The following is a 112,315-nucleotide window of genomic DNA, read 5'->3' as shown; positions in this document are numbered from 1 at the left end:
GCTTTGAGCCAGTTTGATGACCTGCGCCTGCAGCGCCCCGTTGACGGCCACGCCTTCGCTGACGCGCTCGTCCATGCGCTGGGTCAGCGCTTCGTCGGTGGTCATATTGCTGGTGAGCACGCGTTCGCCCGTGGTCTCGGTCGCACCTTTCCATTGAAGGGCGAGATTGATGCGATTGTCATAGTCGGTCAGGGTCTGCATGCCGGCCTGCAGGGCCTGGGTGGATGAGTGCTGGTTCCATAGCGAGACGGCCAGCATCATGGTCAGAAGCCCGCCCAAAGTGCACCACAGCTTGGTGGATACACGCCATTGATTGAATTGCATTGGCAGAAAATTTGCAAAAGCACTGCCCGGCCCGAGCGAACTGGTGGTCTGCGGCAAGACTGGGCAGCGTGGTTAGCGTAGAGGAAAGAAGCGGCTGTGCCTGCAGGCAGCAGCACATGTCCAAGAGACTGGCGGCTGGCACCAGGGGATGGATTTATTATGTATCGACATAATGACTGCCGCCTTGAGCGCTTTCTGTGCGGCGGCCGCAAAAAAGGCCTGCTGACGCAGGCCCTTGGAGCGAGTGAGCGCGTTGGAATCAGCGCTTCTTGTTGCCCAGAATGCCGCCCAGCACGCCGCGCAGAATCTCCTTGCCCAGACTGTTGCCCACGGTGCGTACCGTGGACTTGGCCATGGTCTGCACCAGACCGTCGTGCTGGCCGCCGCGCGGGCCGGTACGGCCGAACAGCAGCTCCTTGAGTCCGTCCATCATGGAGTCCGTGGCGCTGCCTTGCGGGGACGTTCCGGCCGCTCCGGCAGCAGCCGGGGCATCGCCGGGCTTGGCGGGCGTGGCGCTCGCAGTGCGGTCGCGCAATATCTCGAAGGCCGATTCGCGGTCCACGGCTTTCTCATAGACGCCGGCGACCAGGGAACCATCGATCAGCGCCTTGCGCTGCTCGGCCGTGATGGGGCCGAGCTGGCTGCCGGGCGGAATCACGAACACGCGCTCGGTCACGCTGGGGCGGCCTTTTTCGTCGAGGAAGCTGATCAGGGCCTCACCCACGGCCAGCTCGGTGATGGCTGCGGCAATGTCCAGACCGGGATTGGGGCGCATGGTGGAGGCTGCCGAGGCCACGGCCTTTTGGTCGCGTGGGGTGAAGGCGCGCAGGGCGTGCTGCACGCGGTTGCCCAGCTGTCCGAGCACGCTGTCGGGAACGTCCAGCGGGTTCTGGGTGACGAAGTACACGCCCACGCCCTTGGAGCGCACCAGGCGCACGACCAGCTCGATGCGTTCGATCAGCACCTTGGGCGCATCGTTGAACAGCAGGTGGGCCTCGTCAAAGAAAAACACCAGCTTGGGCTTCTCGGGGTCGCCGATTTCCGGCAGCTGCTCGAACAGCTCGGACAGAAGCCAGAGCAAAAAGGTCGAGTACAGGCGCGGCGCATTCATCAGCTTGTCGGCCGCCAGCACGTTGATCACGCCCATGCCATTGGCATCGGTCTGCATCAGGTCGTTGATGTCGAGCATGGGCTCGCCAAAGAACTTGTCGCCGCCCTGGCTTTCAATGGTCAGCAGCCCGCGCTGTATGGCTCCCACGCTGGCCGAGCTGATGTTGCCGTACTGGGTGGTGAACTGCTTGGCGTTGTCGCCCACAAAGTTCAGCATGGCGCGCAGATCCTTGAGATCCAGCAGCAGCATGCCGTTGTCGTCCGCAATCTTGAACACCAGATTGAGCACGCCCATCTGGGTCTCGTTCAGATTCAGCATGCGGCCGATGAGCAGCGGGCCCATGTCCGAGATGGTGGCGCGCACCGGGTGGCCCTGCTCGCCGAACACATCCCACAGCGTGGCAGGGCAGGCCAGGGGCTGTGGCAGGTCCAGGCCGCGATCCTTGAGCGAGGCCGCCAGCTTGCCTTCGATCTTGCCGGCCTGGCTGATGCCGCTCAGGTCTCCTTTGACGTCGGCCATGAAAACCGGCACGCCGATCTGCGAGAAGCTTTCGGCCAGTTTCTGCAGTGTGACAGTCTTGCCGGTGCCTGTTGCGCCGGTGATCAGGCCATGCCGATTGGCCAGTCCGGGCAGCAGGGTACATTCTGTGGCAGAGTGCTGGGCAATCAAAAGGGGTGAAGCCATTTCGGGTTTCCTCTGGGGGGGCATGCAGTCAAAAGTAAAATCGCTCCCGCTAGGTTAAATCAAATATCAAAGGATTCCCTGTGGCAGGACACAGCAAATGGGCCAACATCCAGCACCGCAAGGGTCGCCAGGATGAAAAACGTGGCCGCATCTGGACGCGCATCATTCGTGAAATCATGGTCGCAGCCCGCCAAGGCGGCGGCGACCTGAGCGCCAACCCGCGTCTGCGTCTGGCGGTGGACAAGGCCAAGGCCGCCAATATGCCGGCCGACAATATCAAGCGCAATATCGACAAGGCCACGGGTAACCTCGACGGCGTGACCTACGAGGAAATCCGTTACGAAGGCTATGGCATCGGCGGCGCGGCCATCATTGTGGACACAATGACGGACAATCGCGTACGTACGGTGGCCGATGTTCGCCATGCATTCAGCAAGTACGGTGGCAATATGGGCACCGAAGGCTCGGTGGCCTTCCAGTTCAAGCATGTGGGTCAGATCATGTTCGCCCCCGGCACGGACGAAGAAAAAGTCATGGAGATCGCGCTGGAAGCCGGTGCCGACGATGTGATCACCGATGACGAAGGTGGCATCGAGGTGCTGACGGCCCCCGGCGACTTTGAAGCCGTGCGTGACGCACTGCAGGCCGCCGGCTTTACCGCCGACATGGCCGAGGTGACCATGCGCCCCGAAAATACAATCGCCCTCGAAGGCGATGATGCAGCTCGCATGCAGAAGCTGCTGGACATGATTGAAGACTTGGATGACGTTCAGGACGTCTACCACAACGCAGAACTATGAAAATTCTTGTGATTGGCGGCGGTGGCCGTGAGCACGCTCTGGCGTGGAAGTTGGCCGAATCGCCCAAGGCGACCAAGGTCTATGTGGCTCCCGGTAACGGTGGCACTGCCCTGGCTGGCGGCAAGCTGGAGAACCTCGACATCACCGATGTGAAGGCTCTGCGCGAATGGGCCCAGGCCGAAAAGATTGCCGTGACCGTCGTGGGGCCCGAGGCTCCGCTGGCGGCTGGCGTGGTCGATGAGTTCCGTGCCCACGGACTCAAGGTCTTCGGCCCGACCAAGACTGCAGCCCAGCTGGAGTCGTCCAAGGCTTTCTCCAAGGACTTCATGGCGCGCCACAGCATCCCCACGGCGCAATATGAAACCTTCACCGACCCGGTTGCGGCCCATGCCTATGTGGATCGCCTCGGTGCACCCATTGTCATCAAGGCCGACGGCCTGGCGGCCGGCAAGGGCGTGGTGGTTGCCATGTCGCTGCAGGAAGCCCACGACGCCGTGGACTTCATGCTGGTGGACAACAAGTACGGTGTGCAGCACAACGAAGGCGGTGCACGCGTCGTGATCGAGGAATTCCTCGATGGCGAGGAAGCCAGCTTCATCGTGCTGTGCGACGGCAAGAACGTGCTGGCACTGGCGACCAGCCAGGACCACAAGCGTCTCAAGGACGGCGACCAGGGCCCCAACACCGGCGGCATGGGCGCTTATTCGCCGGCACCTGTGGTGACCGCCGATGTGCATGCCCGCGCCATGCGCGAAATCATTCTGCCCACCATCCGCGGCATGGAAAAAGACGGTGTGCCCTATACCGGCTTCCTGTACGCAGGTCTGATGATCGACAAGGCAGGCCACCCCAAGACGCTGGAGTTCAACTGCCGCATGGGCGATCCGGAAACCCAGCCCATCATGATGCGTCTCAAGAGCGACCTGGTGGATGTGATGCTGGCAGCCTGCGAAGGCAAGCTCGACCAGCTGGAGCTGCAGTGGGACCGCCGTACCGCATTGGGCGTGGTCATGGCTGCTGCCGGCTACCCCGAAGACCCGCGCAAGGGCGATGTCATCACCGGTCTGCCCGCCGCAGCCGACGATGCCATGGTCTTCCATGCCGGCACCCAGCTGGGTGATGACGGCCAGCCTGTGACCAGCGGTGGTCGTGTGCTCTGCGTGACCGTGTTGGCCGACAGTGTCAAGCAGGCGCAGCAGAAGGTGTATGACGTGGCACGTGGCATCCACTTCGATGGTGCCCAGTATCGTCGTGACATCGGCTTCCGTGCCGTCAAGAAGGCCGACTGATGAACCAGACATCCTCATCTTCTGTGGCTGATCAGCTGCCTGTGGCCGAGGTGCGTGAGTACCTCATGGGTCTGCAGACCCGCATCACCGAGGCGCTGGAAGCCATCGAAGGCGAGGGTGGTGCGCGTTTCCTGGCCGACGCCTGGCACAAGGAGCCGGGCGAAAAGCTGCAAGGCAACGGTGTCACCAAGATCATGGAGGGCGGGCGCGTGTTCGAGCGCGCAGGCTGCGGTTTCTCGCATGTGCGCGGGCCGCAACTGCCGCCCTCGGCCACACAGCATCGGCCCGAACTGGCCGGTGCGCCGTTCGAGGCCATGGGCGTGTCGCTGGTATTTCATCCGCGCAGTCCCTTGGTGCCAACGGTGCACATGAATGTGCGCATGATTTCGGCCGGCCATGAGGGGCAGCCCAAGACCTGCTGGTTTGGCGGCGGCATGGATTTGACGCCGGTCTACGGCTTCGAGGAAGACGCCGTGCATTTCCATCAGATCTGCCGTGATGCGCTGGCGCCATTTGGCGATCAGCTCTATCCGCGTTTCAAGCAATGGTGCGACGAGTACTTCTTCCTCAAGCATCGCAACGAGCAGCGCGGCATTGGCGGCATCTTCTTCGATGATTTCAGCGAACTGGGCCAGCAGCAGAGCTTTGCCATGCTGCGCTCGGTTGGCGATGCCTTTCTGAAGGCCTATCTGCCCATCGTGGAACGCCGCCGGAATGCGGAGTACACACAGCAGCAGGTGGATTTCCAGCGCTACCGCCGTGGCCGCTATGTGGAATTCAACCTGGTCTGGGACCGCGGCACGCATTTCGGCCTGCAGTCCGGCGGCCGCACCGAATCCATTTTGCTGTCCATGCCGCCTCATGCGGACTGGAGCTATCAGCGTGAGGATGCGCCCGGTACTCCCGAGCGCGATTTGCTCGAGAAATTCCTGATTCGCCGTGACTGGCTTTGAGACGCAGGCCTTTATCCAATAGGTCTGCTTCCCCTGCTGATCGGGCATAAAGCCCTGTCAGCAGGGAAATTTTTAGAAAACTATAATTTCCATAGCTGGATGCGCGCTATCGACTGGCGCGTCAACCTTTTTCAATGCGTGAAGAGCACGGGTCTTAGGGGCCTGAACGCAGACGCTAACCCAGCCCTGATACGGGTGTGGCGCAGCACACGCTATATTGATCCCATCATTTACTGATTCCATCGCCTGATGACCACCTCCACCAAATCGGATTCCGCAGCCAAGCGCGACGTCACCAAACTCCAGCGAGCCATTGTTGACGGCCTCGAAGACGTCAAGGCCCACGACATCCAGGTGTTCAACACCGAAGCACTGTCGCCGCTGTTCGAGCGCGTGATCGTGGCCTCGGGTACTTCCAACCGCCAGACCAAGGCACTTGCCTCCAGCGTGCGCGAAGCCGTCAAGGAAGCTGGGTTTCCCGTGCCCCGCCAGGAAGGTGAGCAGAACGGCGAATGGATCATCGTGGACTGCGGCTCGGTGGTCTGCCACATCATGCAGCCGGCCATCCGCCAGTACTACCGCCTGGAAGAAATCTGGGGCGAGACACCGGTGCGCATGAAGATCGGTGCCGCCAAGCCCAAGCCCGCCGAAGTGGCCGCCAAGAAGCTGGCTGCCAAGCTGGCAGTGGAAAAGGCAGCTGCGGAAAACACCGTGGTCGAGAAAAAGCCTGCCGCCAAGAAGGCTGCGGCCAAGAAGCCCGCCACCAAGACGGCTGCCGGTGCCAAGCCTGCGGCAAAGAAGCCTGCTGCCAAGTCCGCCGCTGCCAAGACGGTCAAGACCGTGGTCGTCAAGCCCAGCACGCCCCGTACTGCCAAGCCGGTTGCGGCCAAACCCGCAGCCAAGCGTGCTCCCCGCGCCAAGGCCTAAATGAAGCTGACCATCGTGGCTGTAGGCCTGCATGTGCCCGACTGGGCGCAGACGGCCTACGACGATTACGCCAAGCGCTTTCCGCCCGAACTCAAGGTCGAACTCAAGGCCGTCAAGACCGAGCCGCGCGGCTCCAAGACGCTGGAGACCCTGTATGCGGCAGAGCGCAAGCGTATCGAAGCCGCCATCCCCAGGGGCACTCGCATCGTGGTGCTCGACGAGCGCGGCACCAATCTGACCACCAAGGCGTTGGCCCAGCGTCTCAAGGGCTGGCAGCTCGAGAGCGATGATGTGGCCCTGGTCATCGGCGGACCCGACGGGCTGGACCCCGAGTTCAAGGCCGCGGCACACGAGCGCATCCGTCTGTCCGACCTGACCCTGCCGCATGCCATGGTGCGCGTGCTGCTGATCGAGCAGCTCTACCGCGCCTGGTCGGTCAATGCCGGCCATCCCTACCACCGCGAATAAGCGCTTGTGAGCTGACTCTGCGTGCAATTTCGCGCAGTGCGTGATACTATGATTTTGATAGCCTTTTGCGCTTTATATATGGGCGCTAGAGGCCATTTTTAATCAAAATCATGGCGCCATTTCTCTATCTTGCATCCCAAAGTCCCCGCCGTCGTCAGCTGCTGGAGCAGCTGGGCGTGGCGCATGAATTGCTGCTGCCCAATGCAGCGGGTGATATCGCCGAGGATGCCGAGGCCATAGAGGCCGAGCTGGTCGGGGAGGACCCCCATGATTATGTGCAGCGCGTGACGGCCGGCAAGCTCGATGCAGCCGTGGCTCGCCATGCGCGGCGCGGTTTGCCGCAGGCGCCCATTCTGTGCTCCGACACCACCGTGGCCCTGGGAAAGCAGATTCTGGGCAAGCCCGCCGATGCCGAAGACGCGCGACGCATCCTGCATCTGCTCTCCGGGGCCGAACATGAGGTGCTGACCGCCGTGGCGCTGCAAAGCGGCGTGCGGCGTCTGCAGGCCCTGTCGGTGTCCACCGTGCGCTTTGCGTCCATGACCGAGGCGCAGATCGATGCCTATGTGCTCACGGGCGAGCCCATGGGCAAGGCCGGTGCCTATGGCATACAGGGCAGGGCGGCCGCACATATTGCAGAGATTCGTGGCAGCTATTCGGCCATCATGGGCCTGCCGGTTTATGAAACTGCCGAGCTTTTGCGCCAGCTGGGCTGGTCGCTCTGAACCTTTGGCGCAATCGGCACTCTGTTCTTGAGTCTTCCCTGCGGGAAGGTCTGCATGGCAGCTGTCTTGCGCCAGCCATGCGCGCGTCGCACACTGGGCGCAGCAAAAGCCAGGACATATAAAGAAAGAACGACAGTCAATGCAGCAAGATATTTTGATCAACTGGTCGCCGCAGGAAACGCGGGTGGCGATTGTCGAAAACGGCGCCGTGCAGGAGCTGCACATGGAGCGCCCGCTGGAGCGGGGACTCGTCGGCAACATCTATCTGGGCAAGGTCTCGCGTGTGCTTCCAGGCATGCAGTCCGCCTTCATCGATATCGGTCTGGAGCGTGCGGCCTTTTTGCATGTGGCCGATGTCTGGCAGCGTCAGGAAAATGGCGAAGCCCCGATGTTCGCGCGCAAGGACCAGCCGCTGACGCCCATCGAAAAGCAGGTGTTCGAAGGGCAGTCCATCATGGTGCAGGTCATCAAGGACCCCATAGGTACCAAGGGTGCGCGCCTGTCAACGCAGATCAGCATTGCGGGGCGTCTGCTGGTGTTTCTGCCACAGGACGACCACATCGGCATCTCCCAGAAAATTCCCCAGAACGAGCGCGATGCCTTGCGGGCTCGTCTGCAGGAGCTGGTCGGCACCAAGGAGGGGGGCGGTGGCGGCGGGTTCATTCTGCGCACCAATGGCGAGGAATCCAGCGATGCCGAGCTGGCCGATGACATCCGCTATCTGCGCAAGACCTGGGCGCGCATCAAGGATGCGGCGCAGAAGCTGCCCGTCATGTCGGTGCTGCATCAGGATCTAAACCTGCTGCAACGTGTGCTGCGGGATCTGGTCGGCGAGAACACCCAGAGCATTCGCATCGATTCGCGCGAGCAGTTTGCGCTGCTCAAGAGCTTTGGCCAGGAATACATGCCGGCGGCTGTGCCCAAGCTGGCGCTTTACAAGGGCGAGAGGCCGATTTTCGACCTCTACAACATCGACGAGGAAATCGCGCGTGCGCTGGGGCGGCGGGTGGATCTGAAGTCGGGCGGCTATCTGATCGTCGATCAGACTGAAGCCCTGACCACCATCGATGTGAATACCGGCGGCTATGTAGGTGCGCGCAATTTTGACGACACCATCTTCAAGACCAACCTGGAAGCGGCGCACGCCATTGCACGTCAGCTGCGGCTGCGCAATCTGGGCGGCATCGTCATCGTGGACTTCATCGACATGGTGCGCGAGGAGCACCAGGGCGAGGTGCTCTCCGAATTCCGCCGCCAGCTGGCACGCGACCGCGTCAAGACCATGGCTGGCGGCTTCTCTCAGCTGGGCCTGGTGGAGATGACGCGCAAGCGTACGCGCGAGTCGCTGGCCCATATGCTGTGCGAGCCCTGTGAAGCCTGCTCCGGCAAGGGCAATGTCAAGACCGCGCGCAGCATCTGCTACGAGGTGCTGCGCGAAATCCTGCGCGAAGCCCGCCAGTTCAATCCGCATGAGTTCCGCGTTGTGGCATCCCCCAAGGTGGTGGAGATGTTCCTCGACGAGGAAAGCCAGCATCTGGCCAGTCTTTCGGACTTCATTGGCAAGCCCATTTCGCTGCAGGCCGAGACTGCTATGGCGCAGGAGCAATACGATATCGTGCTGCTGTGAGTGAGAGTGCATTCAGCGTCATTTGCTCCAGTAGATCCGCTACGACAGCTGCATCGATTACCTCGTTGCTTGTTACGCAAATCGCACGTATCTGCATTGCGCAGCCGTAGCCCATGGCTTCACTTCCTGGGTTGCACAGATCGCTTATTCCACCCGAGGCGCGTGTTTGCTCGCGTGAGCGATGGCCCCAGAGTCTGCCTGGCAACTGGCCCAGGTGCGTTGTAGAGATTCAAAAAAATAGCGGTCAGCGCTTTATCCATAAGCACCAGCCGCTATTTCCATGCATTTCCTGATGGGGCAGGGCATTGCCGCCCCGCCGTCAGGTGCAGGATCAGAACAGATCCATGGGCAATGCCATTACGCTGGCCGCGCCGTTGATCACAGCATCGGCCTGACCGGACACTCGGGTCAGGATATGTTCGGCATAGAACTGTGCCGTGGCCAGCTTGGCCTGCATGAAGGCCGTGTCCTGGCCCTTGGCCAGCAGCTCCTGCGCAGCCAGCACCGAGCGGCCCAGCTGCCAGCCGGCGATCAGATTGCCGGTGAGCATCAGATAAGGAACGCTGCCGGCATAGGCCGCATTGGGGTCGGCCTTGGCCTTGGCCACGATGAAGTCCACCACCTGCACAAAGGCCTGACGGGCCTGGGCCAGATTCCTGGCGACCGCCTTGGCCGTATCGGTGCCGCTGGCGATGAGAGCCGCCTCGGTCTTCTCGATCTGGGCGGCAATGGCCTTGGCGGTCTGGCCGCCATCACGTGCGGTCTTGCGGCCGACCAGGTCGTTGGCCTGGATGGCGGTCGTGCCTTCATAGATGGTCAGGATCTTGGCGTCGCGGTAGTACTGGGCGGCGCCGGTTTCCTCGATGAAGCCCATGCCGCCATGCACCTGTACGCCCAGGCTGGTGACTTCCAGGCTCATTTCGGTGCTGTAGCCCTTGACCAGGGGCACCATGAATTCATAGAAGGTCTGGTTGGCCTGACGCACTTCGGCGTCCGGGTGGTGGTGGGCGGCATCGTAGGCGGCAGCGGCGGTGGTTGCCATGGCGCGGCAGCCCTCGTTGCTGGCACGCATGGTCATCAGCATGCGGCGCACATCGGGGTGGTGGATGATGGTGGCGCTGGCCTTGACCGAGCCGTCGACGGGGCGGCTTTGCACGCGTTCCTTGGCGTAGGCCACAGCGTGCTGGTAGGACCGCTCGGCGACGGCCAGGCCCTGCAGGCCCACGGCATAGCGCGCTGCGTTCATCATGATGAACATGTATTCGAGGCCGCGGTTTTCCTCGCCCACGAGGTAGCCGATGGCTCCCCCGTTGTCGCCAAATTGCAGCACGGCTGTGGGCGAGGCCTTGATGCCCATCTTGTGCTCGATGCTGACGCAGTGCACATCGTTGCGCTTGCCCAAGGAGCCGTCCTGGTTCACGAGGAACTTGGGCACGACAAACAGGCTGATGCCCTTGACGCCTTCGGGCGCCCCCGCCACGCGGGCCAGCACCAGGTGGACGATGTTGTCCGCCATATCGTGCTCACCATAGGTGATGAAGATCTTGGTGCCGAAGACCTTGTAGCTGCCGTCGCCCTGAGGCTCGGCCCTGGTGCGCACCAGGGCCAGGTCGGAGCCGGCCTGGGGCTCGGTCAGGTTCATGGTGCCGGTCCATTCGCCGGTCACGAGCTTTTCCAGGTAGGTGGACTTGAGCTCGTCACTGCCGGCAGTGAGCAACGCCTCGATGGCGCCGTCGGTCAGCAGCGGGCACAGCGCAAAGCTCAGGTTGGCGCTGTTGAGCATCTCGATACAGGCCGCGCCAATGGTCTTGGGCAGGCCCTGGCCGCCAAAGTCCGCAGGGTGCTGCAGGCCTTGCCAGCCGCCTTCGGCATATTGCTTGAAGGCATCGGCAAAGCCGGGAGTCGTCGTGACCACTCCATCCTTGAAGGACGAGGGATTGACATCGCCGGGAACATTCAGGGGAGCGACCACGCCTTCGCAAAGCTTGGCGCATTCTTCGAGAACGGCCTGCGCGGTTTCCAGTCCCGCATCTTCAAAGCCGGGAATCTGGGCGACCTGCTCGATCTGGGCCAGGTGCTCCATGTCGAACAGCATGTCTTTGATGGGCGCTTTGTAGGTCATCGTCTCTGTTTCCTTGAATACTGGCCCGGCTGGCTGCCTGGCCTAGGTTGTGCCTTGGATTGTTGGGGATGTTGCCTGCCACGGATGGCAGGGGCTTCCCTCGACTTCATGTCCGGTGCCTGGCAAGAATGCCAGGTCCTCGCATTGGTTTGACGTTTACGTAAACGGAATGATTCTAGGGGCTGTGACGGGCTTGCCGCAGTCGCAGACGCGCAATATGGTGGCCAACGCTTGCGGCAAGCTTTCAATCAAAGAGAAACTTTATAGTTAACTTTTTTGACCTGGTGTTTACCCGTGGTGTCGCGTAAAGACAAGAGGGCGGCGCTCTCGGGAAATGTCCTGGAGCCGAATTCCCATAAATTCAGTCCAGTCTGAATGGAGGAATACCGGGGATATGGCCTAAGTCATTGATTCGTATTGCTTCTGTTCGAGGTGAGGCGGTGTGCCGTATCACCTTTCGATTGGTATCTGACTGGGAGTTTGTATGGCTAAAGTAATCCGTTATCACGAAGTTGGCGGCCCCGAGGTGTTGCGACAGGAAGACATTGAAGTCGGCCAACCCGGTCCAGGTCAGGTCCGTCTCAAGCAGGGCGCTGTGGCCTTGAACTTTGCCGATACCTATTTCCGCTCCGGTCTGTATCCCGCTCCTTTGCCCGCAGGCGTGGGCAGCGAGGCTTGCGGCACGATCACGGCCGTGGGCGACGGCGTGACGGATTTCAAGGTCGGCGACCGCGTGACCTATACCGGCGCGCTGAACACCATCGGCGCTTACGCCACGGAGCGCCTGATTTCTGCTGCCCCCCTGATCCGTCTGCCTGACAACATCAGCTTTGAAACCGCAGCAGCCATCACCATGCGTGGACTGACGGCGGCTTACCTGATGCGCCGCATCTGGGACTTCAAGAAGGGCGACACCATCTTGCTGCATGCTGCAGCCGGTGGCGTGGGCCTGCTGGTGTCGCAGTGGGCAAAGCTGGAAGGCCTGAACGTGATCGGCACAGTCTCCAGCGATGCCAAGGCCGAAGTGGCCAAGGCCAACGGCTGCGTTCACACCATCAACTACAGCCACGAAGACGTGGCCAAGCGCGTGCGTGAGTTGACAGACGGCGTGGGCGTGAATGCCGTCTTCGACAGCGTGGGCAAGGACACTTTCGAGGGCTCGCTCAACAGCCTGAAGGTGCGCGGGCTGATGGTCTGTCTGGGTACGGCTTCGGGCTCCATTGCGCCATTCAACCCGCAGATTCTGGCCGGCAAAGGCTCGCTCTTCCTGACGCGTCCTGCATCGGCGCATTACATCGCCGACCCCGCGGAGCGTGCAGAGCTGGCCAACGAACTGTTCGCCCATGTGGCCGAAGGCCGTATCAAGGTGGACATCAGCAAGCGCTATGCGCTGGAAGACGCCGTTCAGGCTCACCGCGATCTGGAAGCCCGCAAGATTGTGGGATCGGCCATCTTCACGCTCTGAGATACCGAAGGCAGCACTTCTGTATGAAAAGGGCTGAGCCATTCAGCCCTTTTTTGCATCAACCCCGGTGATTGCCCAAAGAAATAAATGCCATGACTCAAAGCTCTGCTGCAACGACATTGCAGGTCGACTTTTCGCTGGACCTGATCTGCCCCTGGTGCTGGATCGGTCTGCGCAATCTGCTGGCCGCCCGTGAGATGCTGCTGGCCAGATATCCCGACCAGCAGCTTGCAATCCATTGGCATGCAGACACTCTGCTGCCCCATATCCCGGAGCATGGAGTGCCTTACCAGGCCTTCTACGAAGCCAGGCTGGGCGGTCCCAGGGCCGTGGAGGTTCGCCGTGCCCAGGTGCGCTCGGCGGCCCATGCGGCGGGCCTGCAGATCAATCATGCGCTGATTGAAACCTTCCCCAGCACGCGCCTGGTTTGTGCGTTGGTCAACTACGCGCAGACTCTGCTCGATGGTGAATCCATGATCCGTTTTGTGGAGTCCATCTTTGCCGCTTACTTTGTGCAGGGCCGCGATATAGGCTCGGTCATGGTGCTGCAGCAGCTGGCGCACTCGGCAGCACTGGACTGGAATCCTTCCCGCTTTGATGCGCTGCGCTACCAAAGCGAGGCCGGCCATACCGGCGGCGTGCCGCATATGGTGTTCAACCAGCGTCTGCAGGTGACGGGCGCGGTGGCGCCCGCGGAGCTGCTGCGCGCCATGGAGCATGCCCGTGTTGCCGACAGCATCTTCGCCTGATACCGCATTGCTGGCCGCCGGTGCCGTGCGGGATTTGCCGCCTGGCGGGCGAAAGTTGGTCTTCACGCCTGGTGGCCAGAGCATCTTGCTGCTGAATGTCGAAGGCGAGTTCTATGCCTTGGAGAACAGCTGCCCGCATGCGGGTGCCTCCATGGCCGGCGGCAATTGCGATGCCCATGTGCTGAGCTGCCCCGCGCATGGACTCAAGTTCGATATCCGCAGCGGCAAGTGCACGGCATCGCCGCAGATGACGATTCCTCTCTACGAAGTTCTTGTCAGAGAGGGACTGCTCTGGCTCAAACCGCCTGACAACTGCTGATAAACCATCGAGCGCTGATGTGCATAGAAGAAGGCCCGCAGATTTTCTCTGCGGGCCTTCTTCTATGGTTTCAGGATTGATGTCCTCTGGCCGGCAACCGGCAGGCGCCGGTTGCCATGGATTGGACTCAGAACGTGTGGCGAATGCCGATGTCAAAGCCCGAGGCATTGCCGCCAGCGACTGGAATCGGGCCTTGCAGCGCGCCCGTGGCCACCGGCAGGTTGATGCTGCCGCGGTTGTCTACATAGGCATAGGTGCCGTAGAGTGCGGTGCGCTTGGAGAGGTTGTGCACATAACCCACTGCGTACTTGTTGGAGCTGCTGCCGCTGTTGTCATTGCGGTTCAGGCGCATGAAGCTCATGGGGATATTGCCGTTACCGACCTTCCAGATGGCACCCAGCTGCCAGTAGCGTACATGGTCGGCATTGTCCAGACCTGCCAGGCGGTTGCCAGTGCGGTGATCGGCAGCCAGAACCATGAGGCGGTGGCCCTCCCAGAGGTAGGATGCGGCGGCATTGATCTGTCTGTAATCGTCGGCCGCACGGTTCTTGGTGGACGTGATGGCGACGGCTGCATCCCAGTTGTCGCCTCCATAGCCCAGGCGTGCACCATAGACGCGGCCGTCCTGGCGGTTGGGGCCGGCATCGTTTTCACCGAATGCAGTCATCAACTGATAGAACAGGCCTTTGCAACTGGAGCTGGAGCAGCCGGGCGAGAAGTAGCCAATGCTGTTCGATGCCCGAAAGCCCGTCACAGTGGTGCCGTGCAGCACATGCAGGCTCATGCCCACGCCCAGGCGAAAGGGGTCGTAGTTGAACATGTTCCAGAAGGCGGGCACATAGTCGCGGCCCAGGCGTACCTCGCCCCATTGCTTGCTCTGCAGATAGACCAGGGCCTTGCGGTTGAAGCTCAGACCATTGCTGCTGCCTGCCCCCGAAGGCTGGTTGTTGGTGTTGGAGGCCTGGCCGGTGCCGTTGTCGGTATTGAGACCCGCTTCCAGATCAAAGCCGGCGGCCAGACCGTTGCCGAGATCTTCACGGCCCTTGAAGCCCAGGCGGCTGGCCTGATTGCCGCTGGAGGTCAGCATCTGACGCGAGCCTGCGCCAGCGCCGCGGTAATTGGATACGGCCATATCCACCACGCCATAGACCTGCACAGAGGATTGTGCCGAGGCCGCCAGCGGCGCCAGCGTGCATGCGAGAGCGCTCAGCGCATTGAAAGCCATTTTTTTTGTAGTCATTCATGTCTCCTTGAACCGTTGAAAAAAGATGCCTGGTGGCAAACCGACGAAAAACACAGCAGGGCAAGGCCGGGCCTGGGGATGGGTTAGGGCGCAGGCAAGCCCCCAGCTCTAATCCCGCCAAAGGACTGGAGCCGGGTGCGGCCGCCCACGGTGCCAAGGGTTGGCACTGGGCAGAGGTCTTGAATCAGATAAGTAATGGAGCAGCTTGAGGGCAACTGCTCAAGGACCCGGGCCTCAGTTTTCGGGCTTGTAGCCTATGGACTTGAGCAGGGCTGCCTGTTTGCGGCTGGCCTCTTTGAGGTCGGCTGTCATTTCTGCCGTGGTAAGGGGCTGGCCGGGCTCCATGCCCACCGTGGCGAGCTGTTTGAGCACGGCCTCCTTGCGGAAATGTGCCAGCGCCACGTCCCGCAGCTTCTGCTGGATGGCTGCCGGGGTTTGCGGGTGGGACCACAGGGCAAACCAGCCTGGTTTGGAAAGCTGGGGGTAGCCCAGCTCCGTGAAGGTCGGCACCTCTGGCAAAGTCTGCAGGCGGCTCGGGTAGACGACTGCCAGCGCCTTGATCTTGCCGCTGCGAATCAGGGGTAGCGAAGTGGTGACGCCATCGAACATCACCGGGATATGACCTCCCATGAGGTCCACCAGCGCAGGGGGCGAGCCCTTGTAGCCCACATGGCGCATATTGATCTTGGCCAACTGGCCCAGCAGCATGCCCGAGGTGTGACCTTTCAGGCCCGTGGCGTAGGAGGCAAAGTCCACGCCGTCGCGTTGCTGTCTGGCGTAGCTGATGAATTCGGGCAGGGTCTGGAACGGCAAATCCTTGTTGGCGACCATGACCAGTCCGGTGCGTGTGAGCTGGGCCAGCGGCGTCAGGTCCTTGAACGGGTCGAAACTGACTTTCTGGGCCAGGGGCGCCTCGCTCAGTGCTCCGTCCTGAATTACCAGAAAGGTGTAGCCGTTTTTGCCATGGGACTTGAGGTCCTGGATGCCGATGGCCCCCGAGGCACCGGGCTTGGACTCCACGATCACGGGCTGCTTGAGCTCTTGCTGCATGCCCTCTGCCAGCAGGCGGGCCAGGGTGTCAGCCGTGCCGCCGGCAGGCCCGGTGACGATCAGGCGTATGGGCCTGGTCGGCCAGTCCACGGTCTGCTCGGCCTGTGCGGGCAAGGCCAGGCTGGCGGCCACGGCCATGACGGCCAGGCCTAATTTCCGGCGCAGTGCGCAGGCTGTCGCGGTGCGAGAACCTGCGGTGTCCACTGAATTGCGTGAGGCGGGTGTCGTTGCCTTCATTGCTTGTCTCCTTCAATGGGGAGATCTGGCTCCCCATCTGCGCGCACCTTTTATATATTGTGGGTGGCTGCGCATTCATCGTGATGGTCTTCGGGCGGTTCAGGCCGTTGGCTCGGGCTGTCGGGCTTCGATCCGAGCCTGCAAATCCTCGATCAGCTGTTTTGCCTGCGGCCAGGGGCCATGGCCCGAGGCCGGGTTCAGGTGGCCCTGGGGGCCCAGCTCCACCAGCTCGCTCCCCCAGTCGCGCGCAAAGCCGCGCGCGCGCTCCAACGCGGTCAGCGGGTCATTGCTGCTGGCTGCCAGTAGTGTGGGAAACGGCAGGCGCTGGCGCGGGATGGGCGTCCAGCCGTGGGCTGCCAGCACATCCTTGGGGGGGTAGCCGGCAGGCATCTGGGTTTCCACATCGGCGGGGGCGGCCAGCAAGGCTCCTAGAATGGGACGGGCTCGGCGCAGCGCCCAGTGCGCGACCATCATGCAGCCGGCGCTGTGCGCCACGATGATGACGGGGCCGTCGATGCTGTCCAGTGCACGGTCGATCGCGTCCAGGCGGGCATGGCAGCTGAGCTTGTCCTGCTCCAGCGGTGGAACGGTGACGCAGGGGACGGACTGCGCAGTCAGCTCCTTTGCCAGCAGCGTCTGCCAGTGCTCTTCCACATGGTCGCGCAGGCCGGGGATGATGAGAATCGTGTGCTTCAAGGTCATCTTCTGTCTCCTGGCTCAGTCCGTGGGGCCGCCGATGATGGCGGTGCGTTCCATCTTGCGGTGGCAGGGCTGGTAGTCCATCACTGCGTAGTGCTGGGTGGAGCGGTTGTCCCAGAAGGCTACGCTGTTTTTGCTCCATTTGAAGCGCACCTGGTACTCGGGAATCATGGCCTGGCTGGTCAGGTAATTGAGCAGTTGCGAGGAACCGGGCGATTTGTCCAGGCCGAAGCGCACATTGGCGGGTGTGTTGTAGTTGGTGAAATGGGTGGTGAAGCTGCTGTTGACGAACAGAATCTTCTCGCCGGTTTCGGGGTGGATGCGGACCACGGGGTGCTCGGCGTCGGGGTATTGGGCCTTGAGTGCCAGACGCTTTTCGATAGGCATGACGGCACCAAAGCTCGCTTCGATGCTATGGCGGGCACGCAGATGCTCGATCTTGACCTTGATGTCGTCTGGCAGGTTCTCATAGGCCATCACCATGTTCACCCACATGGTGTCGCCGCCCACTGGCGGGCATTCAACGCAGCGCAGCACGCAGCCCATGGGGGGCTGCTCGCGCCAGGTGGCATCGGTGTGCCATGAGTTTTCGTTGCGGTCCAGAGGGTTGTCGGGGGTCTTGTAGATCTGCACCAGGCCTGGGTGCTCGGGGTGGCTTCCCACCACCGGGTGGTCTTCCAGTTCGCCAAATTTGCGCGCAAATGCCACATGCTCGGCGCGTGTGATGTCCTGGTCGCGGAAAAAGATCACGCGGTGCTTGAGCAGTGCCTGGCGGATCTCGGTCATCAGGCCTTCGTCCTCGGCGGCCGCTCCCAGGTGAACGTTGGACAGCTCCGCACCGATGGAGCAGGTCAGAGGATTGACTTCCAGCGAGCGGGTCAAAGAGCTGGAGCGGATAAGGGCGGGTGCTGCGCCAACCTCGTTTTTCATTGGGAAGTCTCCTTATAGAATCAATGTCGCCAGTGTGAAAACTCCCCTCGATCGGCGCTTGTCATTACATGACTGGTGCTTTGCAATTAGTGCCAAGTTAGTGAAACCCCATGGCCTCTCTCGTTCGCGCCGCCTGCTTGACCAATTACGCCGAAGTCGCCCAGGCTTCGGGACTGAATGGCGCGCGCATGCTGCTCGATGCCGGCCTGAGCCCCGGTGTGCTCGACGAGCCGGATCTGATGATTCCGGTGGACAAGGTGGGGCGCCTGCTGCAGGCCTCGGCCACGCAGTCGGGCAATGAAAGCTTTGGTCTGTGCATGGCGCGCTCGCGCCTGCTGTCCAATATGGGGCCGGTGGGCCTGCTGATTCGCGATCAGGCTACGCTGCGCGATTCGCTGAACCTGCTGGTGCGTCATCTGGCCCTGCTCAACGGCGCCATGACGCTGGAGCTGGACGAGCAGGCCGACACGGTGCTGATCCGTGAGCTGTTGCTGGCCGGCCGTGCCCATGAGCCTACGCGCCAGCGCGTGGAGCTGGCGCTGGGCGTGATGGTGCGCGCCATTCGGCAGCTGATAGGTCGCGACTGGCAGCCTCGCATGGTGTGTTTCGAGCACGCCGCGCCCAAGGACCTGAGCATGCATCACCTGATGTTCGGCCCGCGCGTGGAGTTCAATCAAGAGTTCAACTGCATTGTTTGCGTCAAGGCCGATCTCGATACGCGCAACGAATTTGCCGACCCTGCCATGGTGCGCTATGCCCAGAAGCTGCTGGAGTCCGTGGCTCCCATGAGCGAGGAAGCAGTGCTGGACGATGTGCGCCGCACCATCTTGCTGCTGTTGCCCAGCGGGCGCTGCAGCATTGAGAAAGTCAGCGAGCACCTGGGTGTGGTGCCACGCACCATTCAGCGCCGGCTGACGGAAAAGGGGCAGAGCTTTTCCTCGCTGATGAACGATATCCGCAAGGAGCTGGCCGTGCGCTATGTGTTCGAGAGCAACCGCTCTTTGACCGAAGTGGCCGAGCTGCTGGGCTTTACGGCCCCCAGCAGTTTTTCACGCTGGTATCAGAGCCAGTTCGGCTGCAGTGCCAAGGACAGCCGTGCCAAGGCGCAGACCGAAGGCACGGGCGGCGCATAAAAAAGCGGGCCGAAAGGGCCCGCCAAACACACTACCAAAGTGCCACCCCAGGGAGAGGGCGGCTACGCCAGCGTCCTTCAGTTGCTGGCGATTCTGAGCTTGCTCAGAATTTTGCGGTTCTGCTCCACCGTGTTCAGCATTTTTTGTTGCAGCTCCGTCATCGTGCTGGGCTGGGGTGCGTCAAAGCCCTGGGTTTTGAGCTGCGCCTGAAACTTGGCGGATTGAGTCACCTTGTCCATTTCCTGGCGCACCTTCTGGATCAGGGCCGGGGGCGTGCTGCTCAGCACGAACAGTCCCACACTGGCATCGGGCAGCACAAAGTCGGGCATGTTCTGCTCGGCAAAGCTGGGCACATCGGGTAGCAGGCGCGAGCGGTTGGGCGAGACCACGCCCAGGGCCTTGATCTTGCCGGCCTTGACCAGCGGGGCTGCATTGGTCACCACTTCAAAGGTCAGTTGTACCTGATTGCCGATCAGGTCGACGATGGCAGGGGCCGAGCCCTTGTAGGGCACGGCGGTGATCTTGCCGCCGCTTTTCTCGCTCAGCAGCTCGCCCAGCATGTCCGAGCGGGTGCCAGGGCTCAGGTTGGCGATATTGATCGGGCCGGAGCTCTTTTTTGCATAGTCCAGCACTTCCTGAATCTTGTTGGGTGGAAAGCTGTTGTTGGCCACCAGCATATGCACCATGGAGGCCACATCCGAGACATAGGTGAAGGTCTTGTGCACATCGAACGGCGTCTTCACGGTAAGCGGAAAGTCGGTCCAGATGCTGGAGGGCGCAATCATCAGCGTATGCCAGTCGGCAGGTGCATTCATCACGGCGCGCTCGGCAATCACGGCCGATCCGCCGGGTTTGTTGTCGACGACCACGGGCTGGCCCAGATTGGTCTGCAGATGATCGGCCACCAGGCGCGCCACACCATCGGTGATGCCACCAGGAGGCGCAGGAACGACGAGGCGGATGGGTTTGACGGGCCAGGCGGATGCGGGGGTCTGAGCCTGTACGGCGGTGCTGGCCATTACGCCGACGCAAAGAATTGCGGCGCAGGAACGCAGGGTTCGAGGAATGTTTCGCATGTGTTGCTCCCTAAATGGAGTTGCTCAGATGGTGCTGGCGGGAGAGTCTGTGACCCGCCCATCTTCAAGAACGCAAGCATTCAGCGCTTGTCTTGCTGCGGCGCTATCGGCCCTGGCTCGCAAGACGCGAATCACGGGCATCACTTGCGGGCCGGGTGGTCCAGCAAAATTCACAGCGGTTGTCATTGATGTCTCCTGTCGTTTTTCATGGGGGGCAGACATTCGGCATGACGCCGATCTCTGTCTCGCAGGGGGCAGACCCAACGAATAGGTGATCCGCTGAATCTGCCGGCATGTCCCTGCGCTCTTGTGCTTGGGGTGTAGGAATGCACCAATTCATGATGGAGGTCCGCAAGTCCGGTGACTTGGCGTTTCATGCCTGCGACTTCGCATTTGATGACTGCAGTACTCCGCACTTACCCGATGTAGGGCTGCAGCCTGCATGGCTTCGATGCGTGCTTGAGGCGCGGTATGGGCGCCTTGCAATCGGAGCCGCGAGGAGGGGGAGGTCGCAGGTTGCCGATGGTGCGCGGCAGTCGCCTGGACTTTTGCAGTGCATGAACCGATGTCGTCTCTCTGTTGCCTGAGCCAATCACCTTCAGGCATGGTTTGCCGGTCTTGTCGCGTTTGAGAAAGCGCGTGTCTTGAAATGCAAAGTGGCATCTCGCACGGCATTTGATACTGGCTTCACGCATCGGCAATGGCCTGAAATCGGCTGATGCAGTTTGTCCAGACACTGATTTCTCGCACTCAAACCGGAGACAACAACCATGAACTTTCTTGACGGTCACCTGTATCCCGAAAACCAGCAACCGCTGATCATCACTGCAGCTCCCTACGCTCCGGGCTGGATTCCCTCGGACTTCCCCGAGGACATCCCCATCACCATGGAAGAGCAGATTCAGAAGGCCGTGGACTGCTATGAGGCCGGCGCCACCGTGCTGCATCTGCATGTGCGTGAAGACGACGGCAAGGGCAGCAAGCGTCTGTCCAAGTTCAACGAGCTTATTGCCGGTGTGCGTGAGCGTGTGCCCGAGATGATCATCCAGGTCGGCGGCTCCATCAGCTTTGCGCCCGAAGGCCCGGACGGCGAAGCCAAGTGGCTCTCCGACGATACCCGCCATATGCTGGCCGAGCTGACACCCGTGCCCGACCAGGTGACGGTGACCGTGAACACCACGCAGATGAACGTGACCGAGCATGCCGGCGAAGACGACTTCCGCGGTGTCTCGCGCGGCTTCCCGCATCTGCACAAGACCTACAAGGACATGATTGTTCCCTCGAACCCCAGCTTCGTCGAAGAACATATCCGTCGCCTGTCCGAAAAGGGCATCCAGAGTGCCTTCCAGGTCTACAACATCAACAGTTTCGAAACCATAGAGCGCATGATCCGCCGTGGCGTCTACAAGGGGCCGCTGGTCATGAACTGGGTCGCCATCAGCGGCGGCATGGACCAGGCCAATATCTACAACCTGGCCAATATGCTGCGCGCCGTGCCCGACAACGCCATCGTGACGGTGGAAAGCTCGGTGCTGAACGTGCTGCCCATCAATATGATCGGTATGGCCCTGGGTCTGCATGTGCGCTGCGGTATCGAAGACGTGCTGTGGAATCAGACCCGCACCGGCAAGATGAGCACCGTGGAGCAGATCAAGCAGCTGGTGCGCATTGCGGGCGAGTTCGGTCGCCCGATTGCCACGGCCCAGCAGGCCCGCGAGATCAAGCAGATCGGCGTGTTCTACGAAACCGCCGATGAAACCCTGGCCAAGAACGGCTTCGCACCCAACCGCAAAGGGGCCAACCAGGGCTTTCTGCGCAAGCCCATGGAAGCTGTGGCCTGAGTCTCAAAGCCCGGGTGACCGGGCCCGGCTGATCTAGCCGCTGTGCGTTTGTCACGCTTGCCTGGTGGATGCGTGGCCAAGCGCCTGCCACCGCCGACTTCCTTGAGAAGTCGGCTTTTTATTTCTCTGGATTCAAGCCCGCAGATAAAGGTCTTCGCCGCGCACGTTGCGCTCCTGCAGGATTTCTCCGACCGCCAGCAGCTCATCCAGATGCTGGGAAATGCTGCGCGTCTCGGCCCCCTGTACCCAGGGCGCATCAAAGCCTTGCGGGTAGAGCAGGCGCTGCTCCACCATCTGCGAGAGCGTCATGGGCCGCTGCGCCAGCCATTCGAGAATGCGCGCACCGCGCTCGTCAATGACCGCAGCAAAGCGCTTGAGGTCTCGAATAAACGCCTCGCGTTCCGTGTAAATGCCCTTGTGGTGCGAGGTCACCCAGACCCGGGCATCGATCTCGGGCAGCCGCGCCAGGCTGCGGCGAAAGTCCGTCAGACAGGAGCAGGCATCGCCGTAATAAGGGCCGAATCCTGTCAGGTCGATATCGCCGATAAAGGCAACACCTTCGGGCTCGATCAGCAGCACGGTATGGCCTGCCGTATGGCCAGGCATATGAATGGCGCGAATCTGCGACTGACCCAGCTCCCAGACGGCTCCATCCTCGTAGCCCCTGGCATCGGGTCTGGGGGCGTAGAAGAATTCGCTCTCCAGCTTGCTGCGCATGATGCCGGCCTGAGCCGAATCAGCCCAGCCAAAGGTGGCAACCAGGCCCTCCCAGCTTTGCAAGGCCGCCAGATCGCCCGCGTGAGCAAAGACCTGCGCGTCTGGTAGGCGGTGCAGGCCGGCCATATGGTCCTCATGCACATGACCCATCACCACCAGCTCGGTGGCATCGAACTCGGCCCCGATATGGTTGGCAACGATAGGCGTATCCAGCGCTGCCAGCGTATCGCTGCCGCGAGTCATGACCTGGTTGCCGTCCGGATACTTGCCACCCTTGGCGCCGCGAAACACCGTCACGCGGCCAAACTGGTGGCGCTGTATGTCTGTCTGGGCTGTGTCGATGGGATGCATCATGGTCTGAGTGGAGGAAAGTGAAGCCGGCTTCTGCGAAGATTAAAACCTTGGATGTATTTGCGCTGTCACCACAGCGCTTTGAAAGACGAGTCGGAGATGACCCAACAAGACAAACAGGCTCAGGAAGCCCATCTGATCGAGCACCCCATCAAAAGCGAGCTGGTGCACCAGGGCAGTTTTCTGCAGGTGAGGCTCGATACCGTGCGTCTGCCTCATGGCGGGCAGGCCACGCGCGAGTATGTGGTGCACCCCGGCGCCGTGGTGGTGATAGGCCTGCTCGACAATGGCCGCGTGCTGCTGGAGCGGCAGTTTCGCTACCCCGTGGGCCGGGTCATGACGGAGTTTCCTGCAGGCAAGCTCGATGCGGGCGAGCAGCCGCTGATCTGCGCTCAGCGCGAGCTGCTGGAGGAAACCGGCTACAGCGCGCGGGAATGGGCCTATGCCGGCCCCATGCATCTGGCGATCGGCTACTCCGACGAAGTCATTCACATCTTCTTCGCGCGCGGCCTGACTGCGGGCGAGCGCCAGCTCGATGCCGACGAGTTTCTCGATGTCTGCAGCATGACGGCTGACGAGCTGCTGGACGGCGTGCGTAGCGGCCAGGTCACCGATGCCAAGACCTTGAGCTGCTGCCTGTGGCTGCAGAACGTGCAAAGCGGTGCCTGGCCTCTGGAGTGGAAGCTAGCTTGATTTTTTGATAGCTGCTTGCGTATATTGGCAATGGGTTTCAGCTATGAAAGTTCCTGAAATTCATAGCAGTCAGGCGCTGGCTGCTTCTTTTTCGGGATTGCCTGATGCCTATCAGTGTTTGTCGTCGGGTGATGACAGGCGCTGCATGACCTTCCTATAAACTGGTGCCATGCACCATGGCGTACCACCTCTATTTGAGGGTTGCCGTCTGAAGCGGTGTTCAGGAGTGTTTCATGGAATCGTCAGAGCTTGAGGATGACAGCGTTTTCGAGAGTGCGGCCGAGCTGTTCAAAGCCATGGCTGCGCCCATGCGGCTGAAGATCATCAGCGCGTTGTGCAACGGAGAAAAAAACGTCTCCGAGCTGCTGGCTTCCATAGACACGACCCAGCCCAATATGTCTCAGCATCTGAACACGTTGTACCAGTCCGGCATTCTGGGCCGCAGGCGCGAAGGGGTCAGCATCTACTACTTCATCGCCAACGAGAAGGTCGTCCATATGTGCCGCACCATCTGCGTGCAGATTGCCATCGAACAGAACTGACGGCTTGAGCCCAAAAGAAGAAAAGGCGCACCAGGCGCCTTTTTTCATGGCCGTATGTGGTTCAGGGCTTGAGATAGACAAAGCCTTCTTTGGCCTGCAGGCGTGCGACTTCGGCCACACCGGAGGGGACGACCGAGGCCTCCATCAGCAGGCTTGAGGCATCGAGCTTGCGCGTTTGCAGCGTGTTGTTGCAGACCTTGAACTCCACGCCGCGCCCCACCAGTGCGCTGACCTGGCCGCTGAACTCGCGGCCCTTGCTGTCCTTGGCATTGTTCAGCAGAAAGTCTATGCCTGGCCCATGGGTGACCACCACGATCTTGTCCGTGGGCGAGGCATTGAGTTCGTTATTGATATTGGCGAGTATGGCGGCCGCTGTTTCCACGCCGGTGTTGACGTGATAGACCACTTTCACATCCTGAGCGGCGGCAATCGCCGTACACAGGGCAAAGCTCAGGGCAAGGAACTGGCGCTTCATGGAATGTCTCCTGTGGTGTCTATGGGAATCAGGGAAGATGCCCTTGGTTAAATATTGCCACTTGCTTATATTAACGATGACGCAAACATTCAAAAATAGGGCAAGCGCTAGTGGCGACATGCAAGCATGACGCGCTGCCCATGCAAGGGAGACAAAGCCATGACAAGCTGGGCAGGAGCTGCGCTGAGGAGCTTTGTGTGGGCAACGATTGCAGCGACAGGTACAGCGGCCGCGCATGATGCAGCCCCCAGGTCGCTCATTCCGCAAGCGGTCAGCGCGCCCGTGATGGAGTTGCAACAGGTGGCTGCCAATGTATTTTTTGTGCAGGGCGTATCGGCGCTGGGCAGCCCGGCCAATCGTAACTTCATCTCCAATGCGGGCTTTGTCATCACCCATGACAGCGTGGTCGTGATCGATGCGCTGGGTTCGCCCGCACTGGCCGAGGAGCTGGTGCAGAAAATCCGTACGCTGACGCCCAAGCCCATCAGCCATGTGCTGCTGACCCACTATCACGCCGACCACATCTATGGCCTGCAGGTGTTCGAGGCCCTGGGCGCAAAAATCGTGGCCCATGCCCAGGCGCGTGAATACATCAACTCCGAGACCGCGCATCTGCGGCTCGAGGCTTCGCGCAAGGATCTGGCGCCCTGGGTCGACCAGGGCACGCGCCTGGTGCCGGCGAGTCAATGGGTGTCGGGCGACAGCTCCACGCTGAAGGTGGGGGGCGTGGACTTTGTGCTGCAGCACATGGGGCCCTCGCATACGCCGGAGGATACGGCGATCTTCCTGCCGCAAAGCGGTGTGCTGTTCATTGGCGATGTGGTGTTTCGCAACCGCATTCCCTATGTGGGCCAGGCCGACAGCCGCCACTGGATTGCGGCGCTGGACGAGTTGCTCAAGCTGCCTGTGAAGGTCATGGTGCCGGGCCACGGCCCGGCCTCCGAGCAGCCGCGCCAGGACATGCAGCTGACGCGAGACTATCTGCACTATCTGCGCGAGGCCATGGGCAAGGCCGCAGCCAATCTTGACCCGTTTGACGAGGCCTATCAGGCGACGGACTGGTCCAGGTTCTCGGCTTACCCGCTGTTCAAGGAAGCCAATCGCATGAATGCCTACAACACCTTTTTGCTGATGGAGCAGGAAAAGCCGTGATGGAAACAGCCAGCTCCTTTCGTGCCCGCAGAAGACTGTGCTTGCAGCTGCTGCTGGCGGGGGCGGCCCCGGCGTGGGCGGCGCTCGATGCCTCTGAGCGCCTGCTGCCCACCAGCCAGAGCCTGCAGCACGACCTGGCCTTGGCGCTGGCCCGCAAGCAGCCGTTGGTGGTGATGGCAAGCCTGCATGGCTGCCCGTTCTGCAAGATCGTGCGCGAACATTACTTGCTGTCGTTGCAACAGTCCGGGGCTTTGGTGACTCAGATTCATTTTCTGTCACGTGAGCCTTTGCAGAGCTGGGATGGCACGGCGACCACGCATGACGACATGGTCAGGCAACTGGAGATCGAGGTTGCTCCCACCGTGCTTTTTCATGGAGCAGGACGACGGGAAGTGGCTGATCGCCTGATTGGCAGCTCCATCCCCGATTTTTATGGCGCTTATCTGGATGAGCGTATGAAGACTGCCCGGGCAGCGGTGCAGGGGCGTTGAGCCGGGTATGGATATCGCTGTTCCTGTTCGGGAATAACGAGGGTTAGCGCGGGATCTCAAATCTGACGAGCTGTTGGATACTTTAAATAACAACATGCTTATATATAAATATAAGGAGACCAAGCGATGAAAACTGCATCCTGGCTGGGTGGCTTGACGGTGTTGCTGGGGCTGGCTGTTCCTGCACTGGCGCAGGCGGATCAGGCGCTGGCGCAGAAGAACGCCTGCATGGCCTGCCATGCGGCGGACAAGAAACTGGTAGGCCCGGCGTTCCAGGATGTGGCCAGGAAATATGCGGCCCAGGCCGATGCACAGGCCTATCTGGTCAAAAGCATCAAGGCCGGTGGCTCCGGCAAATGGGGGCCGGTGCCCATGCCCGCCCAGCCAGCACTCAGCGATGCGGACACCCAGACGCTGGCGGCCTGGATTCTCAAGGGTCCCAAATGAAACAGGCGTGTCGTGCTTTCCCGGTAAGCGCCACCAACGATCAAAGAGAGAGCTTATGCAAAGCCAGTTGATGGGCAAGGTGCGCAAGGCACCCGAAAACTTTGTGCGGGCGGACGATGTAGGTACGGTGTTTGCCGAAGCCAGGGCAGGTCGGCGTGACTTCATTCGCGGGGCTTTCGCGGCCGCGGCAGCCAGCGCTGCAGCTGTCCATGCGCAGGACCGGCAGGCCGTGAGCGGCGATGGGGACCCGAATATTCTGGAGCTGCCCGCACACAGCAAGGGCCTGGGCCAGCCGGTGGTCACCGACGGCTACGGCAAGCCTTCCAGGTACGAGGCCAATGTGCAGCGTCGCCAGAGCCCGGGTCTGACCCAGACCAAGCAGGCCTCGGTATCGTTTGCGCCGCTGCAGTCGCTGTTCGGCATCGTCACGCCCAGCGGTCTGCATTTCGAGCGCCACCACCAGGGCTGGTGGGACATCGACCCCTCCAAGCACAGGCTGATGATCAATGGTCTGGTGAAGAATCCCAAGGTCTTCACCATGGACGAGATCATGCGTCTGCCTTCGGTGTCGCGCTTTCATTTCATAGAATGCGGCGCCAACACCGGCATGGAGTGGGGCAATGTGGCCGTGCCCACGGTGCAGTACACACACGGCATGCTGTCGTGCAGCGAGTTCACGGGCGTGCCCCTGATTACGCTGCTGGAGATGGCCGGTGCCGATCTGAAGAAGGGCAAGTTCATTCTGGCCGAGGGGGCGGATGGCTCGTCGATGACGCGAACCATCCCCGTGGAGCTGATTACCTCGGGCGAGGTGCTGGTCGCCTACGGCCAGAACGGCGAGATGCTGCGGCCCGAGCAGGGCTATCCGCTGCGTCTGGTGGTGCCCGGCGTGCAGGGCGTGAGCTGGGTGAAATACCTGCGCCGCATCGAGGTGGGCGACATGCCTTATGCAGCCAAGGACGAGGCGATCCACTATGTGGACCTGATGCCCGATGGACAGCACCGTCAGTACTCGAGCATTCAGGAGTGCAAGAGTGTGGTCACCACGCCGTCCGGCGGCCAGATGCTGCTGGACAAGGGTTTCTACAACATCACGGGCCTGGCCTGGTCGGGGCGCGGCAAGGTCAAGCGCGTGGATGTGAGTGTGGATGGCGGTCGCAACTGGCGCACGGCCCGGCTCGAAGGGCCGGTGATGGGCAAATGCCTGACGCGCTTCAACCTGGACTGGGTCTGGAATGGTGAGGAATGCATCATCCAGAGCCGCGCCATGGATGAGACCGGCTATGTGCAGCCCAGCTACCAGCAACTGCGTGCCGCGCGCGGCACGCGCTCCATCTATCACAACAATTCCATCCAGTCCTGGGCGGTACGTGCCAACGGGGAGGTCGCGAATGTTCAGCTTGCATAAACCTCTGCTCCTGCTGACGCTGCTTGCCATGGGCGTGGCCGCCGGGCCCGCTGCAGCGCAGAGCAAGTCTGCCGAAGACCGCTATCCCGGCGTGGGCCGCAATGCCACGGGCAAGGAGGTTCTGGCCTGGGATATCGATGTGCGCCCTGACTTCAAGGGGCTGCCCGCAGGCTCGGGCTCGGTGCAAAAAGGCATGGATGTGTGGGAGGCCAAATGCGCGTCCTGCCATGGGGTGTTCGGCGAATCCAACGAGGTGTTCAGCCCGCTGGTCGGCGGCACCACGGCCGAGGACATCAAGACCGGGCATGTGGCGCGGCTCAAGGATCCGGCCTTTCCGGGCCGCACGACCCTGATGAAGGTGGCCACGGTGTCCACGCTGTGGGATTACATCAATCGTGCCATGCCCTGGAATGCGCCCAAGTCGCTGTCCACCGAAGAGGTGTATGCCGTCACGGCCTATCTGCTCAACCTCGGTGGCGTGGTGCCCGAGAGCTTCACGCTCAGCGATACGAACATTGCCGAGGTGCAGCGGAAGCTGCCCAACCGCAACGGCATGACGACCCGGCATGCTCTGTGGCCCGGCAATGAGTTCGGCAAGAGCGTCAGGCCCGATGTGCTGGCCACTGCCTGCATGAGCAACTGCGGCCCCGAGCCCAGGCTGCGCTCGGCCTTGCCCGAGCATGCCAGCAACAACCACGGCAATCTGGCCCAGCAGAACCGGCTGGTCGGTGCCCAGCGCGGCATCGAGACCGATGGCGGTGCAAGCAAGGCGGTCAAGCCTGCGGTTGACAGGAAATCGGGCAGTGCGGCACCGACGGCCTTGCTGGAGAAGAACGCCTGCATGGCTTGCCACGGCATGGCGCAGAAACTCGTCGGCCCGGCCTTCAGCGAAATTGCCAGCAAGCACGGTGGCCAGCTGGACTATCTGGCAAACAAGATCAGGGTCGGAGGCTCCGGCGTCTGGGGATCAACGCCCATGCCACCCCAGCCCAATCTCAGCGATGCTGATGCCAAGGTGATTGCCCAGTGGCTGGCGGCGGGCGCCAAGCCCTGATGCAGCTTGTGTCGTGCGACTGTGAAATGAATGAAAAGGAGACAAAGATGAAACGTAGAGACGCCCTCAGGAACAGTGCGGCCGTGCTCGGCATGCTGGTGGCCGCCGGTCTGCTGCCGCAAGCAGCGCAGGCTGCCTATAACAAGACCGCTTTCGACGCCAAGACCGTGGCCGATGTGCTCAAGGCCATGGGAGCTGCTGCGCCTGCCGAGAGCAAGGACGTGACGCTGACGGCGCCCGACATCGCCGAAAACGGGGCCGTCGTGCCTCTGGGCGCAGCGACCAGCCTGCCCAATGTGAAGCAGATGCTGGTGCTGGTGGAAAAGAACCCCAACACGCTGGTTGCGGCCTTCACCGTCAACGAGGCGCTGGAAGCCAACTTCCTGACCCGCGCCAAGCTGGGGCAGTCCTCCGATGTGTATGCCGTGGCCATCACCAATGACGGCAAGGCTTTCTATGCCAAGAAGGAAGTCAAGGTCACCCTCGGTGGCTGCGGCGGTTGATTGCAAAAAGTCATCTGAAACAGGAGAAGAACATGGCTGATCCAATGCGTATTCGTGCCCAGGCTGCAGGTGACAAGACCACCGTGCGCGTGCTGATGTCCCATGAAATGGAGACCGGCCAGCGCAAGGATGCGGAAGGCAAGACCGTGCCCGCCTGGTTTATTCAGGAGGTGACGGCCGCGCACAACGGCAAGCAGGTGCTGCAGGCTGAGTGGGGGCCCGCGGTTTCCAAGAACCCGTTTCTGCAGTTCGTGGTCAAGGGTGCCAAGGCTGGCGACAAGATTTCGGTGAGCTGGAAGGACAACAAGGGCGAAACCCGCACCGATGAAGCGACCGTGAGCTGAGCACGGCAGAGACAGCGGCTGGCCGCCGGCCAGCCTTCACCCAAGTCCAGAATCAATCAAAAAAACAGAGAGGTGCCCCATGAGACATTCCTCCCCGGGCCAGGCGGCTGCCGCCGTGCTGGCCTTGTGCATGGCCGCGCCGGTGCTGGCGCAAAAGTCCACAGTCGACGGCATTGCCGAATACCGTGAGATGCTGCAGGACGGCAACCCTGCCGAGCTGTTCGAGATGAAGGGCGAGGGGCTGTGGAAGCAAAAGCGCGGCCCCCGCAAGGCGTCCATGGAGCAGTGCGATCTGGGCAAGGGGCCGGGCGTGGTCAGGGGTGCCTTTGTGGAGCTGCCGCGCTATTTTGCCGACACGGGCAGGGTGCAGGATCTGGAGTCGCGCCTGCTGACCTGCATGGAAAGGCTGCAGGGGCTGGACGCGCAAAAGATTGCGGCAACAGCGTTCGGCAAGGACGAGCAAAAGAACATGGAAGGGCTGGTGGCCTGGATTTCATCGCAGTCCAAAGGCATGAAGTTCAACCTGCCCCAAGGCCATGCGCAGGAAAGGCAGATGTACGAGGCGGGCAAGCGCATGTTCTATATGCGCGGCGGCCCGCATGACTTTGCCTGTGCTTCCTGCCATGGTGCGGATGGCAAGCGAATCCGCATGCAGGATCTGCCCAATCTGACCAGGAACCCCGGCGCTGCGGAAGGCTTTGGTGCCTGGCCCGCCTATCGGGTTTCATCAGGCGAGCTCTGGAGCATGCAGCGCCGCCTCAACGACTGCTTCCGTCAGCAGCGCTTTCCCTATCCCGGTTACGCTAGCGACGTGACGGTGGCGCTGGGGGTGTTCATGGGCGTCAACGGCAAGGGCGGGACGTCAACCGCACCGGCCATCAAGCGATAAGGAGGCCCTATGCGCAAGCAAAAACACATGCCGTACCTGGCCGTGGCCGCATCGTTGCTGGTGCTGGGCTGTGCCTCCGTCGACGGGGCGGCGGACATCGATGCCTTGACGGCCAGGATGGTGCAGACCTCTTTCCGCGACCAGGGCATCGCCAAGGTCGATCGCCTGCAGCAGGACGAATCGAATGCGGCCTGCAGCGCTGCCGATGCATCCGGCAAGCCGTTGGCACCTGCACGTGCGCAAGCCATCGAAGCTGCCAATCTCAAGACCGTCAAATGGCCTCAGGATGGCAAGCTGCTCGGCGACTGGAAGGAGGGCGAAAAGATCGCCCAGAACGGTAGAGGCATGACCTGGAGCGACAAGGCAGGCAGCGCCAATGGCGGCAACTGCTACAACTGCCACCAGATCAGCAAGGAAGAAATCTCCTTTGGCACGCTGGGCCCCAGTCTCTACAACTATGGAAAGATTCGCGGCATCAAGGATCCGTCTAGCCCCGAATCCAGAGCCATCGTCGAGTACACCTGGGGCAAGATCTGGAACGCCAAGGCCTACAACGCCTGCTCGGGCATGCCCCGCTTCGGTCACTCCGGCATCCTCACCGAAGCGCAGACACGAGATCTTGTCGCCTTGCTTGTCGATCCTGCCTCTCCCGTCAACAAATAGCTCCCTCTGAGCGGCTATGCCGCTTGCCCCTCTCTCGCATTGCTTCGCAATTCGAGAGGGGATGACCCTTCGCACCCCTTGCCTGGCGTCTGCCAAGCAGTTGCGGCGCGCAGCATTACGCACACAACTTATGCAAATTCGGATCGGGCAGGGTAGAAATGCCCGTGCTTGCCTCCTTGTTTGCATAGGTACCAACGGATATCAGCATGAGTCTTTCCAAACGCGAATTTCTGCAAGTGCTGGCAGCAGCCAGTGTCTCGGGCATGGGATTGCAGCGCTATGCCTACGCCGATCAGTCGCTGGCCGACAAGGCCTTGTATGAGGTGGCGCCGTTCGGCAACGTGTCCCTGTTGCATATGACGGACTGCCATGCTCAGCTCAACCCGATTCACTTTCGCGAACCCAGTGTCAATCTCGGTATTGCTGCGATGAAGAACCAGCGCCCGCATCTGGTGGGCGAGCATCTGCTGCGCTCCGTGGGCATCAAGCCAGGCACGGCGTCGGCCCATGCCTTCAGCTATCTGGACTTCGAGGCGGCGGCCAGGCGCTACGGCAAGGTGGGCGGATTTGCCCATCTGTCCACGCTGGTCAAGCGCATGCGCGCCTCGCGTCCTGGCGCACTGCTGCTGGACGGCGGCGATACCTGGCAGGGCTCGGCCACTTCGCTTTGGACCAATGCCCAGGACATGGTGGATGCCTGCAAGCTGCTGGGCGTGGACGTGATGACGGGCCACTGGGAATTCACCTACGGCATGCAGCGCGTGCAGGAGATCATCGACAAGGATTTCGGCACGCAGCTCGACTTTGTGGCACAAAACGTCAAGACCGCCGATTTCGGCGATCCGGTGTTCAAGCCCTATGTGATCCGCGAGATCAACGGCGTGCCCGTGGCCATCATCGGCCAGGCCTTTCCGTACACGCCGATCGCCAACCCGCGCTACATGGTGGCGGACTGGAGCTTCGGCATCCAGGACGACAATCTGCAGAAGATGGTGGACGAGGTTCGCGCCAAGGGCGCCAAGGTGGTGGTCGTGCTCTCGCACAACGGCATGGACGTGGACCTCAAGATGGCTAGCCGCGTGCGCGGCATAGACGCCATCCTGGGCGGGCACACGCATGACGGCATGCCAGTGCCCACGCTGGTGCAGAACGCAGGCGGCAAGACCATCGTCACCAACGCGGGCTCGAACGGCAAGTTTCTCGGGGTGCTGGACTTCGATGTCAGGGACGGCCAGGTGCGCGGCTTCCAGTACCGGCTGCTGCCGGTATTCGCCAACATCCTGCCTGCCGATGCCCAGATGCAGGCGCTGATCACCCGGGTGCGTGCGCCCTATGAAAGCCGGCTGGGCGAAGTGCTGGCGCGCACCGACGGCACGCTGTACCGCCGTGGCAACTTCAACGGCACGGGCGACCAGTTGCTGCTGGACGCCATGATGGAGGTGCAGAATGCGCCGATTGCCTTCTCGCCGGGCTTTCGCTGGGGGACATCGTTGCTGGCCGGGCAGGACATCACGCGCGAATGGCTGATGGACATGACGGCCACCACCTATTCCTATGCCACGGTGACCGAGATGACGGGCGCCACGATCAAGACCGTGCTCGAAGACGTGGCCGACAATCTCTTCAACCCCGACCCCTACTACCAGCAGGGCGGCGACATGGTGCGCGTGGGCGGCCTGCATTACCAGTGCGACCCGGCGGCCGGCGCGGGCCGGCGCATCAGCGACATGCGCCTGAACGGTCAGCTGCTGGAGGCCGACAAGAAATACAAGGTGGCCGGCTGGGCGCCCGTGGCCGAGGAAGCCAGGACGGCCGGCAACAAGCCGATCTGGGAGCTGGTCGAGCCCTGGCTCAAGGACCGCAAGACGCTCGGGCCGCGCAGGCTCGATGAGCCAAGACTGATCAATGTCGGCGGCAACCAGGGGCTGGCCAAGGCCTGATGAAAGCCGATTAAGACAGTGTTATCGCGCGGGCTGGGGTATATGCCATTGCCTTGAAGCCGGGCCGCGCCGTCCAATGCCCGCATGAGTCCTGCCGAGTTTGATTCCCTGACGGCCACCGTTCTGGTGGCCATTTTGTTGCTGGCCGCTGTGCTGGGCTTTGTGATGCGCGAGACCCGCTTTTGCACCGTGGGTGCCATCAGCGATGTGGTGTATCTGCAGGACTGGGGACGGGCGCGCCAGTGGTGCATGGCCATCGCCGTGAGCATGCTGGGCTTCACGGCGCTGGCGCTGTGGGGCCAGTTGCAGGTGGGTGATGCCCTTTATGCCAGCCGTCGCCTGCTGTGGCTGTCGGCCCTGGCGGGAGGGCTGCTGTTTGGCGGCGGCATGGTGCTGGCATCGGGTTGCGGGGCCAGGAATCTGACCCGGCTGGGCAGCGGCAGCCTCAAGGCGCTGGTGGTGCTGCTGGTCATGGGCGTGGCCGCCTTTGCCACGCTCAAGGGCATTACCGCCGTGGCGCGGGTGCGCTGGCTGGACAGCGTGCATCTTGAATTCGCGGGCCCGGCCCTGCTACCTGAGTGGCTGGCCGGTCATGTCGCCTGGCCCTTGACGCTGCTGCGCGGCGTGCTGGGCCTGGGCCTGGGGGCGCTCTTGCTGCTGCTGGCCCTCGATCCCCGGCCCGGCGCCGAGCGCAGCCGGGTCGTGCTGCTGGGCGGGCTGCTGGTGGGCCTGTGCGTGACGGCGGCCTGGTGGCTAGGCGGCCATCTGGCACTGGTGGCCGAGCACCCCGAGACGCTGGAGCAGGTCTATGCCGCGACCTATAGCGGCCGTATCGAGGCCTTCAGCTTTGTCACGCCGGTGGCGCACACGCTGGACTGGCTGATGTTCTTCAGTGATCGCAACAAGGTGCTGACCTGGGGCATTGCCTCGGTCGCGGGCGTGGTTCTGGGCAGCTTTGTCCATGCGCTGTGGCGCAGGGACTTCCAGTGGCAGGGCTTTGCCGACCGCGGCGATCTGGCCCGTCATCTGCTGGGAGGGCTGATGATGGGCGTGGGCGGTGTGACGGCCATGGGCTGCACCGTGGGCCAGGGCATCAGCGCGATCTCCATGCTCAGTCTGGGCAGCTTTGTGGCGCTGGCCGGCATTGTGCTGGGGGCGGTGCTGATGCTGCGCCATCTGGCAGAGACGGCATGAAGAAAAGAAAATTCGATAGCTGCTTGCGCTTTCTGATCAACAGATTCAGTATGAAAACCTGCTGAAAACGAGAAAAGGAGCGCGGTAGGCGCTCCTTTTTTATGGGTCTCAGCATTTCAGAGCTGGCGCAGGCGTGCTGCAGCCTCGATCAGGGTTTCGTCTTTCTTGGCAAAGCAGAAACGCACCACGCGCTGGTCGAAACCGTCGCCGTAGAAGGCCGACAGCGGAATTGCTGCCACGCCGATCTCCCGGACCAGCCACTGGCAGAACTCGGCCTCGTTGAGGTCCGAGACAGAGGAGATGTCGGCACACAGGAAATAAGTGCCGGCCGTGGGCAGCAGCTTCAGGCGCGAGCCCTGCAGGCCGCCGAGGAACAGATCGCGCTTGGCCTGGTAGAAGGCCGAAAGCTCCATATAGGGCGCGGGGTCCTGCATGTACTGCGCGAGACCCGCCTGCATGGGCGTGTTCACGGTGAACACATTGAACTGGTGCACCTTGCGGAATTCGGCGCTGAGGGCGGCGGGCGCGGCCACGGTGCCGACCTTCCAGCCCGTGACATGGTAGGTCTTGCCAAAGCTGGAAACGATGAAGGCGCGCTCGGCCAGGCCCGGGTAGCGGGCGCTGCTCAGATGCTCGGCACCGTCGAAGACCATGTGCTCGTAGACCTCGTCGCTGATCAGCAGCACATTGGTGGGCGCCAGCAGGGCTTCGAGCTGGCGCATTTCCGCATCGGTCCAGATGGTGGCGCTGGGGTTGTGCGGGCTGTTGATGATCAGCAGGCGCGTGCGCGGAGTGATGGCGGCAGCGATCCTGGCAAAGTCGGGGCGGAAGCTGCCGGGTGTCAGCGGCACCCGCACGGCCACGCCGCCGGCCATCTCGATATTGGGCACATAGCTGTCGTAGCAGGGATCGAGAACGATGACTTCGTCGCCTGCATGCACGGTGGCCAGGATGGCTGTGAGAATGGCCTGGGTGGCGCCGGCGGTAATGGTGATTTCGCTGCCCGCGTCATAGCGGCGGCCGTGCAGCGTTTCGATCTTGGCAGCCACGGCCTCGCGCAGTGCGGGCCAGCCAGCCATGGGCGGGTACTGGTTGTGACCGGCACGCATGGCGTCGTTGACAGCGTCGAGCAGCCTGGGGTCGCAACCGAAGTCGGGGAAGCCCTGGCCCAGATTGACGGCCTGGTGTTCGGCGGCCAGCGCCGACATGACGGTGAAAATGGTGGTGCCCACATTGGGCAGCTTGCTGGGGAAGTTGGGAGTCACGATAGTCTTGCAATGCATGGGCCGGGCGCACAGGCACCGGCCCTTGAGGCGGGCAGGATCAGAGCCCGAAGTCGTCCACGCTGCCGTTCATGGCGCGCATGATGAGGTCGCGCGAGAGACGGTCGCTGAGCAGCTCGGCAAACCGGTAGACGAAGTTGCGCAAGTATGCGCCGCGCTTGATGGCCACACGGGCCACGCTGGTGCCGAACAGATGGCCGACGGGGCGCACCACCAGGTCGTTGACGGGATCGTCGCGCATGGCCATCTCGGCCACGATGCCGATGCCCAGGCCCAGACGCACATAGGTCTTGATCACGTCGGCATCGATGGCTTCCAGCACGATATGCGGATGCAGGCGGCGCATCTCGAAGGCCTGGTCGATCTTGCCGCGTCCGGTAAACGACGGGTGGTAGGTGATCAGGGCTTCCTGGGCGATGTCCTCGAGCGTGATGCGCTCTTTCTGCGCCAGCGGGTGGCCCGTGGGGATGACCAGCACATGCTGCCATTCGTAGCAGGGCAGGGTCACCAGATCGGGGTAGTCGGCCAGCGATTCGGTGGCCATGCCGATCTCGGCGACTTCGTCGATCACCATGCGCGCGACTTCGGCGGGCGTGGCCTGGTGCAGGCTGATGGTGACCTTGGGATAGAGCTCGCGCAGGCGTGCCACGGCGGGCGGCAGCACATAGCGTGCCTGGGTGTGGGTGGTGGCGATGCTCAGCGTGCCGCTGTCCTGGGCGCTGTATTGCTCGCCGATGCGCTTGAGGTTGCCCACCTCGCGCATGATCAGCTCTATGCTCTTGAGGACTTCCTGTCCCGGCTCGGTGATGCGCTTGAGGCGCTTGCCGTGGCGCGCAAAGATATCGATGCCCAGCTCTTCTTCAAGCTCGATGATGGCTTTGGAGACTCCGGGCTGGGAGGTGTGCAAGGCCTTGGCCGCCTCGGTGAGGTTGAGATTGCGGCGGGCGGCTTCCTGAACGAAGCGGAATTGATGCAGGTTCATGACGGCATGGACTAAGAACTTGCATCATTATGCTTCAAATATCTAAAGAAGCTATTTTTTATTTGAAATCTGTATGTTTGAGCGCTTCGGTGCCGGCTGCCGCCTCTATTGCCAGCTGCGCCAGCAGGGACGTGACGCGCGGATTCTCGCCCGCCGCGGTCTGCAGATCGAACCGACAGGCGGGATGCTGCCGGCGCAATTCGTCCAGAAGGCGCGGAATGTCTTCTCGTGCATGTTTGCCAGTGCCGAGAAACAGCGGGAGCACGATCAGATGTCTGACACCTTGCGCAATCAGGGTCTGAGTGGCTGCAGGCAGATCCGGGGCGCAGGCGTCCAGATAAGCGCAGATGCAGGGCAGGTCGGGCCGCGTTGCCTGTACCAGCTGGTGCACGGCCTCTATGGGTTGGCGCCAGAGAGCATCCCTGGAGCCATGGGCCAGCAGGATCAGACCGGTTTGATCTGGAGAACGGCGTTGCTCGTCGTTCATGGCCTAGCGCCTCAGTACCAGCCAGCCAAAGGCCGAGAGCGATAGCGCGGTATAGAGCAGGCCCGGCGCCGCGGCGGCCAGCCAGGGCCACCAGGACTGCAGGGTGCCGATATAGCCGAACACGTTGTTGAGCAGGAAGAAGCTGATGCCGGCCATCACCCCGCCAAACACATAGGCCGTGATGCCGCCCGAGCGGAAATGCAGATAGGCAAAAGGCAGGGCGAGAACCACCATCACCAGGCAGCTCAGCGGGTAGAAGACCTTGCGCCAGAACTCGATTTCGTACTTCTGCGCCGCCTGGCCGTTGTCCTGCAGGTGGCGTACGAACTGGAACAGTGCAATCGTGGTCATGCGATCGGGCTTGAGCAGCGCGCCCGAGACCATGGCCGCAGTGACCTTGGTTGGCCAGTTCATGCTGGCTTCGCTGATTCGGCTGAGCTTGGTGACATCGCCCTCTTGAGCGACCTTGCTGCCCTGCACACCCTTCAAGGTCCACAGCTCCTTGTCTTCATCGACCTGGGCAGACTGAGCGTTGATCTGCGCAGCGATGCGGCCCTTGCTGTCGAATTCAAAAATGCGCACGTTGACGAAATCTCCCGGGGCCTTGACGGCACCGACATTGATGGCGACCGAGTGATTGCCCTGTTTTTCCTTGAGCCAGGCGCCTGTCGCGCCCCGGGAGATCTGCCCCTTGGCGACCACGCGCAATTTCTGGCTGAAGTTGTCGGCAGCAGGCGCAATATAGTCACCGACCAGCACGGTGAGAACTACAAAGCTCATACCCAGTACCAGCAGCGTGCGCAGCGCCAGCCAGGGTCCCATGCCGCTGGTGCGCATGATGGTGAATTCCGAGCTCTGGGCGAATTTTGCCATCACGAAGATGGCGCCGATCAGCACGGCAATCGGCATCAGCTCGTAGAGGTGGCCCGGAATGGACAGAGTCACGAACAGCAGCGCGCGCGTGGCGGTGTAGCCGGCATTGCCGCTACCCACCCAGCGCATCTCGTCGACCAGATCAAAAAAGAAGAACAGCGCCAGAAAGGCCAGCGAGACGTACAGAACGGCCTGTATGACTTCGCGATAGATCAGGTTGCGCAGAACTTTCATCGTGCGCTCTCCTGACGCTTGCCCGAGCGCCGCAGCAGGTCACGCGGTGACCAGCGGAAGTGGCGCGCCAGCAGTACCAGCACGCTGACGATCAGGATGCTTCCATGCAGCAGGCCCAGAATGCCCCACATGCCTATCTTGTTGGCGCTGACCCAGCTCTCGCCCAGGGTCATGAGGTTGTAGTAAACGATAAATGCGAAGAGGGCGATCATCAGGCTGCTGCTATTGCCCGCACGCGGGTTCACGCTGGAGATGGCTAGGCCCAGAATGACAAAATTCAGTGCGGCAAAGGGCAGGCCCAGGCGCCATGCCAGCACGGAGCGGGCGATCGGCTCGTCCTTGCCGATCAAGTCCTTGGTGGGCATGCTGCGCGCCGCCATTTCCTCGATGGTGACGGGGTTGTCGTTGTCGACCTGGACGCCGTATTCCTTGAATTCGGTGATGCGCACCGAGCCGTCGTCGCTGCGCGTCTCCATGCGCTGGCCGTCCTCCAGAATCACCATGCGCTGGCCCTTGATGACGGCCAGATGCGCGCCCTTGGCGGAGGTCACGGACTCCTTGCCGGGGTCGCGCGAGACCACGAAGACATTGCTGGCCGCCATGTCGGAAGGGGAATCCTTGTCGACGAAGAACACGCGTGTGCCGCCCGCCGATTCCTGGAACTCGCCGGGCGCGATGCGATCCAAGTCGCTGCGCTGCTGGAACTGGGTCTTGATCTGCTCGATTTGCTGATAGGACCAGGGCAGCACGCCGAGGGCCAGGACGGCGGTGATGAGAATCACCGGCCAGGCAAAGCGCAGCAAGGGCTTGAGCAGACTGGCCAGGCCCTGGCCGGCGGCAAACCAGATGACCATCTCGCTGTCGCGGTACATGCGGGAAAGAGATCCCACAATGGCGACAAACAGGCTCAGGCCCAGAATGGTCGGGAGTTGCCCGAGCACGGTGAAACCCATGACCAGCATCACGTCGGAAGGGCTGACACTGCCCTTGTAAGCCTGACCCAGGGTGCGGATCAGCATCATGGTCATCACCACAGTGATCAGAACCACGGCCGTCGCACCAAAGCTGCGGGCCAGCTCTTTGCGTATGGATGAATCGAATAACATTGGCTAAAAGGAAAACACCGATTATGAACTTTGAACTGAAGGCTCTGACCGCTGCCGCTGCAGCGCGCGAAAAATGTGATTTGCTGTTGGTGCTTGTTTCTGAACAGGCAGCATCGGGCACATTCGGCAGCGACGCCATCGGAGCCATGGTGGCTCATGCGGTGAAGCAGGGTGATTTTGCCCTGTCTTGCGGCAAGCAATTGCCTTTGTACCAAGTGCCCGCCATTGCCGCACGTCGTGTGGTGCTGCTGGGCGTGGGAGCTGGTACTCCCAAGGACGTGCGCAATGCCTTGGCTGGCTGCGGCGCGGTGCTCAAGACCGAAGGCATTGCCAAGGCCGTTGTGAGCTTTGCCTTTGATGCCGATGCCCAGGCTGTAGCGGCTGCCGTGCAGGCGGTTGCCGATGCGACCTACCTCTATACCCACACCAAATCCCAGGCCAAGCCCGTTGCGCTGACCAAGCTCGTGCTGGGCGTATCGTCCAAGACGGCTGCTGTTACCGCTGCTTTCAATACCGCAGTGGCGCAGCAGGAGGGCGTGGCCATGGCCCGCGAATGGGCCAACCGCCCGGCCAACCATGCAACGCCCACCATGCTGGCCAATGCTGCCAAGAGCATTGCCAAGGCAGCACGCATGAGCTGCAAGATTCACGGCCCTGCCGATGTGGCCAAGCTGGGCATGGGTGCTTTCATGGCGGTGGCCCAGGGCTCGCGCGAACCCCTGCGCTTCATCGAATTGCACTACAACGGTGCGGCCAAGAGCGTGGCCCCCATCGTGCTGGTGGGCAAGGGCATCACTTTTGACACCGGCGGCATATCGCTCAAGCCTGCAGCCGAGATGGACGAGATGAAGTTCGACATGGGCGGTGCTGCCAGCGTGCTGGGCGTGTTCCAGGCGCTGGCCAAGCTGCAGCCGGCCATCAATGTCGTGGGCCTGATTCCTGCATGCGAGAACATGCCCGACGGTGCAGCCATCAAGCCCGGCGATGTGGTGACCAGCATGAGCGGTCAGACCATCGAGATCCTCAACACGGACGCAGAAGGTCGCCTGGTGCTGTGCGATGTGCTGCATTACGCAGCGCGTTTCAAGCCCTCTGCGCTGGTCGATATGGCCACGCTGACTGGCGCTTGCGTGATCGCCCTGGGCGGTTTGCGCAGCGGCCTGTTCTCGACCAGCGACGAGCTGGCAGCCGCGTTGCAGGCCGCTGGCGATGTTGCGCTTGATCCTTGCTGGCGCATGCCTCTGGACGATGAGTACGCCGATGGTCTCAAGAGCAATTTTGCGGACATGGGCAACGTGGCAGGGCGCGCCGCAGGTGCGGTGACGGCCGCCAAGTTCCTGCAGAAATTTGTGGGCGATATTCCCTGGGCACATCTGGATATCGCCGGTACTGCCTGGAAGAGCGGTGCTACCAAGGGAGCTACGGGTCGCCCCGTAGGCCTGCTGGTGCAATATCTGCTGGGTCAGGAAGGCCGGGTTGCCGCTGCAGCAGCGACTGCTGCCAGGACCCCGGTGGCTCGCAAGAGTGCTGCCAAACCTGCGGCTTCGCGCCGCACGCGTGTGACTGCCAAGGCTTCGGCTTAAGAAAAGTCGGCAGATGCGGCCTGGTTTCAGGCAGCATCTGCCGCCAAGAGTTGTGACAGAAATTGCCTTTCATTTCAATGCACCAGACAAGCTGGGCTATGTGTGCCGATTCGCACGCAAGGCTCTGCGTCATGGTGCGCGTATCGTGGTTCTGGGGGATGGAGCTGCGCTGAGCCGGCTTTCGCCCCGTTTGTGGAGCGTGTCGGCCACGGATTTTCTCGCGCATGCTTGCGAGTCGGATGGAGCGCGGATGCTTGCTGCTTCTCCCGTCATCCTGGCCGAACACCTGCAGGACTTGCCTCATTACGATGTCCTGGTCAATCTCACGCCGCAGGTGCCGTCGGGGTTTGAGCGCTTCGCGCGCGTGGTGGAAATCGTTTCTTCCGGCGATGAGATGGATCGCCAGGATGCGCGTGCCCGCTGGCGCGACTATGCAGCGCGTGGTTTTTCCATCGTCCGGCACGATCTGAATCTCAAGGGCTAGGTCATGAACTCCTCATCCAAAGTTCCGCCACGCTTCGTCCCCACCCTGACCGAGGTGGTTCAGCCCGAAGCTGCCGCGCTTGAAGACACTGCGGACAGCGCTCAGCCGGTGCCGCCGGAGCAGTCTCAGGGAGCTGCGCAGCAGGTGCTAGGCCCGCGGACGCTGGGAGACAGCGTTGTCCCTCTGGCGAGGCCGTCGTTTCACACCTCATGGCTGGCGGATGGTCTCTACGGCCGCGGCCGGCCTGCAGGTATTCCGCATCAACTGCCCCCTTTGCCTGAATCCTTGCCGCCGCAGCAGTCATTTGCGCAGAGCATGACTGGGGAGGTGGTAGACGCAATATCGGCCAGGCAGGTGGAGCCTGAGACTGAGTTGGTAACTGCCGAACTCGTGGAGGCATTTCCGCCCGCAGACCAGGCGGAGCAGCCATCCGTTACGGACGCTGGCCAACCCCAGGGTGAAGAGCTTCAACCCGGGTCTGAGGCACTCGATGAGGAAGCCGCCGAGCCACTCGTCCAGGCACAAGATGTGGAGCAGGCTGTTGAACCCGCCCCGGTCTTTGGGGCAGCCGGCCTGCAGCAGGCACTGGATGCGCACGGTGCCGTGGTGACCGAAGAGTATCTGGTCCACAGACTCATGCAGCGGGTGGATCTGGTTCTGGAGCAGAAGCTCAAGGAAGCAATAGCTCAGGTTGTGGAAGCACAGACCCGATCCATGGTGCTGCGCCTGCGTGAAGAAGTGGAGACCGTGGTGCGTCAATCGGTCTACGAAGCCGTGGAGGCCGAGCTTGCACAGCAGACCCGGCAATAGCCGATAGCCGCTGGCCGCGGCATCCCAGCCTAGCGGTTCAGGCGCAGCGGACCGTTGAAAACCTCGGGGTTCAGAATATTGCTGGGCTGACCGTTGGCAAAGTTCACCACGTTCTCGAACGCCGCGCGGAAATACAGCTCATAGCTGTCCTGTTCCACATAGCCGATATGGGGTGTGCATATGCAGTTCTCCAGCCTCAGCAGGGCATGGCCTTGCAGTATCGGCTCGCTTTCGAAGACATCGATGGCGGCCAGGCCGGGGCGGCCGCGGTTCAGGGCGCAGAGCAAGGCTTCGGGCTCCACCAGCTCGGCGCGCGAGGTGTTGACGAACAGGGCGGTCGGCTTCATCCGCGCCAGATCCTGTGCCGTCACGATGCCCCGCGTCGCGTCGTGCAGGCGCAGATGCAGCGACAACACATCGCATTGCTCGAAAAAGGCTTCCTTGGAGGGGGCGCTCAGATAGCCGTCGGCCTCGGCTTTGCGGCGCGAGGCTTCGCTGCCCCAGACACAGACCTGCATGCCAAAGGCCTTGCCATAGCCCGCCAGCAGCTGCCCGATGCGGCCGTAGCCCCAGATACCCAGCATGCGTCCGCGCAGCACGCTGCCCAACCCGAAGTTGGGCGGCATGGATGCCGCCTTGAGTCCCGACTGTTGCCAGGCACCATGTTTGAGATTGGCGATGTACTGCGGCAGACGGCGCATGGCCGACATGATCAGCGACCAGGTCAGCTCTGCCGGCGCAATCGGAGAGCCCACGCCTTCCGCGATCGCCACGCCACGCTCGCTGCAGGCCTGCACATCGATATGCGCGCCCGCCTTGCCCGTCTGGGCAATCAGCTTGAGCCGGGGCAGTTTATCGAGCAGCTGGCGCGAGATCTGGGTGCGCTCGCGAATCAGGACGATGACATCCGCATCGCGCAGCCGGACTGATAGCTGTCCCACACCCTTGATGGTGTTGGTGTAGACCTTGGCGTTGAAGGCATCGAGCAGCTTGGCGCAATCGAGCTTGCGAACCGCGTCTTGGTAATCGTCCAGGATAACGATGTTCACCACTGGCATCCTTAAGTAAGTGGCTGAGTTTATTGAATGAAATTCAATGCGATCAAAGGCTTAGGATTGCTCTCGTGAAAACTTACGCCAAATCGACGCCACCAGATTCCCTGCGTGCACACCCTACATATACCAGAGCTTAGCTCAGGTTTGGCACCGGTTCTGAAAGCCAGGCTGACGCATGGCATTTGCAGGCGCTTGATGACCATGCCCCAAGAAGCTCCGGGTTGCGGATGCCATTGTGATCCAGGCCGGAGACGGTCCGTGGCTTGCAGTGGCTGTGACCGGTAAAACTGGGGTTTACCGGTATGTCTGAGCTGGTACGCAGACGACCGGTGCGTCAGCGCATCGAGGCAACACGATCCGCAAATGCCGGGCTGCCGGGCACTCGTGGCATCTGCGGCTTGGCTGCTTCAGCCCCGACCGTTCGAGCCTGCCCGATGTGCAGCAGCTTTGTAATATCTTCTGCCTGATTCAGAGGCCAAAGGTTTGCGCCTCCGGTCTGTTGACCAGGCGGTCATTTTCGGTGCGCTGCCAAATGCAAACCGGTTCGCAAACCGGTCCATATGGGTAAAAAGTTTGTCAAGCATTTCATATATGTCCAATCATTAACATCTCTGCCGGCCGCTTGCTCAATACCGGCGCGGATATCGATGACTGTGCGGGTGTCAGGGGCGGTCAGAAAATAATGTGTCGCAGCGTTCCCAATCAAGGTGAGAATGTGGCGATGGAGAAGAATAGTTATATTTCGTCACTTTCTGATTCTCGCCTGGATACCCAACCGCAACTGCTTGAGGTGGCTGTGGCCCAGGCATTTAATGCCGTGGTGATAACCGATGCCGAAATGGCTGGCGGTGGCCCGTTCATTAGCTATTGCAACAAGGCATTTACCAGCATGACCGGTTACGCCACAGAGGAGCTGCTGGGCCGGTCTCCGCGTATATTGCAGGGCCCCGAGACGGATCAGCAGGTGATTGAGCAATTGCGCCAATGCCTTGCCGAGGGTCGTTTTTTTCAAGGTAGCGCAGTCAACTACCGCAAGGATGGAACGCCATACCATGTGTCCTGGAATATCTCTGCCGTGCGGGATGTAGACGGGAAGATCACGCATTTTGTATCCGTGCAGCAGGATGTGACGCGGCAGGTGGAAAGCGAAAGGCAGCGGGATTTGATGATCCAGGCATTGAACTCGGCCAATGCGCCGGTATTCATTACCGATCGCAATGGCTATCTCGTGTTTGTCAATCATGCTTTTGAGCATCAGACGGGTTATTGCGCAGCCGAAGTAATGGGCCGCACGCCGGCCATGCTGCAGTCCGGCTCACATACGGCACAGTTTTATGCCGAGTTGCGCGACGCCTTGGTGCGCGGGGAAAACTTCAGCCGGACTTTCATCAATCGGCGCAAGGATGGCGAGCTCTACCATGCTGCCCAGAGCATTTCGGCGCTGCGCGATGCCAGTCACCGGATAACGCACTATGTGAGCATTTCCAAAGACATCAGCGACCTGGTTCAGCGTGAACAGGAACTGCTGGTACGGGCCTACCGGGATGATCTGACCGGCTTGCCCAACCGCAGTGCCGGAAGTTATGAGCTGGAAAATTGCCAGCGAATTGCCGAGCGTCAAGGCGTTCCCTATGCACTGATCATGTGCGACGTCGATCTGTTCAAGCAGGTCAACGATCAGTTCGGCCATGAGGCCGGCGACCAGGTTCTGCAGCAGATCGCAAAAGTCCTCAGGAGCACCGTACGGTCTTCGGAGCATGTTGCGCGCTGGGGTGGCGAGGAGTTCCTGATCATCGTACCGGGCGTCGGCCTGCAGGCGGCCCTGGAGCTGGCCGAGCGGCTGCGCCGCAGCATCGCATCGCACAGCTACGCGGCGGCAGGAACCATCACCATGTCGTTCGGCGTGGGCAGCTGGCAGGCCGGTGAAGCCTCTGCGCAATTGCTGCGCCGCACCGACATGGCCTTGTACCGGGCCAAGAGTTCGGGCCGCAATCAGGTCCGGAGGGCTCGCTATCCGGGCCGGGGCGACGAACTCGAGCGCAGCAGGGATGGCTCTCGTGACGCCTGGCCCGTCCCGCGGACCGGAGCCGGTAACTGATATTTGTCGGGAAATCGATTTCTCGGCTTTTGGACACTTGCTAACATCGCCCCGAATTCAACAGTCCACTGATCAAACGGACTCCTTCTTCCTAACCTCAGAGCATGGGTAGCCACCAATGTGTAGCCGCGCGAATGAGCTTTACTGATCGGCTGATTCATGCCTAGCAATTTGCAGCTGTACTTGTTGGTCGCGCCGGTATGCATAACGGCACTGGGCGCACTCATGGCTTTTTGCTGGCTTGCACAGCGCCGCTCAGTGTTTCTGCTCTCGACGGCTTGTGGGTTGACACTTACGGGGCTTGCCTTGGGTTGGCAGTGCTTGACACCTCACGGACAACTGGTTCGGTGGGCTGTTTACACCGGGCCCATTTATCTGCTTGGTGCCTGGCTCTGTACCTGGGGCGTCGCTCAAAAGTTTTCCGTCTCCTCATATCCCAAGATCTCGGCCCTGGTATCGATCATCGTGGTTGCTGCTCTTTACGAGTACAGCATCGTGCAGGACAACATTGCTGCGCGCGTGCTCTGGCTGAACACAGGGCTTGGCATCATTCACTTCATACCGTTTCCTGCCATTGCGCTAAAAAAAGTCAGACGTGACGGGCTGGAAAAGCTGCTTTACCGGTCCTATGGGGCCTTTGCGATCTATACAGTGCTCAGGCCCATCATGGTGCTGTTTCTGGGATTCACTGAGCTCCAGGACATGCTCAGCTCCATTTACTGGTTGGTCACCATGCTGGGCTCGCTATTGTTCAGCCTGGTGTTCTCGGGCCTCATGCTCATCGTTTCGATGAGGGATGCAATGGCCACACTCAGAGACGAGCGCAATCACGACATGCTGACTCGCGTGTTGAATCGTCGCGGCTTCTGGGAGCTTGCAGACCCGCTGGCCCGGGATCGAAAAGCGCAACCGCTTTCCATCGTGGTGGCGGATCTGGATCACTTCAAGCGGGTCAACGACAACTGGGGGCACGAATATGGAGACGGAGTACTCAAGGCCGTCGCGGAAGTCATACAGGCAAGTGTCCGTGGAACCGACCTGGTGGCTCGCTTTGGAGGCGAAGAATTTGTGCTGCTGTTGACCCATGCCGACATTGAGACTGCACAACGTGTGGCGCAGCGTATTCGTGCCGGAGCGGTCGAGATCATTGCGCCATTGCCCGATGGTCAGCGCGTGACCTTGAGCATGGGTGTCGTTGTCAGTCCATTCGGCAGCGATCTGCGCGAAGCCCTAATGAGGGCTGACCAGCAACTCTACAAGGCCAAGGAGCTTGGGCGCGATCAGGTCGTCGTGCATGGACCCGGGGACGTCGCGGCAGCGGCGTGAGATACCGGATGCACTCAGCTCTTCTTGCTGAAGAGTGACGGCCGCTCGGCGGACTGCGCTGCATCGCGCATAAATGGCGGCACGGACAGTACAAGCAAAAGAGCGGCCAGCGGAACCACGCAGATGAAGCCGATATGCTTGAAGCCCAGTGCACCGGTAATGCCGCCCAGCACAAACATCAAGATCAGCCCTGCGGACACCTTCATACGGCGCCAGTCATGCCGAACCAGGGGCGACAGTTGAAGGCTGGCGTTGGCGTGGCGCTTCCAGAAGAACATCTTGCCCAGTTCCATGCCCAGATCCGTGAAATTGCCGGTCATGTGCGTGGTGCGAGTGCTGCCGCCGGATGTCTTGGAACCCACGGCATTCTGCAAACCCATCATGAAGGACAGCAGCAGAACGGTCAGCGGCACTGCGAAGGGAGTGTTCCAGGTCAAGGTGACTGTGCCCATCAGGCCGAAGGCAATCAGCATGACGGCCTCCAGCATCAGCGGCAGGGCATAGACGCTGTACAGATGGCGTTTGCGCCCCCAGTTCACCAGCAACGCGCAGACGGCCGCGCCTGTTGTAAAGGCGATGATGGCACCAAGCGCATTCAGCAGCAGCTTGGCGTTCTCAAGCACCAGGCCGTCAGCCAGTTGAGAGGCAAAGCCCGTCATGTGCGAGGTATACATCCGCAGCACAAGAAAGCCGCCAGCGTTGACCGCGCCTGCGTTAAAGGCCAGCAGCAGACCCAGGGCGACATTGGTGGACGGCGTGCGATGCCGGTTGGTGAGATGGCGAAGTCTGCGCATCAAGGATTCCACTGACAAAAGTGCACCCATGACGGGGTGCATCAATGCTGGCAAATTGGTTTGCCAGCGACCATGCAGGAATCATTGTGGGCCAACTTGGATACGTGAGCTGCCTGGTGCGTGATGGCATTGGTCAGCGAATTCACCGGCTTACATCAGCAATGCCATGGGGTGGTCTGCCGGTAAGGTGTGTTCAAAGCTGATGTCTGGGTAAGTGCGGCCTTCCACATGAACGCGGTCTCGGCCAGCATTTTTGGCGCTGTACAGCAACTGGTCGGCTTGCCTCAGTGCACCTTCAAGCTGGTCGGCATTGCTGATTGAAGTGATGCCAAAGCTCAGCGTCAGGGCTGGCCCTTTCGGCAATAGCTCCTGGTCATTTCTCAACTCCAGGCCAATGCGCTTGGCGACTTGCTCGGCACCTTGCAAATCGATCTTTGTCAGCAGAACCATAAACTCTTCACCGCCGAAGCGTGCAACCAGATCATTGCTGCGCACATTGTGCTGCATCGCTCTGGCGACAAGCTGCAAGACCTCGTCACCTTTGTCATGCCCCCAGTTGTCGTTGATGCGTTTGAAATGATCAATATCACTGGCCAGAAGCGCCATGGGATATAGGCGTTGGTCGGCCAGGCGATGCTGTGCGGCTTCACTGAATGCGCGGCGATTCAGTATCTGGGTCAGAGCATCCAGGTCGCGTTCAGTGCGCAGTTGACGGACTGTGTCCCTGATGGTGACTGCACAGACTAAAACCGTGAAGAGCAATGCAAAAAGCAAAATACTCATCAGCGTTGTCAACCAATAGGTTGAGTTGGCATCCATGGCATCGCCGAGACCGTTATGCGCGAAAGTCGCGACCAGCGTCGGGCGCAGCATGGTAAAGACGGCATAAAACATATAGGACCACAGCAAAATCCTATCCAACCAGTCGTTGGTAAGGCCTCGTTTGAGAACTGCCGGCACTGGCAGCAAGAGCATCAGAGCTACACCTATACCGAATGTGTGCAGCCTACCCACCTGGTTCTGTGCCACGTTGGCGAAATAGTAGAGCGAGGCCAGCGTCGCGGCACACAAGACAAGGGCTGCAAGCGGATATGTGGGTACGCACCGACGCTCTGAAAAGCTCTTGGAAAAACACCAAGCTCCCGCCAGAAACAGTGCGTTGACGAGAACCACATAGTGATTGAGGACTTCAAACTTCAGCACGCTGCGAATGCTGATGGACATTGCGGTTAGTAGGAAAGAGGCGCACAGCCAGAGTAGAAAGCGTTGCTTGGGCTGGGTCGCCCAGCACACTCCCAGCAGGCCGGCCAGGAAGAGCAGGGACAGAGATGGCATCAACACAAAGATGTGGTCGTTGCTCGTATGCATACACACAGCCCTTCTGCTAGTGATCACCAACAGACAGGCCAGACTGGCCATATCTCTAGTCAAATCTAAATGCCAAGGCGGCCATTAATGTGTCAGCCGCTCATCTTCCGGATCACAAATTAACAACTTCTTGCGATTTCTGACAGTTCACTTTTCCTCTTTTGGAGGTGAAATAACTAAAAGTGACATTGGCTGACAGAGTGCCGCCAACATCGTCGGTGCCAACCCTTAGCCCATATGTATGAAGGAGATGAGAGATTGATGTGAGTCAGGATTTTTTGCGGCTCAATGAAAAAGGCGGCATTTGCTACATTGAGCCCATGAAAAAAGCACTTGGAACCACCAGCGCAGTACTTTCTGCACTGGCCATCAGCGGTTGTGCCCAGACTCAGTCCGCTGCGCCTGTGATCGGCATGGCCAACCCCGCATCGGTGTACTGCGCCAAGCTGGGCGGCAAGACCCGCATCGAGAAGACCACTGCCGGAGAGCGCGGCATCTGCGTGCTGCCTAACGGCACGGAAATCGACGAGTGGGAGCTGTTCCGCCGCGACCACCCTGCAAAGTAACCGAGCCGTAGTCTTGGCGTCGGTGGGCTCAAGTGCTAGTAGGCGCTTGGTGCGCGGTGGATGACGCGTGCATGTACCTCGCTGAAATCAAGGGGGCGAGCCTCCGTGAATAGAAAACGGCGCAAGCTGGGTGGGTAGGATCTGGACAGTTCAGCCAGCTTGACCAATTTGTAAGGCATTGGCTGTGCCCAAAACAGTCAGCACCGCGCCGTTTCGGAAGTCATTCCGTTCTTGGTGCAGCTGCATTCGATCTGCTTGCTGTATGCAAATCTGAAAAATCTGTGCGAACTTGTGGCGCGTTAGATGGGCTGCGTTGCTCCCCCTGTATGGCAAAGCATGCTTTTTGCTGTCAGCCGTGGATCGGGCGGCGCAGGTGGTGTCGTGCCATATGCAGCAATTGGTAACTGATAAGCGCTCCTGGCAATGCCATGCGAATGACGTAGTGATAAGTTTTTTCATCTGTCCTTCGGCTCACCAGCTATGCCTGAAGAATTCCTTGGGGGCTCGAGGTGCAGCTCTTATGAAGGAGAAAATCATGGCCACTCCAGTCAGCGTTGAGAAGCTAGAAGTCAGGTCACACAGCGAGCCTGATGAACTTCGCACACCTAGCAAAACTCGCGTGGAGCTCGTAAAGCTTCAGGGCTACACGATTGGACGGTTCAACTTTGAGCCCGGATGGCGCTGGTCCGAATGCATCAAGCCCGTGGTGAAGACCGACTACTGCCAGCTCTCGCATGTGGGGCACGTTGTTTCGGGAAAGCTCACCGTTCAAATGCAGGACGGCTCTCAGAAAATGCTCAGCGCAGGGGAGTCCTACGCCATCCCACCCGGTCACGATGCCTGGGTCGAAGGGACTGAACCCTTTGTCGGCCTTGAGGTGCTGAGTGCAGAGGTCTACGCAAAACCTTCCGAGTAACGCTCGCGCAAGTGCTTGCGGGCTTGCCATAGCAGATTGAGGTAGCGGTAGTACATGCCAACCACTTGGCAAAAAAGCCTGCTAGGTCTGGAACCTTGCGGGCTTTTGTCTGCTTGGCGGGCGCTTCCGAGCTTCTGAATTGGCGATTGCGTTGCGCCCGCCCTATCTGCATTTGAAGGTGTGCTGCAGCTGATGGCATCGTCTGGATTGAACTAGCAGTCTTGCTTTCCATAGCAGGCAGCAGCCGGCTGTGTTGGCTGTCGTGGTGCTGGAGCTGTTGCCGTTGCCGTACGGTGTCGATGGGGCATGGGCTGTTCGCGGGGGGCAGCGGGACGGTAGATCAGGGCTTTTCACGCAGGCACTGGACGGTGTGGGCGTCCAGCCATTCGGCGTGCATGCCCGGGCAGGCGAACTCGTCGCGCACGGATTTGGTGAGGGTGGTGGGTTCGTCTGCCTGGGCGTTGGGGGTGGCAAGCCACAGTACGCCCATGAAGATGGCGGCGACGAGGATCAGGGATTCGATGATCTTTTCCATGATATTTCTCCGGTCTGGCGCTTGTCAGGAAAACGCCTGTGGTTATCAAAATCGATGAGGTCGACCGTTCACAGCGGCCAGGCTTCCGGGGTGGTGGCAATGACGACCGCCACGCCGATGAGGCAAAAGATCCCCAGGAGGCTGAGGCCCCATTGCACGGCGGTCAGTAGCCTTGTTCCAAGGCCGGGGCGATCAAGAGCAGGACTGTCAGGAGCAGCGCGAGCAGGGCGGTGGGGATGTGTGGCCATTTCACAGGCCTCCCTTCTCGCGCAGGCGCTGCACGAGGTCTTCATCAACGGGTTGAGGAACGGTGCTGTACAGCATGGAGTCTCCTTTTGGCGAGAAGCAGGCCCGCTGGATGGGCGGGGTCGGATAAAAAAGACCAGCGCTCTTGAGAGCAGGCGAAACCAACAAAGGTATGGTGGAGTGAATGCGCTTCGCGCTCTGGCGCAGCAAGCTGTTGCCTTGAATTTTACTGTTATTTTTATCAGTGCTGTTCATTTGTACAGTAGTTTAAATTTCCCCTGTACAGCGCGTCAACAGACATCGACCTCATGTGTTGCGTGGCTGCACTGAGCGTCTACCGGCAAAGAAAAAGCCCACCGGCGTTGGCTGGTGGGCTTGCGTGTAAAGGCCGATGCCTTGCGGCGTGCCTGGGGAAGCAGAGGGAGGGTAGAGAACCTCAGGCTCGGCAGAAAGCAATGGATATCATCACCATCTGGTGTGACCGCTCAGACCGCAGCTCACGGCTTGTGCACCACGGTATTGGTAAAGCGTATTTCAGGCCTCGATTTTGAGCAATACCTTGTACCGGGAACCATCACACCAGATGGCCCCGCTTGACCCTGCGGGGAGAGGTCGCGCTTAAGGCCCGCGGGGCCAGGAGGCTACATTTGAAAATCTCCGCGCAAAAAAAGCCGACCGCGAGGTGGGCTGAACTCCAACTGGTTGGCGGCCGGCGCCGACCGGCCTGCGGTTCTTCTTGAGTTTGGGCGCTAGCGCATGTGTGGTTGCGTGCCGGGGTTAGACAAAGGGCACACCGTAGTGGTCATAAACACGGCGGCCGTAGTCGTCGGTGTATTCAGGCAATGTGCCTCCCTCGTAGCGAGGGGCGTTTTCAAGCCGTTCCTTGGTGACAGAAACCACGTACCCGCCTTGGCTGGGTTCGTATTTGAGGCTATCCCACGGCAGTGGGTAGAGATCTGAGCCGATGCCCAGGAAACCGCCAAACTGCATCACTGCATATCGAATCTTGCCGGTGAGCTTGTCGATCATCAGTGAGTCGATAGCCCCCAGTTTGTCGCCGTTGGGGTTGTAGACGCTGGTGCCGTTGACACGATCGGATGAGATGACAGGTGAGGCTGGTTGCATTCCTGCTCCTTTCTTTGCGTGGTACAGAACAACGCTGGCAAGGTGGGCCAGCGCTGAGGCGCTCACATTCACTGCTGGGGCGTTTTGTGCTGTTGCCCGGGTTGCTGTTGCTGAGCAGGGGTCTTCTGCTGTCCTGGGGTTTGCTGTTGCTGCTGGCCGGGTTGGCTGGTGTTCTGGCCTGGTTGGCGTTGCCCAGGGTTTTGCTGCTGCTGTTGCTGCTTGTCCTGTTGGCTTGGGCTGTGTTGCTGGTTCGCTTGTTGCGTCATGTCCTTCACTCCTTCAGGTTGGTGACCAGCAAACCGGGTTGGCTTGCTGTGGGTGCATGGTCGCCGAGTCATGGAAAACCCTTCTGTAGGAGAACGTGGCGCAACGCTGAATTTTGTGAATTCACGGCCATTACGTAGCATTTGGTTTACGTTTGAGGCGGAACTCTCGATATTCCTCACAGTATTCATCAGGACAGGCAGCAGGATATGGTGGGTTCCGGGCCCATTCAGGGTTGCGGTTTCTGCTGCCCTGATGCAAGTCGTTCCAACCGCAGTACCCTGGATCGGGTCCACCGGCTGGCCTTATGCCTTGGTGGAGGGCGCTGCGGTGATTCCAGTCAGCCTAGCCACTTTGCCCTTGTCCGCATTCGGCAGGCCCATTGGCTTTTCCCAGAGCTAGCTGTTTTGATAGCTTCCGGCGTTTGGTGGATAAGCGCTGGAGGCTTATTTGATCCAGATTCCTGAGTGCGGAGAAAAGCCCCTGCAGCTACTGGTTGGCAGGGGTTTTTCTGTTCAGGCCAGGCAGTTCAGGTCGTAGCCCACCATGAAGAGTGAAGCTTCCATGGCGCGCATGCGATCGGGCTGGCCTGAAAACAGGCTGGGGGTCTTGCGCAGGGTTTCGGTCATTACCCAGGCCAGCCGTACCTTGGCGCCAGCCCAGCGCTGGGGCGTGCTTTGGCTGGTGTAGAGCAGGGTGCCCGGCGACGGTGGCTGGTCAAACAGGCAAGCCAGTTTGTGCTGGGGCTTCTGGCTGCCGCCGGCCAGAGGGAAGCTCAGCGTATCGGGCAGGTGGCGCGTGCCGCTACTGCGGCGCCAAAACTCCACCAGTGCAGCCGCTGCAGCACTGACCCGCGAGTCATAGATGGGCAAGCCTTCTGCCGAATAAAAGGCGTGCACCTTGGTGAGCATGGAGTTCATGAGCTGCACTGTCGGAAAGCCAGTGCGCAGGCTGGCCGAGCCAAGCGCCATTTCCTGGTGGGTCTGGGCAATGTAGTGGCTGATGTTAGTGCCAAGGCCCACAAGAAAGGGCCGCGCGCCTTCTTTGGGGTTGCGCTCGCCGCCCCAGTCCAGCACATCGCTACAGGCGGCCAGGGTGGCTGTCGCATCGTTGGCCTGCACGGCAGCGCGCAGCTTGGCAGAAAGAGCGCTTGTCTTGATGCACGACTCGGCCCAGTCGCCCGTTGCCAGGCCAGTCGCCCGCCAGCGGTAGTGGTGAGGTACCAGATCGGCAAAACGGGTGGTGGCCATCAAGCCCTTGGGTACGTAGCTGGAAGAGCGAATGTTCAACTGAATCTGTCGCTGGGGGAGTGTGGCTGCAAGCCAGTCGGTAAAGCCAATGACTTCGGGCTGTTGCAGAAATTCGGTGCGGTTCATTGATGTCTTGTGGCCTGTCGGATTTCTGGTTTTGGTCAGTTGGTGCTGCTTTGACATTGTCGTCTGGCGCGGGCGGCTGATGGAGCAAGGAAAGGCAGGCTGCAGCAATGAGTGCGCACGTCCCTGGTTTGTCCTGTGGTGGTGCTTCGAGCGCGTTTTCAGGCTCTGACTCCCCGGTGGTTGAGGAGACTCCATGCGCTGAAACCGAGCGAGATCACGCACCAGGTAATCCAGTGCTATAGAGGGCCTGGCGCAGCCTGGTTCGCCCGCAGCGATTGCCATCGCCTATGCCATTGCTGCATGCGGCGTTGCAGCCGCAGGTCTGACGGGCTGGGTGTTGGCTATCCGCTGGTGGTGATCAGAACCTGAACGTCGCTCCGACGATCGGGCCGCTCTGGCTGAAGTCCAGTCGCTTGCCGTCGTCACGGTAGTCCACGCTCAGGTGGCGGTAGCCCACGGACACAAAGATGTTTTCCTTGACTTGGTAGTTCACCGAGCCGTGCACCTGCCAGGTGAACTTCGAGCCCACATCCAGCCCACCCATATCGGCATACACCAAGGTGGACCAGCGCGGCGCAATATCGTAGCGCCAGCGTGCGGCGACCACTGGGTCGACGAACGAGGTGTTGGACTGCGCCGAACCCACCCCTGGCACACTCACTTCGGCCTTGATCTGCCATAGGCGCAGGCCCGCCATCAGGTCAACGCTCGACTGCGGACTCAGCATCCAGTTGTGCCCGCCGGTCATCGTCAGCGAGGTCTGGCGAATCTTGGCATTTGCGCTCAGGCCTAAGGGTAAGGCAGCCTTGTCCGATGTAGCGGCGTAGCTGAAATCTCCCTGCAGCACATATTGTCCCTTGCGTGCCGTGCCGTTCACAAAGGCTGCAGCGTCCAGGTCCTCCAGAATGTCCGAGAACGATTTGTTCACGCTCACCGTTGGCGCTCCTCTGAACGGGCGGACGCTGCCGTCCAGCCCCGTCATCCATACATAGGGCGTGAGCTGAAAGCGCCATGCATCGGCTGCCGTCTTGTCCTGTGCCCAGGCCGGCGTGCCTGCCAGCAGGCTCACGGCCAGCGCCGCCGCTGCCATACCCGGAGTGGTGTTGATGTGCTGGGTCATTTGTCTCTCTTACAGCGTGTTCTTGTAAACCTTGCCATCCTTCATGATCAGGCGCAGGTTCTGTTCCGGGTTACTCAGGAAGTCCAGATTCACCGTCGGGTCGCCATCGGCCACCAGAAGATCGGCAAATGCGCCAGGGGCTATGCGGCCCAGCGGCTGGGGATAGGGGTTGCGCTCGCCCGACAGGGCCAGCAGTTCGCCGTTGGTGCCCGTGGCCTGCTTCAGCAGCGTCATGGGGTCGTAAAAGCGCGTCAGTTTGGCCAGTTGCTTGCCCTGTGTGACCGTGCCCTTGGGACTGAACAGAATGTCCGTGCCCCAGCCCGTCTTGATGCCGTACTTCTGCGCCATCTCATAGGCGCGCACCGTGCCCTGGGCCACGCGCGACTGGCTCTCGCGGCGCACTGCATCGGTGTAGGGGTTGGCGTCCTCGTCCTGCAGAAACGGCTGCAGGCTCCACCACACGCCCTCGTCGCGCATCATGCGCGCGCTTTCCTCGTCGGCCAACTGGCCGTGTTCGATGCTTTTTACGCCCGCCTTGATGGCCCGCTTGATGCCTTTGGGGGTGTAAACATGCGACATCACATAGGTGTTCCAGTCTGCGGCGGCCTCCACGCCGGCGCGCAACTCCTTCTCGGTGAACTGGGTGCTGTCCAGCGGGTCGTACAGCGATGCCACGCCGCCGCCTGCCAGCATCTTGATTTGCGATGCCCCCAGCATCAACTGCTCGCGCACGCGGCGCAGAACCTCGGTCTCGCCATCCGCAATCATGGCCACGCCGGTTTGCTCCACCATGCTCAGCGGCTCGTTCGCTGCACGCGGAATATCACTGCGAAGGCGGAAGTCGCCATGGCCCGAGGTCTGAGAAATCATCGCCCCGCTGGGATAGATGCGCGGGCCCGGGATCATGCCCTCGTCGATCGCGCGCTTGAGCGCAAAGGCGGGGCCGCCCGCGTCGCGCACCGAGGTAAAGCCGCGCATCAGCGTGCGCTGTGCCTCCTGCGCGGCGGAGATATACAGATAGCCCAGATCTGCCGTCATGGCCGTCATCTGCGGAATGGCTGCCAGCATGGTGTGCCAGTGCGTATCGATCATGCCCGGCATCACCAGCTTGCCCTGGCAGTCGATCACTTGCGCACCTTCCACCTTCTCGCCGGCAGAGGGCAGGGCGGCAATCAGCTTGCCCTGGATCAGCACCTGGACGCCTCGGCGCACCGACTTGCCCGTGCCGTCAAACAGGCGCAGATTGGTCAGCAACACGGGGCGGTCGGCCGGCCTGGCCGCCCCGCCCGCGCCTGTCTCGGCAGCATGCAGGGTCACAAATGGCGCCATCATGGCCGTCACCCCGCCCACAAACATGCGGCGCGACATATCGCTCATCACCCGCTCATGCAGCAACTGGCACACCACGCTGCCGCAGGTGCAGGTTCTCGGGCGAATCGGGCCGGTCTGCCACGCCAGGCCGGCATCGGTTGCGATTGCGTGACTCATCTGCTTTTCCCTTTTTTCAAAATGAACAAGAGACGCCGCTGCCGGCGTGACAAATGGAACCAAAGGCTCACAATTTGATGCACCGATGCTACACGACGATCGGCCATGAAAAAGCGCCCCACCGCACGAGGGCGATGGGGCGTTGCTTGCATTATGAGAGCGGCCGGGAAGTGGCTGCGCTGCAGTCGAGCATGCTTAAACCGGGCGGTGCACCAGAACCGGAATGCTGCTGTTGACCAGTACGCGCTGGGTCTCGCTGCCCAGCAAAATGCCGGCAATGCCCTTGCGGCCGTGTGATGCCATGCAGATCAGATCGCAGTTACCCTCCTGCGCCTGCTTGATGATGGCCTGATTGATGGAGATATTCGTGACCCGCACCGTCTGGCAGGCCACGCCCTCGGTCTTGGCAATGTCCAGGGCAGCTTGCAACACCTGATCTGCTTCCTTCTGGGCGCTCTTGTCGAACTCTGCAGAGTTGTAGGCGATCAGCGCCTCGGCTCCGTAAATCATGGCTGCGTAATCCGGCATCACATACAGCGCCGTCACCTGTGCGCCTTGTTCCTTGGCCAGTTGTATGCCCGCGCGCAGCGCGGCCTCAGAGAGCTTAGAGCCGTCCGTAGGAATCAAAATGTGCTTGAACATATCCAGCCTCCTTGCGCATAGGTGCGCGTCTTGTTGCCAAATCAATTCGATCGATCACCGAACTCATACTCACACTCCAGGGCTGCTAATGCAACACCTTGAAATGAGTATTCAGACGGTTTCTTGATGGAAATCAAATTCATGAGGTTGCAAGTAAAAACCGCCTCAAGCCCTTATCCATAAAGCGTTGAAAGCTATCAAAAGTAGATTTTCCGAAGGTCTTGCGCAGCCTGCTCTGCGGCTGTTGCCGGTCGGCAGGCTGGACTGGCTCTCGCGGTGCTGGGAGTAGGCTGTTGCCAGTTTGGCCAGTTTGGCCAGTTGGGCATCGGTCGAGCCGATGGTCTCGCCGTCGGCAATGCGCCATGGCAGGCTGTCGAAGGAGGCCTGCCTCAGCTCGGTCACAATCGGCTGTATATGGCGCAGGGTGGGCGACCGTAATTCAGGTTCGGCAGGTGGCTGCTGTGCGCTCATCTATCGGCATCGCCCTGTATCAAGGTCATGAACGCAGTGCGGTGCACTTGCGCCTCAGCCTTCGCGACTAGATTGAAGGTCAGCTCCATGCGCCGAATGCCGGCAGCCTGCTGTGAATGACCTCCATGCGCTGAACGGCATCTATATAAGCCAGTTTGAAGGCAAGCGCCTTCTTGCCTGTAAGGGCCATGACCAGCAGCGTAAGGCCATCACGGACGATGCGGTAATCGGGGTGTGTGCGCCCTGCGGATCCAGTGAATTCGGCCGGGGCGTGGAGTCCTTTGAGAGTGCTAATCAGATTTCAACTGCGGCCCTTGCCGTTGGGTTGGGCGTGGGCTCGCCAATCTTGTGCAAGGTGTTGCGGTCGGTATGGGCAAAAGGCTCGCTCTGGCCGGGGATGGTCAGCGTGGTTTCCTGCTCGTACGACCAGGTGCCGTCCGAGTGCTTGGTGATGGTGATGGTATAGGCGTCGGTTCTGAAGGCGTGCTCCAGAAACGGGTTGCTGGAGATACCGTTGACGGTGGAGCCGCGCTCGGCCCTGAGGGTGAAGCTGGTGGCGTCAGCCGTGGTCTTGCCCGTGGCCATGGCGGTCTGTCCGCGCGGGATGGTCAGGGTCTGGATGATGTTGCCGGTGGCAGGCTCCCACAGCCAGTAACCGACCTGGTCGTGAAAGGTTTCCACATCGTCGGGCTTGACGATGCGTGTGTGGTAGCGCAGGCCATAGAAGAGCTGTGGCCCGTTGGTTTGCGCATCGATGGGCTGGCACTCCATGTGCTCGATAAAGGCCTGCTTTTCGGGGCCGTCAGCCTTGGGGTTGATGTCCAGGCCGCGCTTGCCGATCCAGATACCGGCCATGCCGGTGAGGGGGCCGAGGTTGGCCAGGGTATTCACATCGGGCGTGGGCTCGGTGTAGATGTCTTTGGGAAAGTTTTCCATATCGTGTAACGGGCTTTCACTTTGAATCTGTTGAAGCCAGTTTACAAGCCATGGACTGAGGGGTTCTTGACGGCAGTCAAGCTGTCAGGTGCTTTCTTCGGTGGTGAGCGTAAAGCGTGCACTTTCGCCGCGCTGGGCGGCTTCACGCGTGAGGAAGATCAGCACGCGATAGCTGGCACCACGTTCGATGCGAAAGGTGCAGATGTTGTTGTTGGCCGAGCCTTGGCATAGAGGCTGGGCAGAGCCGTCCTTGAAGACGTTCATCTGACTGGACGGATTGTTGGTGTTGAGCGTGACGGTCATGCGCTGGAAGGGCCGCGTTTCGAGCCCGTATTGCACGATGCCGTTGCCCGTGATCTGGCCGCTGTAGGAGTTGGTGTAGCCGCCCGGGGTTGTAAAGGCGGCCTGTGCCATGGAGCTGCTGCTGAGATGTAGCGTCATGAGACTGAGCAGGGCAGCAGTTGCAAGCATCGGTTGGAAGCGGGTCATGCAACTCTCCTGAATGTGTTGGACAGGATGGCACTCCTGGCGCAGCGACGGGTGTCTATGCCGACAGCCAATTCACCATCCTCCACCGCTGCGCCCTAGCGGCAGGAGACATTGCGCCAACTGAATTTGCCGTCGTTAAAGAACTCTGTCCATACCGACATGATGGGAGCCTGACGGTAAGAGAACGTAATCTGGTTAGGGATCTTTGGCCCTAGTGCGGCAGGCTGTCCATCCTTGTCGAAGACCTTGACGATGTAGAGCGTGACGCCTCCATCCTCGTCAGTGTGCAGGACTACCCGGTAGTCCTTGGTGAAGAGATCCCAGTCGAATTGCTTGGTCACATACGTGTGCAGACGGACAAAAGCGCGGTTCGCGTTCTTGGCGGCAGGATTAACTTTTCTCATGACGACACTCCCTGTTGCTCAACGACTTGCCGCAGGACCTGCGAGCTGACATTTCATTGCATTTGACTGATGTTGTATCAAGAGGATGTAAGGAAGTATGTAGGCACTTACAGATCGCGCTAATGGACAGAGCAGATCTGCTGTGTGAGCTTCTCTGAAGCGCAGGGGAGGTGCTTTGCCGGTGCCGCTGTCATCTTTTCTTGATGAAGTGGCCGTGCTAAGTAACTGAGTGAAAAGATAGATTTTTTTAATGAAATCTATTCTGAGCCGGCATGGGTTTGAACGTAAAAATTGCCTGATGATGACAATTTTGAGAGAGGCGCATTGAATTTCAGGATGACGATGCTCTGGCCTGAGTCAACGAAAGCAGGGCTGAATCGCCTTGCCTGAATTCCAACAGGCAAGTCATCGGTAGGTGCTCCCGAAATACTAGGCAATGCGGTGGCTGAGCAGCTGGCAAGCGTCCAAAAGCCAGCTTATCCAATCCTTGAGATATGTCACCGTGCAGGCTCAGAGTTCACCGTGGCTCTGGCAAGTCTCGCTCTGCCAGTTGTCTCTCAGGCCGGTCGTCAAGCAGTGTTAAACCCTGAACCTATTGGTGATGTAGATTTTGTTTCTGCTGCACTTTTCGGTAAATTGGGCGTAGGAAAATTCTGATTTTTGATGCGCAAGTGGCGATCTAGCCCTGTGCCCTACTGAATTCAAAAAAAGCCCATGTCCCACCACCTGCAATACACTTTTGCCTCCCGTCTAGATGCCTGGATCAGGCATATGAAGCTGGCCAAGCCTTGCCATACGCAGCAGATGGCTTATGAGTTGGTGATCGACAGCTGGGTGCAAACCAATGCAGAGCTTGGTGCTTCGCAGGAATTTTTGAAGGCCTTGCGCCGGCGTCGGCTGTGCGAGGAGCATGGCTGGCGGGGGGTGAATACGAGCGTTGCGCACTGGGATCTGGATGATGCACACACTGTGCGGATCTATCTGCACGAAGACGGCTCCATCGTGGTGCAGCAAATGGACTCGCAGAATCTCCAGATTCTGTTCACCTTGCCTGGGCATCGTGAGCGATTGGGAGAAGTATCGGAGCGATGTGCCTAGCAGCCAAAAAAATGCCCGCGCAAGGCGGGCAAGTTTTGGGGTCCTCTCGATCCGGTTCTGCAGCTCACACAGTCAATGCATTTGAATAGTTGGCAGAGGCGTTACTTTGGCCTCAATCGCCGTTTATCGCTCTTGCACTGTTGCTGACGCGTTTGAACGGTTGACAGGTTGCCCCATCGGGTGCGGCCAGCAGCTCCTGACTGGCTGGCCTGCATTTTGCAGCCATGACTTGCAAGTCGCTTGCCCATCTTGTACCGAGGCAAGCGTGCAAGATGCAGGACTGCTATTCGATATTTTTGGCTCCTTAATGTTTGCCGGTGGAGGCGGGCCGGTGTACCAGCACCGGGACATGGCTGTGCGTCAGGACGCGCTGGGTTTCGCTGCCCAGCAAAATTCCGCCTATGCCTTTGCGACCGTGTGAGGCCATGCAAATCAGATCGCACTGCAATTCCTGCGCCTGGTGAACAATGGCTTGGTAAACAGAGGCGTGGGTGACTCGCACAAAGTTGCAGGGTACGCCTTCAGGTCTGGCAATCTGGTCAACGAACTGCAAAGCCGCATCTGCATCGCTGTTGGCACTTCGCTCGAACTCTGTGCTGTTGTAAGTCAGCAGTGCGTCTGCGCCGTAGATGATGGCGCGGTAATCGGGCATGACATAAAGGCCGGTCACCTTGGCGCCTTGTTCACGCGCAAGCAGAACGCCAGCACGCACGGCAGCCTCTGACAGTTTGGTGCCATCGGTGGGAATGAGCAGGTGCTTGAACATGTTCAGCCTCCTGATGCCGGAAGATGTGCCTGAGAATCAATTTATTCCAATATTTCGAGCTGCGCAATGCCTAGTTCTTGAATGCAGCAGAGTTGTAGACAGGAGGTAAGACTCTGTAACGGGGTCGATCGCGTCGAGTTGTCTCATTCCTCGGGCGAAGGAGGAACGCGATTGAGGATTTCGCCAGTGGCCTCTATCTCGAACTGCTGTGGATTGAGCCAGTTGACCTCCTGATGATCGGCAGTTTCAAAGTAAATGGCAGACGGTCGTATGGAGACGCCATGCGGCATGTCGACCTCATCAAAACTCTGATAGACCAGAATCAGGCGCAGGTCTCCATTGGCGTCTTTGGCCTGTATGTGCTGCAAGAGCTTGCGGTAGGCACTCATAAGACGCCCTCATTGACATGTGTATATGAATGTTTCCACTGTCGAAGAGGTGCTGCAATACCCTGATCCGGGTATCCGTTCTGACGCATATTCGCGCCTGACAAGGAGTTTAGAAGGCTGCGAGGCTTGTGCGAAATGCGTTCCGGCGGACAGGCACAGGCAGAACATCAGCAAATAATTTACATGGCGATCCAGATCGTTCGGCGCCAATACGGAGGGCCTGCTCTGGCGACATCGAGTTTTTGCCTATGCACTGCTGGCAGAGTTGTCTGGCGCCATATCTGCCGGCCGATGGGCCAAGAGCGTTGATGTGGCTTCCTGTTGGATGCAATGGAAGCTTTGTTGCATCGCCTGCAGGCCTATCGCGGGTCGGGCTCGGAGCTGCACGAGTGCAAGCAGTCAAACCTCACTGAGCTTTCAGACTTGCGGGGCTGCTTGCTCATGGAGTGCCATAGGCTCCAGCGCGGCACAGACATCGGCCATGCGTCCGCAGATCAGCAGGCATTCGGGCTGACTGCGCGGCTCACGCTGCACGATCTTGAGAAGTCGTGGAGAAGCTGCTTGCCTAGACTCGTCGGTTATTGGCGATTGCAGCTCTGGTGTCGCTGCAAAGGCCTGAGGACAAAGCGTATTGCTGCCTAGACGAATGCGGCCGCGGTTGGCGCGCATGACAGGAATGCTGATCTGCTTCGCCTTTGGGCGATTGGTAGTGAAGGATACAGGTTCTGCAGCGGCTTCGCTTGCATCATCAGAGCAGAAGTTCGGGTTGAGCGACAGCGTGGCAGGCTGCCCTTTAAGGGTCAGGCGTGTCAAAGCCTGCAGTGATGTGGCGAATCCCATTTGGCAACTCCTCTTGATGACCTTGCGGCATGGATAAGGGCAGGATTGCGTTTTTCAGGCAAAGCTCCGCCCAGGGCGAAGCTCAACGGCTGCGCGCCTACCACCTGGGCTTGAGAGGGAAAGAGGCCCGGTGCCTCCGCTGCATAGGCGGAGGGACGCCGTCTGCCCGTTACATGAACATGCTGTTGCGGATAAGGCCTACGGCCAGGCCTTCGATGGCGAATGGCTCTTCAGGATCGACGTGAATGATCTTGTAGTCGGGGTTCTCGGGCAGCAGCTCGATGCCTTGAGGTGTGCGCTTGAAGCGTTTGACGGTCACGTCGTCACCGAGGCGGGCCACCACAATCTGGCCGTTGCGCGCTTCATGCGTAGCCTGTACCGCCAACAGGTCGCCGTCCATGATGCCCGCGTCACGCATGGACATTCCGCGGACCTTGAGCAGGTAATCGGGCTTGGCGGCAAACAGGCTGGGCTCGACCGAATAGCTCTGATCGATATGTTCCTGGGCCAGAATAGGCGAGCCGGCAGCGACGCGGCCGACCAGGGGAAGCACCAGCGGGGCCAGGGCTGTGAGCGGCAGCGCAAAGCTGGCACCGCGTGCAGCATTGATGGTGCGCACGGTATCGGCGCGCAGGCGAATGCCGCGCGATGTGCCGCTGACCAGATCTATGACGCCCTTGCGGGCCAGTGCCTGCAAATGCTCTTCTGCAGCATTGGCCGACTTGAAGCCAAAGGTGCTGGCAATCTCGGCCCGGGTAGGGGGCGCACCCGTGCGAGCGATGCTGGACTGGATGAGGTCCAGAATCTGCTGCTGGCGGGGAGTGAGCTTGGGGTGGTCCATGGGCATTCCTTGATCGATCGATGATGAATACTGTGTGTTCATCCAGTACCTGTATTTTTAATCAGTTTGAAGAGGACTGCAAGTGGAACGTGACAAAAATATCGTCATTCTGGGCACCGGTGGCACGATTGCCGGTGTCGCCGAGCAGGCGGGCACCAGTGTGGGCTACCGTGCGGCCCAACTGGGCGTGGCTCAGCTGCTGCAGGCCGTGCCGGACCTGGAGCGCGTTGCTTCTGCATCGCTGCAGGTGGAGCAGCTGGCGCAGCTGGACAGCAAGGATATGGATCACGCGACCTGGCATGCACTCGCGCTGCGATGTGCCGAGCTGCTCGCTCGTGATGACGTGAGCGGCATCGTGATCACCCATGGCACCGACACGCTGGAGGAAACCGCCTGGTTTCTGCAATGTGTTCTGCACCCGGCAAAGCCCGTGGTGCTGACCTGCGCCATGCGCCCGGCCACAGCCATTTCGGCTGACGGCCCCGGCAATCTGCGCGATGCCGTGGCCTGTGCGGCCGACATGCAGGCTGCTGGCCGCGGTGTGCTTGCCGTGGTGGCGGGCCGGGTGTTCAGTGCACGCCAGGTGCGCAAGGTGCATCCTTATCGTGTGGATGCCTTCGATGGCAGTGGTGCCGGCCCGCAGGGCTGGGTGGAAGAGGGGCGGCTGCGCTGGGCAACAGGCGGGCTGCCGGTCGTTGCGGCCAGCTCCACTGCAATCGCTTTACCGCCCGCAGATCACTGGCCCCTGGTGGAGCTGCTGCACAGTCATGCGGGCTGCAACAGTGCCGTAGCTCTGGCGGTGATGCAGGCCTGGTATGCGGCAGGCGTGCGTGCCGTGGTGGTGGTGGGCACGGGCAATGGCACGGTCCATCAGGCATTGGGGTCAGCCCTGGACTGGGCGCAGGCGCAGGGCATGGCTTTGCGCATCACGACCCGGTGCGAGGAGGGGCAGGTGGTGCAGGCCGAGGGAGCGGGGGATGGCCGTGTGAGCAGCCTGCCGGCGGCCAAGGCCAGAATCAGCCTGATGCTGGAGCTGATGGGCTGGCCTCACGCATTGGATTGATGCTCTTGTTATGAGAGCTGCTAGCCCTCATTGATAAAGAGTATTTATGGTGTTTTGCTCTGAAATCCAATGAATGTAGGCGCGGGAAGCTATGAATATTGATGGCTCCAGCGCCATCCCTGGTACAGCTTTTCCGCACCGGACTGATGTCGGCCGGAAGGCCGGGAGCGCGAGCTTCAAAAACAAAAAAGGCCGGTGAAGACTCCGGCCTTTTTTGCCCAGAGATGCCTGGCCGCGAAAGTCGGCAAGGCTCCATGAGCGAGTGATCAGGGCGATCAGGAAGCCAGAGCGGCCAGAGCGCGTTCGGTGATTTCTTCCACGCTGCCTGTGCCGCTGATGGCGCGGTACTTGGGGGCCGCTGCTGCATCGGCCTTGGCCCAGTTGCTGTAGTAGTCCACCAGAGGACGTGTCTGGCTGCTGTAGACGTCCAGGCGCTTCTTGACGGTTTCTTCCTTGTCGTCTTCGCGCTGAACCAGGTCTTCACCGGTCACGTCGTCCTTGCCTTCCACCTTGGGAGGGTTGAACTTGACATGGTAGGTGCGGCCCGAGGCGGGGTGGCTGCGGCGGCCGCTCATGCGTTCGATGATGGCGTCGAAGGGCACGTCGATTTCCAGCACATAGTCCAGCTTCACGCCGGCGGCCTTCATGGCGTCGGCCTGGGGGATGGTGCGGGGGAAGCCGTCAAACAGGAAGCCCTTGGCGCAGTCGGGCTGAGCAATGCGTTCCTTGACCAGGTTGATGATCAGATCGTCGCTGACCAGCTGGCCGGCGTCCATCACGGCCTTGGCTTGCAGACCCAGAGGGGTGCCAGCCTTGACGGCGGCGCGCAGCATGTCGCCCGTGGAGATTTGAGGGATACCGTACTTTTGGCAAATGAAGGCCGCCTGAGTGCCTTTGCCGGCGCCGGGTGCACCCAACAAAATCAGTTTCATGGAAATCCTTGAGGAGAGTAGAAATTCTTGCTGGCCCAGGCAGACGGGTGGTCGTCCGTAGTCCCCGGGCCGTATTTTTTCGCGGGCAAGGATAGCACGCACAAGACCAACACAGGCTTACACAATTCAGTCAAGGCTGTCACAAGTGCGGCCAATTGAAGGCATGTATCCGCTGCAAACGCGATTGCTGTAGTTGTAATCCAGGTGCCGAAGCCGTTACATATGCTATTCGGACTATGCGGAAAGTATAGCGATCAGCGCTTTCCTGGACTGGCCCAGGGCCCTTTGGGGTTGCTCTGGCCGACGGGGCTGCTGCCGGCTTGATGCCTGAGCAGCCCTGGAAGAAGACGGCCTGCGGACCGGTGTCGCCAAAGTGCGCAGGTCTTTTTCTCAAACAGCAAAAACAGCGCGCACGCGCTCCAGGTCTTCGGGCGTGTCGACGCCGGCACCCGGTGCATCGGGCGTGATATGCACGGCAATGCGGTGGCCGTGCCAGAGGGCGCGCAGCTGCTCCAGCTGCTCCATGGCTTCGGTCGGTGCAGGTGCCAGTTGCGGGAACTCGCGCAGAAAACCGGCCTTGTAGCTGTAGATGCCAATATGGCGCAGCGGTGTGAAACCTGTGTGACCGGCCCTGGGGGCCGCCGTCTGCCACCAGGCTTCATCGCCGTGGTCGCGTGCGCAGGGGATGGGGGCGCGGCTGAAATAGCTGGCCAGACCCTTGGCGTCACAGACCACCTTCACCACGTTCGGGTTGCGGTAATCCGTCAGGCTATCAATAGGATGAGCTGCCGTGCCCATGCTGGCTTCAGGACGGGCCAGCAGCAGTTGCGCCACAGCCTCGATCAGCTTGGGGTCGATCAGCGGCTCGTCGCCCTGCACATTGACGACCACATCGTCACCGGACAGGCCCAGTTGCGCACAGGCTTCGGCCAGACGGTCGCTGCCGCTTGGATGATCCTTGCGGGTCAGGATGGCCTGGACGCCATGCCGGGCACAGGCCGCCACAATGCTCTCGTCGTCGGCCGCCACCACGCAGCGGGCTGTGCCGGCCAGAGCTGCGCGCTGGGCCACGCGCACCACCATCGGCAAGCCGGCAATATCGGCCAGGGGTTTGCCGGGCAGACGGGTCGAGGACAGTCGGGCCGGGATCAGTACCGTATAGCTCATGGCTTATTGCTTTTCTTCTTCCAGCTCGTCGTCGGACAGGGTGCGGGCTTCGTTTTCCAGCAGCACAGGGATGCCGTCGCGCACGGGATAGGCCAGACGCGCGCTGTGGCTGATCAGTTCCTGATGCTCGCGGTCAAAGCGCAGCGGGCCCTTGGTGACGGGGCAGACCAGCAGTTCGAGAAGTTTGGCGTCCATGGGATATTCCTGCAAAACGGGATGAGGGCGCCAGCAGGGGGCTGGCGCAGCAAAAAGGGGGGATCAGCCGAGGCCGATCCATAGGCTCAATGATAGTCAGGCTGGCTTGCCATCGCGGCGAATATTGGCGTTGGCCTTGGCCAACTGCGCGTCCAGCAGCTCCCAGAAGGCCTGCGGCAGCTGCAGTTGCAGGGGCACGGCCCAGGCTTCGGGATGCCTGCGCCAGAGCTTGACGGCGTCTTTTTCGGTGCAAATCAAGGGTTTGTCGTTTCCCAGCTTGCGCGAGAAGCTCTCGAAATCATAGTGATCGGGCAGGGCCTGGGTTGCCGCCGCAGTGATGCCCTGGGCGGCCAGCATGGCAAAAAAGGACTCGGGGCGTGCCACGGCGGCCACGGCCTCCGGGCTCTGGTCAGCCAGGCTGCGCAGCGGGATGCTCTGGCCATGGCCGTTGTGGGCAGTGTCGGCCAGGCTGCGCTGCAGCGCGAACGTCGGGGCCGTGCCCGGAGGCCTGGGCGGCTGGCCTGCATGCAGTGTGGCCGTCACCGGGCGGGGCCAGGGCTCGCGCAACGGGCCTGCGGGCAGCAGAAAGCCGTTTCCGACTCCTTCATCATTGAAGACGCACAGCTCCACATCGCGTGCCAGGGCCAGATGTTGCAGGCCGTCGTCGCTCACGATCACATCGACCTGCGGGTAGCGCTGGCGCAGCACTTGCGCCGCTTCCAGGCGTCTGGAGGCGACAAAGACCGGTACGCCGGTGCTGCGCGCCAGCAGGGCGGGCTCGTCGCCGACTTCGCTGGCGGGGCTGTCCGGCAGGGCCTCGCGGCAATCCTGCCCGTTCTCGATCCTGCGGCCATAGCCGCGCGAGATGATGGCCGGCTGCCAGCCTCCGGCCTTGAGGTGGGCCACCACGGCCTGAGTCACAGGGGTCTTGCCCGCGCCGCCCGCAATCACATTGCCGATGACGATGACTGGCAGCCCCGTGCTTTGCTGGTGGCTGCGCATGCGCCTGGCGTTCCAGGCCTGCAGCACTCCATAGAGTAGCGATAGCGGCCACAGCAGCCAGGCACCCGCTCCACGCTGGCGCCAGAGGGCGCGCAAGCCATGTTGCGAGGAGGATGCTTGGGCGGTGTTTTGAGGCATAGGGGTTGGGATCATACGGGCGCGGCCGGAGTTCCCGCAGCCAACGGGCCTGCGTGATGCGCAAATACCTGGGCCCTGATCCCGAGAGCTCGGGATCAAAAACTGCCAAACAGGCTGCCCAGCGCCACGATGACGGCAAGGGCAGCGACGGCCGGGACGATAGCCACCATGGCAATGTCCAGATAGGACTGGCGATGCGTGAGCCCACAGATGCCCAGCAGGGTGATGACGGCGCCGTTGTGCGGCAAGGTGTCCAGTCCGCCCGTGGCGACGGCCGTGACGCGGTGCAGCAACTGGGGCGACAGGCCGGCGGCCTCACCCATCTGCAGCCAGGTGCTGCCCAGGGTCTGCAGTGCAATACTCATGCCGCCCGAGGCCGAGCCGGTGATGCCGGCCAGAATATTGATGGCGATCGACATCGAGATCAGCGGGTTGTCCGGGTAGATGTTCAGCACCGCATCGCGTATCAGCGTGAAGCCTGCCAGCGAGGCGATGACAGCACCATAACCGACCTGAGAGGCCGTGTTCAGCAGCGGCAGGGCCGAGGCGCTGGCACCTTCGTCGAGCAGTTGCTTGAGCTGTGGCAGGCGGCCCCACCACAGGGCAACCAGCAGGCAGATTGCCGCGGTCAGGGCCGCAATCACGGCCCAGATGCCACGCAGCGCCTCGATGCTGGTGGCACCGAAACGGGCTTCGGCCAGATAGCGCGTGTCCAGACCTGCAAGCACATGCACCGATAAAAGATAGTTCAGAGCGATCACCACGGCAACAGGCAGCAAGGCCTTGCCCAGCTCCAGATGGCTGGGGGCGGCCTCTGCTGCTGGAGCAAGTTCGTCCGCCGGCTGCTGGGCTTCATCCTCGGCGGTAAAGCCTTCGCCTCTGGAGCGCGCCTGCGCGCTGCGCCAGTGCAGCCACCACAGGCCGAGCATCAGCATCACGGCTGCGGCGATCAGGCCCAGTCCCGGCGCGGCAAACGGCGTGGTGCCGAAATAGGGCATGGGGATCGCGTTCTGGATGGCCGGCGTGCCGGGCAGCGCCGTCATGGTGAAGGTAAAGGCTCCCAGCGCAATCGTGGCCGGCATGAGGCGGCGCGGGATGTCGGCACGCCGGAAAAGCGCCTGGGCGATGGGGTACACCGCAAAGGCCACGACAAACAAGGAAACACCGCCGTAGGTGAGAACGGCGCAGGCCAGCACCACGGCGAGTATGGCGCGCCGCTCGCCCAGTGCTGCCGCAATGCCCTGGGCAATGATGTGAGCCGCCCCCGAGGCTTCCATCAGCTTGCCGAAGACCGCGCCCAGCAAGAACAGCGGAAAGTAGGCGATGACAAAGCCGCCAAGGCTGACCATGAAGATCTGGGTGTAGCTGGCCAGCATCAGCTCCGGTGCACCGAAGGCCACGGCCAGCAGGGCTGTCAGTGGTGCCAGCAGCAGCACACTGACGCCGCGATAGGCCAAAGTGATGAGCAGACCGAGTGAAAGAACGATGCCCAAAATGCTGATCACATGCACCTCTCTAAGCAAACCGTGCAGTCACGGCGTTCAATTCAAAAGCAGCGCAGCCTGTGCCAGGGCTGAGGCGGTACAGCCTCGTGGCAAGCCCATTGCGCCGCGTCATCGCGACACAGGTATGACAGCCGCCATCGTCTTTGATTCGCCGGCTTGCGTCGCTCAGGTCCCGAAGGGACGGCTGCCCAGCGTTTCCACCACATGGTCCACAAAGCAGGTGATGCGCGCCGCCAGTGCGGTGTTTCGATAGTAGACCGCATTGACGGGCTGGCAGATGTCCAGTGTCTGCTTGCCGAACAGCTGCACCAGATTTCCTTGCTCGCGGTCTGCGCGGGTCATGAAGTCCGACAGGCAGACGATGCCCAGGCCGGCCAGCGCCATTTGCCGGAGTGTCTCGCCGCTGGAGGAGGCAATGTCCGGGCGAATGCGCACGGCGTTGCCGTCGGCGTCGCGCAGCGGCCAGTCGTTGAGCGACTCGGGCTGGGTAAAGCCCAGCAGGCTGTGCTGGGCGAGCTGTGTCGGACTGGCGGGCATGCCATGGCGCTTGAGATAGGCCGGGCTGGCCAGCACGCGAATGCGACTGATGCCCACAGGACGGGCGTGCAGCGTGGAGTCCTTGAGCACGCCGATGCGAAATGCCACATCGGTGCGCCTTTCGAGCAGGTCGATGATGCCTTCGTTGGAGTTCAGCTCCAGTTCCACCTCGGGGTAGCGCGCACGAAATCCTGCAATCAGCGGCACCAGCACATGCAGCATGAAGGGGGTGGCCGCATCGACACGCAATCTTCCCGCCGGCCGCATGCGCCGCGCCGCCATCAGCTCCTCCGCTTCGTCCACCGATGCCAGTATGGCGCGGGCATGCTGCAAGAAGGTGGCGCCTTCCTCGGTCAGCTCCAGGCGTCTGGTGGTGCGGCGCAGCAGCGTGGTCTGCAGCTTTTCTTCCAGGCGCCCCAGCGTGCGGCTGGTAGCCGAAATTGTGAGGCCCAGCAGCTCCGAAGCGGCCGTGATGGACCCCGTGTCCACGACGGCCACAAAGGCCTGCAATTCATCGAGCGTGGTCTTCATTGTTGAATTCAGTTCAAGAAAATTGAGGGGGTGCCAGGCTTGATCTGCAAATATCAACTGTGTGCACCGCCTTGGGAGCTCGTCTGTGGCTCTGTTCGCCCCGGTCACCGGCGCATTGCCGAATTCACCTCTGTGGAACGACTGTTGGTGATTGCCGATGGCTCCCAAGCCTGCACTCCCGCAGCGGGCATGGCAGTCATGTCTGCTGGGGCACGTGTTGCCATCAAAGATGATGAAGACTGGTCACTGCTGGCGCAAGAATCGAGTTTTTATATTTGATTTTATTTCAAAAGGATTTGTGAAATACAGGGCTTAATCTACAAATATGGGTTGGGCAAACTTCAGGCATCGGAAAAGCCTGGCCTGATAGCAGACATGCAAGCTCAGGACTGGCTGCCGTCTTCAATCTCATTCAGGAGTTATTTCATGAGCCATATTCCTTCCTTCGGGGTCGGCACCTTTCGCCTCTCCGGTCAGACCGTGATCGATTCCGTGCGCAATGCACTCGATGTGGGTTATCGCGCTGTCGACACGGCTCAGATCTATGGCAACGAGGCTGAAGTCGGCCAGGCCATCGCCGAGAGCGACGTGGCACGTGGCGATCTGTTTGTCACCACCAAGATCTGGGTCGAGAACTACAGCAAAGCCAAGCTGATCTCAAGCCTTCAGGACAGCCTGAAAAAGCTGCGTACGGACTATGTGGACCTGACCCTGATCCACTGGCCTGCCCCTGGCAACGGCGTGGAGCTGTCCGAGTACATGGAGGCGCTGGCCGAGGCCAAGGCCCAGGGACTGACCCGCCAGATCGGTATCTCCAACTTCAATATCGAACTGACCAAGCAGGCCATCGCGGCCGTGGGCCAGGGCGAGATTGCCACCAATCAGATTGAGCTGAGCCCCTATCTGCAAGGCTGGAAGTTGACGAGCTTCCTCAAGGAGCAGGGCATTCAGGTCACTTCCTACATGACCCTGGCCTATGGCAAGGTGCTCAAGGACCCGGTGCTGGCGCAGATCGCGGCCAAGCACAACGCCACGGTGGCGCAGGTAGCCCTGGCCTGGGCGCTGCAGCTGGGCTATGCGGTGATTCCCTCGTCGACCAAGCGCGAGAATCTGGCCAGCAACCTGCTGGCGCGCGACTTGAAGCTGGATGCCGAAGACATGGCGCTGATCGCTGCGCTGGAGCGCAACGGCCGTGAAGTCAGCCCCGATGGCCTGGCTCCTGTGTGGGACTGATAGTGGTGCCGTATTAGGCGCTTAACCGGGCCGCTTGGGCTGCCAATCCTGCCGCAGCGTGCAGGCCAGAGTACTCTGGCGACGTTTGCGTTTTCTCTTGAGCCAGCGTTCTAGCTTTTTCGCTTGATCCGGTGTGGAGATCAGGCGCAGGTTCTGGCGTAGCAGGCTTTCGCTGGCGGCAAGATCATTCAGCTCTCCGAGAGGTTGCTGGATGTTCTTGAGGCGTTTGAGCAGACGGTGATGATCTTTGGGCAGCAGAGGTCCGAATAGCTCCAGCAGATAACGAGTTTTCTTGCCAGCTTTTCTGACATCGTGAAATGCTTCGATATCTGGCTTGTTCGCTGTTATCGCCCGCTTGATGCATCGGTGCAGCTGCTGCCTTGACTTTGCGATCCGTGCTTCGGCAAGTGCTCCCAATCGCCGCTGGCGAGGCTTGGCGCGCAAGCTTGCCTCTGTTTGTGTCAGCGTTTTCAGCAGGCATGTCTGTATATGCGGAGGTGACAGGATTTCTCTGCCAGCCTGCAAGGCCGCCTCGCGAGCGACGTATATTGCGGCAATGCCGGCTGCACTGCATTTGCCATGACGGCTCAGCAGCTCGATCAGAATGTCGTAATCGCGGGCCTTGCCTGCTGCGCCGGCAATCGATTTCAGGTAGCCGCGCTGCCGTGCATATTCCTCGGCGCCCATCAGGGGGCGGTAGAGCCACCATAGTGTCAGCAGGTTGCGCAGCGCAACGCGCAATTGATGAATCCCCTCGGCGGCGGGCTCTCGGGCTATGTGCCGGGCCTGTTCGACTGCCGAGTCGACAAGCGGGGATGCGATAGCTGAAAACGCCACTGCGGCGTCTGGTTTGCCTTTGCCCATACGAACTCCCGGGGCAGTTTTCATGAGGCGGAGACAAGCTTGCGACTAGCAAAGCGATGCTCCGGTCCGCATTGCTCTCGCTGCTGTTTGCCACAGTGTGCCATGTTCCCTGACCTATGTCCGTGGGCAGCTTCTGAATTGCGGCGGGAGCGTTCAGGCCGGTGACTGGCCTGGGCAGTAATGAGTCTGAAGGCTGGGCTTGGCTGCTAAAGGTTGGCAACGAACACGGGCAGGGTCAAGGCTGTTTTTGCACCAGGGCCGTTCGGCCCAGTCTTGCCCCAGTCGGCATTGAGCCAGTCCTTCTTGACGATATGTTCTGCGACGGCGGCGAGCTCTGCAGAGGGGTTAATAGCGCAGCCGAAAGGCAGCCGGCCATGTGTGCTGGAGACAAGACTGAAGCGTAGCTGCCTCGTCTGTGCGTCATGCCAGCAATAGAAAAGCATGGATGGATTTCCGCTCAATTTCTCTCGCCTGGCTGCCATGACCTGGTTGATGAAATCGACAAGAGCTGCAGCACTGAGACCCAGGGACTCGTCATCGCACGGAGAAAAGCACCACAGATTGGACGATGCCTCATGGTTGATGTCGGCGGCGTCGATGACGATCTCGTCATCGCGTGCCATGGACAGCCATCTGCCTAAAGCCGGCGAATCCTTCATCGGGTTCTGTGAATGTCGAGGATGGGTCAATGGAGTTTGCTGTAGTGGTGCTTGTTTTGGCGCAGCGGCTGATGAGCGCATTCTCGAGAAGCTGGTAGCCAGTCATTGTGATGAGAGCTAAGCTTGCGGCCTATACCTCAGGAGTCTCGCATGCCACAGACTATTCGACTGCACCGTGTGATCAAAGCTCCGCCCGAACGCGTCTATCGGGCCTTCACGACCCCCGAAGCCATGGTCAAGTGGTTGCCGCCCCATGGTTTCGCAGCGCAGGTGCATGAATTTGACGCCCGTGTGGGCGGCCGCTATCGCATGAGCTTCATCAATTTTTCCGCCAACAGTCAAAACAGCTTTGGCGGAGAGTTTCTGGAGCTGGTGCCAGGCCAGCGCATACGCCATACCGACCGCTTCGAGGACCCGAATCTGCCGGGTGAAATGATCACCACCGTGAACTTGAAAGCCGTGTTTTGTGGCACCGAGCTGCATGTGGTGCAGGAGGGCGTTCCCGACGTGATTCCCGAGCAGGCCTGCTATCTGGGCTGGCAGGAGTCGCTGCAGCTGCTTGCTCTCCTGGTGGAGCCGACCATCCCTGACGGAGCGTGAAAACGACGCAGAGCGCGACATTGACGACCCGAGCTCAATGCATGGCGTGATCCATGCGTCGGCACCCCAAGAGAGGGGCAGAAACAAAAAAGCCCGCTTTTCAGCGGGCTGTCTTGCTTGCAAGCTCTGGTTTTGCTTGCGATGTTTGGTAGGCGCGATTGGACTCGAACCAACGACCCCCACCATGTCAAGGTGGTGCTCTAACCAGCTGAGCTACGCGCCTGTCGTCGATGGGATGAATTCTAGCAGCGGAAAAATGGTGGTTTGGGCAAAGTCGCGACTTTTTTGCGCCTGAGGCTGAATTTTTTCAAATCCGGCAAGCGGCTCAAGGCTTGGCGGGGCGCTGTTGATTCGCTACTAAACTTTGATGTGTTTTCCATCAATTGAATCGGCAACCCCATGACAAAAGCACAAGCAGGCATTCTGGCGTCTCTTCCTGAACAGGGGCGCTATGTTTTCTTCACCCTGGTCGGTGCAGGTGCAGATTTGCAGAACAGTCTGAAGAAATTGCAGACCAGTGTTGACGGTCAGCAGGTAGTGGCGGGTCTGGGCCTGCAGGTGCTGCAGCAGCTGGACAAGAAACTGCCGCTGATGCGCGAGTTCCCGCACCTCAAGGGCCCGCAGTTCGAAGCACCCAGCACACCTTATGCGCTGTGCCTGTGGCTGCGCGGCGATCAACGCGGTGAGCTGATCGCTCTGACGGCCAAGCTGACCAACTTGCTGGCGCCGGTCTTCAAGCTTGATCACATCGTGGATGCCTTTGTGCACCAGCGTTCGGACAACGGTCACGGCCGTGATCTGACCGGTTATGAAGACGGCACCGAGAACCCCGAGGACGATGAGGCCGTGGCAGCCGGCATTGCGGCAGAGCAGGGGGCAGGCATGGACGGTTGCAGCTACTGGGCCTTGCAACAGTGGCAACATGACTACTCGGCCTTTGGCTGCATGAGCACCATGGAGCAGGACCATGCCGTGGGTCGTCGCCGCAGCGACAACGAGGAACTGGACGATGCCCCTGAATCAGCCCATGTCAAGCGCACGGCGCAGGAGAGCTTTGAACCGGAAGCCTTTGTGGTGCGACGCTCAATGCCCTGGTGGAGTGTCAGCCCGCAGGGCAGTGATCGCAGCGGCTTGATGTTCTCCGCCTTTGGCTGCAGCTTCGACGCTTTCGAGGCTCAGATGCGCCGCATGCTGGGCATGGATGACGGCATCAGCGATGGACTGTTCCGCTTTTCCAGGCCGCTGACGGGCTGCTATTTCTGGTGTCCGCCGGTTTCTGGTGGCAAGCTGGATCTGACGGTGCTGGGACTCCAGGCCTGAGAAATGGCATGGGTGCAAAGAAAAACGGGCCATCTGGCCCGTTTTTTCATGTGCTGCCCATTCCCCGAGAGGCTCCTAGTTGGCCTTGCCTGCGCTGGCCGAGGTCTGGGTGGCAAACGTGATCTGCGACAGTCCCGCGTGGCGGGCCGCTTCCATGACGGTCACCACCGACTGGTGCGGGGAGTTGGCATCGGCACTGATGATGACCACGCTGTCATTGCCCGCTGTTGCCGCACCGGACAGGGCTGCGGCAACAGAGGAGACGCTGCGGTCATCCACGCCTTGCTTGTTGACGGAGTAGCGGCCATCAGCAGAGACGCCGACGATGATTTCCTTGGGGCGATCGCGTTGCTGCTCGGTGTCGGCCACGGGCAAAGTCAGTTGCAGCTCGGTGAACTTGCTGTAAGTGGTGGAGAGCATCAAAAAGATCAGCACCACCAGCAGCACGTCGATGAAGGCGATCAGATTGATCTCGGGCTCATCGCGGTGACGAGGACGGAAGTTCATGATGGATGCGTTCCGCTTCTTACTTGGCAGGCTTGATGCGGCCCAGATGGCGCACGAACTGCTCGGACGCCAGTTCCATGCCCAGCAGATAGCCGTCCACACGGGCGCGGAAATAGCGCCAGAAGATCAACGACGGAATGGCCACCATCAGGCCGAATGCCGTGTTGTAGAGCGCAATCGAGATGCCATGGGCGAGCTGGGCGGGGTTGCCGGCGCCGGAGCTGGCTCCGGGCTGGGAGCCGAAAATCTCGATCATGCCGATCACCGTGCCCAACAGGCCCAGCAGCGGCGCGGCCGAGGCAATGGTGGCCAGGGCGCTCAAATACTTTTCCAGCTTGTGGGCGGCAGCGCGGCCCGCGCCCTCCATGGCCGAGCGCAGCTCTTCCTCGCTGCTTTCGGGGTGTGCCTGGCGGGTACGCAGACCAGTGGCCAGAACCTCACCCAATACCGAGCTTTGGGCCAGTTGCTGGGTGGTTTCAGCGCTGGGCAGGTGCTTGGTGGAGACCGAAATCGCTTCATTGAGAAGATTGGTCGGCGCGACCTTGCTGGCTTTCAGCGAGGCAAAGCGCTCAAAAATCAGGGCCAGGGCCAGAATCGAGCAGGCAATCAAAGGCCAGATAGGCCATCCTGCGGCTTGTATGATCGACAGCAACGTTGCTCTCCCTCGTCGTTCAGAAATTGCAGCCGACGATTATGACCCACTGCCGTGCCGCTGCGACCCGTTTTTACAGGCCTCATACGGCAGGCTTGAGCCAGCGCAGCAAGATCGTGCGGCAGCGCTTGAAGCGCAAGGAGCTTGGAGCGGCAGAGCAGGCACAAAGTGCTTGCGATTCTTTGCGAATGCTTTCGCGTATATCACAGAAATCTGTGGATAACTTTGTGATCTAGTTGCTATGCCGGGCAGTTATCTGCTTCGCTTTAAAGGCTTGTTACGAGTTTGACACCTGTATGAAGCCTTATAAGTTGTTTTAAATCAATAGGATGGATGATTTTCCTCATGTGTTGTTTAGGATTTTTCTGGCTTTGTCGCCGACAAGGCTGGACGCCGACATCTGTGGAGAATCAGGCCCGCGTAAGACCTCGCTGACACCGCATGAATTCAATGTTTGAACGTCCAAACTCAGCAACCACGCCGCATGTGTGGGAAGTTGGCGCGCTATGCCACGCCATTGGCGATGCCTTGCAGGCTCGTTTCAATCCGGTCGCGGTGCGCGGTGAGCTCAGTGGCTTTTCGCGCGCTGCTAGCGGGCATTGCTATTTCAACCTCAAGGACGCGAGCGGGCAGATTCGCTGTGCCATGTTCCGCCGTGCGGCCGAGCAGGTCGGTTTCTCGCCACGTGATGGCGAGCTGGTCGAAGTCAGAGGGCGTCTAGGCGTCTACGAGCAGCGTGGCGATCTGCAACTGGTGGTGGAGAGCATGCAGCGAGCCGGGCAGGGGGCCTTGTTCGAGCAGTTTCTGCGCCTCAAGGCTCAGCTGGAGTCCGAGGGCCTGTTCGACCCTGCGCGCAAGCGATCGCTGCCGCCCTTGCCGCGCGGCATTGGCTTGGTCACGTCCCTGGGGGCGGCCGCCTTGCACGATGTGGTGACGGCGCTGCGCCGCCGCGTGCCACATATCCCGGTGGTAATTGTTCCGGCCCTGGTGCAGGGGCTCCAGGCGCCGCAATCGCTTGTGCAGGCGCTATCAAAACTGTATCTCCTGACGCAAGAGGGACAAGATGCAAGCGGCGACTTGCGTGTTGATTCCGCGCGGCAGCCGGTGATAGACACCATCTTGCTGGTGCGCGGTGGCGGCTCGCTGGAAGACCTGTGGGCCTTCAACGACGAACAGCTGGCGCGCACCATTGTGCAAAGCCCGGTGCCGCTGATCAGCGGCGTGGGTCACGAAACCGACTTCACCATTGCCGATTTTTGCGCCGACCTGCGTGCGCCCACGCCCACGGCTGCGGCCGAGCTGGTAGCCCAGCCGCGCGAGGTCTGGCTGGGGGCTCTGGGTCTGATGCAGGACCGTCTGGACAATGCCGTGCAGCGTGTGCTGGATCGTCAGGCCCAGCGCCTGGATATCGCTGCACAGCGTTTGGGGCGGCCTAGCGAGCAGTTGGCGCGCAATCAGCTGCAGCTCAGCCGTCAGGCACAGCGCCTGCGCCACTCCATGCTATTGAAATTGCAGCGTCTTGCGCAGAGCCAGCAAGCGATACAGGTCAGTTTTCCCAATATCTTCCAGCGCAGTCTGGAGCAGCAAAGGCAAACGCTGGATCGTATCGACCTGCGCTTGCAACTGCTGGACCCGCGCCTTGTGTTGCAGCGCGGCTATGCCTTGCTGACGGATCAGCAGGGCAGGCCTGTGACCCAGGTCAGGCAGGCCGTTCCGGGGACGGCGCTGAAGGCTCAGCTGTCGGACGGAGCGGTGGATGTGGTGGTCACTCAGCCGCGCCTGCTTTGATGCTCGCCAGCCACAAGCTGGCTGCAAAACACCTGCACGCTAACCGGGTTCTTCATCAGAACTCTTTTGCAATCGGCGCAGGCAATGCAACAGGGGCCAGTGTTCATGCGCTGTAAGCCGTGAGCGCATGCTTTTGGCTGCGTGCGCAATAGTCCTGATGAGTGGCGCGCAGCCTCTCAGTTCTTTCTACAATGGTTCGGTTAGTGCAATACTTGACGTCTGTAGTACAGCAATGTGCCGGCCGGCACAGCGGTCACCGCTCAGGCGCCTTGGCACTGGACGGCCCCCAAAAATTTCAACCACGAGGAAAACCATCATGGAACGCACTCTGCCCCCCCTGCCATACGCTATCGATGCACTGGCTCCGTTCGGTTACAGCCAGGAAACCCTGGAATTCCACCATGGCAAGCACCATAACGCCTATGTGGTGAACCTGAACAACCTGCAAAAGGGCACCGAATTCGAAAACATGGATCTGGAAGAAGTCGTCAAGAAGTCTTCCGGCGGCATCTACAACAACGCTGCCCAGATCTGGAACCACACTTTCTTCTGGAACTGCATGACCCCCAACGGCGGAGCAGAGCCTACAGGCGCTCTGGCTGATGCCATCAACAAGAAGTGGGGCTCCTACGCCGAGTTCAAGAAGGCTTTCGTGGCTTCCGCTGCCGGCAACTTCGGTTCCGGCTGGACCTGGCTGGTGAAGAAGGCCGACGGTTCCGTGGACATCGTCAACATGGGCGCTGCCGGTACCCCCCTGACCACCGCCGACAAGGCGCTGCTGACCGTGGACGTGTGGGAACACGCTTACTACATCGACTACCGCAACCTGCGTCCCAAGTTTGTCGAAACCTTCCTGGAAAAGCTGGTGAACTGGAAGTTCGCCGAAGCCAACTTCGCTGCCTGATCACGGCAATACGGTATCAGGTCTGCGGCTGCACGGCTCGGACCTGATCGTTGGCAAAAAGCCTCCGCAAGTTATTCCCTCCAACAATCAAGAAATAGTTCGGGCGGTTTAGCTGCTGAAGCCCTCCCAGCCCCTCTCGCAGGGGCTTTTTCTCGTCTTGATACTGAAAAAGCTACTCCCTAAAGTGGCGTGAGTTTTCGGTTTTTTGAGAGATATAGTGATGTTTGGGACTACTTCAAATACCTGAAGTCGCTGAGAGCGAGCGTCGGTTTTCCTTATCGCTTAAGCAGTAAGCCTTAGAGACTGGCTCTAGTTGCTAGAGGCTCAAGAGCTGCGGCTGGCCGGTCGGGGTGAAACTCATTGCAGCGGTGTACTGACCCGCTTCCTGCCGCCTATGGAAGAACAGCATTCAGCTCATGCGACCTCCTCTTACTCCTGCGCAGGCTGCGTGCTTCCCTCATTGTGGCATTGGCGTTGGAAGGACCGATACCGCAGCTCGTCGGTCACAACGTCTGCTGATGACCCTGTCCTACACCAAGCCCGGTGCGACCCTCATCCGCGACGTGTTGCTAGGTGCAGCGCAGCGACTCGAAACAGGCAAGGAAACCCGCATCCAGAACCACCTTCTCGATACCGAGCCCGGGGAGCTGCTGCAAAAAGCCAGCTGCAACAGCGTGTCCAGCATGGCTGCGGCCATCCCTCGGCATTCAGCCCCGCGTAACTCAGCAGGCTTGATGCCGATGCACCACGGACTGTGCCTGGTCTGCGGCAGTACCAGTGAGGTCTAGGACAACGGTGCGATGGGCGGCTGCTACCACGGTGGGCCGATGATTGCCGAGGGCTCTTCGTCAGTGAATCCCAAGTACGGGCCGTTCCTGGCGGCAACCGCAACTGCGTGTGCTGTCGCTGGTTCGTGACAGAGCCCGCATCACCTGCCTGTGCTGGCGGCTCACTTCAACACCCTGACCTATCACTTCGACGAGGCAGGCAACACTTGTCTGATTGGAGAGCAGGAGTTGCGGGATTTGAAAAGGAAGAAGGCGGATGTTGGGCTGTCGGTTGCTTGTCGGGACGAGTACCGGCAGGCCGAGCGGATGTTGGAAACCGCTGTTAAGCGTTTCAGCGACCTATTGGAAGATCTCGGAGCCCCGCGGGGTAATGGCATGCAACTGGTTTGGTCTGGGACCTAGCAGCAACCGGCGGCGGTAGAAAATGCGTGGGCAAATGCCAAAGAGCAGTCATACGAGTCCCTTCAATCCGGCGCTAGCCCCTGGGTTGAAGCTTCAGTGAAGTTAGATCTCAGTCTGTTCAGAGATTTCAAAGGCACTGGGCCAATATTTACCTGCCGAATCCATTCTTATGTTTTGTGGAAATACTTGATGAATAGCGCCGCCAGTGGCTTCGCTGCGCTGCTCAACGGCACACCGCGCAACTGGACCAAACCAAGAGCCATCGGCGGTGGCAGTGGCTCCACGCGCAGGTGCGATAGTCCTGCTCCATAGATTTTGTCATTCAACAGAATCTCGGGGCAGAATCCCAGCACGTCAGTGCGCCTCATAAGCTCACTCATCAGGGTGGAAGAGGTACAGTTGACCACCTTGCGCGGCTCCGCCAAACCCTGGCCCCGAAGCCAGCTCACCAGCGTCTCGCTCTGGCTGCCCGCTGAGTAGTTCAAAACCCAGGTCGCGTCACGAAGCTCATCCCAGGTTTTCGCCTTGGCCAGCGGATGACCCTGTCTTCCGGCAGGCATGGCAACCACGTCCATCAGTGGTTTGAAGACCAGTTCATAAGGCAGATCGGTGGGGTCGGCAATGGCCAGTGCGAAGTCCAGTCGCCCCTCCAGCAGAGCCGGAATCAAGCTGCTCAGAAAGCCTTCGCTGAGCGCCAGTTGCACACCCGGCGCCAACTGTTCGAACGTTTTCCAGACTTCGGGTAGCGCCTTGATCGAAACCAGGGGCGACATCGCCACCGCCACCCGGGCGCCCGAGCCGCCGCGGATCAGCCGCACCTCTTCGCGCGCCTTGTCCAGCATCGACAGCGCCAGGCGTGCATGGGATAGCAGCACTTTGCCGGCCGGGGTGAATTCAATGCCCTTGTAGCTGCGTACCAGCAGCTCTGCACCTACATCCTCCTCCAGTTCGCGCAGCGACTTGGTCAATGCGCTCTGGCTCAGAAAGAGCGCACGGGCAGCAGCACGGATGGAGCCGCTTTCGGCGACCTGGGTGAAAGCCCGAATCTGATGATTTTTCATGGGGTCAGGGTTTTCATCAGGTGAATCATTTTGGTTGTCTCCTCGGAAAATATACCGGCTTTTGGTGCGATGACCGAGACGCTACATTTTTTGCATGCACTCGAAATTCAGCTCCTACATAGATACCGATGCCATGCTCGCATGGCGGCACGCCATCCATCGCCACCCCGAACTGGGTTTTGAAGAGTTCCAGACCAGTGCGCTCGTCGGGCGTTGCCTGCGCGAGTGGGGCTATGAGGTCACCACCGACCTTGCGGGAACAGGATTGGTTGGCTCGCTGAAATTTGGCCCTGGCTCCAGACGCCTGGGGCTGCGTGCGGAAATGGACGCACTGCCCATTCAGGAGAACACGGGCCTGTCCTGGGCCAGTGAGGTGCCCGGAAAAATGCACGGCTGCGGGCACGATGGTCACACCACCATGCTGCTTGGCGCGGCACAGGCATTAGCCAAGCTGCATCGCGAAGGCAAGCATGCCATGGACGGCATGCTGCATCTGATCTTCCAGCCTGCTGAAGAACTGGGCGGTGCGGGCGGCGCCCAGCGCATGATGAAGGAGGGGCTGTTTTCGCGCTTTCCCTGCGACGCGGTCTTTGCCATGCACAACATGCCAGGCATGGAGCAAGGCCAGATCCTGTTTCGTGAAGGGGCTTGCATGGCCTCCTCCGATAGGGCAACTCTGGTGTTCGAGGGCTGCGGCGGCCACGGTGCCATGCCGCACCTGGCGACCGATCCTACGGTGGTTGCCGCGTCCACGGTAATGGCCTTGCAAAGCATCGTCGCACGCAATGTAGATCCGCTGGCATCTGCCGTAATCACCGTGGGGCGTCTTCAAGCTGGGCAAACCTACAACGTGATCCCGGAGACCGCTGAACTGGAGTTGAGCATCCGGGCCCTGAAGCCCGAGGTGCGCGACCTGCTGGAGGCGCGCATTCGGGCGGTGGCGCAAGGCCAAGCCGACAGCTTTGGCGCACAGTGTCACATCACCTATGAGCGCGGCTATCCGGTGCTGGTCAACTCTCCCGCTGAAACCCAGCTTGCGATGGGTATAGCCCGGTCGCTGTTCGGCGATGCGCGGGTCGTAGCCAATGCCGATCCGCTGTGCGCCAGTGAAGATTTCGCATACATGCTGGAAGAGCGCCCCGGTTGCTACCTCTTCATAGGCAATGGTGACAACGGCCACACACATGGCAGCGCCTCGGGACCCTGCAATGTGCACAACCCTAGTTTCGACTTCAACGATCGCAACCTCGAAACCGGCGCCACATTCTGGACGGCTCTGGCCCATTCCTTTCTTTCAACCCACGCCCGAAGCTGATCATGAAAAAACCTGTCTCCACCTTCCGTCGACATGCTCTTGTCCTATCGCTTTGTTCCTTGTGTGTGACCACATTCGCAATGGGCGCTGCACGGGCAGCCGATCAGCGTGTGGTGACTCTGCTCGTTCCGTATCCGGCCGGAGGCCTGTCAGATTCCATCGCCCGGGCGATAAGCGCGGCATTGGGGCGGGCTCTGAATCAGCAGGTTATTGTGGACAACCTGGGCGGCGTCAGCGGTTCGCTGGCCGCGCAGAAGGTGCTGAACGCGCCCGCTGACGGGCACATGATCTTTCTCGGCTCACCCAACGAGGTGATTCTCTCGCCGATGGTCAACGCCGCCGTGAAGCTGAGAGCCGAAGACTTTCGCATGCTGGGCCAGGTGGCAGTGAATCCGCTGGTTCTGCTGACACGAGCCACACTGCCGGTGCGCAACGCTGACGAATTCATCGCCTATGCCAAGACCCAAGACAAAGGACTGTCTTATGGCAGCGTCGGCATGGGTTCCATGTATCACCTGCTGGCCGAAAGCATGGCGCAGCAGACCCAGCTCCACGTCACACATGTGCCCTACAAGGGCATGGCACCCATGGTGCAAGACATCGGAGGCAACAGCATCGACTTTGCCATCCTGCCCTATGCCACGAGCTTCAAGGGAATGTCCGAGCAGGGACGCCTGAAGCTCATCGGGTGGTTGGCTCCCACACGCAGCGAGCTGGATCCCTCCGTGCCAGCTCTTGGCGAAGGCAAGATTCTGAAGAGCTTCAGCCATTCCACCTGGGCTGGTCTCATGGTGAGCCGCAAAACTCCCGAGGGCATGGTGGTACGTCTGAACAAGGCACTGGCCGAAGTGCTGCGTGATCCTGAGGTGCGGCGCCAGATTGCGGCCACCGGATCGGAAGCGCCGCAACCCCAGACGCTGGCAGAGGCGGAGCGGCAACTTAAGGAAGACACTGTCAAATTTCGCGCCATGGCCAAAGGCATTCAACTTCAGGCGCAATAAGTACCGCCAGCTAAATCTGGATATGCGCGACTTTAGTAAGCGTTGCGGAAAGCATCGCGAGGCACGGTGGCTCAAGCCGGAAGTCTAGCGTTCGCATACGGGCTACAGCCGCAGGCCAGGAGTGTGCCGAGCAAAGTCAGCTTTGATCACCTCCCCGCCACCTTGAATCGACCCGGATCCAGTAGATTCTTTTTAGACAATCTCTGGAAGCAACCGCTGGGGGAGTTCGCCGCGAAAATTCCAACGACCGAGATGAGCTTGAAGAGATCAGCATCAATGCGGCACTGATCGACTACTTTTGGTTGAGCGCATCCAGTCACCACCAGTGGAATGGCTAGGGAACGCGAGCGCAGGTGGTCAGTTCAACCGGGATAAGCAGAAACTCCCAAACTACCAAGCGCCAACGTTACCGTCGGCGCTTGGTAGTTGCGATGCATTGCAATGTGTCAGGCATATAACTCAATACTGACACTAGCCTGCGAACGCTATCTCAGATCCGAGGGACGAATAGAGTAGGAGTCTGCCAGAAGGCGGTACGAAGCCGTTTAAGTCTCAAGCCCTTGTTGGATAGGCACAGGCAGCTAAGCTTTTTGATGATTTATCAACATGTGGGAGAGGTTCGGATGAACGAGCATGAAAACCTGAGCAATCGCATGCCCGTGTACTTCCTCTGCCATGGCGCCGGCCCCTGGCCCTGGGTGCCCGAGATGCACGACTGGCATGCGCTGATGGCAGAGGGTTTGCGAAATATTCCGCGCCAACTGGTGCACAGGCCCAGGGCCGTGTTGCTGATCTCCGCCCACTGGGAGGAGCTGGTTTTCACCGTGCAGAGTGCCGCCCATCCTGGCATGCTGTATGACTATGGCGGCTTTCCGCCGCAAACCTATAACCTGCATTACCGTGCACCCGGCTCGTCTGAGCTGGCAGGCAGGGTGCAGCAGTTGCTGGCGCAGGCTGGAGAGGACGTGCGGGCTGACGACCAGCGCGGCTACGACCATGGCATGTTTGTGCCCATGGCTGTGATCTATCCGCAGGCCGATGTGCCCGTGCTTCAGCTCAGCCTGCGCAGCAATCTGAACGCTGCAGAACACCTGGCCGTGGGCCGTGCGCTGGCCCCGTTGCGTGACGAGGGAGTTCTCATCATTGGCAGCGGCTCCAGCTATCACAATATGCGTAGCTTCGGCCCCGTGGGGCGGGCGCCTTCCAAGCTGTTTGACGATTGGTTGGCCGAGACGCTGATGCAGATGACACCTGCCACGCGCAGCCAGCGGCTGGCCGATTGGGATCGGGCCCCCGGCGCGCGTACGGCCCATCCACGGGAGGAGCATCTGCTGCCGCTGATGGTGGTGGTGGGGGCGGCTGAGCAGGACCTGGCCCGCCGTGTTTACTTTGAAGAGGCCTTCATGGACTCGGCCACGCTGTCCAGTTACTGCCTTCAGGCCGGGGCGTAGCTCAGAGCTCCGCTTATTCCTGCTCGTCCAGTGGTCCATTCAAAAATTCTTCTCTGTCATCGTCAATCGAGTCGGCGGACGCTTGAAGATAGGCTGAGAAGCTGGGGGCAATCCAGCAGACCTGGTCGGGGTCGTGCACATAGGCAATGATCTGGCCGCGCTGTCCTTCAGGACCGGGATGATGATCGGCCATTAACACGATGTCGCCATAGAAGCTGGCAAACGGCTGCCAGCCGGCGTGCCACCAGCGCCCGCTCAGGCGAGGGTCCTGGGACGCGGGGCCGGCCAGATCCCACATGCGCTGGGCTCGACTTTCCATGCGGAGTGCCAGGGCTATGGCCTGAGGTGGCGTGAGAAGGTCCAGTGCATCTACAAAGCTCGGCCGCTGAAACAGGGGCTGGGTGCTGTCGGCGCTGCTGCCTGCAGTCAGGCGCCAGAATGCAGCAAGATCGGCATCCAGAGGCCCCAGCGCGGCCGCCAAAGCGGCCAGATCCTGTTCGCTGGCCGGCGGCATGGGGTGAAGGCGTAGCTGGAATGCTGCATACACAGCCTGCAAATGCGCAAGATATTGGTCAGGTGTCATGGCGGGAGGCGCAGTACTCCGAGGTAAATGAATTGGACAGCCAAGTCGGGTGGACAGCGGGTGTTGGGGAGCGACTGTTTGGGTACAAAGTATGGCTCTTTGGAGCCTCAGTGTAGTAAGGCCGCAGTCTTTGCTTCATGCCAGCACTCCTTGCGCCAGAGGCGGCCATTGTGTTGCATTGACCAGTTGAATTCACAACCTTTGAATGTTACTTTAATCAAATAGATGCTTGGCGCTTATGAAATCAAGAACTTCCAATATTGTATGAGGTCGGATGTGAGAATGTATTCAGCTCTGAAGGTACGAAGTGTAAGGGTAAAGGAATAAGGCTTGCAACCGTCGAATTATTTGCATCGCTATGAGAATTAGTTTTCCGCTGTCGTCATTGGGTTTTTCAGCATGGAGTTCCAAGCGTATCTATGCAATTCATGATTTTATTTTTGAAAATATATTAATGTTGAAAGTGTTTTTTTAATAGGTGCGTGATTTTTATGTAATTGGTTATCCCGAAAAAGATGAGCTATCCCGTAGTTGACATGTTTTGAAATCTTCGGCCCATTGCTGGAAATCGCTGGAAGGCATAGGCTTAGCGATGTAGTAGCCTTGTGCAATATCACAGCCGAGATCTTTGAGCAGGTCCCAGTGCTCTTTAGTCTCCACACCTTCGGCAACTGTCTTGCGTCCGAGATCATGTATGAGATCAATGGTGGAGCGCACAATCGTGGCGGAATCCCGGTCGCGATGCATTGCAGAAACGAATGACTGGTCGATCTTGATGTAATCTACTGGTAGTTTTTGTAGATAGCTTAACGAGGAGTACCCTGTTCCAAAATCGTCCACATAAAGAGGAATCCCTGCATCGCTCATCTCACTCAGTGCTCGTAGAGCATATTCAGCATGCTCCATTACGGTGCTTTCCGTAATCTCGATCTCCAATAATCCGGTTGACACAGAGCGCTCTGAATGCCATTGGCGATACTTGGCGAAAAGCTGTTCATCTCTGAAGTTTCGCGCAGAGAGATTGATTGCAATGGGAACAGCACAACCTTTTGCCTGCCAGCTCTGCAGCAGATCAAGGGCTGCGACAATGACCCATTCCGTCAAAGGCTTGATCAAGCCTGTTTGCTCAGCCAAGTCGATAAACAATCCGGGAGGAATTAATCCTTTAAGCGGATGCATCCATCGTACCAAGGCCTCTGCTCCACAGATTTGCCCGGAGGAAAAATCAACTTTTGGCTGTAAAAATAGTCGCAGTTGGTTGCCTGCAATGGCTCGCCGCAGCTCCCCTGCCATGGTCAAGCGTCCTGCTTGATTTTTCTGATGCGACGGGTCGAATACGCACTGGCTCAATCCGCGGGCCTTGGCTTGATGGGTGGCCTTTCCCATTTGACGCAATAGTTCATCGGCGGTTGTGCCGTGTTCGGGAAACAAAGCTATGCCAGCTCTTGCGCTGACATCCAATTCAATATCTGCGATCGGGAAAGGGCGGGAGATGGTTTTTTCCAACTCTTCGGCCAAGGCTACGGCGGAACCTCTATCCAGAGTGGGCGCTAATACTGCGAATTCGTCTCCGCGTAAACGAGCAATATGCGCAGAATCGGGAATGCTTTGCCTTAGGCGCTCTCCGAAGTCTCTAAGAATCTGGTCCCCATTAGAGAAACCTAGCACCTCGTTGATTTCTCGAAGGCGTTCAATATTGAATTGCAAAGCCGCGATTGGCTCTGGATGTGAAGAGCTTCCCTCAATTGTCGCAGTCAGCACTTCCCTGAATTCAATCGAATTGGGTAGTCCAGTCAAGGGATCATGACGCAGCATATGATTCATCTCTGCTTGTACACGTAGCTGTTCTGAGCGTGTACGCAGAATGGAAATACCAAAGGCTAGATCGTCCGCTGACTCGGTCAGCAATGCGATTTCATCTTCGCCGAACGCGTCTGGTTCGGTGTCATAAATGGATAGTGCACCAATGACTTCGCCCTCAACCAATAAAGGGCAAGATACACCTGACTTCAGTTCACCAAGCTTGTCGCTCCATCGAACATGGTTGGAATCTACACGCATGTCTCGGACAAATTGAACCTTGCCGCTGCGAATTGCGCTAGATGTCAGGCTTTGGCCTAGCTCCGTATCGGCTGCTATGAGTCCTAGACTGCGAAGTGCTTCTATACCGCCTGGATAATTGCACTCGGCCATCGGACGTAGTTGTTGATCTGGCTCGTCACCCGAATACCAGACTGCAGCCATGCCATAGCCTCCTGCAGCCACGATGGCTCGGCACATGTTTTCAAGCAGACTCTGTTCTTCGCTGGCTCGTAGCATGGTGCGATTACCGGCGCTCAAGGTTCGCAGTCCGCGGCCAATATGCTCTAACTCATGCACTCGTTGTTCAAGTTCCCCATTGAGCGTCTGGATACGTTCTTCATAGTGCTTGCGCTCAGTAATATCGGTGCCCAATACATAATAGCCAGCAACCGTTCCATCGGCTTGGTGTTTGGGAACATACCGAATAGTCTGCCAAACTCCTGGAAAGGGCTGCCAATCATATGTTTGCGGCTCTCCTGCGAGGACCTTGCCGATCAAGTCATTGGCAACAACATAGCGTTCCTCTCCGAGGATTTGTCTTACCGACTCACCCGTGATGTCTTCGCGGTCAGGTGCAAAGCACTCCCGGTACTGAGTGTTGACGTACTCGTAGTGCTGTTGTGCATTAACGTAGGCAATCAGCGCCGGAACGGCGCTGATGACGTTGTGCAAATGGCTTTGAATCTCATGCCATTGCAAAGTGCGTTGGTGCACGTCAGCTTCAAGTGACGCGTTTTGCTCACGGATGATCCGTTGTGCCTTTCGCTCCAAAGTAACGTCCCTAAAGACTAGTACAGCACCTCGTAGTTGGCCTTTGGAGTCGCGGATGGGGGCGGCGCTATCAGAGATTGGACGTTCGGTGCCATCTCTGGCAATGATTGAGGTGTAGTCGGCAAGTACCTGCACTTCCCCGGTGGCTAACACCGTTGCTACAGGAATATGAGCAGGCTCGCGGGTCTGCTCATGAATGATATTGAATACTTCCTCGATAGAACGGCCTTGAGCCTCATTGATACTCCAGCCTGTGAGCTGTTCGGCCACTGAATTCATGCGAGTGATTCGCCCTTCAGTGTCTGTTGCGAGTACTGCATCGCCGATCGAGTGCAAGGTAGTCACAAGGCTTTCTTCATTGTCAGCCAGAGCACGCTGACTGGCTTCTGTTTCGCGCAATTGACGTCTTATCAGAAGATAGGAGGAACCCAACAGCAAGATAAGTGCCACAGCGACCAATGCTCCAGCCATCACCAGCTTATGACGCGCTTGCTGGTGCTCGGCCTCTTCCAGAGCGAGTCGCAGGCGCGCCTCGGTATCCATCTCGCTCAGCAATTCATAGGTGCGCAAACGCGTGGATGCAAGCGTAGTTGCGGCAGCAAATGCATTTGCTGCCTTCTGACCTTGGGTATTGCGCAATTTTTCAATTTGGCGTGCAGCTGCCATGCGCTGGTCAATGACTTTACGCAGCTCTGTCCAGCGACGTTGTTGATCTGGATTATCGATCGTTAGTTGCCGTATTTTTTCCAGAGAAAGCTCTCGCTCAGCCATCGCTGCATTTCGCTCGGCAATATGCTCGGCATTACCTGTCAGGCGGAAATTTTGAGTGGTTAGTTCAGATTGGAGAGAATAGCCTCTGACGCGATCTATATTGTTGAGCAATTGGTGTGCATGTGTCACCATTTGGGCAGCTTTGGCTGCATCATTTGCAACTTCCCACGTCGATAGTGCCATCGCGATCACTACCAGCGCAGCCGTTCCAAATGCTATGACGACCTTGGACTCGAAACTAGACCTCCGCACCATAGAACGCGCTCCTACGCTAGATGCAGGCCGCTACAAGCCATTTTCACTTGCCGCGGGCCTAGGCTGACCTCACCATCCATGCAAGGGATCCAGACACTCCGGATAGGAGGAGTGTGCAGGGTCCACCAACATGCAAACTGAGGGATACAAGCTCAAATATACAAACAATATGCGATTTGTTTCATTTGTTGTCATTGGTTCACATTGCAGAGGAGTCGAAGTTCGCGAAAATCTGTGTGTTGCTTGGCCTTGAAGCGTCCGTTTGCTAGTTGGGCAGAGCAATGTGATATTCAGTAGCCAGCAGATAAATAGCGTTCTTTTTCAGCGTTGTTGATACGATCAAGACGCATTACAAAGAGGCTGAATTCAAGTAGCTGCGGATTTTTACGGTCGATCTCTCAACAAGAGATCGCTTTTTTCTTTTGAATTCTTGAGCCATATCAATTTGGAGAACCTTATAAGAACACCCAGCCTTGAATAAGGATTGAGCAGTTTTCAGGAGTGGTGTTCGACTAGGGTTCGGCACACGAAAGCGAGCGAGGTGGCGAGGCCTCCGTTGCATCCGGCTTCCTCCGGAGCCGTCTGATCTTCGCGGGTTGGCCAAATAGCTTGAAGTTTCTGGACTTGGGCCGGAAGCCCGGCTGGGGCATGTGGGCAAGCCCCTTGTCGCAGCCCGCTGAATGTGGCCTTGCTGACCCTATCAGCGGCATATCTGTGAATGACAGGCGACGCTTACATCGAGCAGCTTGCTTGGACACAGATGGATCGATACGGTAGGGCACAGCCGCTGGGAGACCGAAGACTATGGTGTGTCGCTCGAGTGGGAGCAGTACGAGTTGACGGCTGAAAAGCCCAAGGAAATCAAAGGCAAGGCCGCCATTAGCATCAATGACCGGATTCAGCAATCCGGGCATGCTTCAAGGACTTTGAGATGGAAGTCCGGCGGCAGGAGTGCGCGGTTGGCAGCGATGCGAATCAGCGCGAACGTGGCGAATCGGCGACTTACAGCTGGGCCAAGAGTGAGGAACCTCCGGGGCAGTGTTGAAAGAATCAGCAGTGGGCGAGCAAGACTGGTCGCCGCGGCAGTCGGGAGAAATAAAAAGTGGCCGCTAGGGCCACTTTCAAATCTCAAACTGAGAACGATCTTGATCTTTGATCCAGTTCGGAGGCTTTCCTCGACCGGACCAGGTCTGGCCTGTGGTCGGGTCACGATATTTTGGAGCCACAGAGCCAGCCTCGCGTTTTTGTTTTTGTTTGGCGGCAGGGAAGACATCATCCTGTGTCAGCCCGAAAGCCTCGATCAAGCCTTTGATTTTTTGCACCGCGTCTGCGACTTCAGTCTTGCGGGCGGCAGCAATCTGCTGCTCAAGAGCCTCGCGTTGCGCCAACAAATCCTTATAAGAATGTGTACTCATCTAAAAGAGGTCCTATGTAAAGTTATGAACCAGCACTAAAGGGATGCACCCATACATGAGATACGTCGTTTATGCAGTTGGTTCACTTTCAATCGAAAGTGACCGCGTACATTGTGTCTTGATTTGAGGTGCGTCAACTCCAAAAGCTGAGGCGCACACAAAAAATAAGATGAGCTTTAGAGACAAGCAGGTACTGAAGCGTCTCGTATTGCACGACGTCTTATTCAAAGATACGGAGGGATTGGCTAGGTGTGACCAGAAGCCATCTATTGAGTGCCCACAAAGCATTCGTTCGGCGCTCGCGGCCAGCCGACTTGAGCCGCTCGGTCAGAAGTGACCCATATGGCTTTGCAGGACTCCTTTTCAGCAAAAACCTACAGGGCAGCTAAAGGCCTGTTCTTGCCAGTGCTCCCGGTTGGAGGTCAACTGGTCAACGCATCCATCCAACGCCCCCATCGTCAACGGAGACTGGTCGATGGGTGATAAAACAACACATTCGAGGACGTGATCGCTTGCCAATTTGTCAGCCTTGGTGCCAAAGCCTGTGCTACTTTGTGCCAAAGATGGCGCAAATTTGTGCCAAAGGCCGCGCAACGAAACTCTTCAACGCAACTTGCACGGCTGTGATGGCCGCTAAATGAATGCGGCAGTGCGACTTTTTTACATGGAAGAAAACCGGGGAAAAAAGCCTGTTTCCCAATGAAAACGCCTTTTGAAAGTTGAGCTAAATCCTTGAGTCTTGTACAAGACTTAAAAAAATCGGCCCGGTTGCGCGTAGAATTTTGTATTGTGGGAACGCATTGCATCAAGAAAGTGTCGTCCCGCTGTGTCAGGCCCCATTGCGCAAGCCCGGGATGCAGGCCCAAGGCACCTTTCCCCCTTTTTTCACAACCTGAGACAAGAGATGAGTACGCAGCAACCCACCATCATCTACACCTTGACTGACGAGGCTCCCCGCCTGGCCACCAGCGCATTCCTGCCTGTGATCCGTGCTTTCGCAGCACCGGCCGGCATCAATGTGGAGACCAGCGATATCTCGCTGGCAGGCCGTATCTTGGGCGAGTTCCCCGACTTTTTGACCGAAGCCCAACGCGCTCCGAACAACCTGGCTGAACTGGGCAAGCTGACGCTGACGCCTGAAGCCAACATCATCAAGCTGCCCAATATCTCCGCATCCGTGGGCCAGCTGCAAGAAGCGATCAAGGAATTGCAGGGCAAGGGCTACGCCATCCCCGACTATCCTGAAACCGCCACGACCGATGCCGAAAAGGACATCAAGGCACGCTACAACAAGTGCATCGGCTCTGCCGTGAACCCCGTGCTGCGCGAAGGCAACTCGGATCGCCGCGCGCCTGCAGCGGTCAAGAACTACGCCAAGAAGCACCCCCATTCCATGGGTGAGTGGAAGCAGTGGTCGCAAACCCATGTGTCGCACATGGAAGAGGGCGACTTCTACCACGGCGAAAAGTCCATGACGCTGGACAAGGCCCGCGAAGTGAAGATGGTGCTGGAGACCAAGTCCGGCAACAGCATCGTTCTCAAGGACAAGGTCAAGCTGCAGGCAGCAGAAGTGATCGATTCCATGTTCATGAGCAAGAAGGCCTTGTGCGCCTTCTATGAAAAGGAAATCGAAGACTGCCGCGAGTCGGGCATCCTGTTCTCGCTGCACGTGAAGGCCACCATGATGAAGGTGTCCCACCCCATCGTGTTTGGTCACTGCGTGAAGATTTTCTACAAGGAAGCCTTCGAAAAGCACGGCAAGCTGTTTGATCAGCTGGGCGTGAACGTGAACAACGGCATGGCCAATCTGTACGAGAAGATTGAGACCCTGCCTGCTTCGCAGCGCGAAGAAATCATCCGTGACCTGCACAAGTGCCAGGAGCACCGTCCGCGTCTGGCCATGGTCGATTCCGCCAAGGGCATCACCAACTTCCACTCGCCCAATGACGTGATCGTGGATGCTTCCATGCCCGCCATGATCCGCGTGGGCGGCAAGATGTGGGCCGCTGACGGCAAGCCTTACGACTGCAAGGCCGTGATGCCTGAGTCCACCTTTGCCCGTATCTACCAGGAAGTGATCAACTTCTGCAAGTGGCACGGCAACTTCGACCCCAAGACCATGGGCACCGTGCCCAACGTGGGTCTGATGGCGCAAAAGGCCGAAGAGTACGGCTCGCACGACAAGACGTTTGAGATCGCCGAAGACGGCGTGGCCAACATCGTGGACATCGCCACCGGCGAAGTGCTGCTGAGCCAGAACGTGGAAGCTGGCGACATCTGGCGCATGTGCCAGGTCAAGGATGCTCCTATCCGTGACTGGGTGAAGCTGGCTGTGACCCGTGCCCGCAACTCCGGCATGCCTGCCGTGTTCTGGCTGGACCCCTATCGTCCCCACGAAGCCGAGCTGATCAAGAAGGTGCAGACCTACTTGAAGGAATATGACACCAACGGCCTGGAAATCCACATCCTCTCGCAAGTGCGCGCCATGCGCTACACGCTGGAGCGCGTGGCCCGCGGTCTGGACACCATCTCGGTGACCGGCAACATTCTGCGTGACTATCTGACCGACCTGTTCCCGATTCTGGAACTGGGCACCTCGGCCAAGATGCTGTCCATCGTGCCTCTGATGGCCGGTGGCGGCATGTACGAAACCGGTGCTGGCGGCTCCGCTCCCAAGCATGTGCAGCAACTGGTGGAAGAAAACCACCTGCGCTGGGACTCGCTGGGTGAATTCCTGGCTCTAGCCGTCTCGTTTGAAGACCTGGGCATCAAGGAAAACAATGCCCGCGCCAAGCTGCTGGCCAAGACTCTGGACGAAGCCACCGGCAAGCTGCTGGACGAAGACAAGTCGCCTTCGCGCCGCACCGGCGAGCTGGACAACCGTGGTTCGCAGTTCTACATCGCTCTGTACTGGGCCCAGGCGCTGGCTGCTCAGACCGAAGATGCAGCACTGGCGGCCAAGTTCGCACCTCTGGCCAAGAGCCTGACCGAGAACGAAGCCAAGATCGTGGCCGAGATGAAGGAAGTGCAAGGCAAGGCTGCCGATATCGGCGGCTACTACATGCCCGACGTGGCCAAGCTGGACGCCGTGATGCGCCCCAGCGCCACCTTCAACGCCGCCATCGCGTCGGTGTAAGCCAGCTTGCCTCGCAGAGCGGGTTGCCCCGCCTGCGTGCAGGCAATGCCCCATAAAAAGCCGGTGGACCTGAAAAGGTCTCCGGCTTTTTTGTGTCCGGTCTCAGTAGTTGCTATATAAATAGAAGCTGTATGTGTATGATGAATAAGCGCTGTAGCTTGATTTCATTCGAATTTATGAAAGGCGCTCCATGTCGCTGTATCAATGCCCGTGTTGCGACTATTTCTCGCTGGATGAGCGTGGCGAGTACAGCATCTGCAGCGTCTGCTTCTGGGAAGACAGTGGCTGGGATGTGGACTGCCCGGATGAATACTCCGGCCCTAACCACATGACGCTGCGCGAAGGTCGGCGCAACTTTCAGTACTTTGGTGCCTGCGATTACCGAATGCTCAAGAGCGTGCTCCCACCGGCAGCGCGCAGCCGCTATCGACATAGTCCGCGTGTTCTGCGCAGAGTGGCATCAATCGGCGTGGGGCAGTGACCGTCTGGCCTCGTCAACCCAGCGCAGGAATCGTATGCCTGGGTGCTGACGCAGCAGCGGATAGCGTTGGCGGTGGTAGCAGTCCCAGTAACTGGCGGCCTGCTGCTTGCAGGTAATCACAAATTCGGGGTTTTCGGCAGCAAAGCGCCCGTAGCTGTTTGGCAAAAGTCTATGAGTCTGGGCTGCCAGATGCTCAGCAATTTCCAGCACATACTCGCCAGCCGCGCGGACCACAAACGGCAGCACCCAGTTGCAGCCGTGCTCCAGCAACTGGCGCAGACAGGCTTCGCGCACTTTACCGTTGGCGTGGCGGCTGCCCAGGCACAGGGCCAGTTGCTGTGTGGGGCCGCTGCTTTCTTGAATGCATTGCTGCAGCTCACGTTTGTCGTAGTACACGCGGTAGGGTGCATGCAGCAACTCGCCATTGATGCTTATCGTGAAGCCGGGGTAGGGCTCGAATGCCTGCGACTTGCCCAGTCTTTGCAGCAGCGCAGCGGCGGTATCGCTCAGTGCTTGCGGAAACCGCGGCTGGTGGAGCATGACGGATGCTGATTCTGGCGGTGCTTAGCGATTGAAGGGCGCACCGCCCAGCTTGGTGCCGGCCTTGATGCCGCGCTTGGCAAACCAGCCCTGGTTCATCTCCAGCACATAGCGCACGGGCTTGGCCGAGCAGTGGGAGTCTTCGCTCATGGGTTTCATGTCGGCCAGATTGACGATGGTGCCGTCATCGGCCACAAAGGCCGCCGTCAGCGGCAAGATGGTGTTGCGCATCCAGAAGCACTGCACGCCGGGTACTTCGAAGACAAAGAGCATGCCTTCCTGTTGCGGCATCTCCTTGCGGAACATGAGACCGATCTCGCGCTGCTGCGGCGTGACGGCCAGTTGGGTATCGATGCGGTACATGCCGGCCGTCAGGTCGATGCGGCGCAGATTCGTCTGCGGCTGACCTTCGTCGCGGGCCATGGCCGGGTTGCCGAACAGGCCCAGCAGGGCGGTACAGGCCAGGGCCAGCAGCGGAGCACGCCAGCCGGATTTGGGGATTGTCTTGGTGGGGCGGTTCTTCATGAGCCTTGCATGCCAAACAGGAAGTCGGAAGTCACAAGCCTATAGCAATCCGCGTGGGTTGCGACGCAAATCGCTGTCGCAAATAGGCTGCCGGAGCCGGTCTGCAAAATGCAAAGCCTGCAGAACTATCCGTTCGGCAGGCTTTGGCGTGAGTCAGGTCCGGCGTAAACAGGCATGGAGTGCCGGTATCGCCAGACCGGCTTTCAGCGCGCGATCAGGCTGGCTTGTGCATCTTTTTGCTGCTGTGCTGCATATGATGCTTTTTGGCAGATTTTGCCTTCATATGCTTGACGGTGGGCGCCGCTGCTGCTGCTGCAGGGGTGGCAGGCTGCGCCGGCGTGGCGGCTTGAGCAAAAGCGCCAGCAGCGAACGAACCAGCAATCAGGACAGCGAGTAGTTTTTTCATATATGCCAATTTCCTAAAGATGTGGCAATGCCAGGTTTCAGATTGAAGTGAGGAGCAGCCCATCTGTCCCTCACGCCCTCTCAACGGCAGCCCTGTGTCGCCGTTGACAGATTTTTATGCGGCATTTCTTAAAATTTGCTTAGAGCAAGGTGCCAAAATCGGGGGCAACAAAATAGCACCAAAAAGGTGCGCCACCGCGCAGTATTCAAGACTAGGAGATTCCACAACATGAGCACGTCCCAGCACATCCAGGTTCCGCCGCAAGGGGAGAAGATCAGCGTCAACGCGGACAAGACACTGAATGTTCCGAGCCAACCCATCATTCCCTTCATCGAGGGCGATGGTGTCGGTGTTGATGTGACGCCGGTGATGCGCAAGGTGGCAGACGCTGCCGTTGCCAAGGTCTATGGCGGGCAGCGCAAGATTGCCTGGATGGAGGTGTATGCGGGTGAGAAGGCCACGCGGATCTACGGCCCCGATGTCTGGCTGCCCGAGGAAACCGTGGCCGCCGTGCGCGACTATGCCGTGTCCATCAAGGGCCCGCTGACCACGCCAGTGGGCGGCGGCATCCGCTCGCTGAACGTGGCGCTGCGCCAGGAGCTGGATCTTTATGTCTGCCTGCGCCCTGTGCAGTACTTCAAGGGCGTGCCTTCGCCGCTCAAGGAGCCCGAGAAGACGAATATGGTGATCTTCCGCGAGAACTCGGAGGACATCTACGCGGGCATCGAATACGCGGCCGGCAGCGAGAAGGCGAAAAAGCTCATCGACTTCCTGGCCAAGGAAATGGGCGCCAACAAGATCCGCTTTCCCGAAACCTCGGGCATCGGCATCAAGCCCGTCTCGCGCGAGGGCACGGAGCGCCTCGTGCGCAAGGCCATCCAGTACGCCATCGACAACAACAAGCCCAGTGTGACCCTGGTTCACAAGGGCAACATCATGAAGTACACGGAAGGCGCTTTCCGTGACTGGGGCTATGCGCTGGCGCAGCGCGAGTTCGGTGCCGAGCTGATCGACGGCGGCCCCTGGTGCCGCATCAAGCACCCGAAGACGGGCAAGGACATCGTCATCAAGGACTCGATCACCGACGCCTTCTTGCAGCAGATTCTGATGCGTCCGGCCGAATATTCGGTGGTGGCCACGCTCAACCTCAACGGCGACTACATCTCGGATGCGCTGGCCGCGCAGGTGGGCGGGATCGGCATTGCTCCCGGTGCCAACCTGTCGGAGAGCATTGCCTGCTTCGAAGCCACCCACGGCACGGCGCCGCGCTATGCGGGTAAGGATTATGTGAACCCCGGCTCCATGATTCTCTGCGCCGAGATGATGCTGCGTCATATGGGCTGGCGCGAGGCTGCGGATCTGATCGTCGAGTCGCTGGAAAAAGCCATCCAGAGCAAGCATGTGACCTATGACTTCGCCCGTCTGATGGACGGTGCGACCCAGGTGTCCTGCTCTGGCTTTGGGGATGTGGTGATCTCGATGATGGACTGAGCTGAGCCGCCTGCCTGGCAGCTTTGAAGATCTGCCGGCACTGCCATCTCAGCGGCCGCACCGTCTCCACGGTGCGGCTTTTTTTATGCCTTCTTACCTGGCGTTTGTAGTCCTGAGGCTGGCGTGCAAAGCCTCGAAAGTATGTCGATGTGTATCGGCATTAAAGCGTGCAATACACAAATGGCAATTAATTTCAGGTGAGGCTATGGCTCCTTCATCCAATGACGGGCGCTGGTACTGGCTTGCAGTGGGGTTGCTGATGCTGCTCATGGGTCTGTACCTGACCATAGGCGGCGGCATTCTGCTCGGCAAGGGAGGCAGCTGGTACTTTGTGCTGATGGGGCTGGCGCTGCTGGCATCGGCCACACTGCTGCTGGCGCGGCGCAGGGCCGGCGCCCATCTCTATGCGCTGGCCTTTGTGCTGACCCTGGTATGGGCCTGGTGGGATGCGGGCTGGGAGTTCTGGCCGCTGGTGTCGCGTCTGATGGTGTTTGCCGTGCTGGGCCTGCTGGTGGCCCTGGGCTACGCACAGCTTGAGGCGGGCAAGCTGGTCATGAACGACTACGGACGCCTGGGAGCCGCAGTGTCGGTGGTGGTGCTGGGCCTGGGCATCGTCGCGACAGCCGTCAGTGCCTTCTCGCCCAAGGGCGTGATCGCCCCCGAGGTCACCGAAGTGCCTTCGGTAGGCTCCATGGAGATCAAGGCCTCGGACTGGACGGACTGGGGGCAGGGCCCCACAGGACAGCGCTTTGCTGCTGTCGAGCAGATCAGCCGGGACAATGTCGACAAGCTGGCCGTGGCCTGGACCGCACGCACCGGCGATGTGCCGCAAAGCACCGGCTCGGGTGCCGAAGACCAGAACACGCCGCAGCAGATCGGGGAGCGCCTGTATGTCTGCACGGCCTACGGCAAGGTGCTGGCGCTGGATGTGGACACGGGCGAGGAGAAGTGGAAATTCGACCCCGAGGCCAAGTCACCCAACTGGCAGCGCTGCAGAGGTCTGGGTTACTTCGATGGCAATGAGGCCGCAATCAAGGCCTCGGGTGCCCTCGGCAAGCCCGGAGATGTTGCGCCAGGCTGCAGGCGTCGTCTGTTTCTGCCCACCATCGATGCGCGATTGATCGCGCTCGATCCCGATTCGGGCAAGCCATGCACCGACTTCGGCAAGGACGGCGTGCTGGATCTGACCCAGGGCATGGGCGAGGTCAAGCAGGGCTGGTATCAGCAGACCTCGGCGCCGCTGGTGACCGAGAACCTGGTGATCGTGGGTGGGCGCGTGGCTGACAATTTCTCGACCGACGAGCCCTCGGGCGTGGTGCGAGCCTTCGATGTGCACAGCGGCAAGCTGGTCTGGGCCTGGGACTCGGGCAATGCCGACATCACCGGGCCGCCGCCGCAGGGACAGACCTATACGCGCAACTCGCCCAATGTCTGGGGCGGCATGTCCTATGACGCCAGGCTGGGCCTGGCCTATCTGGGCACGGGCAATGCGACGCCGGACTTCTATGCGGCCCAGCGCACTGCGGAGATGGAGAAGAACAGCTCCGCCATCGTGGCCATGGATATCCGCACCGGCAAGCCGCGCTGGCTCTACCAGACCGTGCATCACGATCTGTGGGACTTCGACATCCCGTCCCAGCCCGCTCTGGTCGATGTGAGCAATGCCCAGGGCGGGGTGGACCCCGCGCTGCTGCAGGTGACCAAGCAGGGCATGATTTTCATGCTCAACCGCGAGACCGGCGAGCCTCTGGCAGAGGTGCAGGAGCTGCCCGTGCCGCAAGGCCATGTGCCGGGCGAGCGCTATGCGCCGACCCAGCCGCATTCCACGGGCATGCCCAATATCGGCAACCAGACTCTCAAGGAGTCCGATATGTGGGGCGCCACGCCCTTCGATCAGCTGCTGTGCCGGATTGCCTTCAAGGACATGCAGCATCAAGGCGTGTTCACGCCGCCAGGCATGGGGCCGACGCTGCAGTTTCCCGGTTCCCTGGGCGGTATGAACTGGGGCAGCGTCTCCATAGATCCGATCAGCCAGACCATGTTTGTCAACGATATGCGCCTGGGTCTGGCGAACTACATGATTGCGCGCGCCGATATGAAGCCCGGTGCCAGCGGCATCGAGATGGGGGCCGTGCCCCAGGAGGGCACGCCGTTTGGTGCCATGCGCCAGCGCTTTCTATCGCCGCTGGGCATTCCATGCCAGAAGCCGCCTTTCGGCACCATGACGGCCGTGGATCTGAAATCCCGGCAGATCAAATGGCAGGTACCCGTGGGCACGGTGCGCGACACCGGTCCTCTGGGCATTCCCATGTGGCTGCCAATTCCCATCGGCATGCCCACGCTGGGGCCTTCCATGGTCACCAAGTCGGGGCTGGTGTTCTTCGCGGGCACGCAGGACTTCTATCTGCGCGCCTTCGATAGCGCCAACGGCAAGGAGATCTGGCGCTCGCGCCTGCCCGTGGGCAGTCAGGGCGGGCCGATGAGCTATGTCTCGCCCAGAACCGGCAGGCAGTATGTGGTGATCACCGCCGGTGGCGCACGCCAGTCGCCCAAGCGCGGTGACTATGTGATCGCCTATGCCCTGCCGCAATAGCGAAAGCAAGAGCGACAGGCTGCGGAGCCGTCGGCAGAAGGATTTAAAAAGATAGCTTCCTGCGCTTGATGGATAAGGAACTCAGATTGAATAGTGTCTGAGTTCATTGAAAAACAAGCGCTATAAGCTATGAATAAAAGAGTATCTGCCGCGCAGGCTACGCCACGCTGGCCGCGCCGCTCAGCGCGGTGGCAGCTCGCAGCCGTCGGGGCCGCAACTGGGGTCGCCACTGGTGTCGGTGTCGCCGGCCTGCTGCTGATTGAGCTCGGCAATCTGCTCGGCCCAGGCGGCCAGTTGCTGCTTCCAGCCGTCGACATCGCCCAGCCATTCGCCGATTTCGATGCGCTGCACGGCGCGTTGGCCGGCCTGCTCGGGGTGGTCGAACTCCAGGGCCAGGGTGGGAAAGCCCTGGCCCTGCACCATGCCCAGCCATTCGCGGCTTTCGGCAATATGCTTTTGCGTGGCCGCGCCGCTTTGCTCGGCGTAGGCCGCGTCATAGGCCGCGCTGTCCAGACCGATGCCAGTTGCCAGCTCGCGCAGCACGGCAGGCTCGCTGATGCGGCGGCCTTCCACATAGTGGGCTTTCTGCTCGGCAGCCAGCATCTCCAGACCCTTGCCGGCCAGCGCTTCGGCGGCCAGCAGGGCCGTGGTCGGGGGCTCGGAGTCCAGCGGTGCGCCAATGTCATTGAGCAAGCCGTTGAGATAGGCCTCGCCAAAGGGCTGACCCGTCATTTCGGCAATGCGCTGGTCGCTGGGCATGACTTTGTCACGCCAGTCTGCGGTGATGGTGCGCGTGTGGGCGCCGGTCAGCATGCCGCCGGCATGCCATTGAACCTCGATACCGGGCACCTCACGCGCGGCCTTGACCAGCGGGGCGGCGGCATAGCACCAGCCGCACAGAGGATCGAAAATATAGTGCAGCACCAGAGCGGGCAGCTTGGATGTGTTCATGGTTGGGCGACCTGCAAGGCCGGTAGATTTGCAAACAAGCTTCAATGTAAGCGCGGTCGCGGCGCTGGCGCCGTAATGGTCGGGTATGACCTTGGCGCCGGTCTTGGCAAAATGGTTGCATTGTCCTCAGCTTGTTTGCCTGTCCATGCGCCTGAATGTCACGCCGCCGCCCCAGTCCTCGCCAGAGTCCGAGCCTTCCCCGCAATCCGTGGCACGGCGCAGCACCATGCTGTTTCTGCTGTTCTGGCTGGTGGTCATGGGCGCGATGTATCTGGCCATGCAGCATTTCCTCAAGCCGGCCCAGGCCAAGGTCATGGCCGACGGCACGGTGCGCATAGAGCGCGGCATGGACGGGCACTTCCGCGTCAAGGGCTATGTCAACGATCAGCCCGTCACCTTTATGGTCGATACCGGTGCCACCTCGGTCAGCGTGACCGATGCGCTGGCCGAGCGTGCCGGCCTGGAGGGTGGCGAGAAGGTACGTTTTCGCACGGCCAACGGCGAGCGTGACGGCCGCATCGTCACCGCCGACGAGGTGCGCATTGCCAGCCTGCGTGTGCGCGATGTGCGCGTGGGCACGGGCTATACGGGTGACGACAGCGAAGACGCCTTGCTGGGCCAGAACTTTCTGCGCTTCTTCGATGTGCAGATGAGCGGCGACGAAATGCTGCTGCGCCCGCGCAAGTGAGTGCCGTGAAGACGCTGGCTGTGATTTTGCGCACTTGTGCGAGTCATAGGCCGCGGCAGCCCAAAAGCGATCGCAGACTGGATTAAAGTAGGGCACTTTGCCAACCGGCAAACAGGAATAGTGCGCTGTGCGTGGGCCTCACACGGGCCTCTTGCGGTTGCCGCACTCGCCGCTCATGGGTGAAAGACATGTTCCGGGACTGTTGCCATTCAATGGACCGCAGGCGAAAGCTGGCTGCGGCAGACGACACTCAATGGACTGGTTAACTCAACTCTTCAAAGCCCTCAACGATATTGTCTGGGGCGTTCCCATGATCGTGCTGATTCTCGGCACGGGTTTTTATCTGCAGATCCGCTTGGGCTTCATGCCGCTGCGCAATATCGTGCGCGGCTTTCGCATGATCTGGCGCAGCCGCCGTCCCGGCGACAAGGCCGATGGCGACATCACTCCCTATGCTGCGCTGATGACGGCACTGTCCGCCACCGTGGGCACGGGCAATATTGCTGGCGTGGCCACGGCCATTGCCGTGGGCGGCCCGGGCGCACTGTTCTGGATGTGGATGACGGCGCTGCTGGGCATGGCTACCAAGTATGGCGAGGTGGTGCTGGCGGTGAAGTACCGCGAGAAAAACGACCACGGCCAGTGGGTGGGCGGCCCGATGTACGCCATCAAGAACGGTCTGGGCAGCAAGTGGAAATGGCTGGGTACGCTGTTTGCCATCTTTGGCGGTCTGGCCGGTTTCGGCATCGGCTCCATGGTGCAGTCCAACGGTATTGCATCGGCCATGCACACGGCTTTCGGTCTGGAGAGCTGGATCACAGGCCTGGGCCTGGCCGTGCTTACCGGTGCCGTGGTGCTGGGAGGCATCACCCGCATCGGCGCGGTGGCCGAAAAGCTGGTGCCTGCCATGTGCGTGGCCTATGTGGTCTGCGTGCTCTATGTGCTGGGCGTGTACTTCGACCGCATTCCGGCGGCGTTTGCACTGATCTTCGAGCAGGCCTTCAGCCCCACGGCGGCCACGGGCGGCTTTCTGGGATCGACCGTGCTGATGGCCATCCGCATGGGCGTGGCACGCGGCATCTTTTCCAACGAAGCGGGCCTGGGAACGGCCGGCATCGCCCAGGCTGCTGGTGCCACGCGAGACCCCGTTTTCTCGGGGCTGGTAGGCATGATGGGCACCTTCATCGACACCATCATCGTCTGCACCATGACCGGGCTGGCCATCGTGGTCAGCGGCGTCTGGAATTCCGGCGCTACCGGGGCCGTGCTGTCCACCCAGAGCTTCGAGGCCGCCATGCCCGGCGTGGGCAAATATGTGCTGGCCGTTTCGCTGTCGGTGTTTGCCTTCACCACGATTCTGGGCTGGGCCTATTACGGTGAAAAATGCTGGACCTATCTGGTCGGCACCATCTGTGAAAAGCCCTTCCGCATCCTCTGGACCATCAGCGCCTTTGTGGGGGCCGTGGCCACGCTGGACTTTGCCTGGCTGGTCGCCGATACGCTGAACGCGCTGATGGCGATTCCCAATCTGATCTCGCTGCTGCTGCTCTCACCCGTGATCGTGCAGCTCACGCGCGAATACTTTGCGCGCCAGGATAGCCAGGCCTGATCATTCTGATAGCTTTAGGCGCTTGACGCATAAGTGCTGGAGCTTGACTTGACCTCACACAGGGCGCAGTTGTGCAAGCAGCTGCGCCCTGTGCAGTTTTGGGGCCGTGGCTGAAGCAGCCCCGCATATCTGCGAAAATACCTCCTACACAGGGAATGACTGTTGCGGAAAATATTGCCGCAACCGTTGTGCGTATCGAGGCTCGATCCACGCCCTTGCTTCGTGGCCTGCCGGGCTTCATCTTGAGATGAGACTGCAGGTTTTTCATGTTGCCGAGCCTCAGGTCGAATCGCCGCATTGTCGCGATTCCCGCTTTGCGCCCGACCACACGCCATTGCCCGGCAGCCATGCAGGCCGTCAGGCGCAGCCATGGATAGTCTGCCGTGTCCCACCGCCAGCCCGTTCGCGTTCCCGAACGTCACCAGTTTGATGCCCTGATCGATGCCCGCTCGCCCGCCGAGTTTGAGCAGGACCATATCCCCGGCTCCATCAACTGTCCGGTATTGAGCAATGCCGAGCGTGCCGAGATCGGCACCATCTACAAGCAGGTCAGCCCTTTTGAGGCCAAACGTCTGGGGGCGGCCTATGTGTCGGCCAATCTGGCGCGCCATCTGCGCGAAACCTTTGCTGACAAGCCTGCCAACTGGAAGCCCCTGGTCTATTGCTGGCGCGGCGGCCTGCGCAGCGGCTCCATGGTGACCTGGCTGCGTCTGGTCGGCTGGGATGCCCAGCAACTGGCCGGCGGCTACAAGGCGTTTCGCGGCCATGTGATTGCGCAGCTTGAAAGCCTGGTGCCTAAGCTGCAGATGCGCGTGCTCTGCGGTGCCACCGGCTCGGCCAAGACCCGCGTGCTGCATGCGCTGGCCCAAAGCGGAGAGCAGGTGCTGGACCTGGAGGGCTATGCCAGCCACAAGGGCTCCTTGCTGGGCGGTCTGCCCGGCATCGAGCAGCCCAGTCAGAAGCGTTTCGAGACCCTGATTGCCGAGCAGCTGGAGACCTTCGATCTCTCGCGTCCCGTCTATCTGGAAGGCGAGAGCGCCAAGATCGGCCGCGTCGGCCTGCCGCTGGTGCTGGTGCAGCATCTGCACAAGGCTCCGGTCATCGAGGTGCGTGCGACGACTGCCGCACGCCTTTCCTATCTGCTGCGCGACTATGCCTACCTGGGGGACGATCCCGAAGTGCTGGCCACCAAGCTGGGCTGGCTCAAGGAGCTGCAGGGCAAGGAGACCGTGGGCCGCTGGCAGCAATGGGCTCGGGCCGGGGAGCTGCCTTCGCTGTTCGAGGAGCTGATGCTGCGCCACTACGACCCGCACTACGAGCGCTCCCAGTCGAATCACTTCGAGCAATGGCCCCGGCGCCAGGTTCTGGAGACAGACCAGCTTTCGGATGAGGCCATCGCCGGTCTGGCGCAGCAGATCATTGCGATGCAGGCGCGCTGAGCCAGGCCGCTTGTTCAAGCCTGCCAGCTGGAACGGGCCGGTACGGTGCGGGCTAGTCCAGCTTCATCACCATCAGCACCTCGTCGAAATACTCGCCGTCCACATACAGGGCCGCAGGCTCCAGCCCATATTCGCTAAAACCTGCCTGCTCATACAAGCGTAGTGCGTTGCCGTTGCCGGCATTGCAGCCCAGCATCAGCTGTCGCAAGTTCAGCGCTCTGCCGTGCTCAACAGCCGTCTCCAGCAGGCGGCGGGCCAGGCCTTGGCCTCGGGCCGCCGCAGCCACATACATGGCAAAGAGACTGCCCTTGTGCGCAGTCTTTTCTCCTTGCTCGCGATACATGCCCAGGGTGGCGCAGAGTCTGCCGTCTGCGTCAAAGCCTCCCCACATGGCTTGACCTGGCGTGCTGCCGAAACGACTCAGTATCTGCGCATCGCCGAGTGCCCGTTCGCTGGCAGGTGTGGCACCGAAGGCGGTGGGGCATTCTGTCAGGGCTTGCAGGCGCAGGGCGCGATAACTGCAAAGGTCGGACTCGGTCAGTTGGCGTATGTCATATTGCATGGACCGAGTTTAGACATGCTCGGCAAAGATGGGCACCAGCGACAGCAGCAGCAGGCCGGCCATCACGCCGTTGAACATGCGCAGGGCCTGTGGAGTGCGCAGTGCGCGCCCCACGGTGCTGCCGAACAGGGTCCAGACGCTGATGCTGGGGTAGTTGACCAGGCCCAGAACAAGGGCCGATAGCATCAGATTGACGAAAAAGCCTTCGCGCGGTGTGTAAGTCGCCACCACGCCCACGGCCATGATCCAGGCCTTGGGATTGACCCACTGGAAGGCAGCTGCCTGCCAGAAGCTGAACGGGCGGCTGCCCGACTGGCCCTGGTCCACGCCGCCGGCACGGGCGATTTTCCATGCCAGCCAGATCAGATAGGCCGCGCCCACATATTTGAGCAGGGTGTAGATGCGGGGCTCGGCCTCGAACAACTTGCCCAGGCCCGCGCCGATCAGCAGCACCATGATGACCACGCCCAGACAGATGCCCAGCATATGCGGCACGCTGCGGCGATAGCCGAAAGTGGCCCCCGAGGCCGTCAGCATCACATTATTGGGGCCAGGCGTCACGGAGCTGACAAAGGCAAACATGGCCAATGGCAGGATGAAGGCAGAGGATTCAGGCAGAAATGACATGGTGAACCTTGGGGCTGCATAAGCGTTGTGCCTCTATACTAAGATCTGTATTCAGTACACTATCAGTACACTTTTGCAGGCCAGTTGATGAGCTGGCCTGCTCTAATTGACCTGACACTTTGAGGAAGCACTTCATGCTGGATGCTCATATCGACGGCAGGGCAGCGACCCCGGCAGCCTTGCCTGTGGCCGCTACGGCATCCCTGGGCTGGCAGCCCATGCGCTCCAGTGCGGTGGGACTGGTGGAGCAGTTGGTCGAGCATTTCGGCGGGCTGATCCGCAACCACGGCCTGCGTGTGGGCGTGCGCCTGCCTTCGGTGCGGGCGTTGGCGGAAAGCGCAGGTGTCAGCCGCGACACCGTGGTCCAGGCCTACGACAAGCTGGCTGCCCAGGGCCTGGTGCAATCGCGGCGCGGCAGCGGTTTTTATGTAGCGGCCCAGCGCCGCGTGATGGAGCCTGCCGCCGTTGCTGCCGCCTCGGCGCAGCCGGCGGACTTCGACACCGCTTATCTGCTGCGCGGCATTTTTCGTGATGACAGCGCGGGCACCGGGGGGGCGGGCTGTTTGCCTTCGAGCTGGATGGATCAAGGCCTGATCACGGGCGCCATGCGCGCCATCACCCGTAACAATGCGCGGGCCGAGCAGAGCTTTCTCAGCTATGGCCATCCACAGGGCTTTCTGCCATTGCGCCAGCAGATCGCCTCGAATCTGCAAGCCCAGGAGGTGCCGGCCCATCCCGAGGCCAATCTCATGACGGTGGGCGGGGTGACCCACGGGCTGGATCTGGTCGTGCGCTGCTTTCTCAAGCCCGGCGATACCGTGCTGGTCGAAGATCCGGCCTGGTTCCTGATCTTCGGGCGGCTCAAGTACATGGGTGTGAATGTGGTCGGCGTGCCGCGCCTGCCCGGCGGGCCCGATGTGGCTGCCCTGGCATCGCTGGCCCAGAGCCACAAGCCCAAGCTCTTCATCCTCAACACGGCGGTACACAATCCCACGGGGCTGAGCCTGTCTGCCGGCGTGGCCCACGAGGTGCTGCGCATTGCCGAGCGCCATGATTTCCTGCTGGTCGAGGATGACACCTATGCCGAATTCCTGGGCGCCATGCCGCTGAGGCTGGCGGCCATGGACAGATTGCAGCGCGTGATTCTGGTGGGGGGCTATTCCAAGACCTTGTCGGGCGGCCTGCGCGTGGGCTATATCGCGGCCAAACCCGAGTATGTGCACCGCCTGACCGACATGAAGCTGCTGGCAGGCCTGACCTCTTCGCTGCCGGCGGAGCAGATCGTGCACCATATTCTGGCCGACGGTTCCTTTCGCAAGCATGTGGACCGGCTGCGCGAGCGCGTGGACCGCGCGCGCGGTCGCTGTCTGCGCAAGCTCGAAGCGCTGGGCTGCCATGCGGAGTACGAACCCGTGGCCGGCACTTTTGCCTGGGTCGACTGCGGCGTGGATACCGAGGTGCTGGCGCGTCAGGCGGCGCTGAGCAATCTGCTGCTGGCTCCGGGTCTGCTGTTTTCGCCGCAGCAGGCAACCAGCAGCAAGCTGCGCGTGCCCGTGGCGATGGCCGACCAGACCGAGCCATGGAAGGTGCTGGAGCAGATCCTCCGGCAGCTGCGCAAATAGCGTCCTGGCCGGTGAATGGGCCCGGGCTTTGTTCACGATTGATAACAATCGCGCGCCTCTGGCGTGACTGACCCAGCAGCATCTGCTGTTATGTTTGTAGCATGACAGCCGCACGAGCTTTGCCCCATGCCGCCGCAGGCCACTGCACGCGCGATTTCCTGCGTGCTCGCCCGCTCATGGGGCGGTGGCTGCTGTCAGGGCTTGTGCTTTGCGGTCTGGCCGCTTGTTCCAGTGCCCCCACGAATCACGGCGAAGTGAAGGGCGAGGACTTTCACTCGCGCGAGCTGCTGCAGTCCGACAGCAACCGCATGGCAACGCTGGCCATGAAGGAAAATCTGGAGAGCCTGTTTCTCATCATGGACAAGCTCTATCGCCGCAACCCCGCCGAATGGAAAAAGACCGCCTCCAGCCGGGAGGCGGCCATGACTTATGTGCGCATTGCCGTCATGGAGCGCCAGCCCTGGCATGAGCTGCAGGACAAGCGCGATGTGGCAGCGCTGTCCCTGGCCTTGCAGCCCGAGTTCGCCGGAGACCGGGTCGCGGCCTTCGTCCATGCTGCAGCCGATATGCTGATCACCGCGCATGGCGGGCGAACCAGCTTCACGCTGATCGACGGGCTGGACCCGCAGCATGTCTTCAATGCAGCGCGCAATCTGGAGATCGCCAACTGGATTCTCAACTCGCGCAAGACGCCCGGTGGAAAGCCCTTGCTGCTATCGAATCAGATAGCGGAAGAGGGGCGCAACCTGAGCTTCGAGCGCGAGATGGGAAAGATCATCGGCCGGCTGGATCTGGTGGCGGATTACACCACCGAGCGCTATCGGCGCTCCGTCATCGGCTATGCGCAGGGATTGCTTGCCGGCCCGTTCATGCAGTTTTTGCCTGTTCGATAGAAGTTCTTCAGGCCTCACAGAGCACGATGGTGGCAATCGCGGACGAGTCTTCCATGGCACGCACGGCGTGGGGCATATTGGCTGGCAGATGCATGAGTTGCTTGGGCCCCAGTTCATGCACGGTCTGGCCGATGAGAACTTCGAGCCGACCTTCCAGGCATTGCAGGCTGACGCTGCCAGGCACGCGATGCGGCGGCAGCGACTGGCCCGAGCGCAGCACGACGCGAATGACTTCCAGATCTTCCGCTTTGAAGAGCACGCTCGAGTGAGCGGCAGGAAGCCTGGCTCCGTAAGGAGCGACATCCAGAGCTTGGTGGGTGGGCGTGGAGTGGATATGGTCCATGACAGCACCTGAGCGAAAGCGGTAATAAGGCATTCTCCCCCGAGTGGGGCCCAAGTTCAATCACCGTTTTGTGACAGCGCTGTAGGGCATCAGGCCTTATCGCCTCGTTTCGTTGCTCATCAGCGCTGTTTGGGGCGTATCGCAGAGGTCCGGGAACGGCTGGCAGCTGTCATGCCAGGTGCCGTAGATTTTCGGCAGGCATGGGGCTGAAGCCCGCTGTCGCGAACTCTGCAGCCCAGCGTTTCAGCAGGATCGAATAAGCGTTCAGGAAGAACTGTCGAGGAGCCTGAATCCGCCAGTTTGCGGGCAGGTAGAAGCAGTCGTCATGGCTGTCTTGCAGTGGGGCTGCAAAGTCGTATTGCAGGCTTTGCAAGGCGGCTTGCAATGACCGGGTCAGCATCACTTTATGCGCTGTGCTCCATGAAGCCTGCTCACAGCAGGGAAAGAAATAGCGATCGAGCAACTGCAGCAACTGCTGGGGATCATTGGGATCATAGGCTGCGAGTTCCTGACCCAGAGACTCTTCCCGATCATAGATATCGAAGGGCGCCAGCAAAAGAGATGGGTCGGCATGGAACTCGATGTCGCTGCCGGGGTGCTTGAGAGGCTCGGCCATGGTCAGAGGAATACAGAAGAAGCAAGGCGACAAGTCTGCCATTGAGCGGCGCTTCAACGCCGTATCCGCTCCAGCTATTTGCTCAAGCTGAATGCCTTGCGCCAGCGCCAGCTCGCGTGAATAGCTGACGGCGTTGCTCGTGCGGCATATGTATTGCTTCCAGGCGTCCGAGCCGCTCTCGCCGCAGCCAAAAAGCTCCGTCGATCTCGACGCCTCTGGGCCTGGCCAGAGCGGGCCGCTGCCGCCACCTCAAGGGCATAAGGGCTGGGGACGCTTGTACAAATCCGGCTCATTTCTCCGTGCAGAGGGGGAAGGCGAGGCGTCGTGCGCAGCGGCTGGGAATGTCTAGCTGGATTTAATGATTCGTAAATTGAATCATTCATGCGGTTTAAACAATTGGACTTGAATGATTGAACGCTTCAGCATGCAGTGCAGGCACCGGATACAGGTGCCGCAGCCTGAACAAGGAGACAAGCATGAACAAGCGATTCTTACTGCGCGCCTGTGCGAGCGCAGGCCTGGCAGCCACCATGAGCATGGGCCTTGGCGGGACGGTGCTGGCTCAGGAGAGCTATCCCGCAGCCCCCATCACGCTGGTGGTGCCGTTTGCTGCTGGCAGCGGCACCGATGCGGTGGCGCGCGTGGTGGCCAACAAGCTGGGCGAGCGACTCAAGCAGCCCGTGGTGGTGGACAACCGGGCCGGGGCCAATGCCCAGATTGCAGCCGCGCATGTGGTCAAGGCCAAGCCGGACGGCTATACGCTGTTCATGACCACCAACACCTCGCATTCGGCCAATCCCTGGCTGGTCAAGGGGCTCAAGTACGACCCCATCAAGGACTTCACGCCCGTGGCCCGCGTGGGCGAGCTGCCGTTCGCGCTGGTGGTCCATCCCTCGGTGCCGGCCAGGACCGTGGCCGAGCTGATTGCCTATGCCAGGTCGCATCCGGACAAGCTCTCCTACGGCACGCCCAACAGCACCTCGCTGGTGGCTTCGGAAACCTTCAAATACATCACGGGTACGCAGATCACCGGCGTGCCCTACAAGTCCAGCCCGCAGGCATTGACCGATGTGATGGGCAACCAGATCCAGATGTATGTGGCCGACCTGGGTTCGGCCTGGGGCACGCTCAAGACCGAGCGCGTGCGCACGCTGGGCGTGACGGCGGCCAAGGGATCGCAGCTGCTGCCCAATGTCCCCGCCATCGGCAAGACGCTGCCGGGCTTCGACATCACCTCGTGGAACGGCATCTTCGGCCCGGCAGGCATGCCCAAGGCCATTGCCGAGCGCATCAACGGCGAGCTGCAGCTCATCCTCAAGGACAAGGCCGTGCAGGAGCAACTGGCCCAGGTCGGCTTCGAAGTCTGGCCCACGGCCACACCCGACGAGTTCGCGCTCTATGTGAAGGAGCAGCTCGCCAAATGGGGGCAACTGGTCAAGCAGGCCGGCATCGAGGCGCAGTGAGATGACGAGCATGCATAGCGATAGCCGTCAGGCTGCAGGCCGCACAGCGGGCCCGTCAGCGGGTCACACAGCGGGTACATCAGCCGGTCCCCTGGCCGGCGTCAGGATCGTGGACATGACCTCGGTGATCATGGGGCCGTTTGCCACGCAGATTCTGGCCGCCCTGGGTGCCAATGTGATCAAGGTGGAATCGCCCGAGGGCGACAACATGCGCCATGTAGGCCCCATGCGCAACCCCGGCATGGGTCCCATTTTTCTGCAGGCCAACCAGGGCAAGCGCTCCGTGGTGCTTGATCTCAAGCAGGCCGCAGCACGCCAGGCGCTGCTGCAGCTGCTGGCCGATGCCGATGTCTTCATCAGCAATGTGCGGCCCCAGGCCATGGCCAGACTCGGGCTGGACTGGCAGACGCTGGAGCAGAGCCATCCGCGCCTGATCCATGTGAGCTGCTGCGGCTTCGATCAGGCCGGCCCCTATGCGGCCAAGCCTGCCTACGACGATCTGATACAGGGGGCGACCGGCGTGCCCTGGCTGGCCCAGCAGTACGGCGGGGGCGAGCCGTCCTATGCGCCCATGACGCTGGGAGACCGGGTCACGGGCCTGCATGCGGTCTATGCGGTCACCGCTGCGCTGTATGCGCGTGAGAAGAGCGGCCAGGGCCAGGCGGTGGTCGTGCCCATGTTCGAGGCCATGACGCAGTTCATCCTGGGCGATCACATGGCCGGGCTGAGCTTCGAGCCGCCGCTGGGCGATGCCGGCTATGCGCGGCTGCTGACGCGCCATCGCAAGCCCTACCGCACCAGCGACGGCCATCTCTGCGTGCTGATCTACAACGACAAGCACTGGCACAGCTTCTTCAATGCCATAGGCCAGGGCGAGCGCATGCGCGAGCCCATGTTTGCCACCCACGGCCAGCGCGCAGCGAATATCGATGCCGTCTATGCAGAGGTGGCGAACCTGATGCGCAAGCGCAGCACGGCCGAGTGGCGCGCGCTGCTCGATGCGGCCGATGTGCCGAATATGCCCATGGCTTCGCCCGAGGACTTGCTGGCCGACCCCCACCATGCGGCCACGGGTTTTGTGCGCGAGATCGAGCATCCCAGCGAGGGGCGGCTGCGCACCACGGCCAATCCCACGCAGTGGAGCGCCACGCCCCCGGGCCGCGAGGCCAGCGCTGCGCCGCAGCTGGGCCAGCACACGCTGCAGGTGC

At 60.4% G+C, this 112,315-nt stretch carries 111 protein-coding genes and 1 tRNA gene (2 of these 112 only partly in view); 55 read left to right on the top strand and 57 right to left on the bottom strand.

Going from position 1 to position 112,315, the window contains the following annotated elements; genetic code table 11:
* Both EIC84_RS15275 and EIC84_RS15270 read right to left on the bottom strand, forming a co-directional pair.
* Positions 1–324: the 5' portion of a methyl-accepting chemotaxis protein gene (locus tag EIC84_RS15275; RefSeq protein WP_003062771.1), read on the bottom strand. Its footprint begins 1,251 nt before the window's first position; the window shows 324 of its 1,575 coding nt (coding positions 1–324); the start codon lies at positions 322–324; its stop codon lies beyond the left edge, outside the window.
* Between the two features lie 259 nt (positions 325–583).
* Entirely contained in the window at positions 584–2,119 is a 1,536-nt protein-coding gene (locus EIC84_RS15270; protein WP_046460843.1) for a helicase HerA-like C-terminal domain-containing protein, read from the bottom strand.
* Positions 2,120–2,199: 80 nt separating this feature from the next.
* On the opposite strand from EIC84_RS15270, the gene EIC84_RS15265 reads away from it, so the two are divergent.
* The 7 genes from EIC84_RS15265 to rng all read left to right on the top strand — a co-directional run bounded on the left by EIC84_RS15265 (position 2,200) and on the right by rng (position 8,908).
* A complete protein-coding gene (locus EIC84_RS15265; protein ID WP_003053891.1) occupies positions 2,200–2,919 on the top strand; it encodes a YebC/PmpR family DNA-binding transcriptional regulator in 720 nt (239 codons plus the stop codon).
* Positions 2,916–4,208 (top strand): phosphoribosylamine--glycine ligase, encoded by a 1,293-nt coding sequence (gene purD / locus EIC84_RS15260; RefSeq protein WP_003062772.1) that lies wholly within the window; start codon positions 2,916–2,918, stop codon positions 4,206–4,208. The genes EIC84_RS15265 and purD overlap by 4 nt, the downstream gene beginning before the upstream one ends.
* Complete coding sequence (hemF, locus tag EIC84_RS15255; RefSeq protein WP_003062773.1) at positions 4,208–5,161, top strand: oxygen-dependent coproporphyrinogen oxidase; 954 nt, start codon at positions 4,208–4,210, stop codon at positions 5,159–5,161. Before purD ends, hemF begins: the two co-directional genes overlap by 1 nt.
* Positions 5,162–5,410: 249 nt before the next feature.
* Positions 5,411–6,088 carry a ribosome silencing factor gene (gene rsfS, locus EIC84_RS15250; protein ID WP_003062774.1) on the top strand — a complete coding sequence of 226 codons (678 nt, stop codon included), beginning with the start codon at positions 5,411–5,413 and terminating at the stop codon, positions 6,086–6,088.
* Positions 6,089–6,556, top strand: a complete 468-nt coding sequence (gene rlmH / locus EIC84_RS15245) for a 23S rRNA (pseudouridine(1915)-N(3))-methyltransferase RlmH (protein WP_003053899.1) — start codon at positions 6,089–6,091, stop codon at positions 6,554–6,556.
* Between the two features lie 110 nt (positions 6,557–6,666).
* On the top strand, positions 6,667–7,281 hold the full coding sequence (locus tag EIC84_RS15240; protein WP_003062775.1) for a nucleoside triphosphate pyrophosphatase: 615 nt from the start codon (positions 6,667–6,669) through the stop codon (positions 7,279–7,281).
* A 139-nt stretch (positions 7,282–7,420) separates the two neighbouring features.
* Positions 7,421–8,908: a ribonuclease G gene (gene rng / locus EIC84_RS15235; protein ID WP_003062776.1), complete on the top strand. Its 1,488-nt coding sequence runs from the start codon at positions 7,421–7,423 to the stop codon at positions 8,906–8,908.
* Positions 8,909–9,239: 331 nt separating this feature from the next.
* On the opposite strand, the gene EIC84_RS15230 is transcribed toward rng, so the two are convergent.
* The gene (locus EIC84_RS15230) at positions 9,240–11,030 is read right to left on the bottom strand and encodes an acyl-CoA dehydrogenase (protein WP_003062777.1); all 1,791 of its coding nucleotides are present in this window, start codon (positions 11,028–11,030) and stop codon (positions 9,240–9,242) included.
* Between the two features lie 484 nt (positions 11,031–11,514).
* Here EIC84_RS15230 and EIC84_RS15225 point away from each other — a divergent pair, with 484 nt between their 5' ends.
* The 3 genes from EIC84_RS15225 (at position 11,515) to EIC84_RS15215 (ending at position 13,563) form a co-directional block, all read left to right on the top strand.
* Positions 11,515–12,495: a quinone oxidoreductase gene (locus EIC84_RS15225; RefSeq protein WP_003062779.1), complete on the top strand. Its 981-nt coding sequence runs from the start codon at positions 11,515–11,517 to the stop codon at positions 12,493–12,495.
* Between the two features lie 92 nt (positions 12,496–12,587).
* Positions 12,588–13,244 carry a DsbA family protein gene (locus EIC84_RS15220; RefSeq protein ID WP_003062781.1) on the top strand — a complete coding sequence of 219 codons (657 nt, stop codon included), beginning with the start codon at positions 12,588–12,590 and terminating at the stop codon, positions 13,242–13,244.
* The gene (locus EIC84_RS15215) at positions 13,213–13,563 is read left to right on the top strand and encodes a Rieske (2Fe-2S) protein (protein WP_050788931.1); all 351 of its coding nucleotides are present in this window, start codon (positions 13,213–13,215) and stop codon (positions 13,561–13,563) included. The genes EIC84_RS15220 and EIC84_RS15215 overlap by 32 nt, the downstream gene beginning before the upstream one ends.
* A gap of 127 nt (positions 13,564–13,690) precedes the next feature.
* On the opposite strand, the gene EIC84_RS15210 is transcribed toward EIC84_RS15215, so the two are convergent.
* From EIC84_RS15210 to EIC84_RS15195, 4 genes are all read right to left on the bottom strand, one after another.
* Positions 13,691–14,803, bottom strand: coding sequence for a porin (locus tag EIC84_RS15210; protein ID WP_223305591.1), 1,113 nt, complete (start codon positions 14,801–14,803; stop codon positions 13,691–13,693).
* Positions 14,804–15,040: 237 nt separating this feature from the next.
* A complete protein-coding gene (locus EIC84_RS15205) occupies positions 15,041–16,093 on the bottom strand; it encodes a tripartite tricarboxylate transporter substrate binding protein (protein WP_003062787.1) in 1,053 nt (350 codons plus the stop codon).
* 99 nt (positions 16,094–16,192) lie between these two features.
* A complete protein-coding gene (locus EIC84_RS15200) occupies positions 16,193–16,795 on the bottom strand; it encodes an alpha/beta hydrolase (RefSeq protein ID WP_046460155.1) in 603 nt (200 codons plus the stop codon).
* Positions 16,796–16,810: 15 nt separating this feature from the next.
* On the bottom strand, positions 16,811–17,722 hold the full coding sequence (locus EIC84_RS15195) for a TauD/TfdA family dioxygenase (RefSeq protein ID WP_003062789.1): 912 nt from the start codon (positions 17,720–17,722) through the stop codon (positions 16,811–16,813).
* A 110-nt stretch (positions 17,723–17,832) separates the two neighbouring features.
* Here EIC84_RS15195 and EIC84_RS15190 point away from each other — a divergent pair, with 110 nt between their 5' ends.
* Positions 17,833–18,855 carry an AraC family transcriptional regulator gene (locus EIC84_RS15190; RefSeq protein WP_003062790.1) on the top strand — a complete coding sequence of 341 codons (1,023 nt, stop codon included), beginning with the start codon at positions 17,833–17,835 and terminating at the stop codon, positions 18,853–18,855.
* A 77-nt stretch (positions 18,856–18,932) separates the two neighbouring features.
* Here the strand turns inward: EIC84_RS15190 and EIC84_RS15185 are convergent, their stop codons facing one another.
* Complete coding sequence (locus EIC84_RS15185) at positions 18,933–19,931, bottom strand: tripartite tricarboxylate transporter substrate binding protein (RefSeq protein ID WP_231879693.1); 999 nt, start codon at positions 19,929–19,931, stop codon at positions 18,933–18,935.
* A gap of 770 nt (positions 19,932–20,701) precedes the next feature.
* Here EIC84_RS15185 and EIC84_RS15180 point away from each other — a divergent pair.
* The gene (locus EIC84_RS15180; protein WP_003062794.1) at positions 20,702–21,772 is read left to right on the top strand and encodes a 3-keto-5-aminohexanoate cleavage protein; all 1,071 of its coding nucleotides are present in this window, start codon (positions 20,702–20,704) and stop codon (positions 21,770–21,772) included.
* A 132-nt stretch (positions 21,773–21,904) separates the two neighbouring features.
* Here EIC84_RS15180 and EIC84_RS15175 read toward each other — a convergent pair whose 3' ends face one another.
* Complete coding sequence (locus EIC84_RS15175) at positions 21,905–22,843, bottom strand: MBL fold metallo-hydrolase (RefSeq protein WP_003062796.1); 939 nt, start codon at positions 22,841–22,843, stop codon at positions 21,905–21,907.
* A 96-nt stretch (positions 22,844–22,939) separates the two neighbouring features.
* Between EIC84_RS15175 and EIC84_RS15170 the strand changes: the two genes are divergently transcribed.
* On the top strand, positions 22,940–23,533 hold the full coding sequence (locus EIC84_RS15170) for an NUDIX domain-containing protein (protein ID WP_003062798.1): 594 nt from the start codon (positions 22,940–22,942) through the stop codon (positions 23,531–23,533).
* Positions 23,534–23,766: 233 nt separating this feature from the next.
* Entirely contained in the window at positions 23,767–24,075 is a 309-nt protein-coding gene (locus EIC84_RS15165) for a metalloregulator ArsR/SmtB family transcription factor (protein WP_003053925.1), read from the top strand.
* Between the two features lie 61 nt (positions 24,076–24,136).
* Here EIC84_RS15165 and EIC84_RS15160 read toward each other — a convergent pair whose 3' ends face one another.
* Complete coding sequence (locus EIC84_RS15160; RefSeq protein ID WP_003062800.1) at positions 24,137–24,550, bottom strand: DsrE family protein; 414 nt, start codon at positions 24,548–24,550, stop codon at positions 24,137–24,139.
* A 159-nt stretch (positions 24,551–24,709) separates the two neighbouring features.
* Between EIC84_RS15160 and EIC84_RS15155 the strand changes: the two genes are divergently transcribed.
* The 11 genes from EIC84_RS15155 to EIC84_RS15105 all read left to right on the top strand — a co-directional run bounded on the left by EIC84_RS15155 (position 24,710) and on the right by EIC84_RS15105 (position 34,635).
* Positions 24,710–25,702 (top strand): MBL fold metallo-hydrolase, encoded by a 993-nt coding sequence (locus EIC84_RS15155; protein ID WP_003062802.1) that lies wholly within the window; start codon positions 24,710–24,712, stop codon positions 25,700–25,702.
* Positions 25,702–26,193, top strand: a complete 492-nt coding sequence (locus EIC84_RS15150; RefSeq protein WP_003062805.1) for a hypothetical protein — start codon at positions 25,702–25,704, stop codon at positions 26,191–26,193. Before EIC84_RS15155 ends, EIC84_RS15150 begins: the two co-directional genes overlap by 1 nt.
* 126 nt (positions 26,194–26,319) lie before the next feature.
* A complete protein-coding gene (locus EIC84_RS15145) occupies positions 26,320–26,640 on the top strand; it encodes a c-type cytochrome (protein ID WP_003062806.1) in 321 nt (106 codons plus the stop codon).
* Positions 26,641–26,695: 55 nt separating this feature from the next.
* On the top strand, positions 26,696–28,048 hold the full coding sequence (gene soxC, locus EIC84_RS15140) for a sulfite dehydrogenase (RefSeq protein WP_003062808.1): 1,353 nt from the start codon (positions 26,696–26,698) through the stop codon (positions 28,046–28,048).
* Positions 28,032–29,102: a c-type cytochrome gene (locus EIC84_RS15135; protein WP_003062810.1), complete on the top strand. Its 1,071-nt coding sequence runs from the start codon at positions 28,032–28,034 to the stop codon at positions 29,100–29,102. Before soxC ends, EIC84_RS15135 begins: the two co-directional genes overlap by 17 nt.
* Before the next feature lie 47 nt (positions 29,103–29,149).
* Positions 29,150–29,605: a thiosulfate oxidation carrier protein SoxY gene (soxY, locus tag EIC84_RS15130; protein WP_034361536.1), complete on the top strand. Its 456-nt coding sequence runs from the start codon at positions 29,150–29,152 to the stop codon at positions 29,603–29,605.
* Between the two features lie 32 nt (positions 29,606–29,637).
* Entirely contained in the window at positions 29,638–29,949 is a 312-nt protein-coding gene (soxZ, locus tag EIC84_RS15125; RefSeq protein WP_003053938.1) for a thiosulfate oxidation carrier complex protein SoxZ, read from the top strand.
* Positions 29,950–30,028: 79 nt separating this feature from the next.
* Positions 30,029–30,838, top strand: a complete 810-nt coding sequence (soxA, locus tag EIC84_RS15120) for a sulfur oxidation c-type cytochrome SoxA (RefSeq protein WP_003062814.1) — start codon at positions 30,029–30,031, stop codon at positions 30,836–30,838.
* A gap of 9 nt (positions 30,839–30,847) precedes the next feature.
* The gene (gene soxX, locus EIC84_RS15115; RefSeq protein ID WP_003062816.1) at positions 30,848–31,501 is read left to right on the top strand and encodes a sulfur oxidation c-type cytochrome SoxX; all 654 of its coding nucleotides are present in this window, start codon (positions 30,848–30,850) and stop codon (positions 31,499–31,501) included.
* A gap of 206 nt (positions 31,502–31,707) precedes the next feature.
* A complete protein-coding gene (gene soxB, locus EIC84_RS15110; RefSeq protein ID WP_003062818.1) occupies positions 31,708–33,441 on the top strand; it encodes a thiosulfohydrolase SoxB in 1,734 nt (577 codons plus the stop codon).
* 84 nt (positions 33,442–33,525) lie between these two features.
* Entirely contained in the window at positions 33,526–34,635 is a 1,110-nt protein-coding gene (locus tag EIC84_RS15105) for a YeeE/YedE family protein (protein WP_003062819.1), read from the top strand.
* A 116-nt stretch (positions 34,636–34,751) separates the two neighbouring features.
* Here the strand turns inward: EIC84_RS15105 and EIC84_RS15100 are convergent, their stop codons facing one another.
* Genes EIC84_RS15100 through lptF form a run of 5 tightly spaced genes read right to left on the bottom strand, consistent with a single transcriptional unit; the run spans position 34,752 to position 39,600 of the window.
* Positions 34,752–35,918, bottom strand: a complete 1,167-nt coding sequence (locus EIC84_RS15100) for a pyridoxal phosphate-dependent aminotransferase (RefSeq protein ID WP_034361512.1) — start codon at positions 35,916–35,918, stop codon at positions 34,752–34,754.
* Between the two features lie 40 nt (positions 35,919–35,958).
* Positions 35,959–36,900, bottom strand: a complete 942-nt coding sequence (locus EIC84_RS15095; RefSeq protein ID WP_003062823.1) for a CysB family HTH-type transcriptional regulator — start codon at positions 36,898–36,900, stop codon at positions 35,959–35,961.
* Positions 36,901–36,958: 58 nt separating this feature from the next.
* Positions 36,959–37,387, bottom strand: coding sequence for a sirohydrochlorin chelatase (locus EIC84_RS15090; RefSeq protein WP_003062825.1), 429 nt, complete (start codon positions 37,385–37,387; stop codon positions 36,959–36,961).
* Between the two features lie 3 nt (positions 37,388–37,390).
* Positions 37,391–38,494 carry an LPS export ABC transporter permease LptG gene (lptG, locus tag EIC84_RS15085; protein WP_003062828.1) on the bottom strand — a complete coding sequence of 368 codons (1,104 nt, stop codon included), beginning with the start codon at positions 38,492–38,494 and terminating at the stop codon, positions 37,391–37,393.
* Positions 38,491–39,600 (bottom strand): LPS export ABC transporter permease LptF, encoded by a 1,110-nt coding sequence (lptF, locus tag EIC84_RS15080; protein WP_003062830.1) that lies wholly within the window; start codon positions 39,598–39,600, stop codon positions 38,491–38,493. The genes lptG and lptF overlap by 4 nt, the downstream gene beginning before the upstream one ends.
* A gap of 23 nt (positions 39,601–39,623) precedes the next feature.
* Here lptF and EIC84_RS15075 point away from each other — a divergent pair, with 23 nt between their 5' ends.
* From EIC84_RS15075 to EIC84_RS15065, 3 genes are read left to right on the top strand one after another with little or no spacing between them, the layout of a single operon-like run.
* Positions 39,624–41,183 carry a leucyl aminopeptidase gene (locus tag EIC84_RS15075; protein WP_003062832.1) on the top strand — a complete coding sequence of 520 codons (1,560 nt, stop codon included), beginning with the start codon at positions 39,624–39,626 and terminating at the stop codon, positions 41,181–41,183.
* 52 nt (positions 41,184–41,235) lie between these two features.
* Entirely contained in the window at positions 41,236–41,667 is a 432-nt protein-coding gene (locus EIC84_RS15070; protein ID WP_034361514.1) for a DNA polymerase III subunit chi, read from the top strand.
* A gap of 3 nt (positions 41,668–41,670) precedes the next feature.
* Positions 41,671–42,477, top strand: a complete 807-nt coding sequence (locus EIC84_RS15065; protein ID WP_003062837.1) for a hypothetical protein — start codon at positions 41,671–41,673, stop codon at positions 42,475–42,477.
* Between the two features lie 29 nt (positions 42,478–42,506).
* Here EIC84_RS15065 and EIC84_RS15060 read toward each other — a convergent pair whose 3' ends face one another.
* A complete protein-coding gene (locus EIC84_RS15060) occupies positions 42,507–43,526 on the bottom strand; it encodes a D-2-hydroxyacid dehydrogenase family protein (protein ID WP_003062839.1) in 1,020 nt (339 codons plus the stop codon).
* Between the two features lie 727 nt (positions 43,527–44,253).
* On the opposite strand from EIC84_RS15060, the gene EIC84_RS15055 reads away from it, so the two are divergent.
* Entirely contained in the window at positions 44,254–45,630 is a 1,377-nt protein-coding gene (locus EIC84_RS15055; RefSeq protein ID WP_050788932.1) for a GGDEF domain-containing protein, read from the top strand.
* Between the two features lie 159 nt (positions 45,631–45,789).
* Positions 45,790–46,956, top strand: a complete 1,167-nt coding sequence (locus EIC84_RS15050; protein ID WP_003062843.1) for a GGDEF domain-containing protein — start codon at positions 45,790–45,792, stop codon at positions 46,954–46,956.
* Positions 46,957–46,970: 14 nt separating this feature from the next.
* Here the strand turns inward: EIC84_RS15050 and EIC84_RS15045 are convergent, their stop codons facing one another.
* Both EIC84_RS15045 and EIC84_RS15040 read right to left on the bottom strand, forming a co-directional pair.
* On the bottom strand, positions 46,971–47,750 hold the full coding sequence (locus EIC84_RS15045) for a YoaK family protein (RefSeq protein ID WP_003062845.1): 780 nt from the start codon (positions 47,748–47,750) through the stop codon (positions 46,971–46,973).
* 150 nt (positions 47,751–47,900) lie between these two features.
* A complete protein-coding gene (locus EIC84_RS15040) occupies positions 47,901–49,118 on the bottom strand; it encodes a GGDEF domain-containing protein (RefSeq protein WP_003062847.1) in 1,218 nt (405 codons plus the stop codon).
* A gap of 320 nt (positions 49,119–49,438) precedes the next feature.
* Here EIC84_RS15040 and EIC84_RS15035 point away from each other — a divergent pair, with 320 nt between their 5' ends.
* Both EIC84_RS15035 and EIC84_RS15030 read left to right on the top strand, forming a co-directional pair.
* Positions 49,439–49,684 (top strand): DUF333 domain-containing protein, encoded by a 246-nt coding sequence (locus tag EIC84_RS15035; protein WP_034361540.1) that lies wholly within the window; start codon positions 49,439–49,441, stop codon positions 49,682–49,684.
* Between the two features lie 535 nt (positions 49,685–50,219).
* On the top strand, positions 50,220–50,600 hold the full coding sequence (locus tag EIC84_RS15030) for a cupin domain-containing protein (RefSeq protein WP_034361542.1): 381 nt from the start codon (positions 50,220–50,222) through the stop codon (positions 50,598–50,600).
* A gap of 340 nt (positions 50,601–50,940) precedes the next feature.
* Here the strand turns inward: EIC84_RS15030 and EIC84_RS15025 are convergent, their stop codons facing one another.
* The 12 genes from EIC84_RS15025 to EIC84_RS14965 form a co-directional block, all read right to left on the bottom strand.
* Positions 50,941–51,135, bottom strand: coding sequence for a hypothetical protein (locus EIC84_RS15025; RefSeq protein ID WP_003053971.1), 195 nt, complete (start codon positions 51,133–51,135; stop codon positions 50,941–50,943).
* A 249-nt stretch (positions 51,136–51,384) separates the two neighbouring features.
* Positions 51,385–51,636 (bottom strand): hypothetical protein, encoded by a 252-nt coding sequence (locus tag EIC84_RS25990; protein WP_167599004.1) that lies wholly within the window; start codon positions 51,634–51,636, stop codon positions 51,385–51,387.
* A 522-nt stretch (positions 51,637–52,158) separates the two neighbouring features.
* Positions 52,159–52,506 carry a PRC-barrel domain-containing protein gene (locus EIC84_RS15015; protein ID WP_003062855.1) on the bottom strand — a complete coding sequence of 116 codons (348 nt, stop codon included), beginning with the start codon at positions 52,504–52,506 and terminating at the stop codon, positions 52,159–52,161.
* A 779-nt stretch (positions 52,507–53,285) separates the two neighbouring features.
* Positions 53,286–54,146: a hypothetical protein gene (locus EIC84_RS15005; RefSeq protein WP_003062859.1), complete on the bottom strand. Its 861-nt coding sequence runs from the start codon at positions 54,144–54,146 to the stop codon at positions 53,286–53,288.
* A 358-nt stretch (positions 54,147–54,504) separates the two neighbouring features.
* Positions 54,505–55,266, bottom strand: a complete 762-nt coding sequence (locus EIC84_RS15000; RefSeq protein WP_003062860.1) for a YfaZ family outer membrane protein — start codon at positions 55,264–55,266, stop codon at positions 54,505–54,507.
* Positions 55,267–55,275: 9 nt separating this feature from the next.
* On the bottom strand, positions 55,276–56,754 hold the full coding sequence (locus EIC84_RS14995) for an amidohydrolase family protein (protein WP_003062862.1): 1,479 nt from the start codon (positions 56,752–56,754) through the stop codon (positions 55,276–55,278).
* A gap of 195 nt (positions 56,755–56,949) precedes the next feature.
* Positions 56,950–57,396, bottom strand: coding sequence for a universal stress protein (locus EIC84_RS14990; protein ID WP_003062865.1), 447 nt, complete (start codon positions 57,394–57,396; stop codon positions 56,950–56,952).
* A 165-nt stretch (positions 57,397–57,561) separates the two neighbouring features.
* Positions 57,562–57,867, bottom strand: a complete 306-nt coding sequence (locus tag EIC84_RS14985; protein WP_003062867.1) for a hypothetical protein — start codon at positions 57,865–57,867, stop codon at positions 57,562–57,564.
* A gap of 79 nt (positions 57,868–57,946) precedes the next feature.
* Entirely contained in the window at positions 57,947–58,162 is a 216-nt protein-coding gene (locus EIC84_RS26615) for a Rha family transcriptional regulator (protein ID WP_370456512.1), read from the bottom strand.
* Entirely contained in the window at positions 58,162–58,803 is a 642-nt protein-coding gene (locus EIC84_RS14975; RefSeq protein ID WP_003062870.1) for an FABP family protein, read from the bottom strand. The genes EIC84_RS26615 and EIC84_RS14975 overlap by 1 nt, the downstream gene beginning before the upstream one ends.
* Before the next feature lie 84 nt (positions 58,804–58,887).
* Positions 58,888–59,292, bottom strand: a complete 405-nt coding sequence (locus tag EIC84_RS14970; RefSeq protein WP_003062872.1) for a hypothetical protein — start codon at positions 59,290–59,292, stop codon at positions 58,888–58,890.
* A gap of 95 nt (positions 59,293–59,387) precedes the next feature.
* Positions 59,388–59,696 carry a hypothetical protein gene (locus tag EIC84_RS14965; protein WP_003053988.1) on the bottom strand — a complete coding sequence of 103 codons (309 nt, stop codon included), beginning with the start codon at positions 59,694–59,696 and terminating at the stop codon, positions 59,388–59,390.
* Positions 59,697–60,410: 714 nt separating this feature from the next.
* On the opposite strand from EIC84_RS14965, the gene EIC84_RS14960 reads away from it, so the two are divergent.
* Positions 60,411–60,794 (top strand): hypothetical protein, encoded by a 384-nt coding sequence (locus EIC84_RS14960; RefSeq protein WP_003062873.1) that lies wholly within the window; start codon positions 60,411–60,413, stop codon positions 60,792–60,794.
* 304 nt (positions 60,795–61,098) lie between these two features.
* Here the strand turns inward: EIC84_RS14960 and EIC84_RS14955 are convergent, their stop codons facing one another.
* From EIC84_RS14955 to lexA, 4 genes are all read right to left on the bottom strand, one after another.
* The gene (locus tag EIC84_RS14955) at positions 61,099–61,560 is read right to left on the bottom strand and encodes a universal stress protein (protein WP_003062875.1); all 462 of its coding nucleotides are present in this window, start codon (positions 61,558–61,560) and stop codon (positions 61,099–61,101) included.
* 143 nt (positions 61,561–61,703) lie between these two features.
* Positions 61,704–61,949, bottom strand: coding sequence for a hypothetical protein (locus tag EIC84_RS14950; protein ID WP_003062877.1), 246 nt, complete (start codon positions 61,947–61,949; stop codon positions 61,704–61,706).
* A gap of 417 nt (positions 61,950–62,366) precedes the next feature.
* Positions 62,367–62,618, bottom strand: coding sequence for a hypothetical protein (locus EIC84_RS26610; RefSeq protein ID WP_370456505.1), 252 nt, complete (start codon positions 62,616–62,618; stop codon positions 62,367–62,369).
* 340 nt (positions 62,619–62,958) lie between these two features.
* Positions 62,959–63,630 (bottom strand): transcriptional repressor LexA, encoded by a 672-nt coding sequence (gene lexA, locus EIC84_RS14940; protein ID WP_003062881.1) that lies wholly within the window; start codon positions 63,628–63,630, stop codon positions 62,959–62,961.
* 82 nt (positions 63,631–63,712) lie between these two features.
* Here lexA and EIC84_RS14935 point away from each other — a divergent pair, with 82 nt between their 5' ends.
* Positions 63,713–64,693, top strand: coding sequence for an asparaginase (locus tag EIC84_RS14935; RefSeq protein WP_003062882.1), 981 nt, complete (start codon positions 63,713–63,715; stop codon positions 64,691–64,693).
* Positions 64,694–64,968: 275 nt separating this feature from the next.
* Here the strand turns inward: EIC84_RS14935 and adk are convergent, their stop codons facing one another.
* The 6 genes from adk to EIC84_RS14905 form a co-directional block, all read right to left on the bottom strand.
* Positions 64,969–65,625 (bottom strand): adenylate kinase, encoded by a 657-nt coding sequence (adk, locus tag EIC84_RS14930; RefSeq protein ID WP_003062884.1) that lies wholly within the window; start codon positions 65,623–65,625, stop codon positions 64,969–64,971.
* Positions 65,626–66,015: 390 nt separating this feature from the next.
* Positions 66,016–66,792, bottom strand: coding sequence for a 3-deoxy-manno-octulosonate cytidylyltransferase (kdsB, locus tag EIC84_RS14925; protein ID WP_003062887.1), 777 nt, complete (start codon positions 66,790–66,792; stop codon positions 66,016–66,018).
* A 3-nt stretch (positions 66,793–66,795) separates the two neighbouring features.
* A complete protein-coding gene (locus EIC84_RS14920) occupies positions 66,796–66,987 on the bottom strand; it encodes a Trm112 family protein (RefSeq protein WP_003054006.1) in 192 nt (63 codons plus the stop codon).
* A 96-nt stretch (positions 66,988–67,083) separates the two neighbouring features.
* On the bottom strand, positions 67,084–68,127 hold the full coding sequence (lpxK, locus tag EIC84_RS14915) for a tetraacyldisaccharide 4'-kinase (RefSeq protein ID WP_134737327.1): 1,044 nt from the start codon (positions 68,125–68,127) through the stop codon (positions 67,084–67,086).
* A gap of 95 nt (positions 68,128–68,222) precedes the next feature.
* Entirely contained in the window at positions 68,223–69,632 is a 1,410-nt protein-coding gene (locus EIC84_RS14910) for a GntP family permease (protein ID WP_003062894.1), read from the bottom strand.
* A 165-nt stretch (positions 69,633–69,797) separates the two neighbouring features.
* The gene (locus EIC84_RS14905) at positions 69,798–70,700 is read right to left on the bottom strand and encodes a LysR family transcriptional regulator (RefSeq protein ID WP_003062896.1); all 903 of its coding nucleotides are present in this window, start codon (positions 70,698–70,700) and stop codon (positions 69,798–69,800) included.
* A 144-nt stretch (positions 70,701–70,844) separates the two neighbouring features.
* Here EIC84_RS14905 and EIC84_RS26540 point away from each other — a divergent pair, with 144 nt between their 5' ends.
* A complete protein-coding gene (locus EIC84_RS26540) occupies positions 70,845–70,979 on the top strand; it encodes a hypothetical protein (protein WP_003062898.1) in 135 nt (44 codons plus the stop codon).
* 147 nt (positions 70,980–71,126) lie between these two features.
* A complete protein-coding gene (dkgB, locus tag EIC84_RS14900) occupies positions 71,127–71,933 on the top strand; it encodes a 2,5-didehydrogluconate reductase DkgB (protein WP_003062901.1) in 807 nt (268 codons plus the stop codon).
* Positions 71,934–71,954: 21 nt separating this feature from the next.
* Here dkgB and EIC84_RS14895 read toward each other — a convergent pair whose 3' ends face one another.
* Both EIC84_RS14895 and EIC84_RS14890 read right to left on the bottom strand, forming a co-directional pair.
* The gene (locus EIC84_RS14895; RefSeq protein ID WP_034361524.1) at positions 71,955–72,797 is read right to left on the bottom strand and encodes a CHAD domain-containing protein; all 843 of its coding nucleotides are present in this window, start codon (positions 72,795–72,797) and stop codon (positions 71,955–71,957) included.
* Between the two features lie 206 nt (positions 72,798–73,003).
* Entirely contained in the window at positions 73,004–73,537 is a 534-nt protein-coding gene (locus tag EIC84_RS14890; protein ID WP_237704409.1) for a hypothetical protein, read from the bottom strand.
* Between the two features lie 69 nt (positions 73,538–73,606).
* Between EIC84_RS14890 and EIC84_RS14885 the strand changes: the two genes are divergently transcribed.
* On the top strand, positions 73,607–74,056 hold the full coding sequence (locus tag EIC84_RS14885; RefSeq protein WP_003062911.1) for an SRPBCC family protein: 450 nt from the start codon (positions 73,607–73,609) through the stop codon (positions 74,054–74,056).
* A gap of 146 nt (positions 74,057–74,202) precedes the next feature.
* On the opposite strand, the gene EIC84_RS14880 is transcribed toward EIC84_RS14885, so the two are convergent.
* Positions 74,203–74,279 (bottom strand) — tRNA-Val (locus EIC84_RS14880).
* A 176-nt stretch (positions 74,280–74,455) separates the two neighbouring features.
* Between EIC84_RS14880 and EIC84_RS14875 the strand changes: the two genes are divergently transcribed.
* Positions 74,456–75,376, top strand: coding sequence for a Dyp-type peroxidase (locus tag EIC84_RS14875; RefSeq protein ID WP_003062915.1), 921 nt, complete (start codon positions 74,456–74,458; stop codon positions 75,374–75,376).
* Positions 75,377–75,451: 75 nt separating this feature from the next.
* On the opposite strand, the gene EIC84_RS14870 is transcribed toward EIC84_RS14875, so the two are convergent.
* Both EIC84_RS14870 and EIC84_RS14865 read right to left on the bottom strand, forming a co-directional pair.
* A complete protein-coding gene (locus tag EIC84_RS14870) occupies positions 75,452–75,883 on the bottom strand; it encodes a biopolymer transporter ExbD (RefSeq protein ID WP_003054027.1) in 432 nt (143 codons plus the stop codon).
* Between the two features lie 19 nt (positions 75,884–75,902).
* Positions 75,903–76,535, bottom strand: a complete 633-nt coding sequence (locus EIC84_RS14865; RefSeq protein WP_003062918.1) for a MotA/TolQ/ExbB proton channel family protein — start codon at positions 76,533–76,535, stop codon at positions 75,903–75,905.
* A gap of 450 nt (positions 76,536–76,985) precedes the next feature.
* On the opposite strand from EIC84_RS14865, the gene xseA reads away from it, so the two are divergent.
* From xseA to EIC84_RS26190, 3 genes are all read left to right on the top strand, one after another.
* On the top strand, positions 76,986–78,323 hold the full coding sequence (gene xseA, locus EIC84_RS14860) for an exodeoxyribonuclease VII large subunit (protein ID WP_134737326.1): 1,338 nt from the start codon (positions 76,986–76,988) through the stop codon (positions 78,321–78,323).
* A gap of 316 nt (positions 78,324–78,639) precedes the next feature.
* On the top strand, positions 78,640–79,227 hold the full coding sequence (locus EIC84_RS14855) for a superoxide dismutase (RefSeq protein WP_003054032.1): 588 nt from the start codon (positions 78,640–78,642) through the stop codon (positions 79,225–79,227).
* A 518-nt stretch (positions 79,228–79,745) separates the two neighbouring features.
* Positions 79,746–80,015, top strand: a complete 270-nt coding sequence (locus tag EIC84_RS26190; RefSeq protein ID WP_034362634.1) for a hypothetical protein — start codon at positions 79,746–79,748, stop codon at positions 80,013–80,015.
* A gap of 569 nt (positions 80,016–80,584) precedes the next feature.
* Here EIC84_RS26190 and EIC84_RS14845 read toward each other — a convergent pair.
* Positions 80,585–81,478, bottom strand: a complete 894-nt coding sequence (locus EIC84_RS14845) for a LysR substrate-binding domain-containing protein (RefSeq protein ID WP_003067412.1) — start codon at positions 81,476–81,478, stop codon at positions 80,585–80,587.
* 94 nt (positions 81,479–81,572) lie between these two features.
* Here EIC84_RS14845 and EIC84_RS14840 point away from each other — a divergent pair, with 94 nt between their 5' ends.
* The 3 genes from EIC84_RS14840 (at position 81,573) to EIC84_RS14830 (ending at position 85,245) form a co-directional block, all read left to right on the top strand.
* Positions 81,573–82,793, top strand: coding sequence for a M20 aminoacylase family protein (locus EIC84_RS14840; protein ID WP_003067413.1), 1,221 nt, complete (start codon positions 81,573–81,575; stop codon positions 82,791–82,793).
* A 65-nt stretch (positions 82,794–82,858) separates the two neighbouring features.
* Positions 82,859–83,794 (top strand): tripartite tricarboxylate transporter substrate binding protein, encoded by a 936-nt coding sequence (locus tag EIC84_RS14835; protein ID WP_237704478.1) that lies wholly within the window; start codon positions 82,859–82,861, stop codon positions 83,792–83,794.
* 623 nt (positions 83,795–84,417) lie between these two features.
* On the top strand, positions 84,418–85,245 hold the full coding sequence (locus EIC84_RS14830) for a class III extradiol ring-cleavage dioxygenase (protein ID WP_003067418.1): 828 nt from the start codon (positions 84,418–84,420) through the stop codon (positions 85,243–85,245).
* Between the two features lie 13 nt (positions 85,246–85,258).
* On the opposite strand, the gene EIC84_RS14825 is transcribed toward EIC84_RS14830, so the two are convergent.
* The 3 genes from EIC84_RS14825 to EIC84_RS14815 form a co-directional block, all read right to left on the bottom strand.
* Positions 85,259–85,828, bottom strand: a complete 570-nt coding sequence (locus EIC84_RS14825; RefSeq protein WP_003067421.1) for an SMI1/KNR4 family protein — start codon at positions 85,826–85,828, stop codon at positions 85,259–85,261.
* A 501-nt stretch (positions 85,829–86,329) separates the two neighbouring features.
* On the bottom strand, positions 86,330–89,707 hold the full coding sequence (locus EIC84_RS14820; protein WP_003067424.1) for an EAL domain-containing protein: 3,378 nt from the start codon (positions 89,705–89,707) through the stop codon (positions 86,330–86,332).
* Positions 89,708–90,828: 1,121 nt separating this feature from the next.
* Positions 90,829–91,122 carry an H-NS histone family protein gene (locus EIC84_RS14815; protein ID WP_003067427.1) on the bottom strand — a complete coding sequence of 98 codons (294 nt, stop codon included), beginning with the start codon at positions 91,120–91,122 and terminating at the stop codon, positions 90,829–90,831.
* Positions 91,123–92,026: 904 nt separating this feature from the next.
* Between EIC84_RS14815 and EIC84_RS14810 the strand changes: the two genes are divergently transcribed.
* Together EIC84_RS14810 and EIC84_RS14805 are read left to right on the top strand one after the other, a co-directional pair.
* The gene (locus tag EIC84_RS14810; protein ID WP_003067431.1) at positions 92,027–94,258 is read left to right on the top strand and encodes an NADP-dependent isocitrate dehydrogenase; all 2,232 of its coding nucleotides are present in this window, start codon (positions 92,027–92,029) and stop codon (positions 94,256–94,258) included.
* 190 nt (positions 94,259–94,448) lie between these two features.
* On the top strand, positions 94,449–94,739 hold the full coding sequence (locus EIC84_RS14805) for a CPCC family cysteine-rich protein (protein ID WP_046460190.1): 291 nt from the start codon (positions 94,449–94,451) through the stop codon (positions 94,737–94,739).
* Here EIC84_RS14805 and EIC84_RS14800 read toward each other — a convergent pair.
* The 3 genes from EIC84_RS14800 to EIC84_RS14790 form a co-directional block, all read right to left on the bottom strand.
* Entirely contained in the window at positions 94,719–95,279 is a 561-nt protein-coding gene (locus tag EIC84_RS14800; protein WP_003067433.1) for a hypothetical protein, read from the bottom strand. The genes EIC84_RS14805 and EIC84_RS14800 overlap by 21 nt on opposite strands.
* Positions 95,280–95,303: 24 nt before the next feature.
* Positions 95,304–95,804, bottom strand: coding sequence for a DUF192 domain-containing protein (locus EIC84_RS14795; RefSeq protein ID WP_003067435.1), 501 nt, complete (start codon positions 95,802–95,804; stop codon positions 95,304–95,306).
* Positions 95,805–96,018: 214 nt separating this feature from the next.
* Positions 96,019–96,273, bottom strand: coding sequence for a hypothetical protein (locus EIC84_RS14790; protein ID WP_370456504.1), 255 nt, complete (start codon positions 96,271–96,273; stop codon positions 96,019–96,021).
* Between the two features lie 165 nt (positions 96,274–96,438).
* On the opposite strand from EIC84_RS14790, the gene icd reads away from it, so the two are divergent.
* Positions 96,439–97,701 carry an NADP-dependent isocitrate dehydrogenase gene (gene icd, locus EIC84_RS14785; protein ID WP_003067439.1) on the top strand — a complete coding sequence of 421 codons (1,263 nt, stop codon included), beginning with the start codon at positions 96,439–96,441 and terminating at the stop codon, positions 97,699–97,701.
* Between the two features lie 205 nt (positions 97,702–97,906).
* Complete coding sequence (locus EIC84_RS14780; protein WP_034362644.1) at positions 97,907–100,294, top strand: membrane-bound PQQ-dependent dehydrogenase, glucose/quinate/shikimate family; 2,388 nt, start codon at positions 97,907–97,909, stop codon at positions 100,292–100,294.
* 180 nt (positions 100,295–100,474) lie between these two features.
* On the opposite strand, the gene EIC84_RS14775 is transcribed toward EIC84_RS14780, so the two are convergent.
* A complete protein-coding gene (locus EIC84_RS14775) occupies positions 100,475–101,245 on the bottom strand; it encodes a DsbA family protein (protein WP_003067443.1) in 771 nt (256 codons plus the stop codon).
* 145 nt (positions 101,246–101,390) lie between these two features.
* Between EIC84_RS14775 and EIC84_RS14770 the strand changes: the two genes are divergently transcribed.
* The 3 genes from EIC84_RS14770 to mnmH all read left to right on the top strand — a co-directional run bounded on the left by EIC84_RS14770 (position 101,391) and on the right by mnmH (position 104,981).
* Positions 101,391–101,933, top strand: coding sequence for a TIGR02281 family clan AA aspartic protease (locus EIC84_RS14770; RefSeq protein ID WP_003067446.1), 543 nt, complete (start codon positions 101,391–101,393; stop codon positions 101,931–101,933).
* A gap of 253 nt (positions 101,934–102,186) precedes the next feature.
* Complete coding sequence (locus EIC84_RS14765; protein WP_003067448.1) at positions 102,187–103,542, top strand: sodium:alanine symporter family protein; 1,356 nt, start codon at positions 102,187–102,189, stop codon at positions 103,540–103,542.
* A gap of 383 nt (positions 103,543–103,925) precedes the next feature.
* Positions 103,926–104,981 carry a tRNA 2-selenouridine(34) synthase MnmH gene (gene mnmH, locus EIC84_RS14760; RefSeq protein WP_003067451.1) on the top strand — a complete coding sequence of 352 codons (1,056 nt, stop codon included), beginning with the start codon at positions 103,926–103,928 and terminating at the stop codon, positions 104,979–104,981.
* A gap of 52 nt (positions 104,982–105,033) precedes the next feature.
* Here the strand turns inward: mnmH and EIC84_RS14755 are convergent, their stop codons facing one another.
* Positions 105,034–105,543, bottom strand: a complete 510-nt coding sequence (locus EIC84_RS14755; protein WP_003067453.1) for a GNAT family N-acetyltransferase — start codon at positions 105,541–105,543, stop codon at positions 105,034–105,036.
* A 9-nt stretch (positions 105,544–105,552) separates the two neighbouring features.
* Positions 105,553–106,170 (bottom strand): LysE family translocator, encoded by a 618-nt coding sequence (locus EIC84_RS14750; RefSeq protein WP_003067454.1) that lies wholly within the window; start codon positions 106,168–106,170, stop codon positions 105,553–105,555.
* Between the two features lie 134 nt (positions 106,171–106,304).
* On the opposite strand from EIC84_RS14750, the gene EIC84_RS14745 reads away from it, so the two are divergent.
* Both EIC84_RS14745 and EIC84_RS14740 read left to right on the top strand, forming a co-directional pair.
* Positions 106,305–107,792 carry a PLP-dependent aminotransferase family protein gene (locus EIC84_RS14745; protein ID WP_134737325.1) on the top strand — a complete coding sequence of 496 codons (1,488 nt, stop codon included), beginning with the start codon at positions 106,305–106,307 and terminating at the stop codon, positions 107,790–107,792.
* A 101-nt stretch (positions 107,793–107,893) separates the two neighbouring features.
* Positions 107,894–108,685: a hypothetical protein gene (locus EIC84_RS14740; RefSeq protein WP_003067456.1), complete on the top strand. Its 792-nt coding sequence runs from the start codon at positions 107,894–107,896 to the stop codon at positions 108,683–108,685.
* A gap of 7 nt (positions 108,686–108,692) precedes the next feature.
* On the opposite strand, the gene EIC84_RS14735 is transcribed toward EIC84_RS14740, so the two are convergent.
* Together EIC84_RS14735 and EIC84_RS14730 are read right to left on the bottom strand one after the other, a co-directional pair.
* Positions 108,693–109,028 (bottom strand): cupin domain-containing protein, encoded by a 336-nt coding sequence (locus tag EIC84_RS14735; protein WP_029158280.1) that lies wholly within the window; start codon positions 109,026–109,028, stop codon positions 108,693–108,695.
* A gap of 169 nt (positions 109,029–109,197) precedes the next feature.
* Complete coding sequence (locus EIC84_RS14730) at positions 109,198–109,584, bottom strand: hypothetical protein (protein WP_231879687.1); 387 nt, start codon at positions 109,582–109,584, stop codon at positions 109,198–109,200.
* Positions 109,585–110,120: 536 nt separating this feature from the next.
* On the opposite strand from EIC84_RS14730, the gene EIC84_RS14725 reads away from it, so the two are divergent.
* Together EIC84_RS14725 and EIC84_RS14720 are read left to right on the top strand one after the other, a co-directional pair.
* Positions 110,121–111,107 (top strand): tripartite tricarboxylate transporter substrate binding protein, encoded by a 987-nt coding sequence (locus EIC84_RS14725; protein WP_003067463.1) that lies wholly within the window; start codon positions 110,121–110,123, stop codon positions 111,105–111,107.
* 1 nt (position 111,108) lies between these two features.
* Positions 111,109–112,315, top strand: the 5' portion of a protein-coding gene (locus EIC84_RS14720) for a CaiB/BaiF CoA-transferase family protein (protein WP_080554201.1). It continues 116 nt past the right edge of the window; the window shows 1,207 of its 1,323 coding nt (coding positions 1–1,207); its start codon is at positions 111,109–111,111; its stop codon lies off the right edge, out of view.

Source organism: Comamonas sp. A23 (assembly GCF_004522605.1).
Lineage (GTDB): Bacteria > Pseudomonadota > Gammaproteobacteria > Burkholderiales > Burkholderiaceae_C > Comamonas > Comamonas thiooxydans.
The sequence above is the reverse complement of the archived record's forward strand: the minus strand, read 5'-3'. Positions and strand labels throughout refer to the sequence as shown.

Bases quoted from the DNA above. Each gene is read 5' to 3' on its own strand.
- EIC84_RS15270 (WP_046460843.1), bottom strand. From the start codon at position 2,119: ATGGCTTCACCCCTTTTGATTGCCCAGCACTCTGCCACAGAATGTACC.
- purD (WP_003062772.1), top strand. From the start codon at position 2,916: ATGAAAATTCTTGTGATTGGCGGCGGTGGCCGTGAGCACGCTCTGGCG.
- hemF (WP_003062773.1), top strand. From the start codon at position 4,208: ATGAACCAGACATCCTCATCTTCTGTGGCTGATCAGCTGCCTGTGGCC.
- rsfS (WP_003062774.1), top strand. From the start codon at position 5,411: ATGACCACCTCCACCAAATCGGATTCCGCAGCCAAGCGCGACGTCACC.
- rlmH (WP_003053899.1), top strand. From the start codon at position 6,089: ATGAAGCTGACCATCGTGGCTGTAGGCCTGCATGTGCCCGACTGGGCG.
- EIC84_RS15240 (WP_003062775.1), top strand. From the start codon at position 6,667: ATGGCGCCATTTCTCTATCTTGCATCCCAAAGTCCCCGCCGTCGTCAG.
- rng (WP_003062776.1), top strand. From the start codon at position 7,421: ATGCAGCAAGATATTTTGATCAACTGGTCGCCGCAGGAAACGCGGGTG.
- EIC84_RS15230 (WP_003062777.1), bottom strand. From the start codon at position 11,030: ATGACCTACAAAGCGCCCATCAAAGACATGCTGTTCGACATGGAGCAC.
- EIC84_RS15225 (WP_003062779.1), top strand. From the start codon at position 11,515: ATGGCTAAAGTAATCCGTTATCACGAAGTTGGCGGCCCCGAGGTGTTG.
- EIC84_RS15220 (WP_003062781.1), top strand. From the start codon at position 12,588: ATGACTCAAAGCTCTGCTGCAACGACATTGCAGGTCGACTTTTCGCTG.
- EIC84_RS15215 (WP_050788931.1), top strand. From the start codon at position 13,213: ATGCCCGTGTTGCCGACAGCATCTTCGCCTGATACCGCATTGCTGGCC.
- EIC84_RS15210 (WP_223305591.1), bottom strand. From the start codon at position 14,803: ATGACTACAAAAAAAATGGCTTTCAATGCGCTGAGCGCTCTCGCATGC.
- EIC84_RS15205 (WP_003062787.1), bottom strand. From the start codon at position 16,093: ATGAAGGCAACGACACCCGCCTCACGCAATTCAGTGGACACCGCAGGT.
- EIC84_RS15200 (WP_046460155.1), bottom strand. From the start codon at position 16,795: ATGACCTTGAAGCACACGATTCTCATCATCCCCGGCCTGCGCGACCAT.
- EIC84_RS15195 (WP_003062789.1), bottom strand. From the start codon at position 17,722: ATGAAAAACGAGGTTGGCGCAGCACCCGCCCTTATCCGCTCCAGCTCT.
- EIC84_RS15190 (WP_003062790.1), top strand. From the start codon at position 17,833: ATGGCCTCTCTCGTTCGCGCCGCCTGCTTGACCAATTACGCCGAAGTC.
- EIC84_RS15185 (WP_231879693.1), bottom strand. From the start codon at position 19,931: ATGCGAAACATTCCTCGAACCCTGCGTTCCTGCGCCGCAATTCTTTGC.
- EIC84_RS15180 (WP_003062794.1), top strand. From the start codon at position 20,702: ATGAACTTTCTTGACGGTCACCTGTATCCCGAAAACCAGCAACCGCTG.
- EIC84_RS15175 (WP_003062796.1), bottom strand. From the start codon at position 22,843: ATGATGCATCCCATCGACACAGCCCAGACAGACATACAGCGCCACCAG.
- EIC84_RS15170 (WP_003062798.1), top strand. From the start codon at position 22,940: ATGACCCAACAAGACAAACAGGCTCAGGAAGCCCATCTGATCGAGCAC.
- EIC84_RS15165 (WP_003053925.1), top strand. From the start codon at position 23,767: ATGGAATCGTCAGAGCTTGAGGATGACAGCGTTTTCGAGAGTGCGGCC.
- EIC84_RS15160 (WP_003062800.1), bottom strand. From the start codon at position 24,550: ATGAAGCGCCAGTTCCTTGCCCTGAGCTTTGCCCTGTGTACGGCGATT.
- EIC84_RS15155 (WP_003062802.1), top strand. From the start codon at position 24,710: ATGACAAGCTGGGCAGGAGCTGCGCTGAGGAGCTTTGTGTGGGCAACG.
- EIC84_RS15150 (WP_003062805.1), top strand. From the start codon at position 25,702: ATGGAAACAGCCAGCTCCTTTCGTGCCCGCAGAAGACTGTGCTTGCAG.
- EIC84_RS15145 (WP_003062806.1), top strand. From the start codon at position 26,320: ATGAAAACTGCATCCTGGCTGGGTGGCTTGACGGTGTTGCTGGGGCTG.
- soxC (WP_003062808.1), top strand. From the start codon at position 26,696: ATGCAAAGCCAGTTGATGGGCAAGGTGCGCAAGGCACCCGAAAACTTT.
- EIC84_RS15135 (WP_003062810.1), top strand. From the start codon at position 28,032: ATGTTCAGCTTGCATAAACCTCTGCTCCTGCTGACGCTGCTTGCCATG.
- soxY (WP_034361536.1), top strand. From the start codon at position 29,150: ATGAAACGTAGAGACGCCCTCAGGAACAGTGCGGCCGTGCTCGGCATG.
- soxZ (WP_003053938.1), top strand. From the start codon at position 29,638: ATGGCTGATCCAATGCGTATTCGTGCCCAGGCTGCAGGTGACAAGACC.
- soxA (WP_003062814.1), top strand. From the start codon at position 30,029: ATGAGACATTCCTCCCCGGGCCAGGCGGCTGCCGCCGTGCTGGCCTTG.
- soxX (WP_003062816.1), top strand. From the start codon at position 30,848: ATGCGCAAGCAAAAACACATGCCGTACCTGGCCGTGGCCGCATCGTTG.
- soxB (WP_003062818.1), top strand. From the start codon at position 31,708: ATGAGTCTTTCCAAACGCGAATTTCTGCAAGTGCTGGCAGCAGCCAGT.
- EIC84_RS15105 (WP_003062819.1), top strand. From the start codon at position 33,526: ATGAGTCCTGCCGAGTTTGATTCCCTGACGGCCACCGTTCTGGTGGCC.
- EIC84_RS15100 (WP_034361512.1), bottom strand. From the start codon at position 35,918: ATGCATTGCAAGACTATCGTGACTCCCAACTTCCCCAGCAAGCTGCCC.
- EIC84_RS15095 (WP_003062823.1), bottom strand. From the start codon at position 36,900: ATGAACCTGCATCAATTCCGCTTCGTTCAGGAAGCCGCCCGCCGCAAT.
- EIC84_RS15090 (WP_003062825.1), bottom strand. From the start codon at position 37,387: ATGAACGACGAGCAACGCCGTTCTCCAGATCAAACCGGTCTGATCCTG.
- lptG (WP_003062828.1), bottom strand. From the start codon at position 38,494: ATGAAAGTTCTGCGCAACCTGATCTATCGCGAAGTCATACAGGCCGTT.
- lptF (WP_003062830.1), bottom strand. From the start codon at position 39,600: ATGTTATTCGATTCATCCATACGCAAAGAGCTGGCCCGCAGCTTTGGT.
- EIC84_RS15075 (WP_003062832.1), top strand. From the start codon at position 39,624: ATGAACTTTGAACTGAAGGCTCTGACCGCTGCCGCTGCAGCGCGCGAA.
- EIC84_RS15065 (WP_003062837.1), top strand. From the start codon at position 41,671: ATGAACTCCTCATCCAAAGTTCCGCCACGCTTCGTCCCCACCCTGACC.
- EIC84_RS15055 (WP_050788932.1), top strand. From the start codon at position 44,254: ATGGAGAAGAATAGTTATATTTCGTCACTTTCTGATTCTCGCCTGGAT.
- EIC84_RS15050 (WP_003062843.1), top strand. From the start codon at position 45,790: ATGCCTAGCAATTTGCAGCTGTACTTGTTGGTCGCGCCGGTATGCATA.
- EIC84_RS15045 (WP_003062845.1), bottom strand. From the start codon at position 47,750: ATGCGCAGACTTCGCCATCTCACCAACCGGCATCGCACGCCGTCCACC.
- EIC84_RS15040 (WP_003062847.1), bottom strand. From the start codon at position 49,118: ATGCATACGAGCAACGACCACATCTTTGTGTTGATGCCATCTCTGTCC.
- EIC84_RS15035 (WP_034361540.1), top strand. From the start codon at position 49,439: ATGAAAAAAGCACTTGGAACCACCAGCGCAGTACTTTCTGCACTGGCC.
- EIC84_RS15030 (WP_034361542.1), top strand. From the start codon at position 50,220: ATGGCCACTCCAGTCAGCGTTGAGAAGCTAGAAGTCAGGTCACACAGC.
- EIC84_RS15025 (WP_003053971.1), bottom strand. From the start codon at position 51,135: ATGGAAAAGATCATCGAATCCCTGATCCTCGTCGCCGCCATCTTCATG.
- EIC84_RS25990 (WP_167599004.1), bottom strand. From the start codon at position 51,636: ATGAACAGCACTGATAAAAATAACAGTAAAATTCAAGGCAACAGCTTG.
- EIC84_RS15015 (WP_003062855.1), bottom strand. From the start codon at position 52,506: ATGCAACCAGCCTCACCTGTCATCTCATCCGATCGTGTCAACGGCACC.
- EIC84_RS15005 (WP_003062859.1), bottom strand. From the start codon at position 54,146: ATGAACCGCACCGAATTTCTGCAACAGCCCGAAGTCATTGGCTTTACC.
- EIC84_RS15000 (WP_003062860.1), bottom strand. From the start codon at position 55,266: ATGACCCAGCACATCAACACCACTCCGGGTATGGCAGCGGCGGCGCTG.
- EIC84_RS14995 (WP_003062862.1), bottom strand. From the start codon at position 56,754: ATGAGTCACGCAATCGCAACCGATGCCGGCCTGGCGTGGCAGACCGGC.
- EIC84_RS14990 (WP_003062865.1), bottom strand. From the start codon at position 57,396: ATGTTCAAGCACATTTTGATTCCTACGGACGGCTCTAAGCTCTCTGAG.
- EIC84_RS14985 (WP_003062867.1), bottom strand. From the start codon at position 57,867: ATGAGCGCACAGCAGCCACCTGCCGAACCTGAATTACGGTCGCCCACC.
- EIC84_RS14975 (WP_003062870.1), bottom strand. From the start codon at position 58,803: ATGGAAAACTTTCCCAAAGACATCTACACCGAGCCCACGCCCGATGTG.
- EIC84_RS14970 (WP_003062872.1), bottom strand. From the start codon at position 59,292: ATGACCCGCTTCCAACCGATGCTTGCAACTGCTGCCCTGCTCAGTCTC.
- EIC84_RS14965 (WP_003053988.1), bottom strand. From the start codon at position 59,696: ATGAGAAAAGTTAATCCTGCCGCCAAGAACGCGAACCGCGCTTTTGTC.
- EIC84_RS14960 (WP_003062873.1), top strand. From the start codon at position 60,411: ATGTCCCACCACCTGCAATACACTTTTGCCTCCCGTCTAGATGCCTGG.
- EIC84_RS14955 (WP_003062875.1), bottom strand. From the start codon at position 61,560: ATGTTCAAGCACCTGCTCATTCCCACCGATGGCACCAAACTGTCAGAG.
- EIC84_RS14950 (WP_003062877.1), bottom strand. From the start codon at position 61,949: ATGAGTGCCTACCGCAAGCTCTTGCAGCACATACAGGCCAAAGACGCC.
- EIC84_RS26610 (WP_370456505.1), bottom strand. From the start codon at position 62,618: ATGCGCGCCAACCGCGGCCGCATTCGTCTAGGCAGCAATACGCTTTGT.
- lexA (WP_003062881.1), bottom strand. From the start codon at position 63,630: ATGGACCACCCCAAGCTCACTCCCCGCCAGCAGCAGATTCTGGACCTC.
- adk (WP_003062884.1), bottom strand. From the start codon at position 65,625: ATGAAACTGATTTTGTTGGGTGCACCCGGCGCCGGCAAAGGCACTCAG.
- kdsB (WP_003062887.1), bottom strand. From the start codon at position 66,792: ATGAGCTATACGGTACTGATCCCGGCCCGACTGTCCTCGACCCGTCTG.
- EIC84_RS14920 (WP_003054006.1), bottom strand. From the start codon at position 66,987: ATGGACGCCAAACTTCTCGAACTGCTGGTCTGCCCCGTCACCAAGGGC.
- lpxK (WP_134737327.1), bottom strand. From the start codon at position 68,127: ATGCCTCAAAACACCGCCCAAGCATCCTCCTCGCAACATGGCTTGCGC.
- EIC84_RS14905 (WP_003062896.1), bottom strand. From the start codon at position 70,700: ATGAAGACCACGCTCGATGAATTGCAGGCCTTTGTGGCCGTCGTGGAC.
- dkgB (WP_003062901.1), top strand. From the start codon at position 71,127: ATGAGCCATATTCCTTCCTTCGGGGTCGGCACCTTTCGCCTCTCCGGT.
- EIC84_RS14895 (WP_034361524.1), bottom strand. From the start codon at position 72,797: ATGGGCAAAGGCAAACCAGACGCCGCAGTGGCGTTTTCAGCTATCGCA.
- EIC84_RS14890 (WP_237704409.1), bottom strand. From the start codon at position 73,537: ATGCGCTCATCAGCCGCTGCGCCAAAACAAGCACCACTACAGCAAACT.
- EIC84_RS14885 (WP_003062911.1), top strand. From the start codon at position 73,607: ATGCCACAGACTATTCGACTGCACCGTGTGATCAAAGCTCCGCCCGAA.
- EIC84_RS14875 (WP_003062915.1), top strand. From the start codon at position 74,456: ATGACAAAAGCACAAGCAGGCATTCTGGCGTCTCTTCCTGAACAGGGG.
- EIC84_RS14870 (WP_003054027.1), bottom strand. From the start codon at position 75,883: ATGAACTTCCGTCCTCGTCACCGCGATGAGCCCGAGATCAATCTGATC.
- xseA (WP_134737326.1), top strand. From the start codon at position 76,986: ATGTTTGAACGTCCAAACTCAGCAACCACGCCGCATGTGTGGGAAGTT.
- EIC84_RS14855 (WP_003054032.1), top strand. From the start codon at position 78,640: ATGGAACGCACTCTGCCCCCCCTGCCATACGCTATCGATGCACTGGCT.
- EIC84_RS26190 (WP_034362634.1), top strand. From the start codon at position 79,746: ATGACCCTGTCCTACACCAAGCCCGGTGCGACCCTCATCCGCGACGTG.
- EIC84_RS14845 (WP_003067412.1), bottom strand. From the start codon at position 81,478: ATGAAAAATCATCAGATTCGGGCTTTCACCCAGGTCGCCGAAAGCGGC.
- EIC84_RS14840 (WP_003067413.1), top strand. From the start codon at position 81,573: ATGCACTCGAAATTCAGCTCCTACATAGATACCGATGCCATGCTCGCA.
- EIC84_RS14830 (WP_003067418.1), top strand. From the start codon at position 84,418: ATGAACGAGCATGAAAACCTGAGCAATCGCATGCCCGTGTACTTCCTC.
- EIC84_RS14825 (WP_003067421.1), bottom strand. From the start codon at position 85,828: ATGACACCTGACCAATATCTTGCGCATTTGCAGGCTGTGTATGCAGCA.
- EIC84_RS14820 (WP_003067424.1), bottom strand. From the start codon at position 89,707: ATGGTGCGGAGGTCTAGTTTCGAGTCCAAGGTCGTCATAGCATTTGGA.
- EIC84_RS14815 (WP_003067427.1), bottom strand. From the start codon at position 91,122: ATGAGTACACATTCTTATAAGGATTTGTTGGCGCAACGCGAGGCTCTT.
- EIC84_RS14810 (WP_003067431.1), top strand. From the start codon at position 92,027: ATGAGTACGCAGCAACCCACCATCATCTACACCTTGACTGACGAGGCT.
- EIC84_RS14805 (WP_046460190.1), top strand. From the start codon at position 94,449: ATGTCGCTGTATCAATGCCCGTGTTGCGACTATTTCTCGCTGGATGAG.
- EIC84_RS14800 (WP_003067433.1), bottom strand. From the start codon at position 95,279: ATGCTCCACCAGCCGCGGTTTCCGCAAGCACTGAGCGATACCGCCGCT.
- EIC84_RS14795 (WP_003067435.1), bottom strand. From the start codon at position 95,804: ATGAAGAACCGCCCCACCAAGACAATCCCCAAATCCGGCTGGCGTGCT.
- EIC84_RS14790 (WP_370456504.1), bottom strand. From the start codon at position 96,273: ATGGGCTGCTCCTCACTTCAATCTGAAACCTGGCATTGCCACATCTTT.
- icd (WP_003067439.1), top strand. From the start codon at position 96,439: ATGAGCACGTCCCAGCACATCCAGGTTCCGCCGCAAGGGGAGAAGATC.
- EIC84_RS14780 (WP_034362644.1), top strand. From the start codon at position 97,907: ATGGCTCCTTCATCCAATGACGGGCGCTGGTACTGGCTTGCAGTGGGG.
- EIC84_RS14775 (WP_003067443.1), bottom strand. From the start codon at position 101,245: ATGAACACATCCAAGCTGCCCGCTCTGGTGCTGCACTATATTTTCGAT.
- EIC84_RS14770 (WP_003067446.1), top strand. From the start codon at position 101,391: ATGCGCCTGAATGTCACGCCGCCGCCCCAGTCCTCGCCAGAGTCCGAG.
- EIC84_RS14765 (WP_003067448.1), top strand. From the start codon at position 102,187: ATGGACTGGTTAACTCAACTCTTCAAAGCCCTCAACGATATTGTCTGG.
- EIC84_RS14755 (WP_003067453.1), bottom strand. From the start codon at position 105,543: ATGCAATATGACATACGCCAACTGACCGAGTCCGACCTTTGCAGTTAT.
- EIC84_RS14750 (WP_003067454.1), bottom strand. From the start codon at position 106,170: ATGTCATTTCTGCCTGAATCCTCTGCCTTCATCCTGCCATTGGCCATG.
- EIC84_RS14745 (WP_134737325.1), top strand. From the start codon at position 106,305: ATGCTGGATGCTCATATCGACGGCAGGGCAGCGACCCCGGCAGCCTTG.
- EIC84_RS14740 (WP_003067456.1), top strand. From the start codon at position 107,894: ATGACAGCCGCACGAGCTTTGCCCCATGCCGCCGCAGGCCACTGCACG.
- EIC84_RS14735 (WP_029158280.1), bottom strand. From the start codon at position 109,028: ATGGACCATATCCACTCCACGCCCACCCACCAAGCTCTGGATGTCGCT.
- EIC84_RS14725 (WP_003067463.1), top strand. From the start codon at position 110,121: ATGAACAAGCGATTCTTACTGCGCGCCTGTGCGAGCGCAGGCCTGGCA.